The sequence below is a fragment of the Anaerostipes sp. 992a genome (assembly GCF_001940245.1).
Lineage (GTDB): Bacteria > Bacillota > Clostridia > Lachnospirales > Lachnospiraceae > Fimousia.
Genome location: NZ_MJIG01000005.1, coordinates 1 through 115,343 on the forward strand (window position 1 = coordinate 1; position 115,343 = coordinate 115,343).

110 protein-coding genes, 6 tRNA genes, 1 other RNA gene and 1 pseudogene (1 of these 118 running past the window's edge) are annotated in these 115,343 nt (G+C 40.7%); 99 read left to right on the plus strand and 19 right to left on the minus strand.

Annotated features, from left to right (window positions below):
* Positions 1-882, plus strand: an 882-nt coding sequence (locus tag BHF69_RS11700) for a transposase (protein ID WP_143249552.1), incomplete at its 5' end; no start/stop codon positions are given.
* A gap of 513 nt (positions 883-1,395) precedes the next feature.
* Positions 1,396-2,676 carry a group II intron reverse transcriptase/maturase gene (gene ltrA, locus BHF69_RS11705; RefSeq protein WP_158022527.1) on the plus strand — a complete coding sequence of 427 codons (1,281 nt, stop codon included), beginning with the start codon at positions 1,396-1,398 and terminating at the stop codon, positions 2,674-2,676.
* Positions 2,677-2,791: 115 nt separating this feature from the next.
* On the opposite strand, the gene BHF69_RS11710 is transcribed toward ltrA, so the two are convergent.
* A complete protein-coding gene (locus tag BHF69_RS11710; protein WP_083651306.1) occupies positions 2,792-3,571 on the minus strand; it encodes an adaptor protein MecA in 780 nt (259 codons plus the stop codon).
* Between the two features lie 295 nt (positions 3,572-3,866).
* On the opposite strand from BHF69_RS11710, the gene BHF69_RS11715 reads away from it, so the two are divergent.
* Positions 3,867-4,079, plus strand: a complete 213-nt coding sequence (locus BHF69_RS11715; protein WP_075671869.1) for a hypothetical protein — start codon at positions 3,867-3,869, stop codon at positions 4,077-4,079.
* Positions 4,080-4,130: 51 nt separating this feature from the next.
* Here BHF69_RS11715 and BHF69_RS11720 read toward each other — a convergent pair whose 3' ends face one another.
* Complete coding sequence (locus BHF69_RS11720) at positions 4,131-4,808, minus strand: N-acetylmuramoyl-L-alanine amidase (protein WP_075672300.1); 678 nt, start codon at positions 4,806-4,808, stop codon at positions 4,131-4,133.
* 115 nt (positions 4,809-4,923) lie between these two features.
* Here BHF69_RS11720 and BHF69_RS11725 point away from each other — a divergent pair, with 115 nt between their 5' ends.
* The 12 genes from BHF69_RS11725 to BHF69_RS11780 all read left to right on the plus strand — a co-directional run bounded on the left by BHF69_RS11725 (position 4,924) and on the right by BHF69_RS11780 (position 15,403).
* On the plus strand, positions 4,924-5,979 hold the full coding sequence (locus BHF69_RS11725; protein WP_075671871.1) for an L-threonylcarbamoyladenylate synthase: 1,056 nt from the start codon (positions 4,924-4,926) through the stop codon (positions 5,977-5,979).
* A gap of 12 nt (positions 5,980-5,991) precedes the next feature.
* Entirely contained in the window at positions 5,992-6,432 is a 441-nt protein-coding gene (locus BHF69_RS11730; RefSeq protein ID WP_075671873.1) for an arsenate reductase/protein-tyrosine-phosphatase family protein, read from the plus strand.
* Positions 6,433-6,455: 23 nt separating this feature from the next.
* On the plus strand, positions 6,456-6,887 hold the full coding sequence (rpiB, locus tag BHF69_RS11735) for a ribose 5-phosphate isomerase B (protein ID WP_075671875.1): 432 nt from the start codon (positions 6,456-6,458) through the stop codon (positions 6,885-6,887).
* Between the two features lie 104 nt (positions 6,888-6,991).
* On the plus strand, positions 6,992-8,401 hold the full coding sequence (locus tag BHF69_RS11740; RefSeq protein ID WP_083651308.1) for a uracil-xanthine permease family protein: 1,410 nt from the start codon (positions 6,992-6,994) through the stop codon (positions 8,399-8,401).
* Positions 8,402-8,425: 24 nt separating this feature from the next.
* Positions 8,426-9,226 carry an FAD binding domain-containing protein gene (locus BHF69_RS11745; protein WP_075671879.1) on the plus strand — a complete coding sequence of 267 codons (801 nt, stop codon included), beginning with the start codon at positions 8,426-8,428 and terminating at the stop codon, positions 9,224-9,226.
* On the plus strand, positions 9,216-9,689 hold the full coding sequence (locus BHF69_RS11750) for a (2Fe-2S)-binding protein (protein ID WP_075671881.1): 474 nt from the start codon (positions 9,216-9,218) through the stop codon (positions 9,687-9,689). Before BHF69_RS11745 ends, BHF69_RS11750 begins: the two co-directional genes overlap by 11 nt.
* 3 nt (positions 9,690-9,692) lie before the next feature.
* Positions 9,693-11,975, plus strand: coding sequence for a xanthine dehydrogenase family protein molybdopterin-binding subunit (locus BHF69_RS11755; protein WP_075671883.1), 2,283 nt, complete (start codon positions 9,693-9,695; stop codon positions 11,973-11,975).
* The gene (locus BHF69_RS11760) at positions 11,965-12,579 is read left to right on the plus strand and encodes a nucleotidyltransferase family protein (protein ID WP_075671885.1); all 615 of its coding nucleotides are present in this window, start codon (positions 11,965-11,967) and stop codon (positions 12,577-12,579) included. Before BHF69_RS11755 ends, BHF69_RS11760 begins: the two co-directional genes overlap by 11 nt.
* A gap of 6 nt (positions 12,580-12,585) precedes the next feature.
* Positions 12,586-13,254, plus strand: coding sequence for a selenium cofactor biosynthesis protein YqeC (gene yqeC, locus BHF69_RS11765; RefSeq protein WP_075671887.1), 669 nt, complete (start codon positions 12,586-12,588; stop codon positions 13,252-13,254).
* On the plus strand, positions 13,251-14,294 hold the full coding sequence (locus BHF69_RS11770) for an XdhC family protein (protein WP_083651310.1): 1,044 nt from the start codon (positions 13,251-13,253) through the stop codon (positions 14,292-14,294). Before yqeC ends, BHF69_RS11770 begins: the two co-directional genes overlap by 4 nt.
* 93 nt (positions 14,295-14,387) lie before the next feature.
* Positions 14,388-14,972, plus strand: coding sequence for a xanthine phosphoribosyltransferase (locus BHF69_RS11775; protein WP_075671889.1), 585 nt, complete (start codon positions 14,388-14,390; stop codon positions 14,970-14,972).
* Between the two features lie 2 nt (positions 14,973-14,974).
* Positions 14,975-15,403: a PaaI family thioesterase gene (locus BHF69_RS11780; RefSeq protein ID WP_075671891.1), complete on the plus strand. Its 429-nt coding sequence runs from the start codon at positions 14,975-14,977 to the stop codon at positions 15,401-15,403.
* 387 nt (positions 15,404-15,790) lie between these two features.
* Here the strand turns inward: BHF69_RS11780 and BHF69_RS11785 are convergent, their stop codons facing one another.
* The gene (locus BHF69_RS11785) at positions 15,791-16,174 is read right to left on the minus strand and encodes a DUF6120 family protein (protein ID WP_075671893.1); all 384 of its coding nucleotides are present in this window, start codon (positions 16,172-16,174) and stop codon (positions 15,791-15,793) included.
* Positions 16,175-16,182: 8 nt separating this feature from the next.
* On the minus strand, positions 16,183-16,545 hold the full coding sequence (locus BHF69_RS11790; protein ID WP_075671895.1) for a PadR family transcriptional regulator: 363 nt from the start codon (positions 16,543-16,545) through the stop codon (positions 16,183-16,185).
* A 259-nt stretch (positions 16,546-16,804) separates the two neighbouring features.
* Here BHF69_RS11790 and BHF69_RS11795 point away from each other — a divergent pair, with 259 nt between their 5' ends.
* The 14 genes from BHF69_RS11795 (at position 16,805) to atpC (ending at position 26,866) form a co-directional block, all read left to right on the plus strand.
* The gene (locus tag BHF69_RS11795; RefSeq protein ID WP_075671897.1) at positions 16,805-17,347 is read left to right on the plus strand and encodes a hypothetical protein; all 543 of its coding nucleotides are present in this window, start codon (positions 16,805-16,807) and stop codon (positions 17,345-17,347) included.
* Positions 17,348-18,082 (plus strand): hypothetical protein, encoded by a 735-nt coding sequence (locus tag BHF69_RS11800; RefSeq protein ID WP_075671899.1) that lies wholly within the window; start codon positions 17,348-17,350, stop codon positions 18,080-18,082. It begins immediately after the preceding gene.
* 422 nt (positions 18,083-18,504) lie between these two features.
* Positions 18,505-18,894, plus strand: a complete 390-nt coding sequence (locus BHF69_RS11805; protein ID WP_075671901.1) for a hypothetical protein — start codon at positions 18,505-18,507, stop codon at positions 18,892-18,894.
* Positions 18,895-18,934: 40 nt separating this feature from the next.
* Positions 18,935-19,618 (plus strand): hypothetical protein, encoded by a 684-nt coding sequence (locus tag BHF69_RS11810; protein WP_075671903.1) that lies wholly within the window; start codon positions 18,935-18,937, stop codon positions 19,616-19,618.
* Between the two features lie 183 nt (positions 19,619-19,801).
* Positions 19,802-20,047, plus strand: a complete 246-nt coding sequence (locus tag BHF69_RS11815; RefSeq protein ID WP_242946157.1) for an AtpZ/AtpI family protein — start codon at positions 19,802-19,804, stop codon at positions 20,045-20,047.
* Positions 20,028-20,432, plus strand: coding sequence for a hypothetical protein (locus BHF69_RS11820; RefSeq protein WP_075671907.1), 405 nt, complete (start codon positions 20,028-20,030; stop codon positions 20,430-20,432). Before BHF69_RS11815 ends, BHF69_RS11820 begins: the two co-directional genes overlap by 20 nt.
* Before the next feature lie 12 nt (positions 20,433-20,444).
* A complete protein-coding gene (gene atpB, locus BHF69_RS11825) occupies positions 20,445-21,191 on the plus strand; it encodes a F0F1 ATP synthase subunit A (RefSeq protein ID WP_075671909.1) in 747 nt (248 codons plus the stop codon).
* Positions 21,192-21,219: 28 nt separating this feature from the next.
* Positions 21,220-21,489: an ATP synthase F0 subunit C gene (gene atpE, locus BHF69_RS11830; protein WP_075671911.1), complete on the plus strand. Its 270-nt coding sequence runs from the start codon at positions 21,220-21,222 to the stop codon at positions 21,487-21,489.
* Positions 21,490-21,526: 37 nt separating this feature from the next.
* Positions 21,527-22,045, plus strand: a complete 519-nt coding sequence (gene atpF, locus BHF69_RS11835; protein WP_075671913.1) for a F0F1 ATP synthase subunit B — start codon at positions 21,527-21,529, stop codon at positions 22,043-22,045.
* Entirely contained in the window at positions 22,033-22,581 is a 549-nt protein-coding gene (gene atpH, locus BHF69_RS11840) for an ATP synthase F1 subunit delta (protein ID WP_075671915.1), read from the plus strand. The genes atpF and atpH overlap by 13 nt, the downstream gene beginning before the upstream one ends.
* A gap of 63 nt (positions 22,582-22,644) precedes the next feature.
* Entirely contained in the window at positions 22,645-24,153 is a 1,509-nt protein-coding gene (gene atpA / locus BHF69_RS11845) for a F0F1 ATP synthase subunit alpha (RefSeq protein WP_075671917.1), read from the plus strand.
* Between the two features lie 18 nt (positions 24,154-24,171).
* Positions 24,172-25,029 carry an ATP synthase F1 subunit gamma gene (gene atpG, locus BHF69_RS11850; RefSeq protein WP_075671919.1) on the plus strand — a complete coding sequence of 286 codons (858 nt, stop codon included), beginning with the start codon at positions 24,172-24,174 and terminating at the stop codon, positions 25,027-25,029.
* Positions 25,030-25,058: 29 nt separating this feature from the next.
* Positions 25,059-26,456 (plus strand): F0F1 ATP synthase subunit beta, encoded by a 1,398-nt coding sequence (atpD, locus tag BHF69_RS11855; protein ID WP_075671921.1) that lies wholly within the window; start codon positions 25,059-25,061, stop codon positions 26,454-26,456.
* An 8-nt stretch (positions 26,457-26,464) separates the two neighbouring features.
* On the plus strand, positions 26,465-26,866 hold the full coding sequence (gene atpC / locus BHF69_RS11860) for an ATP synthase F1 subunit epsilon (protein WP_075671923.1): 402 nt from the start codon (positions 26,465-26,467) through the stop codon (positions 26,864-26,866).
* Between the two features lie 111 nt (positions 26,867-26,977).
* Here atpC and BHF69_RS11865 read toward each other — a convergent pair whose 3' ends face one another.
* Positions 26,978-28,354, minus strand: coding sequence for a VanZ family protein (locus BHF69_RS11865; RefSeq protein ID WP_075671925.1), 1,377 nt, complete (start codon positions 28,352-28,354; stop codon positions 26,978-26,980).
* Between the two features lie 215 nt (positions 28,355-28,569).
* Here BHF69_RS11865 and BHF69_RS11870 point away from each other — a divergent pair, with 215 nt between their 5' ends.
* The 7 genes from BHF69_RS11870 (at position 28,570) to rsmA (ending at position 36,457) form a co-directional block, all read left to right on the plus strand.
* Positions 28,570-29,253 (plus strand): HAD family hydrolase, encoded by a 684-nt coding sequence (locus tag BHF69_RS11870; protein WP_075671927.1) that lies wholly within the window; start codon positions 28,570-28,572, stop codon positions 29,251-29,253.
* A gap of 143 nt (positions 29,254-29,396) precedes the next feature.
* Positions 29,397-30,884, plus strand: coding sequence for an Ig-like domain-containing protein (locus BHF69_RS11875; protein ID WP_075671929.1), 1,488 nt, complete (start codon positions 29,397-29,399; stop codon positions 30,882-30,884).
* A gap of 14 nt (positions 30,885-30,898) precedes the next feature.
* Positions 30,899-32,422, plus strand: a complete 1,524-nt coding sequence (locus tag BHF69_RS11880; RefSeq protein ID WP_075671930.1) for an Ig-like domain-containing protein — start codon at positions 30,899-30,901, stop codon at positions 32,420-32,422.
* Positions 32,423-32,436: 14 nt separating this feature from the next.
* A complete protein-coding gene (locus BHF69_RS11885) occupies positions 32,437-33,948 on the plus strand; it encodes an Ig-like domain-containing protein (RefSeq protein ID WP_143249554.1) in 1,512 nt (503 codons plus the stop codon).
* A 125-nt stretch (positions 33,949-34,073) separates the two neighbouring features.
* A complete protein-coding gene (locus tag BHF69_RS11890; protein ID WP_075671934.1) occupies positions 34,074-34,796 on the plus strand; it encodes a DUF4253 domain-containing protein in 723 nt (240 codons plus the stop codon).
* A 26-nt stretch (positions 34,797-34,822) separates the two neighbouring features.
* Complete coding sequence (locus tag BHF69_RS11895; protein ID WP_075672304.1) at positions 34,823-35,590, plus strand: TatD family hydrolase; 768 nt, start codon at positions 34,823-34,825, stop codon at positions 35,588-35,590.
* A 6-nt stretch (positions 35,591-35,596) separates the two neighbouring features.
* Positions 35,597-36,457: a 16S rRNA (adenine(1518)-N(6)/adenine(1519)-N(6))-dimethyltransferase RsmA gene (gene rsmA, locus BHF69_RS11900; RefSeq protein ID WP_075672306.1), complete on the plus strand. Its 861-nt coding sequence runs from the start codon at positions 35,597-35,599 to the stop codon at positions 36,455-36,457.
* Here the strand turns inward: rsmA and BHF69_RS11905 are convergent.
* Entirely contained in the window at positions 36,438-37,322 is an 885-nt protein-coding gene (locus tag BHF69_RS11905) for a DUF6128 domain-containing protein (RefSeq protein ID WP_075671936.1), read from the minus strand. The two genes, rsmA and BHF69_RS11905, sit on opposite strands and share 20 nt — an antisense overlap.
* 73 nt (positions 37,323-37,395) lie before the next feature.
* On the opposite strand from BHF69_RS11905, the gene tadA reads away from it, so the two are divergent.
* The 7 genes from tadA (at position 37,396) to BHF69_RS11945 (ending at position 44,294) form a co-directional block, all read left to right on the plus strand.
* Entirely contained in the window at positions 37,396-37,890 is a 495-nt protein-coding gene (tadA, locus tag BHF69_RS11910) for a tRNA adenosine(34) deaminase TadA (RefSeq protein ID WP_075671938.1), read from the plus strand.
* A 12-nt stretch (positions 37,891-37,902) separates the two neighbouring features.
* Positions 37,903-38,096: signal recognition particle sRNA large type (gene ffs, locus BHF69_RS11915), an RNA gene on the plus strand.
* A gap of 218 nt (positions 38,097-38,314) precedes the next feature.
* Positions 38,315-39,001, plus strand: a complete 687-nt coding sequence (locus BHF69_RS11920; protein ID WP_083651343.1) for a FadR/GntR family transcriptional regulator — start codon at positions 38,315-38,317, stop codon at positions 38,999-39,001.
* 310 nt (positions 39,002-39,311) lie between these two features.
* Positions 39,312-40,031, plus strand: a complete 720-nt coding sequence (locus BHF69_RS11930; RefSeq protein WP_075671944.1) for a YwmB family TATA-box binding protein — start codon at positions 39,312-39,314, stop codon at positions 40,029-40,031.
* A gap of 80 nt (positions 40,032-40,111) precedes the next feature.
* The gene (locus BHF69_RS11935; protein WP_075671946.1) at positions 40,112-40,522 is read left to right on the plus strand and encodes a hypothetical protein; all 411 of its coding nucleotides are present in this window, start codon (positions 40,112-40,114) and stop codon (positions 40,520-40,522) included.
* 114 nt (positions 40,523-40,636) lie between these two features.
* A complete protein-coding gene (locus tag BHF69_RS11940; RefSeq protein WP_075671948.1) occupies positions 40,637-41,791 on the plus strand; it encodes a class I SAM-dependent methyltransferase in 1,155 nt (384 codons plus the stop codon).
* Entirely contained in the window at positions 41,784-44,294 is a 2,511-nt protein-coding gene (locus BHF69_RS11945) for a hypothetical protein (RefSeq protein ID WP_075671950.1), read from the plus strand. Before BHF69_RS11940 ends, BHF69_RS11945 begins: the two co-directional genes overlap by 8 nt.
* 99 nt (positions 44,295-44,393) lie before the next feature.
* Here BHF69_RS11945 and BHF69_RS11950 read toward each other — a convergent pair whose 3' ends face one another.
* A complete protein-coding gene (locus BHF69_RS11950; RefSeq protein ID WP_075671952.1) occupies positions 44,394-45,509 on the minus strand; it encodes an aminopeptidase in 1,116 nt (371 codons plus the stop codon).
* 158 nt (positions 45,510-45,667) lie between these two features.
* Between BHF69_RS11950 and BHF69_RS11955 the strand changes: the two genes are divergently transcribed.
* From BHF69_RS11955 to BHF69_RS11965, 3 genes are all read left to right on the plus strand, one after another.
* Positions 45,668-46,702, plus strand: a complete 1,035-nt coding sequence (locus BHF69_RS11955; protein WP_075671954.1) for a metallophosphoesterase family protein — start codon at positions 45,668-45,670, stop codon at positions 46,700-46,702.
* A 12-nt stretch (positions 46,703-46,714) separates the two neighbouring features.
* Complete coding sequence (locus BHF69_RS11960) at positions 46,715-48,046, plus strand: AAA family ATPase (protein WP_075671956.1); 1,332 nt, start codon at positions 46,715-46,717, stop codon at positions 48,044-48,046.
* 70 nt (positions 48,047-48,116) lie between these two features.
* On the plus strand, positions 48,117-50,327 hold the full coding sequence (locus tag BHF69_RS11965; RefSeq protein ID WP_075671958.1) for a transglycosylase domain-containing protein: 2,211 nt from the start codon (positions 48,117-48,119) through the stop codon (positions 50,325-50,327).
* Between the two features lie 511 nt (positions 50,328-50,838).
* Here the strand turns inward: BHF69_RS11965 and BHF69_RS11970 are convergent.
* The 5 genes from BHF69_RS11970 to murC all read right to left on the minus strand — a co-directional run bounded on the left by BHF69_RS11970 (position 50,839) and on the right by murC (position 57,260).
* The gene (locus BHF69_RS11970) at positions 50,839-52,041 is read right to left on the minus strand and encodes an LL-diaminopimelate aminotransferase (protein WP_075671960.1); all 1,203 of its coding nucleotides are present in this window, start codon (positions 52,039-52,041) and stop codon (positions 50,839-50,841) included.
* 318 nt (positions 52,042-52,359) lie between these two features.
* Complete coding sequence (locus BHF69_RS11975) at positions 52,360-53,544, minus strand: ribose-phosphate pyrophosphokinase (protein ID WP_075671962.1); 1,185 nt, start codon at positions 53,542-53,544, stop codon at positions 52,360-52,362.
* A 74-nt stretch (positions 53,545-53,618) separates the two neighbouring features.
* Positions 53,619-54,620 carry an ATP-binding protein gene (locus BHF69_RS11980; RefSeq protein ID WP_242946158.1) on the minus strand — a complete coding sequence of 334 codons (1,002 nt, stop codon included), beginning with the start codon at positions 54,618-54,620 and terminating at the stop codon, positions 53,619-53,621.
* 11 nt (positions 54,621-54,631) lie between these two features.
* Positions 54,632-55,606, minus strand: coding sequence for a DnaD domain protein (locus BHF69_RS11985; protein WP_075671966.1), 975 nt, complete (start codon positions 55,604-55,606; stop codon positions 54,632-54,634).
* A 274-nt stretch (positions 55,607-55,880) separates the two neighbouring features.
* Entirely contained in the window at positions 55,881-57,260 is a 1,380-nt protein-coding gene (murC, locus tag BHF69_RS11990; RefSeq protein WP_075672308.1) for a UDP-N-acetylmuramate--L-alanine ligase, read from the minus strand.
* A gap of 600 nt (positions 57,261-57,860) precedes the next feature.
* Between murC and BHF69_RS12000 the strand changes: the two genes are divergently transcribed.
* The 13 genes from BHF69_RS12000 (at position 57,861) to BHF69_RS12060 (ending at position 74,736) form a co-directional block, all read left to right on the plus strand.
* Complete coding sequence (locus BHF69_RS12000) at positions 57,861-59,120, plus strand: glucose-1-phosphate adenylyltransferase (protein WP_075671970.1); 1,260 nt, start codon at positions 57,861-57,863, stop codon at positions 59,118-59,120.
* 16 nt (positions 59,121-59,136) lie between these two features.
* On the plus strand, positions 59,137-60,258 hold the full coding sequence (gene glgD, locus BHF69_RS12005) for a glucose-1-phosphate adenylyltransferase subunit GlgD (RefSeq protein ID WP_075671972.1): 1,122 nt from the start codon (positions 59,137-59,139) through the stop codon (positions 60,256-60,258).
* 29 nt (positions 60,259-60,287) lie between these two features.
* Positions 60,288-60,563 (plus strand): septation regulator SpoVG, encoded by a 276-nt coding sequence (spoVG, locus tag BHF69_RS12010; protein WP_075671974.1) that lies wholly within the window; start codon positions 60,288-60,290, stop codon positions 60,561-60,563.
* A 458-nt stretch (positions 60,564-61,021) separates the two neighbouring features.
* The gene (locus tag BHF69_RS12015; protein ID WP_075671976.1) at positions 61,022-62,566 is read left to right on the plus strand and encodes an L-lactate permease; all 1,545 of its coding nucleotides are present in this window, start codon (positions 61,022-61,024) and stop codon (positions 62,564-62,566) included.
* A gap of 65 nt (positions 62,567-62,631) precedes the next feature.
* A complete protein-coding gene (locus BHF69_RS12020; protein ID WP_075671978.1) occupies positions 62,632-64,044 on the plus strand; it encodes an FAD-binding oxidoreductase in 1,413 nt (470 codons plus the stop codon).
* Between the two features lie 91 nt (positions 64,045-64,135).
* Positions 64,136-64,939 (plus strand): electron transfer flavoprotein subunit beta/FixA family protein, encoded by an 804-nt coding sequence (locus BHF69_RS12025; protein WP_075671980.1) that lies wholly within the window; start codon positions 64,136-64,138, stop codon positions 64,937-64,939.
* A gap of 16 nt (positions 64,940-64,955) precedes the next feature.
* Positions 64,956-65,963 (plus strand): electron transfer flavoprotein subunit alpha/FixB family protein, encoded by a 1,008-nt coding sequence (locus tag BHF69_RS12030; protein ID WP_075671982.1) that lies wholly within the window; start codon positions 64,956-64,958, stop codon positions 65,961-65,963.
* A 52-nt stretch (positions 65,964-66,015) separates the two neighbouring features.
* Positions 66,016-67,158, plus strand: a complete 1,143-nt coding sequence (locus BHF69_RS12035) for an acyl-CoA dehydrogenase (protein ID WP_075671984.1) — start codon at positions 66,016-66,018, stop codon at positions 67,156-67,158.
* A gap of 36 nt (positions 67,159-67,194) precedes the next feature.
* Positions 67,195-68,484 (plus strand): nickel-dependent lactate racemase, encoded by a 1,290-nt coding sequence (gene larA / locus BHF69_RS12040; RefSeq protein ID WP_075671986.1) that lies wholly within the window; start codon positions 67,195-67,197, stop codon positions 68,482-68,484.
* Positions 68,485-68,670: 186 nt separating this feature from the next.
* Positions 68,671-69,384, plus strand: coding sequence for a FadR/GntR family transcriptional regulator (locus BHF69_RS12045; protein ID WP_075671988.1), 714 nt, complete (start codon positions 68,671-68,673; stop codon positions 69,382-69,384).
* A gap of 110 nt (positions 69,385-69,494) precedes the next feature.
* The gene (pth, locus tag BHF69_RS12050; protein ID WP_075671990.1) at positions 69,495-70,064 is read left to right on the plus strand and encodes an aminoacyl-tRNA hydrolase; all 570 of its coding nucleotides are present in this window, start codon (positions 69,495-69,497) and stop codon (positions 70,062-70,064) included.
* 24 nt (positions 70,065-70,088) lie between these two features.
* On the plus strand, positions 70,089-73,607 hold the full coding sequence (gene mfd, locus BHF69_RS12055; protein ID WP_075671992.1) for a transcription-repair coupling factor: 3,519 nt from the start codon (positions 70,089-70,091) through the stop codon (positions 73,605-73,607).
* 76 nt (positions 73,608-73,683) lie between these two features.
* Positions 73,684-74,736 (plus strand): peptidyl-prolyl cis-trans isomerase, encoded by a 1,053-nt coding sequence (locus BHF69_RS12060; protein ID WP_075671994.1) that lies wholly within the window; start codon positions 73,684-73,686, stop codon positions 74,734-74,736.
* A 218-nt stretch (positions 74,737-74,954) separates the two neighbouring features.
* Here the strand turns inward: BHF69_RS12060 and BHF69_RS14210 are convergent, their stop codons facing one another.
* Positions 74,955-75,116, minus strand: a complete 162-nt coding sequence (locus tag BHF69_RS14210) for a hypothetical protein (RefSeq protein ID WP_158022583.1) — start codon at positions 75,114-75,116, stop codon at positions 74,955-74,957.
* A gap of 342 nt (positions 75,117-75,458) precedes the next feature.
* Between BHF69_RS14210 and BHF69_RS12065 the strand changes: the two are divergent.
* Positions 75,459-75,557: pseudogene (locus tag BHF69_RS12065) on the plus strand (3,4-dihydroxy-2-butanone-4-phosphate synthase); the annotation flags it as partial.
* Here BHF69_RS12065 and BHF69_RS14490 read toward each other — a convergent pair.
* The 4 genes from BHF69_RS14490 to BHF69_RS12085 all read right to left on the minus strand — a co-directional run bounded on the left by BHF69_RS14490 (position 75,555) and on the right by BHF69_RS12085 (position 78,812).
* Positions 75,555-76,478, minus strand: a complete 924-nt coding sequence (locus BHF69_RS14490) for a CPBP family intramembrane glutamic endopeptidase (protein WP_075671996.1) — start codon at positions 76,476-76,478, stop codon at positions 75,555-75,557. The pseudogene BHF69_RS12065 and the gene BHF69_RS14490 overlap by 3 nt on opposite strands.
* Positions 76,479-76,576: 98 nt before the next feature.
* Complete coding sequence (locus BHF69_RS12075) at positions 76,577-77,164, minus strand: class I SAM-dependent methyltransferase (protein WP_075671998.1); 588 nt, start codon at positions 77,162-77,164, stop codon at positions 76,577-76,579.
* 89 nt (positions 77,165-77,253) lie between these two features.
* A complete protein-coding gene (locus BHF69_RS12080; protein ID WP_075672000.1) occupies positions 77,254-78,090 on the minus strand; it encodes a CvfB family protein in 837 nt (278 codons plus the stop codon).
* Positions 78,091-78,098: 8 nt separating this feature from the next.
* Complete coding sequence (locus BHF69_RS12085; RefSeq protein ID WP_075672002.1) at positions 78,099-78,812, minus strand: acyl-[acyl-carrier-protein] thioesterase; 714 nt, start codon at positions 78,810-78,812, stop codon at positions 78,099-78,101.
* Positions 78,813-78,990: 178 nt separating this feature from the next.
* Here BHF69_RS12085 and mazG point away from each other — a divergent pair, with 178 nt between their 5' ends.
* From mazG to trmL, 26 genes are all read left to right on the plus strand, one after another.
* The gene (gene mazG, locus BHF69_RS12090) at positions 78,991-79,671 is read left to right on the plus strand and encodes a nucleoside triphosphate pyrophosphohydrolase (RefSeq protein WP_075672004.1); all 681 of its coding nucleotides are present in this window, start codon (positions 78,991-78,993) and stop codon (positions 79,669-79,671) included.
* 130 nt (positions 79,672-79,801) lie between these two features.
* On the plus strand, positions 79,802-80,077 hold the full coding sequence (locus BHF69_RS12095; protein WP_075672006.1) for an HU family DNA-binding protein: 276 nt from the start codon (positions 79,802-79,804) through the stop codon (positions 80,075-80,077).
* Between the two features lie 82 nt (positions 80,078-80,159).
* On the plus strand, positions 80,160-80,399 hold the full coding sequence (locus BHF69_RS12100; protein WP_075672008.1) for an RNA-binding S4 domain-containing protein: 240 nt from the start codon (positions 80,160-80,162) through the stop codon (positions 80,397-80,399).
* Positions 80,400-80,451: 52 nt separating this feature from the next.
* Positions 80,452-80,718, plus strand: a complete 267-nt coding sequence (gene yabP, locus BHF69_RS12105) for a sporulation protein YabP (protein WP_075672010.1) — start codon at positions 80,452-80,454, stop codon at positions 80,716-80,718.
* A complete protein-coding gene (gene yabQ / locus BHF69_RS12110) occupies positions 80,718-81,074 on the plus strand; it encodes a spore cortex biosynthesis protein YabQ (protein WP_075672012.1) in 357 nt (118 codons plus the stop codon). Before yabP ends, yabQ begins: the two co-directional genes overlap by 1 nt.
* Before the next feature lie 4 nt (positions 81,075-81,078).
* Positions 81,079-81,399: an FtsB family cell division protein gene (locus BHF69_RS12115; protein WP_075672014.1), complete on the plus strand. Its 321-nt coding sequence runs from the start codon at positions 81,079-81,081 to the stop codon at positions 81,397-81,399.
* Between the two features lie 53 nt (positions 81,400-81,452).
* Positions 81,453-81,526 (plus strand) — tRNA-Met (locus BHF69_RS12120).
* Positions 81,527-81,655: 129 nt separating this feature from the next.
* Entirely contained in the window at positions 81,656-83,002 is a 1,347-nt protein-coding gene (locus tag BHF69_RS12125) for a SpoIIE family protein phosphatase (RefSeq protein ID WP_075672016.1), read from the plus strand.
* A 9-nt stretch (positions 83,003-83,011) separates the two neighbouring features.
* A complete protein-coding gene (gene tilS, locus BHF69_RS12130; protein ID WP_075672018.1) occupies positions 83,012-84,379 on the plus strand; it encodes a tRNA lysidine(34) synthetase TilS in 1,368 nt (455 codons plus the stop codon).
* A gap of 2 nt (positions 84,380-84,381) precedes the next feature.
* Positions 84,382-84,903 carry a hypoxanthine phosphoribosyltransferase gene (hpt, locus tag BHF69_RS12135; protein ID WP_075672020.1) on the plus strand — a complete coding sequence of 174 codons (522 nt, stop codon included), beginning with the start codon at positions 84,382-84,384 and terminating at the stop codon, positions 84,901-84,903.
* Positions 84,904-85,161: 258 nt separating this feature from the next.
* A complete protein-coding gene (ftsH, locus tag BHF69_RS12140; protein ID WP_083651316.1) occupies positions 85,162-86,991 on the plus strand; it encodes an ATP-dependent zinc metalloprotease FtsH in 1,830 nt (609 codons plus the stop codon).
* 421 nt (positions 86,992-87,412) lie between these two features.
* Positions 87,413-89,533: a glycoside hydrolase family 13 protein gene (locus BHF69_RS12145; RefSeq protein ID WP_075672022.1), complete on the plus strand. Its 2,121-nt coding sequence runs from the start codon at positions 87,413-87,415 to the stop codon at positions 89,531-89,533.
* Between the two features lie 312 nt (positions 89,534-89,845).
* Positions 89,846-89,927: transfer RNA gene (locus BHF69_RS12150), tRNA-Tyr, on the plus strand.
* 17 nt (positions 89,928-89,944) lie between these two features.
* Positions 89,945-90,031 (plus strand) — tRNA-Leu (locus BHF69_RS12155).
* Positions 90,032-90,052: 21 nt separating this feature from the next.
* Positions 90,053-90,123, plus strand: a tRNA-Gly gene (locus tag BHF69_RS12160).
* 30 nt (positions 90,124-90,153) lie between these two features.
* Positions 90,154-90,226 (plus strand) — tRNA-Phe (locus BHF69_RS12165).
* 6 nt (positions 90,227-90,232) lie between these two features.
* Positions 90,233-90,305: transfer RNA gene (locus tag BHF69_RS12170), tRNA-Gly, on the plus strand.
* A gap of 278 nt (positions 90,306-90,583) precedes the next feature.
* Entirely contained in the window at positions 90,584-91,393 is an 810-nt protein-coding gene (locus BHF69_RS12175; protein WP_075672024.1) for a tyrosine-protein phosphatase, read from the plus strand.
* A 16-nt stretch (positions 91,394-91,409) separates the two neighbouring features.
* Positions 91,410-93,161 (plus strand): B12-binding domain-containing radical SAM protein, encoded by a 1,752-nt coding sequence (locus BHF69_RS12180; protein WP_075672026.1) that lies wholly within the window; start codon positions 91,410-91,412, stop codon positions 93,159-93,161.
* Entirely contained in the window at positions 93,130-93,759 is a 630-nt protein-coding gene (gene nth, locus BHF69_RS12185) for an endonuclease III (RefSeq protein ID WP_075672028.1), read from the plus strand. Before BHF69_RS12180 ends, nth begins: the two co-directional genes overlap by 32 nt.
* Positions 93,760-93,762: 3 nt before the next feature.
* Positions 93,763-94,470 carry a 3'-5' exonuclease gene (locus tag BHF69_RS12190; RefSeq protein WP_075672030.1) on the plus strand — a complete coding sequence of 236 codons (708 nt, stop codon included), beginning with the start codon at positions 93,763-93,765 and terminating at the stop codon, positions 94,468-94,470.
* A gap of 196 nt (positions 94,471-94,666) precedes the next feature.
* Positions 94,667-96,166, plus strand: a complete 1,500-nt coding sequence (locus BHF69_RS12195; protein WP_075672032.1) for a VanW family protein — start codon at positions 94,667-94,669, stop codon at positions 96,164-96,166.
* Between the two features lie 27 nt (positions 96,167-96,193).
* Positions 96,194-97,183 carry an AIR synthase family protein gene (locus BHF69_RS12200; RefSeq protein WP_075672034.1) on the plus strand — a complete coding sequence of 330 codons (990 nt, stop codon included), beginning with the start codon at positions 96,194-96,196 and terminating at the stop codon, positions 97,181-97,183.
* Positions 97,184-97,198: 15 nt separating this feature from the next.
* Positions 97,199-97,678 (plus strand): Lrp/AsnC family transcriptional regulator, encoded by a 480-nt coding sequence (locus BHF69_RS12205; RefSeq protein ID WP_075672036.1) that lies wholly within the window; start codon positions 97,199-97,201, stop codon positions 97,676-97,678.
* Positions 97,678-98,844 (plus strand): pyridoxal phosphate-dependent aminotransferase, encoded by a 1,167-nt coding sequence (locus tag BHF69_RS12210; protein WP_075672038.1) that lies wholly within the window; start codon positions 97,678-97,680, stop codon positions 98,842-98,844. Before BHF69_RS12205 ends, BHF69_RS12210 begins: the two co-directional genes overlap by 1 nt.
* 1 nt (position 98,845) lies before the next feature.
* Positions 98,846-99,337: a tRNA (uridine(34)/cytosine(34)/5-carboxymethylaminomethyluridine(34)-2'-O)-methyltransferase TrmL gene (gene trmL / locus BHF69_RS12215; RefSeq protein WP_075672040.1), complete on the plus strand. Its 492-nt coding sequence runs from the start codon at positions 98,846-98,848 to the stop codon at positions 99,335-99,337.
* A gap of 681 nt (positions 99,338-100,018) precedes the next feature.
* Here trmL and BHF69_RS12220 read toward each other — a convergent pair.
* Together BHF69_RS12220 and BHF69_RS12225 are read right to left on the minus strand one after the other, a co-directional pair.
* Positions 100,019-100,309, minus strand: a complete 291-nt coding sequence (locus BHF69_RS12220; protein WP_192846996.1) for a hypothetical protein — start codon at positions 100,307-100,309, stop codon at positions 100,019-100,021.
* A 19-nt stretch (positions 100,310-100,328) separates the two neighbouring features.
* Positions 100,329-102,725 (minus strand): endonuclease MutS2, encoded by a 2,397-nt coding sequence (locus BHF69_RS12225; protein WP_075672043.1) that lies wholly within the window; start codon positions 102,723-102,725, stop codon positions 100,329-100,331.
* A gap of 266 nt (positions 102,726-102,991) precedes the next feature.
* On the opposite strand from BHF69_RS12225, the gene BHF69_RS12230 reads away from it, so the two are divergent.
* From BHF69_RS12230 to pglX, 13 genes are all read left to right on the plus strand, one after another.
* Positions 102,992-104,086, plus strand: coding sequence for an iron-containing alcohol dehydrogenase family protein (locus BHF69_RS12230; RefSeq protein ID WP_075672045.1), 1,095 nt, complete (start codon positions 102,992-102,994; stop codon positions 104,084-104,086).
* Positions 104,087-104,190: 104 nt separating this feature from the next.
* Positions 104,191-105,135, plus strand: coding sequence for a 3'-5' exoribonuclease YhaM family protein (locus tag BHF69_RS12235; protein WP_075672048.1), 945 nt, complete (start codon positions 104,191-104,193; stop codon positions 105,133-105,135).
* A gap of 13 nt (positions 105,136-105,148) precedes the next feature.
* Positions 105,149-106,528 (plus strand): 23S rRNA (uracil(1939)-C(5))-methyltransferase RlmD, encoded by a 1,380-nt coding sequence (gene rlmD, locus BHF69_RS12240; protein WP_075672050.1) that lies wholly within the window; start codon positions 105,149-105,151, stop codon positions 106,526-106,528.
* Positions 106,529-106,747: 219 nt separating this feature from the next.
* Positions 106,748-107,314 (plus strand): hypothetical protein, encoded by a 567-nt coding sequence (locus tag BHF69_RS14305; protein ID WP_202816998.1) that lies wholly within the window; start codon positions 106,748-106,750, stop codon positions 107,312-107,314.
* The gene (locus BHF69_RS14310) at positions 107,311-107,820 is read left to right on the plus strand and encodes a hypothetical protein (RefSeq protein ID WP_202816999.1); all 510 of its coding nucleotides are present in this window, start codon (positions 107,311-107,313) and stop codon (positions 107,818-107,820) included. The genes BHF69_RS14305 and BHF69_RS14310 overlap by 4 nt, the downstream gene beginning before the upstream one ends.
* Positions 107,821-107,884: 64 nt before the next feature.
* Complete coding sequence (locus BHF69_RS14270) at positions 107,885-108,346, plus strand: hypothetical protein (protein ID WP_192846997.1); 462 nt, start codon at positions 107,885-107,887, stop codon at positions 108,344-108,346.
* 88 nt (positions 108,347-108,434) lie between these two features.
* A complete protein-coding gene (locus tag BHF69_RS14495) occupies positions 108,435-108,878 on the plus strand; it encodes a hypothetical protein (protein ID WP_242946159.1) in 444 nt (147 codons plus the stop codon).
* A gap of 148 nt (positions 108,879-109,026) precedes the next feature.
* The gene (locus tag BHF69_RS12260; protein WP_075672052.1) at positions 109,027-109,245 is read left to right on the plus strand and encodes a helix-turn-helix domain-containing protein; all 219 of its coding nucleotides are present in this window, start codon (positions 109,027-109,029) and stop codon (positions 109,243-109,245) included.
* Between the two features lie 14 nt (positions 109,246-109,259).
* A complete protein-coding gene (locus BHF69_RS12265; protein WP_075672054.1) occupies positions 109,260-109,871 on the plus strand; it encodes a DUF1819 family protein in 612 nt (203 codons plus the stop codon).
* Between the two features lie 48 nt (positions 109,872-109,919).
* Complete coding sequence (locus BHF69_RS12270; RefSeq protein WP_075672056.1) at positions 109,920-110,480, plus strand: DUF1788 domain-containing protein; 561 nt, start codon at positions 109,920-109,922, stop codon at positions 110,478-110,480.
* Between the two features lie 13 nt (positions 110,481-110,493).
* Positions 110,494-114,042: a BREX system P-loop protein BrxC gene (gene brxC / locus BHF69_RS12275; protein WP_075672058.1), complete on the plus strand. Its 3,549-nt coding sequence runs from the start codon at positions 110,494-110,496 to the stop codon at positions 114,040-114,042.
* Positions 114,043-114,056: 14 nt separating this feature from the next.
* Positions 114,057-114,512, plus strand: coding sequence for a hypothetical protein (locus tag BHF69_RS12280; protein WP_075672060.1), 456 nt, complete (start codon positions 114,057-114,059; stop codon positions 114,510-114,512).
* 8 nt (positions 114,513-114,520) lie between these two features.
* Positions 114,521-115,343: the 5' portion of a BREX-1 system adenine-specific DNA-methyltransferase PglX gene (pglX, locus tag BHF69_RS12285; protein WP_075672062.1), read on the plus strand. The gene runs 2,708 nt beyond the window's last position; 823 of the gene's 3,531 nt are visible here — the first part of the coding sequence; the start codon lies at positions 114,521-114,523; its stop codon lies off the right edge, out of view.

The window sequence follows — 115,343 nt, forward strand, 5'->3', positions numbered from 1 at the left end:
AATACAAAGGAAGAAGAAATTCCAGAAGGAATTAAAACGCAGAAATGCAGTATCAGTGATCCGGAAAGCGGCTGGTTTCGTAAAGGCGAGCATAAACATGTTTTTGCCTATGCAGTGGAAACAGCTTGTGATAAACATGGCTGGATCCTGGGATACAGCATTCATCCGGGGAATGAACATGACAGCCGGACATTCAAAACACTTTATGACAAGATAAAGATCTATTCACCGGCTATGATCATAGCAGATGCCGGTTATCGTACACCAGCAATCGCCCATGAGTTGTTAGAAGATGGTATCGAGCCGCTGTTCCCATACAAAAGGCCAATGACAAAGGAAGGTTTTTTCCGAAAATATGAGTATGTATATGATGAGTATTATGACTGCTATATATGTCCGGAAAACCATATATTATCCTATCATACGACAAACAGGGAGGGTTATAGGGAATACGTAAGCTGCGGAGAAATATGTGCCAGTTGTCCAAATCTTCATAGATGTACGGAAAGCAAAGAACATATAAAAGTGATCACCCGCCATGTGTGGGAAGAATATATGGAGAAAGCAGAGGACATCAGGCATACACTTGGCAATAAACAGATATATGACTTAAGAAAGGAGACAATCGAGAGGATTTTCGGAACAGCCAAAGAGCAGCATGGATTTCGTTATACACAATACATAGGAAAAGCCCGGATGGAGATGAAAGCGGGGCTTACTTTTGCATGTATGAACCTGAAAAAACTGGCCAGGATACTGGCCAAAAGGGAAGAAAGAATCTCAACCATCCATAATATTTGGCGGTTATTAAAAGAAAAGTCATTTTTCAAAGAAAAGTGGTGCTGGAGATTATCTCCAGCACCAACTTTGTCTACAGTCTGAGGAGAAAATCCAATGATTTTCTCCTTTTTTTGTTTGCGCGCCATGGGCGCGCTCTAACGGGTGAAAGTCCCGAACACGCCTAGGCAACGAGGAAGTGTATAGCCGAACAGCAAGGGTGTCCATCGTGAGGTGGAATCTGAAGGAAGCTGTAAGCAAACTCTTGGTCCGACGGACAGAAATCACATATAAGGCTCGGAAATACGGATAAGTCTGCAAAAGGAGATGAAGTCCAAAAGTTGCTGGAAGTACGAGTAAATGTGGCGGATAGATGAGAGGAAAGAGCGTGCACCTTAAGCGTGGAGGTCTCACAGAGGTATCATCAGCCTAGTAACAACGAACTGTGAGAAATCAGCCGAGCCCATAGTAGTGAAGAAGTCTCTGTAATGGGGATGGAGTGAAGGGGCGAACAATCAATCAGTTTGAGTATGTCTCGTATTGCAGAAATGACAACATCTGCCGTAACCAATCGGGTAAAAGATGGTCAAATCAAGCGAGACGGAAAGGAAAGAACGCATGGACACAAGTAATCTAATGGAGCAGATATTATCTAGTGATAATCTCAACAGAGCATATCTGCAAGTCGTACGAAACAAAGGTGCAGAGGGAGTGGACGGAATGAAGTACACAGAACTCAAGGAACATCTTGCAAAGAACGGCGAAATCATCAAGGAACAGTTGAGGACAAGAAAATACAAACCTCAACCAGTACGAAGAGTGGAGATACCAAAGCCTGATGGTGGTGTCAGAAACCTAGGAGTACCAACGGTAACAGACAGATTTGTACAACAAGCCATTGCACAGGTACTAACACCAATCTATGAGGAACAATTCCATGACCACAGTTATGGATTCAGACCGAATAGGTGTGCACAACAAGCAATCCTAACAGCACTTGATATGATGAATGATGGTAATGATTGGATTGTAGACATTGACTTGGAAAAGTTCTTTGACACAGTAAATCATGACAAGCTGATGACCTTAATTGGAAGAACAATCAAGGATGGAGATGTCATCTCCATTGTGAGAAAGTATCTTGTCAGTGGAATTATGATTGATGATGAGTATGAAGACTCTGTAATAGGAACACCGCAAGGAGGAAATCTTTCTCCGCTATTAGCGAATATCATGCTCAATGAACTTGACAAAGAAATGGAAAAGCGAGGGCTCAATTTCGCGAGATATGCGGATGACTGTATCATTATGGTTGGGAGTGAAATGTCTGCAAATCGAGTAATGAGAAATATCTCTCGATTCATTGAGGAGAAACTAGGGCTTAAGGTCAACATGACAAAGAGTAAAGTGGATAAACCGCAAGGACTCAAATACCTTGGATTTGGATTCTATTTTGATTCAAGAGCACACCAATACAAGGCGAAGCCACATGCAAAATCAGTTGAGAAATTCAAGAAGAGGATGAAGGAACTCACCTGTCGTAGCTGGGGTGTAAGCAACAGCTACAAAGTGGAGAAACTCAATCAACTTATCAGAGGATGGGTTAACTACTTCAAGATAGGGAGTATGAAACATCTGTGCAGAGAAATGGATAAACATATCCGATTCAGACTTCGTATGTGTATATGGAAACAATGGAAAACACCACAAAACAGGGCAAAGAATTTAATGAAACTAGGCGTGCCCCAATGGGCAGCAAAGCGAACATCCTACGCTAAAGGGTTCGCAAGAGTATGTCGAGGTTCAGATGTATGCCAAGCTATAAGCAATAAGAGACTAACCTCATTCGGATTAGTCTCAATGTTAGATTACTACACCGAAAGGTGTGTTACTTGTTAAGTTGATTGAACCGCCGTGTACCGAACGGTACGCACGGTGGTGTGAGAGGTCGGAATTTCTCAATCAAGAGAAATTCCTCCTACTCGATTATTACATAAGAAATTTTTCGAATTTCTTACAGAGAAGACAATGTCTGAAGGGCATTGTGCTCCAGGATTTTTGTAAAATGTTCTTCAAAATATGCGGATGCACCATAACTATATGGGATACGCAGACCGAATTCAGAAAGAATATTGCCCATCTGATGGAAATCTTCCTGACAGTGTTCGCCTCGTTCCATAACCAGATAATAGAAGTTATCTTCCGGATCTTTATATAAGATATTCTCACCCTTGTATATGGTGCAGATCTTCATAGCTGCATTAATGGTCTGTGCCAGTGATGGGAAGCGATAGATTCGATGAGTTTCAGGCAGAGCTTCTTTTGCATCCTGCTTCTTTTTCTTCGGAATTTCTTTATCCAAATGTGTTCTTTCCAGAATGCGTCTGGTCTCTTTTAACATCGTATCCAGAGTGTAGGTGTCATCGTCATCTGCTGATTCATCATCAGAGATAGAGTCATCATCGCCATCTAGATTCAAGTCGGCAAGTGCTTCTAAAGGTTTTATATATTTTGAAAATTTATCATCAAGTTCTTCAGGATTATCCATTTTTGTAATAATGAGAACCAGTTTTTCAGAAGAAACCGGGATTGCTTCAATCATTAATGGAATATCTTCAGCTTCAAATCCAACTTCATCGGAGGCCTGAGCCATCATATCACGGAAAAGATCCTTGGCATTATCAGTACCAAAAGCTAATTCATTCAGAAGCACCTGATGTTCTTCCAGGTCTGATTTTGTCAAAATACATCGAATCTGATTTTCACTAATTCGTTCGATTCTCAATTTCCTCACATCCTTTCCTAAAGGTTAAAATAATACCATCTTATTAGATATAGTATAATGTGTGATTTTCGATGTGTAAAGCATTTCTTTTAAATTTCCAAAAAATTACAAATAAGAATTGCAAAAATTTACAATTATAGGTATAATAGGAGTTAGGAAGAAGCGCTGACTTTCTAGTACTATTATATGCTCAAATTTGAGATTGAAACCAATATATTATCACAGGCACCTTTGGTCTTTGCCGATAACCAGAAGGGAAGAGTGACAGGGAGTCGTACTTCCCCGGAGGTGAGAGGACATAGTGATGAAAAAGGAAGAGATTTATCATAGCGGCCAGTTGACTGATTTATATGAATCAGGACTGCAGATTCAGGTAGAGGATACGATGGTGAATGAGGAGAATCTGCTGCAGATGAATCGACTTGTCCGCGAAGAAGACTGTTATATGAAGGATTTTATTGAGAATGCAAAGGGGGAGATTTGTAAGGTACACTATATAAAAGTAACAGAACATTAATACATAGCCCGTATAAGCCATACTGAATTTACTTTATTTATGCCGCAGATGTTAATCTGCGGCTGTTTGAATATACTCTATAATGCCAAGGTGTAACATCCAGGCGATTTTTTTTTGGTAATCAGTATCCTTTAGCCAGGAGGCCTCCTCTGGATTGGAGAGAAAACCACATTCTACAATAACGGTGGTATAAGGATTGTCACGGAACAGATAATAATCGCTGTTTGCCTTGGGTAATCGATGGTTGGAAGGATCCATTTCCAGGAGCCTTTTTTGTAGGATTTCGGCCAGCTTTTTACTCTTTTTCATATTCTGACCATAGAATACCTGGGCACCGTGGGCGGATTGTGCCGAAAAGCTATTTTGGTGAATGCTGACGGTGGCAACTGGATTATTTTGAAATATAATTTCCTTTCGATTGGAAAGATCGGAAGCTTTTGAGTTGGTTGTAGAAGTGGACAGACCTTCATCGATTTCTCTTGTCATGATAACTCGTACATTGTTGACCGTTAGATATTGCTTTAGATATTGGGCAATTTTTAGGTTAATATCCTTTTCCAGAAGATTGCCAATACCAACTTTGCCGGGATCACTTCCCCCATGTCCGGCATCGATGACAACCGTAACAGGATCGGATGGCTTCATTAAAGTAGTGACCATATGATATCCCTGCCTGGAGCAGAAGAAGGAAAGTAACAGGAGGAAGATGGGAAAAATGATTCGTTTCATGAAAACCTCATAGAGATTGTTTTTCTTCAATATATGTTTTTCTATATGGGAAATATTCTTTTTCATTGTTCGGCATGATATCCTATGCTATAATATTTAATGGAAGGGAATGCTTATGTATACAAAAGTAATAAAAATAAATCAGGAACATATTGATAAAGCGGTATTGGAAGAGGCAGCTGACTGGATAAAGAGGAAAGAACTGGTGGCGTTTCCTACGGAAACGGTGTATGGATTAGGTGCCAATGGCCTGGATCCGGAAGCATCTGCCAAGATTTATGCAGCCAAGGGAAGGCCTTCTGATAATCCGCTGATTCTTCATATTTCAGATATGGATGAATTGGAGCCTTTGGTACAGGAGATACCGGGAGCTGCCAGAAAAGCGGCAGAGGCATTCTGGCCGGGACCGATGACAATGATTTTGAAAAAGTCAGAGATCGTTCCACTGGAGACGACTGGAGGATTATCTACTGTGGCCATTCGCATGCCAGATCATCCTATCGCACGGGCTTTGATTCGGGAAAGTGGATGTCCCATCGCAGCGCCAAGCGCGAATACATCTGGAAAGCCAAGTCCGACCAGGGCAGAGCATGTATTTGAAGATATGAATGGAAGAATTCCATGTATTTTAGATGGAGGAATGGTCGGGATTGGGATTGAATCTACGATTATTGATTTTTCAGAGAAGAAGCCGGTGATTTTAAGACCTGGCTTTATTACACCGAAGATGTTTGAGGAAGTCATTGGAATGCCGGTTGCTATTGATCCGGCCGTGATGGGTGGAGGTGCCAAGGGGATTGCACCAAAGGCACCAGGTATGAAGTATAAGCATTATGCGCCAAAGGCGGAACTGGTGCTGGTGTCCGGAGAAGAAGGGAAGGTGATTTCCTATATTAACCGGAAGGTCACAGAGGCCCATAGAAAAGGAGAAAGGATTGGTGTGATCGCAACGGATGAAACTGCTGACCGCTATCAGGGGGATGTTGTTTTATCCATTGGTACAAAGAGTTGTGATAGTACCATTGCCTATCATTTGTACGATGTGCTTCGGCGATTTGACCATGAAGAAGTGGATATGATTTATTCACAGGTATTTGAAACAGGAGAGAATGGATTTGCCATTATGAACCGGTTGACAAAGGCAGCTGGTTACGAAAGGATTGAGGTGTAAAGGAGGAAGAGGTTGAAATATATTTTTGTTAGTACCAATAATACTTGTCGAAGCTTTATGGCAGAAGTTGTATTGCGACAGAAGGTAGAGGAGAGTGAACTGGATTCTGTGGAGGTCAGTTCCAGAGGTCTGGTTGTATTATTTGAAGAGCCGGTCCATGTAAGAGCTGCCGACATTGTGCGTCAGCATGGATATAAGATATATGATTTTTTATCCTCCCAGCTTTTGCAGGAAGAGATAACGGACGATACCATTATCATTACTATGACGGAGGATCAGAAGAAAAAGGTTATGGAAAACTATGAGGGATTTTTAGAAGTCGCAACCATTTATGAATATGCAGGTGAAATTGGCGACATCAAGGACCCTTATGGAAAAAGCCAGGAAGAATACGAGTGCTGCTTTTTGCAAATACAGCAGCTTGTAGATAAAATATGGAAAACAAGATTTTAATATTCATTTAGGAGGAAGAAGACATGATAGCAATTGGCTGTGATCACGGCGGATACGCATTGAAACAGGAAATTATGGAACATTTAGAGGCAAGAGGGCTGGAGTATAAGGATTACGGATGTTATAGCGAAGAATCTGTGGATTATCCAGTATATGGAAAAGCAGTAGCCAACGCAGTTGCTTCTGGAGAATGTGAGAAGGGAATCTTGATCTGTGGAACTGGAATTGGTATTTCCATTACTGCGAATAAGGTAAAAGGAATCAGAGCTTCTCTTTGCGGTGACTGTTTTAGTGCTCAGGCAACAAGAGAACATAACGATGCTAATATTGTAGCTTTGGGAGCCAGAGTAACCGGCCCTGGTCTTGCGATCAAGATTGTGGATACATTCTTAGATACACCATTTTCTAATGATGAAAGACATATCAGAAGGATCAAGATGATCGAAGAAGATTAAGAATATATAAGGCCAGATGTCTTAAGTGGGCTTCTGGCTTTTCTTTTGTTACATAAAAATTTTGTGTGATGAAAATAAAACAAAAGGATGAATGGAGAGAGATTATGAATCATAAAGAAAACAAAAGTCAATATTCCAGTCCATATGATTTTTATGGGAAGATTCCACTGGGACAAGCCATCATATTAGGATTGCAGCATGTATTAGCCATGTTTGTTGGAAATCTGACACCGCTTTTGATCATTACTGGTGCCTGTGGCATGGGAGTGGGAAGTGAGTTTGCAGAGGTTCAGGTGGCATTACTTCAGAATGCCATGATCATAGCAGGCGTAGTTACTTTAGTGCAGTTATATGCCATTGGACCAGTCGGTGGAAAGGTTCCGATCATTATGGGAACCAGTTCTGGATTCATTGGGGTATTTAGCAATGTAGTGAACATTATGGGTGGAGGAATCTTAGGATATGGAGCTATCATGGGAGCATCCATGATAGGCGGTATTTTTGAAGGCGTGCTGGGATTTTGTCTGAAGCCTTTGCGTAAGTTTTTCCCACCAGTTGTTACTGGTACCGTAGTATTATCTATTGGTTTATCCTTGATCGCAGTAGGAATTTCTTCCTTTGGAGGAGGAAGCAGTGCTGCTGATTATGGTTCTATCGAAAATTTACTTTTGGGAACCATTGTGTTGATCGTGATTATTGCATTAAAACATGGAACAAAAGGATTTACCAGCTCATCCTCCATTCTGATCGGAATTATTGTAGGTTATATTATTGCTGCGATCATGGGAATGACACTTCCAACGACAGTTATGAATGCGGAAGGGCAGGAAGTAGCCAAGTCATGGGTATTAAACTGGGATAAAGTGGCACAGGCAAGCTGGTTTTCTGTACCGAAGTTTATGCCAGTCAAACCGATCTTTGATATTAGAGCCATTGTTCCGGTATTAGTGATGTTTGTGGTAACAGCAGTAGAAACCGTTGGCGATATTTCCGGTGTCATGGAAGGTGGAATGGGACGAGAAGCAAGTGATTCAGAATTATCCGGTGGAGTCATTTGTGATGGACTTGGTTCTACGGTTGCAGCATTCTTCGGAGTGCTTCCAAATACCTCTTTCAGCCAGAATGTAGGTCTGGTTACGATGACTAAGATTGTCAATCGATTTGCTCTGGCGTGTGGAGCAGTCTTCCTTATTTTGTGTGGATTATTGCCTAAATTAGCGGCATTGATCTCTATTATGCCACAGAGTGTTTTGGGAGGAGCAGCCGTCATGATGTTCTCTTCTATCGTAGTAAGTGGTATTCAGTTGATCACAAAGACAGAAGTAACAGGAAGAAATATTACGATTGTGTCTGTGGCACTGGGACTTGGATACGGAATTGGAGCCAACAGTGCAGTATTAGCAGGGCTTCCTGATATCATTCAGTATGTATTCGGTGGTTCTGGAATTGTACCTGCGGCAGCAGTAGCATTAGTGTTGAATATTATTCTTCCAAAAGAAGAAAATCAAAAATAGCAGAAAATTGGAGGGGATATTCCTATGCTGACATTTAATCAGTATCGAAAGGTGACTAGTTTAGAAGAAGCTTATGAATTAAATCAGAAAAAAGCCAATAAAATCATCGGAGGAATGCTCTGGATGAAAATGGGTGCAAGAAACATCGGCACTGCCATTGATCTTTCTGGTTTGGGTCTGGATAAGATTGAAGAAAAGGAAGATGAATTTTCCATTGGTTGTATGACCAGCTTAAGGGATTTGGAATTACATCCTGGGCTGGATGCTTATACTGGTGGAGCGATGAGAGAAAGTCTTCGTCATATCGTAGGCGTTCAGTTTCGAAATGTGGCAACCGTAGGAGGAAGTATTTTTGGACGATTTGGTTTTTCAGATGTGCTGACTATGTTCCTGGCCCTGGATTCTTATGTAGAATTGTATAAGGGCGGAATTGTTTCCATGGATCAGTTCGCTGCCATGGAAAGGGATAATGATATTCTGGTAAGGGTCATTGTGAAGAAGACTCCATTATCTGTGGCATATTTAAGCCATCGGAATACAAAGACGGATTTTCCTGTTATCGCATGTGCAGTGGCACAAACGGAGCAGGGAGTAAAGGCCGTCATTGGGGCAAGACCATATAAAGCCTGCATTGTTTGGGATAATGACGATATTCTAAAAGAAGGGATCAGTCTGGAGAGTGCCAAAGCCTTTGGAGAATATGTGGCAGATCATGTGAAAACTGGTTCTAATATGCGCGGAAGCAAAGAATACCGAAGTCATCTGATCAAAGTATTAGTACGACGTGGTTGTCAGGTGTTAGGAGGGGAACAGAATGCAAATTAAATTAGAGCTGAATGGAAAAAAGGTAACTGCGGAAATTGAAGCAGATATGCTCCTTTTGGATTTTGTCAGAACTCAGGGCTGTTATAGTGTAAAAAGAGGCTGTGAGACTGCCAACTGTGGTCTGTGTACGGTATTCCTGGATGACAAACCGGTATTATCCTGTTCTACTTTGGCTGCCAGAGCTGATGGAAGGAAGGTAACTACGTTGGAAGGACTTCAGGAAGAAGCTGCTGAATTTGGTGCGTTTATTGCCGATCAGGGAGCAGAGCAATGCGGATTCTGCAACCCGGGATTTATTATGAATGCATTGGCACTATTCCGTGAGAATCCATATCCAGATGAGGAAGAGATCAAAGAATATCTGGCAGGGAACTTATGCCGATGTTCTGGATATGAAGGACAGTTGCGGGGAATTTTAGCTTTTTTAGAATATAAGAAGAGTAAGGAACAGAAAGGGGAGTAGCAGATGAAAGTGGTAAATCAGCCAATTCGTAAAAAGGATGCTATGGCACTGGTAACAGGAAAGCCAGTCTATACCGATGACCTGGCACCGAAGGACTGTTTGATCGTAAAGCTTTTAAGAAGCCCTCATGCCCATGCATGGATTGAAGAGATTCAGACAGATCGGGCATGGAAGGTACCTGGCATTGAAGCTATCTATACCTATCAGGATGTTCCACAGAAAAGGTTTACTATGGCTGGACAGACCTATCCGGAGCCAAGTCCTTATGATCGACTGATCTTAGATCAGAGAGTTCGATATGTAGGAGATCCAGTGGTGATCGTAGCTGGAGAAACAGAAAAAGCCGTAGACAGGGCATTAAAGATGATTAAGGTGAAATACAAAGTATTAGAGCCGATTCTGGATTTTCATGATGCCAAGGACAGCGATATTCTGGTGCATCCAGAAGACAACTGGAAATCTTTATGTCCGGTAGGAGCAGATAATAAGCGGAATTTATGTGCTTCCGAAAAGGATAGTTATGGAGATATTGACCGGGTATTTGAAGAATGCGATGTTGTAGTAGAAGGAACCTACCATACCAAGGCAAATAACCAGGCCATGATGGAGACTTTCCGGACTTATACTTATATGGATACGTATGGACGTTTAAATGTGGTAAGTTCTACGCAGATTGTGTTTCACTTAAGAAGAATCCTGGGACATGCTTTGGATATTCCAAAGTCAAAGATCAGGGTTATGAAGCCTAGAATCGGTGGCGGTTTTGGTGCGAAACAGACCTCAGTAGCAGAGGTGTATCCGGCTTTTGTTACCTGGAAGACCGGGAAACCAGCCAAGATCATATATACCAGAGAGGAAAGTCAGGTTCAGGGATCTCCAAGACATGAGATGGAGGTTACCTGCAAGATTGGAGCCATGAAGGATGGGAAGATCCGTGGAATCAGTGTCTATACCTTATCCAATACGGGAGCATTTGGAGAACATGGACCTACGACTGTAGGGCTTTCCGGCCATAAGGCGATTTCTTTATATGGTGATCTGGAAGCGTATCGTTTTGATTATGATGTTGTCTATACCAACGTAGAAGCAGCAGGAGCATATCGTGGATATGGAGCGACACAGGGAATCTTTGCAGTGGAGTCTACCGTCAATGAACTGGCAGATAAGCTTCAGATAGACCCGATCCGCCTGCGGCAGATGAATATGGTAAAAGAAGGAGAGAAGATGCCTTCTTATTATGGAGAGACAGCTAACAGCTGTGCCTTGGATCGTTGCGTAGCGAGAGTCAAGGATATGATTGGTTGGGAGGAGAAGTTCCCATGTAGAGTTGTGGGAGATCATAAGGTACGAAGTGTGGGAATCTCCCTGGCAATGCAGGGTTCCAGCATCTCCAATGTGGATGTTGGTTCTGCCAACCTGAAATTAAATGATGATGGTTTCTATGTGCTTGGTATTGGAGCAGCAGATATGGGAACCGGATGTGATACCATATTGGCACAGATGGCAGCAGAAGTGCTGGAGTGTGATATTGACCGGATTGTCACGGTAGGAGCGGATACGGATATCTCTCCATACGATTCTGGATCTTATGCATCCAGTACCACCTATCTGACAGGAAAAGCAACAGAGGAAGCCGCAACAGAGCTTCGTAGAAGAATTGTGGAAGCAGGTGCCAAAACACTCGGTGTAGAGGCAGATCAGGTAGAGTTTGATGGCGACTTTGTTCGTTGTCTGGAAGATGGACGGGAGATTTCTCTTGTGGATCTGGCGACCGCATCCATGTGCAATAATAATACAGCTTTTCAGGTAACTGCTACCAAATCTTCCCCAGTTTCTCCACCGCCGTACATGGTGGGTGCAGTAGAAATCGAATTGGACAAAGAGACGGGGCATGTGGAAATCTTAGATTATGCAGCGGTGGTAGACTGCGGCACGGTAGTCAATCCAAATCTTGCCCGGGTTCAGACAGAAGGTGGAATCGTTCAGGGAATTGGTATGACGCTTTCAGAAGATATTACTTATAGTAAAAAAGGAAAACTATGGGAGAATTCCTTTATGCAGTATAAGATACCAACCCGGTTGGATATGGGAAAAATTCGTGTGGAATTTGAAAGCAGCTATGAACCAACAGGACCATTTGGGGCAAAATCCATCGGAGAAGTTGTCATCAATACTCCTCTTGGAGCATTGACCCATGCCATTTATAATGCCACAGGCATTCGATTCCATGAGCTTCCAATTACTCCGGAGAAGATTGCCATGGGAATTTTAGAACATGAAAGTTAAGATGATCTATCTGGCGGCTGGAAACAGTCGCCGGTTTTGTATATCCGAAGGAAAACGGACCAACAAATTATTATATCCATTTCATGGAAAGCCACTGTATCAACACGGACTGGATGCACTGATACAGGCTACCGAGCAAATGGAAGACACGAAAATCTATGTGGTAACGCAGTATAGGGAAATCTATGAATATGCAAAAGAGAAGGAAGGACTGATCGCAGTGTTTAGTCCAGAAAGCCGACAGGGCATGTCTTATACGATACGAAATGGATTAAAAGCTGCTGGCCAGGAAAAGGAGTCGTGCTATTACTTGTTTTTGACAGCAGATCAGCCGTTTATTACACCAGATACGATAAGGGGATTGATAGATGGGGTCAGAGAACAGGGAAAATCATTGGGGACCGTGATGTGCGATGGTGTTCCTGGCAATCCTGCCATCTTTCATAACCGATATTATGGTGAGCTAATGAAGCTTACCGGAGATCAGGGTGGAAGAAGGATCTTAAAGGTTCATCCAGAAGAAGTCTGGCAGTATCAGATGAAAAATCCCAAAGAGTTAAAGGATTTTGATTATTTTGAAGAAATGCTTGAGGAGAGCAGGTGAAAAAGCATGAAGATCTATGTGGCAGGATCAGGAGGAAAAACCTCATTGATCCACTATCTGGCAGAACAATATAGAAGAAAAAGAAAAAAAGTGTTGATTCTTACCACCACTCATATGATGGAAGAAGAGGGATGTCTGATATATGAAGATTCCCTGGAAGCATTTCATAAACAGATAGAAGAGATGCTTTGCAGGAGGGGTGTGGTCCAGGCAGGAAGAAAAGCACCAGGTGGGAAAATCTCCTGGATTGGCAGAGAAGCCTATAAGGTTTTAGAAGGATGTACAGATGTAACATTGATAGAAGCTGATGGCTCAAAGGGATTGCCGGCTAAGATGCCCAATTCCACGGAGCCGGTCATCCTGCCAGATGCCGATGAGATTTATGTAGTTTTTGGGCTTTCTGCTCTTGGAAAAAGGGCAGGAGATGTGTGTCATCGGATACAATTGGCAGAGAAAATCATAAAACCAGAAGAGATTTTGACAGAAGAAGCGGCTGCTCGTCTTCTAACGGAGGGCTATCTGAAGCCTTTAGAGGAACAATATCCGAAATCTGCTATAAAATTGGTTCTGAATCAGGCAGATTGTGATATAGTAAAAGAAAAAGGAGAGCAAGTTGCAAAAGAAACCGGGTATCCGGCATGGGTGGCCAGCTTGCGGCAGGAGTGTAAGGAATGAAGAAAAGAGAAATCTATCAGCTGCTTTGGAAGACCTTAAAGCAGGAAGAGAAAGCATCTACAGCAGTCATTACAAAGGGGAAAGATCAGGGAAGTAGAGCCGTATGGAATCCGAAGAAGGAGCTTTTGGGAACTTTTGGTCAAGCAACAGAAGCTTTATGGCAACAAGTAGTAGAGGAAATGGATGGAAAGAACGGTCTTAGGATGATCAATGGAGAAGAAGTGTTTGTAGAATATTTGACCAAACAGCCGAAGCTTGTCGTGTGCGGCGGAGGTCATATCTCCAAACCAATCTGTCAGATGGGGAAAATGCTTGATTTTCATGTGACCGTCGTAGACGACCGGGAAGAATTTGCTAATGAGGAACGATTTTTCATGGCGGATCAGGTCATTTGTTGTGACTATGAGGAGTTGCTTCATAAAGTGCCGTTTGCACCGAATACCTACTATATTGTTGTAACCAGAGGACATCGGGGAGATGCCTGTTGTGTCAGACAATTGCTTTCCTACCCATGCACCTATCTTGGGATGATCGGTAGTCGAAAAAAGGTGGCGATTACCAAGGAGAAGCTAAAGGCAGAGGGATTTACAGAAGAAGAGATTATGAGTCTCCATGCACCAATTGGGCTGAAGATCGGTGCGCAGACGCCGGCGGAAATTGCAGTGGGCATCCTGGCAGAAATCATCCAGGTGAAGAATGAAAAGGCAGATGGAGTCATGGAATCGGCAATCGGCCAGCAGCTGGAACAGGAAATGGCAGAAGGGATGATGCTTACTATCGTAGAAAAGAAGGGATCATCTCCAAGAGACGTGGGAAGCCGGATGTGGATATGTGCAGATGGACATATGGAAGGAAGCATCGGCGGAGGCAATGCGGAATATATGGCGATACAGGAGGCAATGGAGAATCTGAAAAAGGAGCATAAGCAGCAGATCTGGCAGCAGGTATTTGATATGACGAACCGGGAAAGTGCCAATACGGGAATGATCTGTGGCGGGACTGTAAAGGTTCTGTTTGAGTATTTGCCAGTGAAAGAATGAAAATGAAGAAATCATATTGAGAATGACGCATAAGGTATGCTATAGTAGAAGAAAACTTGTAATACAAGTGATGAGAGGTAAGGAGCAATTCGTATGCAATTATTAAAAGACAGAATCAGAAAAGATGGAATTATCAAGCAGGGCAATGTCTTAAAGGTAGACAGCTTTTTGAACCATCAGATGGATATTGAATTATTTCAGGAAATTGGAAAGGAATTCAAGAAAAGATTTGCCGGTGAGGAGATCAATAAGATTTTAACCATAGAAGCATCAGGAATCGGAATTGCCTGTGTGGTGGCACAGGAATTTGGAGTGCCGGTGTTATTTGCTAAGAAATCAAAGACAAAAAACATCAGTGGAGAGGTTTATACAAGTAAAGTAGAATCTTTTACCCATGGAAGAATCTATGATATTATCGTCTCTAAGGATTTTCTTGGAGAAGGAGATAAGGTATTATTGATCGATGACTTTTTAGCCAATGGAAAGGCATTAGAAGGTCTGGCTGCATTGGTAGAGGAATCCGGAGCCGAACTGGTGGGAGCTGGTGTTGTCATCGAAAAAGGCTTTCAGATTGGCGGAAAGCTGATCCGAGACAGAGGCATTCATCTGGAATCTTTGGCTATTGTAGATGATATGGACTGGAGAAGTGGTAAGATCGTATTCCGGGGAGAGGAATAGTTATGGATTACGATAAGCTGAAAGAACAGAGAAATCACCAGGGTGGCCATGCACAGGATATGAATATGAAGATTCTTGAAGTAGGGCTGGGAACTGCAGTAGGAAGAATGGAGATTGAGGATCGGATGCTGAATCCATATGGAGCCATCCATGGAGGCGTGTTATTCTCTCTTGCAGATACGGTAGGAGGAACAGCTGCATTAAGTCGAGGATTTTACATTGTAACTTCCACAGGAACCATCAATTACCTACGCGGGACCAGAAGATCCAGAGTCATTACGGCTACGGCAGAAGAAGTCAAAGCGGGAAAGACGCTGAGTATTTATGACGTTTCCATGAAGGACGAACACGATCGTCTGGTGGCCAAGGCAGTGATGACCTATTACAGCCTGGGAGCGGCCATTGGGCAGGATGAAAAAATTGATTATTAGAAAGTTTTAGAAAAAAAGATGGAGGGAAATTCCCTTCATCTTTTTTGCAGATTATACAACAAAACCACTTGATATGGTAAATGTTAGTCTATGCTTATGATAATTTTCCTGATGCATTGCAGTGCAACGTTACTATTTTTGTTTTGGTTTGTGACACTCCATAAGATTGTGCCGTCAGAAGACTTATAAGTTACTGTTTTTTTACCACTTTTACTGCTACTTCTTTCCAGTAGCATGGCTTCTTCCAGTATTGTTTCATAATAAGTTCCATCATCTAAATATTCAATATTTACAATAGAATCTTCTTCTAATGCATATATATTCGTGGATGGTAACCCACAAAATACCAGACATAAAGCTCCTGTTAAAAAAATTTTTTTAACATAATCATTCTCCCTCTATGATCACTGTCTCTTCATATGCAATATGTTCCTTTTGTGCTTGATGGTAATCACAGTAGGCCAGATAATAACAATATCCGTTGAATAAGATTACAGATGCGAGAATAAATGTCAGGCAACTTCTTATATATTTTTTAATCTTCAGATGATGGAATAAATAAGATTCATTGATCTCTGAAAAATAATCAGATATGACAGAAGATGGGGCACCAAATTCTGCGACAATATCATCATAGCACAGTGTATCTTTTTCTCCGGAAAATTCCATTATATGCATCTCTAATTCTTTTAGATATTGCTTTTCCAGCTTCCCATGAATAGGAAAAAGCACTTTTACCGATTTTATATATTCCTTCACTACTTTACTCATAATTCCCCTCATTCATTTTCTTGTGAAATTTCAGGTTCCTTAAGGTTGATTGATAAGATCTTGTGTACACCTGACTGCACTTTATGATAATCATCGAGTAGAGAATGAAAGTAAGTAATCCCATCTTCCTCTAAATGATAATATTTTCTCATCAATCTTTTTCCGGCAGGCTTCTGATAATCGGTTACATATCCTTGCTCTACCAATCGGTATAGTATGGGATACAATGCACCTTCGGTTACTGTAATCAAACCTTCGGATTGCTGCTTGATCTTTTGTGTCATCTGATAACCGTAGCAATCTTCCGTATTTAACAGTGATAATAATAATAATTCAATAGTTCCCTTTTTAAAAGAATTTTTATTGGCCATATAAACATCCTTTCTTCAAAATATATTATATATTAATATGAAAGAAAATCAATATATTAGAATCTAATATGATATTGACAGAAATTGTTATTATTGGTAATATTATTTTATAAAGAAAGATGTTTGAAGAATGAAGGTTTTATTTATTGTGCAAGGGGATGATGCTTTATGGAAAAATAAAAAATCCATACAAAACAAATGGCGGCAAACCAACATCTGAGAAATCAGATAACTGAAAAAAATTAAAGTAATACTGTCAATGATTGCTATAATTTGTGTAGTTATAATCTTAGGGGTATATATTGGTCAGAAAAGTATAGGTGCAAATACGTTTACTGGTAAATATACAACAGGTAATTTAACGTGGAAATTTGCAGGATCGTATTCTAAAACAACTCAGGAAAAGTTGATTGCATATCCAAAAAAATGGTCTGCTCTTTCAAGTAACTTAAATTTAACGAAGGAAGGGGATAGTTACAAATATTCAAGATTCAGAATAAGATACAATTTAACCAAACCACCTCTTGTGGGATTGCTGGGACAGACATTTCTTTTTACAAAAGAGGGGAGTGAATTGGGAATTAATGATCGTTGGTGGAAAGTAACATGTTCGGTATATAAAAATTCATCTGCAAGTTCAGTCAATAAACATGCTACATTAATTCATGAGGCAGGTCATGCTTTCAGTATGGCTCATTGTAGTCATAGCGAAAAACAGCATATTATGCATCAAGGATTAAAAAGTTATACTGCAGTATCCAGTTATGAAAAAGATGAGTTGAGAAAGAAATGGGGAAAATAGATGAAAAAGAAAGTATTTGTGATGACAATTATGGTTGGTATCATGCTTATGCTGTGTTCTTGTGGAAAGAGTGAGTCAGTTGCTAAATTAAAAGATATTCCGATTCAGTCAGAATGTATTCTATTTGATTACCAAGAGCTGAAGGAGACTTCTAAGTTAATCGTAAAAGCAAAAATTATGGATGATCTTTCGAAAGAGAATAGTGTAATAGAAATGGATACCGAAGACACTGATTCTATATCAAGTGCTTATAGTTTGAGAAATATAGAACTTTTGGAGATCTATGGAGGGGATAATGCTGATCAATTTCAGTCAGGTGATAAACTGACAATTATAGATAATGCAGCAATTCATGATAATAATTATATCCATATAGAGGGGTATGAAAAGCTAGAAAAAGGACAGATATATATTTTATATTTAAGCAATGATACGGCTAGTGGTGACTATTCAATTATCAGTGCTAATAATGGAAAAGTGGAGTTCGATAAAGTGAATCAGTTGGAAGGCGATGAATTTGAAATTGCTGTAAAAACTCTAGTTGAATTTGAGAGCGATGCTACTGAAAACGAAAAACAGGAACTACTAAACTCCAGTGTGGAAAAAGCAGAATTAGAAAAAGCAAAATTAAAAAAACAGGAGATTAAAGTTGATTCAAGTGATATTTCTATCAATTATATTCAAGAGTCATCCAATACAGTCCTTGTTGAGGTTCTGAATTCTGATTTATTGTAGTTCGGGTAAATGGAGTTAATGAAATGGAAGAAGTGATGCTTTATGAAATAATAAAAATCCATACAAAACAAATGGTGGCAAACCAATATCTGAGAAATCAGATGAATGTAATGTATGAGAGACTTTAATGATACTATTAATATGGCAAGAAATTAAAAGGAGATGGGTATGATAATAAGTGACAAAAATATATTTAAAAGTATGTATAATAAGGAGGCGGGAACAATTTTATCAAGGTCAATGTGCTGTTGTAAGAGGGACAGAAACTGAAGTTTGTCAGATTCATAAATTTCCTGGCAATCTGAAAAAATATCTGCCAAAGAAAGCTGATTGTATAAAGGCTATGGCGTTTCACAAATGCCTAGTAAACAAATTAGAAATTGAGGTGAGAATATGAAGAAACATATAGTACTGTAATAGAAATGGAGGATGACATAGATTCATCTATAAATACATTTTCTTCATTAGAAAATGAAGAAAATAATGTATTTTGGAAAGCTACAGTAAAAATAGTATATACAATTTCTGGTGAATATGTGCAATTAACAAAAGTTACTGGGAGTTGGGTGCAATTAAGGGGAGCTACTACTTTATCCAATAGAAGGGTTTATTATGGACAAAGTTATCTAGCTTCAAATAGTGCAACTGGTTCCAAAAAGCCATCTAAAAATAGTTTTTCATATTCAACTGGTTTTAAAAAAGGAAGATATATCTATAATAAAAGTGTTATTGGAGCAAATACAACAGCAACTATTACATTATCAGGAGGAAGCAAAAGAACAATTGAAGCAAGAGCAGATAAAAATTTATAAAACAGATTTTATAGTTCAGTGATAGGAGGTGTCTGATAAGTTGATAATTCTGATTGCCGGTGGAGTATTGATAGGTTTTTTGTTGATTACATATAATCAATTTACACATAAAAAGGAAAGCAATGATAGTTTTTTTGCGTATTTACGTGTTTTCCCCAGAGTGCTTGTTTTTGTCTGTACCATTATAGTTCTTGTGAGTGGAATAGTGTTGGATCTTCGTGATCGATGTGTTACAGAGCATATAGAAACAAAAGGAACATTTAAGAAAACGTTTAAAATGGAAGAATATTCCCAAAAAGAGTTTAAACGGCGGTATCCGGATCTGTATAGAGCCACTATGAAAATGGGGAAACTTGAAGGATATCGTAAATATCAAAAAGAGCAAAATGATTTTTGTTATACTTATTATATCAATACGGGAAAATATGATTCCGCACATCCAGCACTTCTTTTATTTGTTGAATATTTGGATGATATCGAATATCAATATTATACAAATCGGGTGGATTTTTATATGGGAAAAGGAAGGCACCATGGATATGCAGAAACAATGGATGCTTCTAAATGCTATTGTGTCATAGCGAATGGAAATCTGGATCGTCTCGAATACATTGATTATGAAGCTGCGTTCTATACGGATAAAAAGCAGCAGGAGCAGGATTTAGAAGAGCATCACTATAAAGGTGCAGTGAAAATAGAGCAGATACGTTTACAATTTCATTAAGAGTGATATTTGGAAGGGAGTTTCATCAATTTCCTTCCTTTCTTTTTCTCATAGCCATAAAATTACAGTGGATATATTTTGGTATAAATGCTATAATATGCAAATGAGGATCAAATGAGGAAATAGTAAAAAATCATAAAGAACCTCTCTATATGTGGGTGAATACTTCCGAGAAGGAGGAGCATGATGAAGAAGAATCATACGGTATTAAAAACGTTATCATTGGTGACCCAGTTGGGGATTACGATGCTTACGTCTATTTTCATGTGTATGTTTGTCGGGCTCTGGCTGGATGAGAAGTTTTCGACCCATTTTTTTATTCCTTTTTTACTGTTAGGGATAGGAGGCGGTGTCCGGGGCTCCTATACTCTAATAAAGAATGCAAGTGATGAAGAAAAGGAGTCAGACAATGATGAAAAGAAAGCTTAGAGAGATGAATGAGACCCTGTTAGATTTGGTGATCGGAGTCATAATCTTTGGAGTGGTGGCTGGAATTTTGGGTATGATAATAACGAAGGGAAACATCTGGTATTTGCTTGGAGTAATCGCAGGTGTCTGTGTTTCTGTTGGAATCAGCTTTCATATGCTCTATTCCATTGAAGGGGCATTGGATATGGATCCAAAGACGGCGAATGGCTACATGATGAAGCGGGCATTGTTTCGTTTTTTCGTTATGGCTGTGACAGCAGTAATTGCCATGAAGATTCATTTTTCCTGTTTTCTGGGGGTTATCGTTGCATTATTGGGGATAAAAGTATCCGCTCTTATGCAACGATTTACGAATCATTATATTACGAAAAAAATAATAAAGTAAGGAGGAGATGCTATGGGATTTTGTATGGCCAATCTGATCTCAGGAATGAGCGGCATGTCAATGTTAGCGGATAATGATGTGGATTTCATGGTCCATTATCTGGTTCCGGTCAAGGTATTTGGTCAGCAGGTGTGGATTACCACGACCCATGTTACGACGTTGATTGTTGCATTGACCATTCTGATCTTTGCACTGGCAGCCAGAAGAAGCATCCTAAAGGGATATGAAGTGCCCAATGGATTTCAGAACTTCATTGAGTTTCTGGTTGAGACATTGGACAATGTAGTGCACAGCAGTATGGGGCGTCATGCCAAGAACTTTGTCAACTATATTGGAACGATCATGCTGTTTATTTTTATTTCCAATATATCCGGACTCTTTGGCTTAAGACCGCCGACTGCCGATTATGGAACAACACTGGCACTGGCATTGCTTACATTTATTCTGATTCAGTACAGTGCCATTAAGACGAGTAAGTTTCGAGTTATTACAAACTTATTCAAGCCAATTCCGTTGTTGTTCCCGATCAATCTGATTGGTGAGTTTGCAACACCATTATCACTTTCACTGCGTTTGTTCGGTAACGTTATGGCCGGAACGATCATGTTGGGATTGTGGTATGGTCTGCTCCCTATTTTTGCAAAATTAGGGGTGCCGACATTTTTACATGCATATTTTGACTTGTTCTCAGGAGCAATTCAGACATATGTATTCGCCATGTTGACGATGGTATTTATTACAGATAAGCGTGATGCTTAGAAAATGAATATTTAAGGAGGAAATTACTATGAGTAATATTACAAACGAAGGTTTAGTTTTAGCATGTTCAGCAATCGGAGCAGGTTTAGCATTGATCGCAGGTATCGGACCTGGTATTGGACAGGGATATGCAGCTGGACAGGGTGCTGCAGCAGTAGGACGTAATCCTGGTGCAAGAGGGGATATTACATCTACCATGTTATTAGGACAGGCTGTAGCAGAAACAACAGGTCTGTATGGATTGGTTATTGGATTGATCTTATTATATGCAAATCCATTATATGCAAAATTAGGATAAGAGATGACACGATCACAATCCAGAAGGAGGCCAAAGAATGGATGGAAGAATTTTTGGCTTGGATTTACAGTTAGGCTTTGATGTCATTTTGCAGGCCATTTGTGTGCTGTTATTATTCATTGCTCTTTCCTATATTTTATTTGAACCGGTCAAGAAGATTTTAAATGACCGTCGGGAAAGAATTATGAATGAGCAGGCAGCTGCGGCAGCAGACATGAAAGAAGCCAGTAAGTTGCGAGCAGATTACGAAAGTAAGCTAAAAAATATTAATAAAGAAGCTGATCAGATTCTTGCCGATGCCCGCAAAAAAGCAATGAAAAAAGAGGAAGAGATAGTTGCCCAGGCGAAGGAAGAGGCGGCTCGTATTATTTCCCGTGCCAATGCGGAAGTAGAATTAGAGAAGAAGAAAGTCAAGGATGAAGTAAAGACAGAGATGATCGCAGTGGCAACTGCAATGGCTGCCAAGATCATTACCAAATCCGTTGACGCAAAGAAACAGGAAGCTCTTATTGAAGAAACATTAAAAGAGATGGGTGATCAGACATGGCTAGGCTAGTGAGCAAGACATACGGAGACGCGTTGTTTGAGCTGGCCCTGGAAAAGGATATTATTTCCGAGATGAAGAAAGAAGTCCTGTCTGTAAAGCAGATTTTTGAAGAGAACGATGAGCTTCTCAAGCTACTGAATCATCCAAAGATTATGGGTGAAGAGAAGATCAAGATCATCGATAAGATCTTCAAAGGAAAAGTCAGCGATGATATGATGGGATTTTTAACGATTATTGTGAAAAAGGGTCGTTATGATGAAATCCTTAACATCTTCACATACGTGGAAAACCGTATGAAAAAATATGAAAAGATCGGTGTGGCAAAAGTATCTGCACCGATGAAATTAACAAAGAAGCAGAAAGATGCGATTGTAAAAAGACTGTTGGAAATTACAGAATATGAGTCATTTGAAGTGGAATATGAAGTGGATGAAAGTCTGATCGGAGGACTTGTGATCCGCATTGACGATCGTGTGGTAGACAGCAGTATTAAGACGAAGCTTGCCAATATGGCAAAGGCTTTGAATCAGATTCAGTTAGCGTAATGATCCCAAACAGATGATTTGAGGGTCATTAGAACAGAGAAACAGGAGGTGCAGGAAGGCTCCATGAATTTAAGACCAGAAGAAATCAGCTCTGTGATCAAAGAGCAGATTAAGAATTATTCTACAAAATTAGAAACTTCTGATGTTGGAACTGTTATTCAGGTAGCGGATGGTATTGCACGTATTCATGGTCTGGAAAGTGCTATGCAGGGGGAACTTCTTGAATTCCCAGGCGGCGTATATGGCATGATCTTGAACCTGGAAGAAGATAACGTAGGTGCAGTATTATTAGGTGATAATAAGAACATTAATGAAGGAGATATCGTAAAGACAACGGGACGAGTAGTAGAGGTTCCAGTTGGGGATGCGATGACAGGACGTGTTGTCAATGCATTGGGACAGCCAATTGACGAAAAGGGTCCGATCGAAGCAACGAAAACAAGACCGATCGAAAGAGTGGCTTCCGGGGTTATTTCTCGTAAAGCAGTAGATACTCCTCTTCAGACGGGTATTAAGGCAATTGATGCCATGGTTCCGATTGGACGTGGACAGCGTGAGCTGATCATCGGTGACCGTCAGACAGGTAAGACGGCCATTGCCATTGATACGATCATCAATCAGAAAGGCCAGGGGGTACATTGTATTTATGTTGCCATTGGTCAGAAGGCATCTACCGTTGCCAATATCGTAAAAACATTAGAAGAATATGGTGCGATGGATTATACGACTATCGTAGCATCTACCGCCAGTGAGCTGGCTCCATTACAGTATATTGCTCCATATGCAGGCTGCGCGATTGGAGAAGAATGGATGGAGAACGGAGAGGACGTACTGGTCATCTATGATGACTTAAGTAAGCATGCGACTGCGTATCGTACCCTTTCCTTATTACTTCGTCGTCCACCTGGACGTGAGGCTTATCCTGGAGATGTATTCTACTTACATTCCAGATTATTAGAGCGTGCAGCAAGACTTTCTGATAAGTTAGGAGGAGGATCTTTGACCGCTCTTCCAATTATTGAGACACAGGCAGGTGATGTATCTGCTTACATCCCTACCAATGTAATTTCCATCACAGACGGGCAGATTTATCTGGAGACAGAGATGTTTAATGCTGGTTTCCGTCCGGCGATCAACGCAGGTCTGTCTGTATCCCGTGTAGGTGGTTCTGCTCAGATCAAGGCGATGAAGAAGATCGCAGGACCAATTCGTACCGACCTGGCACAGTATCGTGAACTGGCAGCATTTGCACAGTTTGGATCTGAATTAGATGCAGATACCAAGGAACGTCTGGCACAGGGAGAACGAATCAAAGAAATCTTAAAACAGCCTCAGTATCAGCCAATGCCAGTAGAAAAGCAGGTTGTAGTCATTTATGCGGCAACAAGAAAATACTTACTGGATATTGAAGTAGCTGATATATTGGATTTTGAAAAAGGATTATTGAGCTTTATCGATACCAAATATCCTGAAATCTTTGCGTCCATCCGCGATACAAAAGTAATTTCAGATGAGACGGAAAAGCAGATGGTAAAAGCCATTGAGGAATTCAAACAGGAATTTAAGAAGTAGAAGGGATGTGAGGAAAGCATGGCGTCCATGATCGATATCAAGCGTCGAAAGGAAAGTGTTACGAGTACCCAGCAGATCACCAAGGCCATGAAGCTGGTATCTACCGTTAAGCTTCAGAAGGCGAGGGCGAGAGCTGAGGAATCGAAGCCTTATTTTGACAAAATGTACGCCACAGTAACATCAATTCTACAAAAATCCGGCAACATTAAGCATCCATATCTGACGGACAATGGTTCCAAAAAGAAGGCAGTCATCGTAGTGTCTTCTAACCGAGGCCTTGCCGGAGGATATAACAATAATGTGGCTAAATTGTTGACAGAAAGTAATCTGAACAAAGAGGATGTGGATATCTATGCTGTTGGGCATAAGGCTATGGAGGTGTTGGATCGGAAAGGGTATGCGATCATAGCGGATCATTCTGATATGATTGAAGAACCTAATTACGGCGATGCCATGGCTTTGGGTAAAGAGGTATTAGACCGCTATGCCGCAGGTGAGATCGGCGAAATCTATCTTGCCTATACCAGCTTTAAAAACACCGTGGTACACATTCCAAAACTAGTCAAATTACTGCCTGTAGAATTTGATGAAACAATGGTGGAAGAAAAAGAATCAAAGACTCCTATGAACTACGAGCCGGAAGCGGAAGAATCATTGGATATGATTATTCCAAAATATGTTTGCAGTTTGATCTATGGTGCATTTGTGGAATCCCATGCAAGTGAAAATGGTGCCAGAATGCAGGCTATGGATTCTGCTACCAGCAATGCGGAAGAGATGATCGCCACATTATCCCTTGCATATAACCGTGCCCGTCAGGGAGCAATTACACAGGAATTAACAGAAATCATTTCCGGTGCAGAAGCATTGAATTAGAGATGATTTTAACTATAAGGAGTGAAAAAATGGCAGAACAAAATATCGGGAAGATCACCCAGATTATCGGGGCCGTTTTAGATATTAAATTCAGCGAAGGAAAGCTTCCGGAAATCAACGATGCGATTCGCATTACGAGAAAAAATGGAGAGAAGTTAACCGTTGAAGTAGCCCAGCATCTTGGTGATGATACAGTCAGATGTATTGCGATGGGACCGACAGACGGATTAGTACGAGGAATGGATGCGGTCTCCACAGGGGCACCGATTATGGTACCGGTTGGAGAAGCAACCCTGGGACGTATCTTTAACGTATTAGGAGAACCTATCGATGAAAAGCCTGCACCGGAGGGCGTGGATTATCTACCAATTCACAGAAAAGCTCCTACATTTGCAGAGCAGGCAACAGAGACAGAAGTATTAGAAACAGGAATCAAAGTCGTAGACTTACTTTGCCCATATCAGAAGGGTGGTAAGATCGGTCTGTTCGGTGGTGCGGGAGTAGGTAAGACCGTATTGATTCAGGAATTGATCCGTAACATTGCAACAGAGCATGGTGGATATTCTGTATTTACTGGCGTTGGAGAACGTACTCGTGAAGGGAACGATCTATATTATGAAATGACAGATTCCGGGGTTATCGAGAAGACAACCATGGTATTTGGTCAGATGAACGAACCACCTGGAGCTCGTATGAGAGTTGGTCTTACGGGACTGACGATTGCGGAAAACTTCCGTGATCAGGGTGGTAAGGATGTGTTATTATTCATCGATAACATTTTCCGTTTTACACAGGCAGGTTCTGAGGTATCTGCATTATTAGGACGTGTGCCAAGTGCGGTAGGTTATCAGCCAACCTTGCAGACAGAGATGGGTGCTCTTCAGGAACGAATCACATCTACAAAAAATGGTTCCATTACATCCGTTCAGGCAGTTTATGTACCAGCCGATGACTTAACAGACCCGGCACCGGCAACGACATTTGCCCATCTGGATGCAACGACCGTATTATCCCGTGCAATCGTAGAACAGGGTATTTATCCAGCGGTAGACCCACTGGAATCTACTTCCCGTATCTTAGATCCTCGTATTGTAGGGGAAGAACATTATAGGGTTGCCCGAGGCGTTCAGGAAATCTTACAGCGTTACAAAGAACTACAGGATATCATCGCAATCCTTGGTATGGATGAATTGTCTGAAGATGATAAGGTGATCGTAGACAGAGCCAGAAAGGTACAGAGATTCTTATCTCAGCCATTCTTCGTAGCAGAGCAGTTCACCGGTACGGTTGGTAAATATGTTTCCTTAAATGATACGATTCAGGGATTCAAAGAAATTCTGGAAGGAAAGCATGACGAGATTCCAGAAGGTATGTTCCTGAATGCGGGAAGCATTGATGAAGTTGTAGAACGTTTCAATAATAAGTAGGTGATCTTATGGCGGAGAAACAGTTTAAACTGGAAATTATCTCTCCTGATCGTTCTTTTTACAATGGAGCTGCAACGATGATCGAATACCGCACCACAGAAGGTGAGGTAGGGGTCTATGCGGGGCATATTCCAATGACACAGATTATTGCACCAGGAGTACTTACGATTACGGAAGGTGATGGCACGAAGAAACAGGCAGCGTTAATGTCCGGATTTGTAGAAATCCTTCCAGAGAAGATTTCCATTCTGGCAGAAACGATAGAATGGCCGGATGAAATCGACAAACAGCGTGCACAGAAAGCGAAAGATCGTGCAGAACAGAGATTAAAGTCAGGAGATAATTCCCTGGATATGGTCAGAGCAGAACTGGCCCTGAAGCGGGCACTGGTTCGTCTATCATTCAAATAAGAAGGGAGTTGTCGGTTCATTTGAGCCGATTCCCGTCAAGAAATAAAATCAAAAAAGATAATATTTTTACTGCCAGCAGGGAAATCCTGCTGGCAGTTTTTTGGTTACATATTATTGTCCCAGTGCGGGAATGACCAGATCCTTCTTTTCTCCGTTGATTTCACAGTTGAATAGATATACAGGCTGATAATAGCCTTTTGTATCCGGAGAATAGGTCAGAGAGATGCCATTGATATTCAGTTCATGTATCTTCAAATTATGTGGACTGATCTGAAAGTATCCATCTACCAGTTTCTGATAGGCTTCTGTTTCACTGATGATCGTTTCTTTGGCATAGACGGATTGCTGTACCAGTTGATTGTCAATGGAATAGATCGCTCCATTCTTGGATGTAATACAGGTCAGAGTACCAGAAACATCACCAAGGGAATCCACAGAACGCTGGACGGTCCATTGATAAACTCCCTCTGATGGTTTGCTAAAAATGGCTTGTTCCGGAATTTCAATGCCATATTTTCGCAGGCGGCTTTTTACTACCTGTGTTCCAATGTCGCCCCAGACAGGCTTTCCCTCGGATTGTACATAGTGATATTCATAGCTGCAGTCTTTCAGATACACAGTAATATTATGATTTCCGCGATAACTGATGATGGAATCTTCATAATAAGAATAGCGGGAAGTTCCTTCAATTCCCATCTGATCAAACAGATTGGAAGCAAAGAGACAGGCTTCCTTTCTTGTACAGCCGTTTGGTACAAAAACAGGGACAGAAAGCTGCTTGTTCTGAAGCTCCAGATCATTTTTTAAGGATACGATGGAATCCGATAAAGGAACCTGGTAAGTATAATCAATTGGAAGATTTCCATAGGGCTGTTGGTCATAGCGATAAAAAATTCCTAAAAAAATGCTGATGCATAATAATAGAGGAACAATAGATGCCGTCATTCGCAAAGGCTTCCAGCGTATCTTCTGAAAGGCCAGCCAGATAAAATGAAAGAGGCAGTAGCCTAACAGTACCCCCAAGGTGTTATGGAACAGATCATCCACCTCACACAATCCTCTCTGGGTTATTCGCTGACTCAGCTCAATTCCAAGAGAAAAGAGAAATCCTGCTCCCGCAGTACGCCATAGCCGGCGGAATTTTTCGAACAGCAGAGGGAGCAAGGTTCCCAGTGGTGAAAATACCAGAATATTAAAAATAATCAGCTGCCAGTTCCGGATAGAGAAAGTGTTCCATGCCTCACGGTAGGAACGGAATAAATTCAGATCGATCTCTCCATAGGTTTCATTTCTCGTAAGAAATGTAAGGTATATAATAAATATAATATTCAATATAAATAAAAATCCTAGGAGTAGTTTCCAGGTTTTTAAATCTTTTTTTAAAATAAATCTATATAAAACAAAAATGAGAGCAATGATTGCCAGTGAACAAGGAATTGCAATAGGCAGAAATACTCTCATTTGTGCCAGTATTGTATCAAAACTCATAATCATTTCCTTTACTTTTATTTTGTAAATATAGTATAGCATAATGAAAATGAAATTAGTTACTTTTCTATGAAGCAATTCTAAATAAATTCCTAAGACTGTGTTACAATTTTTACCTATAGTCTAGCCATGTGTAAGTTTATGTACAAAAGATTTTTTCTGCGGTATAATATTACTAGTAAAATCATATGCAATAAAAGGAGAAAAGAATAAAGATGTATAAATGCTGTATTTTTGATTTAGATGGAACTTTACTAAATACATTGACGGCACTTTCCTATTGCAGTAACAAAGCATTGCGCAAATATGGCCTGGGAGAAGTGCCAACAGAAGAATTTAAGTGGATGGTAGGAGATGGCTATCGGAATCAGATCAAAAGAGCACTGACCTATTTAGGTGATAAGGAATTGATTCATTGGGAAGAGGCCTGTAAAGATTATATGGAGATCTTTGGAAAAGAAAGTATGTACGGAGTGCATCCATACGAAGGAATCCCAGAGATGATCGAGCAGCTAAAGAAAAAGAATATGAAGCTTGCAGTCTTATCAAATAAACCGAATCAGCAGGCAATCATGAACATTGAAACGGTCTTTGGAAAAGGATACTTTGATGCTATTGCAGGACAGATCGATGGTGTACCAAAGAAGCCGGATCCAAGCGGAGCACTTCGGATTGCAGAGGAATTTGGAATCAGACCAGAAGAGTGTCTTTATATCGGGGATACCAATACGGATATGAGGACTGGCATTGGAGCTGGAATGACCACCATCGGTGTATTATGGGGATTCCGCCAGAGAGAAGAGCTGGAAGCTTTTGGCCCGGCGGCGATCATTGAACACCCGTCTCAGCTTGTCGATTTCATAGAATCTGATCTGCAAACGAAAAATGTTACAATTTAGGTACAAATCATTACATTTCACGTATATAGGATGTATTCTAATTTTCCCTTTGCTATAATTAGGAATTAGAATACATCCTTTTTTATCATATAGGACTTTGTTCCCAAAATAAAAAAGGAAATAAAAAGATAAGGAGAAGAATAATGGGAAAAAAGAAAAGAAGAATACTCAGTTTGATTCTTACGTTGACTATGGTCTGCAGTGTGCTCATGATGCCAACTTCGGTACAGGCAGATCCTCTGATGTCTTTGAAAGGGGATTATGATGCAGTCAGCCCAATTACCATTCAGGATAACAAAGGAAAGATCAAGGGTTCTATACCGGAGGGCGAATCTGAATTTACGATTTACTTCCGGTTAAAAGAGCCAAGAGAGATAGAACTGATACCAAAGATTCAATATACAAGCAAGGACACGGAATATAATAAGCTTATTGGAGATTTGGAAAGTACGGCTACGCTTTATCATGATGGAAAAAAATATCGATGCTATCAGAAACTGGAGGGAAATGATCCATTTTCCAAGCTGGAGAAGAAGACAGCAGTGCTTACGATGAAGAATCGGACCAGTGCGGTACAGGCATATTGTTATTTTAAGCAATTGTTACCGGCAGGAGAGTATGAACTGGTGTATTCTATGCCAGAGCAGGTTACTATGGGAGCCAGGGTGTTGTTAGAGTATAGTTTTACTGCTCTGAAAGAGGCACATGATTATTATGGAACCATGATCGATAGTAATACACAAAAAACAGCCAGAAAGATAAAGGTTCCATATAATTATGAAGATGATATGTCTCATATTGGTATTTTGACACATGAGAAAGGAGAGGTCTACTGGTATAAGATGGTGCTTCCAGGGGAAAGAAAATTTACTTTTGATCTGGAGTATGCTTTGTATGACAGCAATAAAAGAATTAAGATTGCAGTTATCAATGCAGCTACAGGGAAGATAGAGAAGACCTATGTGGCAAAGACCACAGGAGAATGGGATTTTGGAGAAGGAATCATCGAGGGGATGTATGACAATGGATCTTTTTGGGATAATACCGGTCTTTTATTAAAGAAAGGAACCTACTATGTTAAGATCACAGCTGATGAGACAGATACAGATGCAAGCTTTACATTCACTCCTTATGTCAGCAGAGCACAGGAACCGACGGTGACTTATTGGGCACTTGGCAAGAAGGTCGTAAAGGGAACCTGTCAGGAACCTGGCGGACGAATGTATGCATTGATCAATGGAAAGAAATATAAATCAAAAGAAAAGATAGGTTCTGATGGAAAATTTTCGATTTCTATTCCAAAGGTGAAAGCGGGAACAAAATTCGATGTTTATGTTATTGATGCAAAAGGATATTATGGCAATGCAAAAACAGTTACCGTACAAGCCATTCCAGCACCTCCGAAGGTAACTGCCTGCAAGAGTGGAACGAAGAACATTAAGGGGAGCACATTTGCTTATTCAACAGTAACTGTTACTTATAATGGCAAAACATATAAAGCCAATACAGGAAAGAACAAGAGCTTTGTGATCGCAACAGATACCACATTGAAAAAGGGTAAGAAATTTACCATTAAAGTACGTAGAAGCTCTGGTAACGTGTCAAAGACGAAGACATATACGATCAAGTAGAAAGGAAGGTCGACATGAAGAAACAGATGGTATATAAGTGGCTTTCCGGATGCTTAGCCCTGATCATGCTGGCAGGCTGTATCAGTCTTGGAAGCGAATCCACCGTGTCCGCCAGGAAGAAGTGTGATCAGCTTCCTGAAATGACAGAGGAACAGATTCAGGCAGCACAGGAGAGCCTGGAAGAAGATGATTTTACAACAGAAAGCGGAAGTTACATCGATGCAGCAGCCATAAAAGATGATAACTTGATAGAATTGAAGGGAAAGGCACAGCCTGGAGAACATATCTATACGGTAAAGATGAATTTGACCAAAACAGTAATTTTGTTAGGAACACCTATGATCCAGTATGCACAGAAGGACGTGAAGGACAAGACAAAGTTTACTTTAGAAAAAGAAGGCAAGGTTGTTTCTTTGTATCAGATATATTCTGGAGAAACGCCATTTGATGAACTGAACGCAAAGACAGATTCTATTATGCTGCCAAATCATGTAGATGCCAACACGCCATATTATATGATAGAGCAGATTTTAAACCCGGGCACTTATACATTTACGTTTGAGATCCCAGAGAAGGCGACGGATGGAGCGAAGATCTACCTTGGTCTGGAAGGTAGTGTTATGATTGATGAGGAACAGGCCGCTAACACGAAGGCAACAGCCAGAGAGATTCCGGTTCCAACAATTAATAAATATAATCATATGACATATGATGAGGCTTTCAGCAGTGGAGCTGGATATATGGCAGGAGAAGAGAAGGAATACTGGTATACATTTACGCTTCCGGCAGACAGATATGTGGAATTGGATATGACATGTATTGTCTTTAATACGAAAAAGACGGCAGTCTTAACGTTATATTATCCGGATGGCACGGAAAAGGTATATAAAGGAATTGTGGAAACAGACAAAGATGCAGACGGAGAATCTGATCTGATTTCTCTATCTAATATGGAATTTTCAAAAAAACTGAAAAAGGGAACTTATTATATAAAGGTGACACCAGGGGATCACTTAGGTGACGGACTTTTTCAATTGGATGTGGACCTTCCACGTGCAGCGATACCGAAAGTGACCTATTGGGCACTTGGGAAAAAAATAGTAAAAGGAACAGGGGAACCGGGCTCCAAGGCTTATGCTAAGGTGAATGGAAAGACCTATTATGCCAAAAAGAAGACTACATCGGATGGAAAATTCTCTATTCCGATTCCAGCAGTAAAGGCGGGAACGAAGATTGCGGTCAGAGTAAAAGATAGTCTGGGAGTATCCAGCCGTTCCAAAACGGTTACAGTGCGAAAAATTCCGAAGAAACCAACGCTGACTGAATACAAAGCCGGAACGAAAAAAATCAGCGGAAAGTGTGTTTATGATGGCACAGTGACCATAAAATACAACGGAAAAACTTATAAGGTAAAATCCAGCAAAAAAGGAAAATTTACAGTAAAGACAGCAGCATTAAAATCAGGTAGAACAGTGAAGGTCTTTGTAAGGGACATTTCCGGAAATGTATCAAAGACAAGAACTTATAAGATTAAATAAGAGACAGAGGTGGAATGATGAAGAAAGGAATGCGGATCATAGCATATCTGATAGCCGTAGTCATGATATTGACTGGGCTATTTGGATGGGGCAGCAGTGAGGTACAGGCTGCCGTCAAGAAGGAAACCATGACATCTGCACAGAAGATGCCATTCCAGAAGAATCGAAAGAAAGCCTTTGACACTCCATCCGGATATGTCATTGGAGAGAGTGTTTTCGATAGAAATGAGGTGAAAGGTGTTGTGAAGGAGGGGGAGACGGTCTATGAGATGGAAACGACCCTGGCAGTGCCTCATGGAGTTTCTATGTGGCCTCTGGTAAATTATAATAAAACGGACGATGAGGAATATAATGCATCCATCGAGGATCTAACTTCTGATTTTCAGATTACGAAGGATGGAGAGCCTGTGGAATTTTATCAATACGATGATCAGATCAGTGAATTTGATGAGAATGATCAGAGGGTTTCTCAGATGAAGTTAAATGATTACGTAGATGGATATGTGACAAGCTATATAGCAAATGCAATTTTGAATTCTGGAACGTATAAGTTTACTATTACTTTGCCAAAAGAAGTAACAAAAGGAGCGAGAATTTATTTTCTGACCACAGGGGTGACCTTGAATGATAAGTATATCAGTCTGAATCGTCAGAATACAAAAGAAGAAGCGATAAAGCTGAAAGTACCAAGAGACGGTTATGATGATAAACTCCTTATAGGAATCTTTCAGCAGGGAAGCAGCAATACATTCTGGTATAAATTCACATTACCAGCCAAAAGATATGTCATCTTTTCTACAGAAGGTATGCAGTTTACAGAGGATACAGCTTTTGATCTGACACTATATCAGCCGGATGGAACGACCAAGGTATATCATTCCGATCCAAACTATAATAGCACCAGTGAGGACAATGGTGATGGATGGTATTGGACCGGTGCTGGAATCAAAAGAAGATTAGAAAAAGGAACCTATTATGTGAAGTTACAGGCGACGAAAGATGTGGATGGATATTATTTTGCAGGGGTGGATCTCAGAGGACCAGCTTCTCCGAATGTAACTTACTGGGCAATTGGGAAAAGGATTGTAAAAGGAACGGCAGAGGAAGGCTCCAGAGCATATGCAGTGATCAATAAGAAAACTTATAAAGCAGCTAAGAAGACGGACAGTAAAGGAAAATTTTCCATTAAAATACCAAATGTAAAAGCAGGGACCAAGATTAAGGTTTATATCAAAGATGCAGCCGGAGTAAAGAGTTATTCTACGGAGGTGGTCGTGCGAAAGATTCCGAAGGCACCAACAGCTACTTTATATAAAAAGGGAACAAAAACCATTCGAGGAAGAGCATTGGCCTATGGAACGGTAAAGATCGTTTATAATGGAAAGACTTATCGAAAGGAAGCGAATTGGAATAACAGGTTTACCATAAAGACCAAAGATACCTTAAAGTCTGGAAAGAAATTCCGTATTTCCGTGACAGATGAATCTGGTAATGTATCTAAGACAAGAACATACAAAATTAAATAATTAAGAGGAAGGGCTTCTCTGTATGCATGCCATATGGAGAAGTTTTCTTTTCGTTGCAATTCAATGATAGGACAGGTATAATACCTGTATTGAATGGAAGTTTTCTATAACAGGAGAAGTAAAGAATGAGAAAGAACATGACACAGGAAATGGCGGATCAGATTGGCTGTGAATATGAGATCATTCCTCCGATGGATGAGGCCAGTCAGGTGCTGAAGGTTTATGAGGAAGCCAAAGAAGACGGAAAGCAAAAGGGCTATGTTCCGATACTGGTGGTACCAGATCAGGAGCTTTTGAATAGAATGAAAGAGGCAGAAGAACCAGAATATTATTTGAAGGAATATAAAAAACACGATGGAAAAGAAATCCTGAATGGATATCTGGCAGAGATCAAAGCATATCTGGAAAAGCAGGGCGAGCCATGGGAAGAAGTGGTCAGTGATGTGGAACGAGGGGAAGGCATGAATGAATTTATTGGATTTATGCCGGATGACTGGGATTCTACTTTGGAAGTGATTCTTGCTAAAATACCGACGGAACATCCATGGGAGGTATTTGCCTGGGTACCCATGGGAGGATGGAATGAGTGCCCGCCTACGGAATACATTATGGCAGTGATGAAATACTGGGTGGAGACATACGGTTTGGAACCGGTGGTTATTGCACAAGATATGATTGAAGGAAGAGTGCCGCAAAGACCTGAGACTGCACAAGAGGCAGTTGCCATTGGAGAAGAGCAATATGCATTTTGTCCGGATATCGTAGAGCAATGTTGTGGCGATGCGACGATAGGACAGTTAGCGGATACTCTGATGAAATCAGATGTATGGTTTTTTTGGTGGGATTAGAAAAGACAGAAATGGGAGAAGTAGAAATGATATTTGAAACACATGCACATTTTGATGACGATGCATTTAAAGAGGATCGGGATGCATTGTTATCTTCTATGGAAGAAGGAGGAATTACGACCATTGTCAATATTTCTTCCGACAAAAAGAGCATTGAGGATACACTTGCCTTGACTAGAAAATATCCGTTTGTCTACGGAGCAGTGGGCATTCATCCATGTGATACGGAAGGATTAACGGAGGCGGACCTTGCATATATCCGCAATGCCAGCCGTCAGGATAAGATTTTGGCCATTGGAGAGATTGGGCTGGATTATTATTGGGACGAGCCAGACAGAGCTATTCAGAAAAAATGGTTTGAGGCCCAGATGGAATTAGCAAGGGAAGAGAAACTTCCAGTCGTGATTCATAGCCGAGACGCGGCGAAGGATACGGTGGATATGATGAAGGCATTAAGGGCAGAGGACATTGGTGGAGTCGTACACTGTTATTCCTATTCCAAGGAGTTGGCCAAGACATTTCTGGATATGGGATTTTATATTGGAGTTGGAGGCGTTGTGACTTTTAAAAATGCAAGAAAGCTGAAGGAAGCAGTAGAATATATTCCTTTGGACCGAATCGTATTGGAGACGGATAGTCCATATCTGGCACCGGAGCCAAATCGGGGCAAGAGAAATTCCTCTTTAAATTTGCCTTATGTTGCGCAGCAGATTGCTGATTTAAAAGGAACCTCTTATGAAGAGGTGGTAATGGTAACACGAAAAAATGCAGAAACACTTTATAGAATGGGATAAATGATGATGAATGATAAATTAAGCAACCCTCAGAAAACCATAGAAATTATTAAAAAATATGACTTTGCATTTCAGAAAAAATATGGGCAGAATTTTCTGATCGATGCCCATGTGCTGGATAAGATCATTGCTGCGGCAGATGTGGGACCAGAAGATTTTGTTCTGGAAATTGGTCCTGGAATTGGAACTATGACTCAGTATCTGGCAGAACATGCAAGGGAAGTGGCAGCGGTAGAGATTGATACGCATCTAATTCCTATTCTTGAAGATACGCTGCAGGACTATGACAATGTGACGATTATCAACGAAGATATCTTAAAGCTGGATATGAACGCATTGGCTCAAGAAAAGAATCAGGGAAGACCGATCAAGGTCGTGGCCAATCTGCCATATTATATTACAACCCCGATTATCATGGGCTTGTTTGAAAGTGGAGTTCCGGTGGAAAATATTACGGTTATGGTACAGAAGGAAGTGGCAGACCGCATGCAGGTTGGACCTGGAACGAAGGATTATGGAGCACTTTCTCTGGCTGTCCAATATTATGCCGAACCGTATCTGGTAGCCAATGTACCTCCAAATTGCTTTATGCCAAGACCGAAGGTAGGATCTGCAGTTATTCGTCTGACCAGACATAAAGAAAAGCCGGTACAGGTAAAAGATGAAAACTTCATGTTCCGCCTGATACGTGCATCCTTTAATCAGAGAAGAAAAACACTGCAGAACGGACTGAATAATTGTGCAGAGCTTGCGGTAACCAAAGCGCAGGTAGTGGAAGCCTTAGAAAAGATGGGACTTCCAGCTACGGTACGCGGAGAAAAGCTGACGCTGGAACAATTTGCCCAGCTTAGTGACTTATTGTCATGATCCAATAACCAAAATTGCCGGTTTTTAAGTTTTTTTTCGGTATAGTAATAAATTCGGGAAAGCCAAATAAATGAGCGACGAAGTTTCGCTGATTGCTGAAGACACCAGGGATGCCAACATAATAGCTGTTGGTCAGTTTCTTTCGGCCAAGTACAAGATGTCCATAGCTTTGTACCTGCATTTTCAAAAATCCATTGCCGCTTAAATCCTTTGGCAGGAAAGGTAAAGAAGGAATATCATCAAAATGAATTTTAATGCAGTCAGAATAATCTGGGGTCAGAACAGGCTCAAGCTTTGGAAAATGTTCCCATACTTCATCAGGAGAAGGGAGGACTTCTTCTTTTGTAGAGGAAGACGTTGATGGCAAGGTCTCCTTGGATGTAGCTGCTTCAGATGAAATATCTGCTTCTTCAGGAAAAGGAGTCTGTTCATGAAGAGACAGAGCTTCGATATATTCTTCCAGCTGTGGCGGTCTGGTATGTGGCTTTTCAAACAGACGGAGATTGATGGAATTTTCCTTCCATTGAGATCCGTAAAAATGGTGATCGTCATAATAGAATAGAATACCATCCATATCGATCAGAGGCGGACAGTTCTGAAACACCTCATCGGTACGGAAGGTTTCCTTATATTCATAATGACGGGGAACCTCTTTGATTTCATCCCACGGAATGCCAAGCATTTTTCCGTGGTCATAATAATAAAAGTAAAGGGTTAACAGAGGAAGACTTTGTGCGGTATTCAGGGTAAAGGAAATCTTTAGCTGCTGATCTCTTGTTTCTACACGGGCAAATCCCACATTGTTACCCCGGATTCCATTCTTGTATTCGTAGAGATAGGATACAATACGCTGATATTCGGACAACTTTCTTACTCCTTTTTGCTTTTATTTTATGAAGTGGAGAAGGAAAATATGTCTTTATGAAGGAGTAAAACTTATGACACAAGAGGAACGATATATGAAAGAAGCCATGAAACAGGCAAAAAAGGCATATGCCATCGGAGATGTACCCATTGGATGTGTCATCGTCTATGAGGATAAGATCATAGCCAGAGGGTATAATAAAAGAAATAAGAATAAAACGACATTGGCCCATGCGGAACTGCTGGCCATGGCAAAGGCAAGTAAGAAGCTTGGCGACTGGCGGCTGGAAGGCTGTACCATGTATGTGACTTTAGAACCATGTCAGATGTGTGCAGGAGCCATTGTGCAGGCACGAATTTCCAAGGTGGTGATAGGGAGTATGAATCCAAAAGCCGGCTGTGCAGGCTCTATTATCAATCTTCTCCAGATGAAGCAGTTTAACCATCAGGTGGAAATGGAAACGGGAATTCTGGAAGAAGAGTGCTCAGAGATGCTGTCTCAATTCTTTAAAGAATTAAGACAGAAGAAAAAAGCAGAAAAACTAATTGACAAAAAAGCAGAAGTTTGATACTATGTGAGGGTATGTTATGAAAACTTCATTTCATAGAGTGAGGGTTGCCCGGTATTGGTGACGTTGAAGCCTTGGTCTCATGCAATAGAACCTACGAACCGTGTCAGGTCGGGAACGAAGCAGCACTAAGTAGAACATTCTATGTGCCATGAGGTGGCCTGGGTGGAGTCACCTTTACCGGGCAGCTCTTACAATTTGCATAAATGATAAGACAGTTAACAGAGGTAAAAAATCCCAAACGTTTAAGAGAAAAGTGGGCAGGAGAAATTTTTGAAATGGGTTTCTTTTGTCTGCTTTTGCATTTATGGGAGAAAAGCATTGATTTGCAAATGGTTGTGAAATGAGCAATTTAAATGTTAATTTTTTTACAGATAGTGTTTTTAATCCAAGAAGGAGAGATTGATTCGTGGAAAAGTCTTACATGAAAATCATTAATTATGTGAAGAGGGAGATTTTGGCTGGGGCATTAAAACCAGGTGATCAGTTACTACCGGAGAGGGAATTGGCAGAAATTCTTGGTGTCAGCCGTAATTCTGTAAGAGAGGGATTGCGCACACTGGATAATATGGGGGTTATTAAGAGTTTTCACGGTTCTGGAAATTACATTGCGGGGAATTTTGAAGAGACATTAACGGAAGTTATGACATTCATGTATATGTTAAAGGATATGGATTATGATCATATTACAGAATTCCGTTATGCGTTAGAGTGGCAGGCGATGAACCTTGCAGTACGTCAGGCTACAGACCAGCAGAGACAGAAGATGCAGGAATATTATAAGAAGTTGATTACAGCGGATCGGGAAGAGACTCGGGTAAAATACGATAAGGCTATCCATTATCTTCTGGTACAGGCTTCAAAAAATGATTACATGATATCAAACTACAAAGCGTTAAATAATATTATGGATCGTTATATTCCTACGATGCGAGGCAAGATTATCGAGGGTATGAAAAGTGATGAACGTCTGATCAATGCTCATAGAAGAATTGTCGAAGGCTTCGTGGAAGGAAATTATCTAAAAGGACGTCAGGGGTTAAATCTTCATTTTCGTTATATTAAGGAATATAAAGATTATGAGGAAGTGCACAAAAATGGAATGGAATAATCGTCGATATTGTACAAAAAATATAAAAATATTGACAGAAAAAAAGAAAGGTACTATAATGTAATTATCAGATTGGTAGGACCAATAAAGGGATTACACTTCGAATTATTTTTTCGAAATAATTGGTATGACCAATTTGTTTTGGAAATGCTTTTTATAAGCCATTTCAATTTCTTACTTAACATCTATATAAAACCAAGAAGAACGGCGGATAAAGAATTCTTTATCCGCCGTTCTTCTTTGGTTGTAGTTGTAAATGTATAGAAAGTAAAATTTGGGAGATACTTTTTGAATAAGGAGTGTGATAGGAATGAAGCGATACCAGATATGGTTTCTGATTCTGCTCTGGTCCATGGTCTTTATTCAGGGATTCATGAATCTTACTGCAAAAAATGATTATAAGTTGATGGAAGCATTTAAAGCCAGTGAAAGTATTCCGATTGAGGGCAAGGTCATGGTATCTGGTTCATTGGGAGAAAAGAAGCTAAATCAGAAAACCAGGAGAAATATTTTGAAAAAACTGGCAGAACAGGCTGGTTTAACGAAGAAATATACCATCGATACGGTTAAAGAAGATAATGTGGAAACTATGATTTTGAAAAAGGAAGGAGAAGATGGTGGAGTCTGGTTTCGGATTTCTTCGGTGGACAACAGGAATTATCTTTCTACCGAGGTTGCCATTGAAGATGTGGAAGAAATCTTTGGAATGAGAGAGAAACTGGAATCTATAATGGAGGAAAATGGTATTGAGACGGAGACCAGTCTATATGTACATGGAAGTTTTAAAGGAATTTTAGATCGAGATGAGAAAGACCAAGTAGAGGAAAAACTCCTTTCCATATTAGAGGCAAAAGTAGCATTGGAATATAAGGATGAATATCGGGACACGATTTATTGCTATAGCCCGTTGATTTCTGACTATTATGAACGGGATGGAAAAAGGCTGAATATTCAGATGATCATAAGTTATGATGAATCCAATGAACAGACACAGCTGTATCTGGCAGTTCCATTCTATAATGGAAACTGACAGAACGAAGGCTCTGTGAACCATTTTTTTTCTTTTTTCATATAGTATATCAGAAGGAATGAAAAAAGGAGAAAGAGAATATGGAACGGGAGCAGACATTTCAGAAACTTCCTACATTTGAAGAAATTGAACAGGGGATCTATCATCGGGAAGACGATTTATCCATATGGCTTCCCGAGCGGTTTATGACGGATGAAAATGAATATGAAGATGATATTTTATATTTAAAGCGGATGTATCCGGGTATTGCCAAAGAAATTGCAGAGTTTGTAGAGGATGAATGTGATAAGATGGAATATGCAGGAAGCATGATGTTTGATCAGTATCCGGATAAAGTTTCCGTTATGAAGCTGGTAGGAGACATTTATGATAAAGTAAAATACCACGATGAGAAATCACCTTATTTAAAGCATTTGGTTCAGGTTATGCTTTGTGATGAAATGCATCATAGAAGATGTCGATATCGTAGAAAAAGAAGATATTTTTTCTGAATAAATACTTAAGATTTGTCGTTTTCAAAAAAACAGATTGAACATTATAGAAAAACCCATTACAATTATTTATATCCAGGCTGGGCCTGAATTTTATAAGGAAAAGGTGATGTAATGGAAAAGTTTCTTGCATTGGTTGAGGAAAGTTTAAATATAGATTTAGTATCCATCATAATCAGTAATCCAAGACAGGCGGGGGAGATCACAAAGATCAAAATCCGACCTGTCTTAATTAAGGATTGCCTGTATTTTCAGGCAGAATCCTTTACCAAAAGGCAGGCATTTCATAAAAATCTGACCAAAGAGGGCATTATGGAATTGTTTGAAGGGTATATTCGCGATTATAAGCAGATGGAAATTGTTACAAAGACACAGACCATTCATGGGCTGATCAGCAAAAAAGGCAAAATTACAGTAAAGAGAAAAAAGATCGGAGGCTGTCAGAAGAGCCTGTCTCATAATCGTAAGAAAAGGTATATCATTGATGAAGGGACAAAAGTACAATTTCTGATTGATTTAGGTGTGATGACAAAGGAAGGGAAAATTGTCCGGACCAAATACGATAAGTTCCGCCAGATCAATCGTTTTCTGGAATTTATTGAGGATATTCTTCCGGACTTACCAAAGGGAAGAGAGCTTACTATCATTGATTTTGGGTGCGGAAAGTCTTATCTGACCTTTGCCATGTATTATTATTTAAAAGAAATGAAGGGATATGATATCCGAATTATTGACCTGGATCTAAAGGCAGATGTTATCGCCCATTGCAACCAGCTCAGAATTAGATATGGATTTAACAAGCTGGATTTTTACGTTGGAAATATTGAGAATTTCGATGGTGTAGATGCGGTGGACATGGTGGTGACTCTCCATGCCTGTGATACGGCAACGGACTTTGCGCTTCATAAAGCGGTCAAATGGAATGCGTCGGTAATCTTATCTGTACCATGTTGTCAGCACGAGCTGAATCAGCAGATCGGCAATGAGAGTCTGGCGCCAATCATGGATTATGGACTTCTGAAGGAGAGAATGGCTGCACTGGCAACCGATGGGCTGCGGGGAAAGCTTCTGGAGATGGAGGGTTACCGAACCCAGCTGCTGGAATTTATTGATATGGAGCATACACCGAAGAACATTCTGATTCGTGCAGTGAAAGGTGGAGAGAGAGCGAAGAAGCAGACGGAGGAATATAGAAATTGTTGTCAGCTGCTTGGTGTGAAGCCAACATTAGAAAAGTTGTTATGGGAAGGAGAGGACATACGTGGATAATAAAAAGCTGCTTTCAGGCATAATCTTTGGATTGGTATTTCTTCTGTCGGTAGTATTCTTTAATTACATATTTGTGGGAAGGAATAGCAGAGCAGTAGCGGAGACCAGCGAAGCTTCATTGCCGATCCTGTCTATTCAGGTGGGAGAAAATCATATTAATAATATGCATGGCTATACAGGTAGTATGGACAAGAATCTGCTCAGGGATTCTATCGTGCCGTTAGAGACCAGCTATAGATTTGACGTTATTATTAGTGAGGTGACAGAAGGAATTTCTTCTGTATCCTATACGATCTATGAGACGGATAATGAAACAGTCAGAGAAAGTGGAATTGCATCCTTTCAAAGATCAGATAAGACGACTAAAGCGGCAGTTACCTTAAAGAAGAAGCTGCAGCGGGGAAAGGTCTATCTGATGGAACTTACCATCGAGAATGAAAAAGGGGTAGAGGTCCACTATTATACCCGGCTTAAATATGGAACAGAGCTTCATTTTACAGAATGTATGGACTTTATCCAGAAATTCCATGAGGCTGCACTGGCAGGGGATACGGAAGGTGAGCAGTATGTCACCCAGTTTATTGAGCCCAATGCATCCTATCAAAATAATAATCTGTCTAAGGTGGACATTCAATCCAATAGTGATGTCATCTGTTACGCAGGTATGAAGCCTGTGGTAGAGAAGTCCTATCCTCCAATGGTGAAGGAAATTACTGAGGACTTATCATCTGTGGAGATGAGAAGTATTCTTTCTTATGAAAACAGTAAGGGAGAAAAGCGGTACTTTATGGTAACAGAATATTATAAAGTCCGTTATTCTGTTTCCCGTATGTATCTGCTGGGATATGAAAGAACTCAGGAGGAATATTTCCAATACGATGCAGTAGATGGTGGCAAAAATCGTTTTCTTATTGGAACAACCGGAGGAAGTGATAAGGATCTCCATACCCAGAATGACTGCGAGATGGCGGCATTTGTTCAACAGGATCAGCTGTGGTTTTATGATTTTCAGCAGGATGAGATGGTTCAGGTGTTTAGCTTTATTGGAGAGGATTACCGGGATGTGCGCAATAATTATGATCAAAATCAGATCGATATTTTGAATATGGATAAGAATGGGGACATGATTTTTGTTGTATATGGATACATGAACAGAGGCGTTCATGAAGGAGAGAATGGAATCTGTGTATATCGATTTGATTATAAGGAACGGGTTAATGAGGAAGTGATGTTCATACCGACAGAGGTTCCTTATGAAAATATGAAAGAGGCACTCTCAAAGCTTGCTTATCTGAATAAAGAAGATGTATTCTATTTCTATTTGGATGGAAGCATTTACAAAGTGGATGCTTCCGATAAGGACTATGAGGTTCTGCAGACCAATGTAGAAGCAGATACTATCGTTTCTTCTGAAAAAGGATATTTGGCTGTTTCGGATGGGGATAGCATTACGATTACCAATATGGAAAACGAGAAGCAACAGACAATTACATGTGGCGACAAGGAACAAATCTGTGGGATCGGATTTATTGAAACAGACTTTATCTATGGGATTGCCAATAAATCAGATGTACAAAAGAAATCGGATGGAAGTATGACCATTCTGATGAAGGAAATCAAGATTGTAGATAAAGATTTAAAGGAGATTAAAAATTATAAAAAATCAGGCGTCTACATTCTCTCAGCGTCTACAGAGGGCAATGTGGTTAAGATGACCAGGGCAACCCGACAGGGAGGTAAGTATAAGAAGCTGGTAGATGACTATATCCACTATAAAGAAGATAAGAGTGAGAAGATTATATTTGAATATAGCTATGATTCTAACCTTTATAATCAGTTGTATATGACCTTTCCGACTTATGTGTATGTCACGGATGAGCCAAAGCTTACAAATACACAAGAAAAGGTATCCGGCAATTATAAGACCATTGATTTTGCCAGCAATGAATCGAGACAGAAGGAATGCTATGTATATGCCAAAGGAACGCTTCAGGGAACTTACACCAGTGTAAAAGAGGCAATCGATGCAGCTAAGAACGGCGCAGGCGTTGTAGTAAACAGCAAGCAGAACTATATCTGGGAAAAAGGAGTGGCAAAAGAATATGCCAAGGTGCCGAATGTCAGTATTGTAAAGGCTAAGAATAAGGAAGAGTCTTTTGCAGCCTGCATGAAGATGCTGTTAAAGCTGAATGCGGACAATACTTCTTATGAAACGCTGGTAAAAGAAGAAGGCGAGCCGATGGATATTTTAAGTAAATACTTTAAAGAACGGGCTGTGAACTTATCCGGCTGTTCTTTGGAGGATGTGGTCTACTATATCAGCGAAGGAAGACCATTCATCGCCAAACGTGCCAATGGAACCTATATTGTAGTTATGAGTTATAACAGCACCAAGCTACGATATATTGATCCGGTCAAAGGAGAATCTATTCAGGGAGAACGAAAGGCGTTGGAGAAGGAATTTAAAAAAGGCGGAAACGAATTCTACAGTTATACAGAATAAACATAGAAAACTCAATTATTTCGGTGGACAATCGGATTTTGGAAGTTCCTATATAGATTGCTTTACTGAAATAATTGAGTTTTATCATTTTCTGATCACTTATATCAAATGTTCTGGATTTAATCCCTCCAGTTCTTCTAAAACAAATCTTCCATCTTTACGAATGAGAACATCGTCAAAATAAATTTCCCCACCACCATATTCAGGAGTCTGTATGCAGACCAGATCCCAATGGATGGCAGATGCGTTGCCATTGGGAGCCTCATCGTAGCAGTTTCCTGGCGTAAAATGGAAGGAGCCACAGATTTTTTCATCAAAAAGTGTATCCTTCATTGGATTTGTAATAAAAGGATTAACACCTAAGGCAAATTCGCCAATATAACGGGCACCATCATCTGTATCCAGAACTTGATTAAGCCTTTCTGTATTATTGGCAGAAGCCTGTATGATCTTACCATTTTGGAAGGTGAGGGAGATATTCTCATAGGTATATCCCTGAAAAACAGCAGGAGTATTATAGGTGAGGGTTCCATTGATAGAATCCCTTTTTGGTGCTGTGAATACTTCACCATCTGGGATATTCATCTCACCAGCACAAGGAATGGCAGGAATTCCTTTGATAGAAAACCTAAGATCAGTGCCAGGCCCTTTGATATGAACCTGATCAGTGCGATTCATCAGGGCGACCAGAGGTCGCATAGCCTGCTCCATTTTAGAATAATCCAGATTGCATACCTGAAAATAAAAATCCTCAAAGGCTTCCAGACTGGTATTTGACAGTTGTGCCATAGAGCTGTTTGGATAACGGAGCACTACCCATCTTGTTTTGGGAACACGGATTTCATGATGGACGGGTGTGGAGTAGAATGTGTCGTACAGAGCGAGCTTTTCAGCTGGAACATCTGCATATTCAGACACATTTTCGGCGCCACGGATGCCGATGTAACAATCCATTTGAGACATGGTAAGAGCATCTGATCTGGCCATCAGCCTGAGCTGTTCTTCTGTACAGCCAAGGAGCATCTCCCGATGAACCCTTGGGTTGGTATAGACAGGATAAGCGGTTCCTCCTGCAAGGTATATTTCTTTTATGATCTGGCGCACCAGAGATTCTGTATCGCTTCCGGTATAATGAACCTGAACCCGGTCTCCAGGACCTACTTTGCAGGAATAATGAACCAGATTTTTTGCTAATGTAAGAATTCTTTCATCCATATATGATAACTTCCTTTCCAAATGTAGTATGTATATTTTAACATCAAATTATGCATGTGGGTGGATAAATCGAACTTTGTAAGGTGGATTCTAAGAAAAAAAGTGGAATGTGAAATGGAAATAGGGTATAATGAAAACAATGTGAAAGGGGTGTCATTATGAAATTTATCCATGCAGCAGATATTCATCTGGGTGCAGAGCCAGAGAAAGGAAAACCCTGGAGTAAGACCCGCAGGAAAGAGATACGGGAAAGCTTCCAGCGCCTGATCGAAGTGGTGAATGGAGAAGATGCAGATTTTTTGTTGATCAGCGGAGATTTATTTCATAAACAGCCCTTAATTCAGGATTTACGGGAATTGGACTACATGCTGGGAAAGCTTGTACGTGCAAAGGCGGTGATCATTGCCGGGAATCATGATTATATTGGGGAAAATTCGCCATATCTGTCATATTCCTTTGAATCCAATACGTACGTACTGACGAACCGACAGATGGAGTGTCTTTATTTTGAAGAAGAGAAAACCTATGTATATGGCTTTAGCTACTGGTGTCAGGAGATTACCAGACCTTGTTATCAGGGCGTAAAGCCAAATGGACAGGAAGGAATCCACATTCTTTTGGCACATGGTGGAGATGCAAAGCATATTCCCATTGACTTTGAGGAGTTAAAGTGGTCAGGCTTCGATTATATTGCTCTGGGGCATATTCATAAGCCGCAGATGATATATGAGGACTTAATGGCATACCCGGGATCTTTGGAACCATTGGATGCCACGGAGACAGGAATGCATGGATATTTATTAGGAGAGATTACGGAAGAAAAACAGATTGTAACATTTGTACCATTTGCGTCCAGATGTTACCAGAAAGCAGAGGTCGTGTTATATGATACAATGTCTGAAGAGGAAATCTATGACATCATAGAAACAGAGTTGTCCAGAATGGGAACCGAGAACCTGTTTCGGCTTGTATTGACAGGAAGTGTAGATCCGAAGATTCATTTGGATCTTACGGATTTGATGGAAGAGTTTATGATTGTATCCATCGAAGACGAGTTGATGGCTTTTGGAGATTTTGACGAGATGTTAAAGGCCAACCAGGATAATCTCATAGGAGCGGTGATGAAGAAACTGCGAGATGATCCAAAGGCACTTTCTTATGCAATGAAGGCATTGCTTTCCACTGCAGATTAGAGAGGGAGATACATGGAGATCAAAGCGTGTACAATTATGGGTTTTGGGAAATTTCATAGAAGATCTTTTTCATTTTCTGATGGCATTCATGTTATTTATGGGGAAAATGAGGCAGGGAAGACAACACTGCGTACGTTTCTGGTCAGCATGTTGTTTGGCATCGATCGAAAGAGAGGGGCGGCATCCAAAAAAGATGAATTTCATAAATATCAGCCTTATATGGGAGGAATTTATGGAGGAAGTTTGGATTTTTCCTTTCAGGGAGAGGATTACCAGATTCAGAGAGACTTTTCCAATGGGAAGGACATCGTTATCTATGAGACCGCTATGGGGAAAAAGGTGCTAGAGGGACAGGAGCCTTCGGGGAACCTGTTCTCTATGACGAAGGAGGGATTCTTACAGACTCTCTGTATTAGTCAGGGTGCTATGAAGACAGATAAATCTTTAAGCCAGATGATAAAGAATTATATGGCGAATATGAGCCAGAGCAAAACGACGGATGTGAATGTGGAAAAAGCCATTTCCTATTTGCGAAGGGAAATCAGGAGATCTCAGAAGGCTCCGGTCTATGATGAACTAAATCAGATCAGAGCTCAGATCAGAGATTTGGAAGACCAAGAGGAAGAATTTCAGGCAATTTTACGAGAAGAGAGAGAGATAGAAGGGCGTCTGCATCAAAAAGCAAAGCCGCAGACCTTATTAGAAAGAATAGTAGAATGGATTCGCAGGATTTTTGGATTCCCAGATAAAAGGGCATTGGAACGTCAAAAATGGGAGTATCAGCTTGAGATTCTGAAGATAAAAAAAGAACAGATACAAAAAAAACAGGAATTTAATGAAGATTTAAGAATCAGGTTTGAGAATCTTAAAAAAGAAGCAGAGGAAACAGAGTATAATAGAAAGGCAATGGAAGCGGCCATGAGAGCGATTATGGAAGCTTCAGAGGAAATTCATAAGGAATTTGGAAGCAGTTTCCATGAGAAAGTATCCTCTATTATTGCAGAAATTACCAATGGTGCTTATGAAAAGGTCAAAATCGATGACTCTATGGGAATTGTCGTAGAGAAAGATGGATCTTTTCTTGATATAGATTATTTAAGTACAGGAACTGTCGAACAGATATATTTTGCAGTTCGTCTGGCGGCCGCAGACTTGTTATTCCCCGAAGAGGAATTTCCTATGATTTTGGATGATGTATTCGGGAATTTTGACGATGTGCGGCTCCGTAAGACGTTATCCTATTTGTCAAAATCTCATGGGCAGATTGTGATATTTACATGCAGAAAAGAAGTGCTTGCAATGTTAGAGCAATTAGGCTGCGATTATCAGAAGACAGTGTTATAAGCCCTATAAGTATGGGGAGCATGAAACTTCATGTAAAGGAAAGAATGGCAATATAATACGAGGTGAAATTATGGCAGAAGAGAAAAAGGTCAAAAAAAAGAAGATAAAACAAAAGTCAAAAAAGAAGACCCTGATCAGCCGGATCGCATTTGCTGTACTGGCAATCTTTCTGGTCGTGGGTATTGGCGTGGGAATCAAGCTTGGGATTACGCTGCTTGAGATGAAGAAAGAGGCAGTGGAGCTGGTTTCCGGGGCAACCAGGGATACCTTTAAGGCGAATCAGACCACTTTGGTGTATGATACCAATGGAGAACTGATCACCAAGCTAAAGGGAGAAAAGGATGTTTATTATTTGGAGTATGGTGAGATTCCACAGAAGGTAATCGATGCGGTTGTGGCTGTTGAGGATAGCCGATTTTACGATCATCATGGAATTGATTTAAAGGGAATTGCTCGTGCAGCAGTAGCACTGGTCAAGAATAAAGGTGAGATTCATGAAGGAGCCAGTACGATCACACAGCAGCTGGCCCGCGGTATTTTCCTGAATAATGATGTCACCTGGTCGAGAAAGATCAAAGAAATGTTTGTTGCTCTGGAATTAGAAAAGATCTATAGTAAGCAGGATATTCTGGAATTCTATCTGAATAATATTTATTATTCCAATGGGTATTATGGAATTCAGGCTGCGGCACAGGGATATTTTAATCTTAATGCGGATGAGCTTTCCTTATCACAGATTGCATATCTTTCTGCAATCCCAAATGGTCCAACGATGTATAATCCGTACAATCATCCAGAGGCAACTACAAAAAGACGTAATAAGATTCTAAAGGATATGCTGGAAGATAACTATATCTCACAGAGTGAATATGACGAAGCTATTTCTAAAAAAATTAAGGTTGTGAAGAAGAAAACAACGGAAACGCATGATTATGTGGAGACTTATGTTATTCATTGTGCTACGGAAAGTCTGATGAAGGACAGTGGATTTGAGTTCCGGTATTCCTTTAATAATGACAGTGATAAGGAAGCCTATGAAGAGGAATACAACAAAGCTTATGCTACGTGTAAGCGTACGCTGTATACGGCAGGTTATCGCATCTATACCAGTATCGATTTTGACAAGCAGGATGAGCTGCAAAGTGCCATCAACAGGAATCTGGCTTCTTACACAGATACAAAAGATGGAGTATATAAGGTACAGGCTGCTGGAACCTGTATTGACAATAAAACAGGCAAGGTAGTAGCCATTGTGGGTGGGCGTTCTCAGGATAATCTGGAAGGCTATACGCTAAATCGGGCTTATCAGAGTGCAAGACAGCCGGGAAGTGGTTTGAAGCCGCTTCTGGTATATGCACCAGCACTGGAGAGAGGATATACTCCTGGTTCTACCGTGGATGATAGTCCAATGAGCAGTAGTGATCCTCATAAGGTTCGAAATTCAGGAAACAGCTATAGAGGAAGTATTTCTTTAAGAGCAGCTGTTATGAAATCCAGTAACGTGGCAACCATGAGACTTTATGAAAGCCTGACGCCAAAGACAGCTCTTTCTTATCTGGAGAAGATGCATTTTTCTCATCTGGTGGAACGAGACTATAAGTATTATACGACCTGTCTTGGTGGTATGACTTATGGGGTTACCACAGAGGAGATGGCTGCAGGATTTGCTACGCTTGCAAACGATGGAGAATATCGGGCCCCAACATGTATCGAAGAGATTACTGATTCTTCAGGTGCATTAATCGTAAAGGGTTCTACAGGAACGAAGAAGATTTATTCCAAGAGTGCGGCCAATATGATGACCGATGTACTGGAAAGCGTTGTTACCGGAGGTACTGGAAAGGGTACGAAGATCAATGGCTTTGATACGGCAGGTAAGACAGGAACTACCAGTGATTACCGAGATGGATGGTTCTGTGGATATACACCATATTATACAACGGCCATCTGGGTAGGAAGAGATGATCATAAGATTATGTATAACCTTCATGGCAATACGTACCCTGCGTATATCTGGAAGGATTTTATGGATGATATTCATAAAAATTTAGACAGTACCGAGAACTTTAAAAATTATGATGGTGGGGAATCCTCCATACCAGCTTCTACACAAAAGACGGAAGCCAGCACGGCAAAATCATCTGATACTACAGCGGCTTCCACAGAAGCAACAACGACGGAGGCAGCAACTACAGAAGCATCAACCACAGAGGCGCCGACGACGGCTACGCCGCCAACGGAAGCACCATCCGATACACCGTCTGATGAAGATGGAGAATAAAAAGAATTGTTAAAGAAAAGAACATCCTTGATGAAACCAGTGTTTATAAGATACTGAACATTTTATCAAGGATGTTCTTTTTATAATGTATTTATGTAGGAGAATGGCTTAAGTGAAGAAGCAAACTTCTCCTCCTGCGCCTAGGATGCCAGAACGTAAGAACAACCAAAGCTGTCTGGATCTACCCCGAGCCAAACCCTAATCCGCTCCGCTAGTCGGGCTTGGCATGGCACAAGACGAACTGCCTTCCTTTTTTCCACACTCCGTTTCTCCACACGAATATGGGAGAAGCCAATATACTACAAAGAATGAAACCATTCCGGTAAAGCAATCTGCGAAGGAGCTTACATAGCCATTTGTCCCTGGAGGAGAGATAAGATTTTCGTCTGTCCTAGTGTGGAACAAGAGAAAACATGTATCAGATTTGGAAGCTCCGTAGCCTGATTGCTGACCGAAATGATTTCGTTCTCACTCACTATCCCATAGTCAAAGAAACCCGTATTTTTAGGATTTATCCGAATAACTTTTCAAAGCGATTCATTGCTTCTACTGTACTTTCGTAGCTTCCGAAAGCAGTCAGACGGAAGAAGTTCTTTCCATTTTCGCCGAATCCGGCACCAGGAGTTCCAACAACCTGGATGTTTTCTAATAAGTAATCAAAACATTCCCATGCTTCCATTCCGTTTGGACATTCAAACCAGATATATGGAGAATGGATACCGCCAAAGAAGCGAATACCTAATTTGGTTAAAGTATCAGCGATTACTTTTGCGTTTTTCTGATAGTATTCGATGTTCTTTCTGCATTCAGCAATTCCCTCTTCAGAGAAAACAACAGCAGCACCATGCTGAACGATATAAGAAGTACCGTTGAATTTTGTACATTGTCTACGGTTCCACATCGCATTTAAGGACATTTCTGTACCGTTAGAAGCGGTAAATACCAGTTCTTTTGGAACAACGGTATAACCGCAACGTGTTCCGGTGAATCCAGCAGTTTTAGAAAGAGAGCAGAATTCAATTGCACATTTCTTAGCACCTTCGATGGCATAGATACTTCTTGGAAGCTCAGGATCGGAAATAAATGCTTCGTATGCAGAATCAAATAAGATAATAGCGTTGTTTTCTAATGCATAATCAACCCATTCTTTTAACTGCTCTTTGTTGTAGCATGCTCCAGTTGGGTTGTTTGGAGAACAGATATAGATGATATCTGCATGTTGATTGTGGTCAGGCATTGGCAGGAAGTTGTTTTCTGCATTTCCTGAAATGTATACAATGTTATTGTGACCGCACATGATGTTAGAATCTACGTATACTGGGTAAACAGGATCTGGAATGATGATCGTGTTATCTGGTCCAAATAAATCTGTAATATTACCAGTATCACTCTTTGCACCGTCAGATACGAAGATAGCATCTTCATCAACGTCTACGCCATTTTTCTTGTAATAACTAGCAATGGCAGCACGAGTATCTGCATATCCCTGTTCTGGTCCATATCCCTTGAAGGTTTCAGAAGAAGCCATGGCATCAACGCCTTCGTGTAAGGCTTTGATTACGATTTCTCCTAAAGGCTTTGTAACATCACCGATTCCTAAGCGGATGATTGGTTTATCCGGATGCTGTTCTGTATATGCGGCTGTTCTATGCGCAATTTCAGAGAATAAATAACTGTCTTTTACGTTTAAGTAATTTTCATTTAATTGTGGCATTGTAGTAATTCCTTTCTCTTTGATGATATTATATTAAGATGTTGGGGTCAAAAGCCTTTGACCCCCTGATACCTACGGATTTCTCCGCGTTTCACGCTCACGAAATCCTAAAAACATTCGAAATCCACTCATTTTTCTACGAAAAATGGCTACTTTCTCATGTTTTGTGGGTCCCAAAGTCATGCTTTTTCATGCAAGCATGAACAGCATGACCTTGGTATCATATTAAGAATATATCCATATTCTTGCATAAAAGCGGCATGCCTGTCGCAAATGCAACGGGCATAAACCGCTTTTCGTCCTTGAAAATACAATATGCTAGAAAGAACGTTTTCCGTTCTTGTATTCTTCGATACGGAGTTTGATTCTTTCTGTTGGATCTAAAATATCGCTGATGGATGCATCATGGTTCATGTTGTCGATCAATAATGCAATGTATTTACTTACATCAGCGCTTACATACCATTCTCTGTCAAATAATTCAGGAATCTGGTAAGTAAGATTGGTTGTAATGACTTTGTAGATGGTTCCATCTTCATAGCACTTATCAAAGCTGTCTAATCCGTTTGTGAAAAGACCAAAGGTAGAGATGCAGAAGACGCGTTTTGCTTTTCTGCGTTTTAATTCTCTTGCTACATCGATCATACTTTCACCGGAAGAAATCATGTCGTCGATGATGATAACATCCTTGCCTTCTACGGAATCACCAAGGAATTCATGAGCAACGATCGGATTACGTCCATCAACGATGGTAGAATAATCACGACGTTTGTAGAACATACCTACATCAATTCCCAGTACATTGGCAAAGTAGATAGATCTCTGCATTGCACCTTCATCCGGGCTGATGATCATCATATGCTTGTTGTCAATCTGCAGATCGTCACAGCAGTTTAATAATGCTTTTACGAACTGATACGTAGGCTGAACGGTTTCAAATCCATGAGATGGAACAGCGTTTTGAACACGTGGATCGTGGGCATCGAAGGTAATAATATTATTTACACCCATGGATACCAGTTCCTGAAGCATAACAGCGCAATCTAAAGATTCACGGGTTGTTCTTCTGTGCTGACGGCTTTCATATAAGAAAGGCATGATGACGTTGACATTGCGGGCTTTTCCGCAGGTCGCAGAAATCAGTCTTTTTAAATCGCTGTAATGATCATCTGGGGACATGCGATTCATATGTCCGCATAATTTATATTGAATGCTGTAGTTTAGTACATCCACTAAAAGGTAGATATCAGAACCACGCACAGATTCTTTTAAAAGTCCTTTTGCTTCACCGGAGCCAAATCTTGGGCATGCGGCATCTAATAAATAGCTGTCTTTTAAATAGCCGTCGAATTCAATGCTATCGTGTCTTTCTTGATTTCTTTTTGTTCTCCAGTTTACAATATGCTTATCCACAAGTGCTCCAAGTTCTTTACTGCTTTCTAAAGCAATAATTCCTAATTTGCCGACAGGAATGGATGTATACTTGCTATCATTCAAATTCATTGGTAAATCTCCTTTTTTGTAATCTGTAATATATTCATACCTTTTATAACATTTTCTGCTTGTATTCGTCAAGTTTAATTGGCAAATGATTTCTTAATTCGAATATCATCGCCATAAATTTTACATATCAAGTAATTTTCTGTAATTCTGGATACCACTCGTTCCGAATAAGCTTCGGTTAATTTAGAAAGTGATAAATTGGTTGATATAATCGTTGATTTCTTTCTCAGTAGTCGTTCGTTGATGCATAGGAATAGCTGAGAGGCAACAAATGCGTTGGTCAGCTCTGTTCCCAGGTCATCAATAATTAGTAAGTCACAGTTTAAAATATAGTCCATTGTATACAGATTCTGTGTTTCTTCCTTGCGGTGAAAACGATGATTTTCTAAAATCTCTACCAGCTGGAAGGATGTTAGATAAATAACCGTATAGGCTTCGTCGATCAGCTCCTTGGCAATACAGTTGGTAAGAAAGGTCTTGCCAACGCCTACACTGCCCTGAAACAGGATGTTCTGCCCTGGATTTGACGAAAAAGTCTGGATAAAATCCATGCATTTTTCCACAATGGATACAATGTTCTGCCGTGGAGTTGGCAGGTTAGGATACATAGGCTTATTATCGTAATATTCATAAGAAAAGGTCTGGAAATTCTCTTCTTGCAGCTTTTTTTCGATATTCGATTGCTGGTAAGCCTGACGGACAATGGACTGCTTTAAGCAGCGGCATTTTTCGCCATTGACGTATCCGGTGTCCTTGCATAGGGAGCAGTCGTAAATAGGATTTAAGTAATCAGGCTCATATCCGTTGGAGACCAAGAGTTCGACCTTTTTCATGGACAGCTCCAGATTCTCTATTTTAAGATCCTTAAGAACCTGGTCATCCTTATGGAAAAGCAGAGCCTTTCCGGCCTGTATGGAATGTTCCGCAATAGTATCGTCAATGTTCTTAATCTCCGGAATGGTCTGATAGATCTCATCCTGGCGCTTTAAATGCAGAGCGTGATTCCGCTGGCGGGTCTGGTCATAGGAACGCATGATCTGTTCGAACTGCCATGTGGATAAGGGCATTGCTTCCATCCTCCTTTCTACTATTGATTGATTTTCTGAATATAGCGCTGTTCTAAAGCGTCAAAATCATAAGAGCGCTCCTGAAAATTATGTAATTTTGGCTGCTTTTTCTGTTCAGGAAGAGCCCCTTTGACTGGAGTGGTATTCTTCTCGTAGGAAGCCAGCTCGGTCTGGGATTTGATGCCGGCCTTCTTCCAGGTTTCCAGTATCTTATTGGCATATGGGAAGCTTGGCTTACCAATCGCTGTGATGGTACGTCTGCAGGCTTCTAAAACCATATTAAGAGAGAAATCATCCTTATGCAGCCATTTTTCCATGAATTCAATCTGCGCTGGTGCAGGAGAGTGATTCAGTCCCATGGTCTTCATGATCGTATAATAATCCTTTCCATAAGAATGAGCCTGGCTCTTGGCTTGCTGCAGTGTGAGGATGTTCTTCTGATGCCAGTCGATTGCCACCTTTTCCATATAACGTAAGCTATTCTTGTGATTGCTGACACAATATTCGATCAGGTATTCGATCAAGTCCACAGGAAGCTTCAGATCGTCATAAATATAAGAAAGGGAATTGATTTCTGGATTAGTCATAGGATGCCCTAAATACATTTCGGTGATGTATTTTAAATGGGAAAATCCTTTGTCATTCTGTTTCTTTCTCATATCTGCCGGTGTCAGTGTAGATTTGGCAGGAAGCGGCTTGGAAGTGGATACAGGTGCCTCCTCTTTGGAAGCAGCGGTCTCCTGTTCTGCACTGGATATCAGGATCCCTTCTCGTTCCCAATAGGAAAGCGCACGCATAACATCCCGTTCTGTCATATCCAGACGATCGGCAATGACTTCAGGAAGAGGGTTTTTTCCTGACTGAAGAAGTCGTAGGATCATAAGAAATACTTTGATATATTCACCGTTTGCCTTTGTCATATAAGTATCAATAAAATGATTGGATATGATCGTGGTATCCGGTTCTACTTTACTGGATAATTCAATGGGTTTCATGGGTTATCTCTCCTTTATAATGTGTTACGTTTCCCTGTTTTCCTACTATAACATAGGATGAAAAAAAAGAAAACCAAAGGGAAGGTTGTGTAAAAATCCACCAGATATTATGTGAAAAGTGTGGATAATGTGGACAACTTTGTGAAATACACGAATATATCGTAAATAGGAGCAATTTTATATTTCACAATGAGTGTGGATAAATAAATAAAAAATCCACAAAGTTATGAACGGATAAATTGTGCATAACCCTGTGGATAATGTGGATAAATATTTACTTAAGCAGGTTTTCTCCGATATCTACAACATTTCCGGCACCCATAGTTATCAACAGATCACCGTTTTTACATGTTTCTAATAAAAATTTTTCGATATCAGAAAAAGCGGAAATATAATGAACATCAACATCATATTGCTTCATTCGTTCAACAATATCTTTAGAATGAACCTGTCCAAGATCCTTTTCACGGGCTGCATAAATATCGGTTAAAATTACATGGTCGCTTAAGCTTAATGCTTCTGCAAAATCATCTAAAAAGGCGATGGTTCTGCTATAAGTATGTGGCTGGAATACACACCATAATTCGTTGTGTGGATATTTCTGTGCAGCTGTTAAGGTAGCTGTGATTTCTGTTGGATGGTGTGCATAATCATCAATAATGGTAAAGCCATTTACCTTTCCTTTGTATTCAAAGCGGCGCTTCGTACCAGTGAAGGCAAGAAGACCTTTCTGGATATCTTCTGTAGAGATGTCTAAATATTTTGCAACGGCAATAGCGGAAAGGGAGTTCATAATATTGTGAATTCCATTTACGTGCAAATGAATATGATCCGTTATGGTTCCATTTTCCATTAAATCATAGGAACCATTTCCCTGTTCGTCATAGGCGATATTAGTAGCATAATAGGTTGCATTCTTATTGTGGATGCCAAAGGTAACAATGCTTGCTTCTACGCCCTGTTTGATCTGGTCGGCACAGTCCATATCGCCATTTAATACGAGGAGACCTTCCTTTGGAAGTTTTTTTGCAAATGTATGGAAGCTTTCTCGGATCTCTTCAATTCCGCTGAAGAAATCCAGGTGATCTTCTTCTACATTTAAAATAATGCTGATTGCAGGGTTAAAGGAGTGATAGCTGTTCGTGTATTCACATGCCTCTGTTACCAGAATGTTGGATTTCCCAACACGGATATTCCCACCGATGGCATCTAAGATTCCACCTACGCTGATGGTTGGATCCATATCAGCGGCTAAAAGGATATGGGAAAGCATAGAGGTTGTTGTTGTCTTTCCATGAGTGCCAGAAACTGCAATTGGATACTTATAGTTGTCCATCATCTGTCCAAGAAGCTGTGCTCTGGTCAGTGCTGGAATCTGGTGTTCTCTGACCGCCTTTAATTCTGGGTTATCTTCATGGATGGCAGCGGTATAAACGACAAGATCGATGTCGTCTGTAATATTAGAGGCTTTCTGTCCAATCATTACATTGGCTCCAAGAGAAGATAATTTCTTTGTCATGTCGGATTCGTTCATATCAGAACCGGATATAGTAAAATGTTCTTCCAATAGAATTTCGGCAAGACCGCTCATGCTGATACCGCCGATTCCAATGAAATGAACATGGATCGGTTTTTTAAAATCAATGGTATACATAGTTTTATTCATTTCCTTTCCTATTAAATTAAAATGCATCCCTTCCTTCCCTTTTAGAAGGAAAATTCTGTCCCCAATAGAGGTAGAGAGTATGAAAAGTGCAGACTCGAAAGCCAATGCTTTCTTCGCTTGGCCTTTTCAAAGAATGACTCTGCCCGAAATAGAGGTAGAGAGTATGAAAAGTGCAGACTCGAAAGCTGATGCTTTCTCGTTACGCTTCGCTCGTCAAATCAAAATCAGACAGAATAAGCCCAATTATGCAAGCATATTGGGCTTATTTCTGCTGATTTTGGCTTGACTCTGCCCTTTTCATACATTATAGAATAAAAAGTATGAACTTTCAAGTTAGACGCATTGCGAAATCGGTTCAAATCGTTTATAATAGGATGTGAAAGAAATGTTGGATAATATGTCTAAATGAAGTGGGGAAATAGGAATTATATATGGAGGATTTACCAAATAGTTTAGCGAATATTGTAAAAAGTATGAGCGGGATGAATAAAAGTTCGTGAATGAATTTGTACTTTTTTTATGTTTATTATTCACAATTTCTATAAACAATGTTATAATTAATATCATGCGACAAAAGGGGTGAATACGATGGTAAAAAAAGAGATGATCGCCATGCTATTAGCAGGTGGACAAGGCAGCAGACTTGGTGTTTTAACTTCTAAAATTGCAAAGCCAGCTGTTGCATTTGGTGGAAAGTATAGAATTATTGATTTTCCACTTAGTAACTGTATCAATTCAGGGGTGGACACAGTCGGTGTGTTAACACAGTATCAACCACTTCGATTAAACCAGCACGTAGGAATTGGTATTCCTTGGGACTTAGACCGTAACGTAGGAGGGGTAACTGTACTTCCTCCATATGAAAAGAGCGGAAGCAGCGAATACTATTCTGGAACAGCGAATGCTATTTACCAGAACTTAGAATATATGGATTATTATAATCCAGATTATGTATTGATCTTATCTGGTGACCATATTTATAAGATGGATTATGAATTGATGTTAGAAAACCACAAACAGAGTGGAGCTGCTGTTTCTATTGCTACGATCGATGTACCAATAGAAGAAGCAAGCCGTTTTGGTATTGTAGTTACAGATGAGAATAATGTAATTACAGAATTCCAGGAAAAACCAGCAAATCCAAAGAGCACAAAAGCTTCCATGGGTATTTATATCTTTGATTACAAGCTGTTAAGAGCTGCTTTGAATGAATGTGCACATATTCCAAACTGCGACTTCGGTATGCATGTGATTCCTTATTGCTTCGAAAACGGTAATAAGATTTGTGCATATGAATTCCAGGGATACTGGAAGGATGTAGGAACTTTAAGTTCTTATTGGGAAGCTAATATGGAATTGATCAGCCTGATTCCTGAATTTAACTTATACGAAGAATATTGGCGCGTATATACAAAGAGCGAATCCATTCCACCACAGTTTATTGGTAAGAATGGTAAGGTTTCCGGTTCTATCGTAGGTGAAGAGACGGAAATTTATGGGGAAGTTACAAATTCTGTTATCGGTTCTGATGTAGTGATCGGTGAAGGTGCAGTCATCAAAGACTCTATCATTATGAATCATACAAGAATTGGCGATAATGCCGTAATTAATAAGGCAGTCATTGCAGAAAACTGTGAGATTGAAGACTGTGTAGAATTAGGTGTCTTTGAAGAAGCTGACAACACCGTAGCTCCACATATCTACAACAACGGATTAGTAGCTGTTGGACAGAATTCTTATATTCCATACAAGGTTAAAGTTGGTAAGAATGTAGCAATCTTTGGTAAAACAACACCAGATGATTATCCAGACAGAGTACTTCCGAGTGGAGAATATTTAGTAAAGTAAGGTAGGTGGAACAGGCATGAAGACAATCGGAATCATTTTAGCAGGCGGAAATAGTAAAAAATTAGGAGCACTTTCTGAAAAACGTGCAGTTGCTGCTATGCCAGTTGCAGGAAGCTATCGTGCAATTGACTTTGCTCTGAGCAACATGAGCAATTCAGGTATTCAGAAAGTTGGCGTTATCACACAGTATAATTCAAAATCTTTACATGAACATTTAAGTTCTTCTAAATGGTGGGATTTTGGACGTAAACAAGGTGGTTTATACACATTTACACCAACATTAACAAATGAAAACGAATTCTGGTATCAGGGTACAGCAGATGCCATCTATCAGAATATTGACTTTTTAAAGAAAAGCCATGAACCTTATGTAATCATTGCAGCAGGGGATGGTATTTCAAAAATTAATTATAACGATGTTTTAGATTTCCATATTTCTAAAGGTGCGGATATTACACTGATCGTGAAAGATTTAGAACCAGGATGGGATGATCTGAGCCGTTTTGGTATTATTGAAACAGATGATGAATCCAGAATCACAGGATTTGAAGAAAAACCAGAAAATCCAAAGACAAATACTGTTTCTACAGGTATTTATGTTATGAGAAGAAGACATCTGATTTCTGAATTGGAAAGATGTGCGGAAGAAGGCAAATATGATTTAGTAAAAGACATCATTTTACCAAGTATGGAAGATAAGCGTTTATTTGCTTTCCGTCTTAGCGGATATTGGAGAAGTATCTCTACATTAGAGGCTTACGACAAAGCAAATAAGGATTTCTTAAAGAAAGAAGTAAGAGACTACTTCTTCAAGAATTATCCAACAATCTACACAAGAGTAGAAGATCTTCCACCTGCAAAATACAACACTGGATGCGATGTTAAGAACAGCATCGTAGCAAGCGGTTGTATCATCAATGGTACAGTAGAAGATTCTGTATTATTTAGAGATGTATATATCGGAAACAACTGTACGATCAAGAATTCTATTATTTTAAATGATGTTTATATTGGAGATAATTCTGTAATCGAAAACTGCATCGTAGAAAGTCGTGATACGTTAAGACCAGGAACCACTTATCGTGGAGAAGGCGAAATCAAAGTCGTAGTGGAGAAGAACGTAAGATATATTTTATAAGGCTTGACGGTTGACAGGAGGGTTACTTCATGCAGATTACAGACGTGAGAATCAGAAAGGTAGCAAAAGAAGGTAAGATGAAAGCTGTCGTTTCAATTACCATTGATAATGAATTTGTTGTTCATGATATCAAAGTAATTGAGGGAGAGAAAGGATTATTTATTGCAATGCCTAGCCGAAAGGCTGCGGATGGAGAATATCGTGATATTGCTCATCCGATCAACTCTAAGACCAGAGAGGTTATTCAGACGATGATTCTTCAGCATTATGAAGCAGCTCTTATTGAGGAGCCTGCCCAAATATAAAAAGGAAAAGAAGGTGTCGTAAAATCATCAAAATAGATGATTTTGCGGCACCTTTTTTGTCACACAAGAAATTCTTTGAATTAATGTAAATCCAGGATTTTGTAGACTGTATACAATTGGGTGGCCCAATTTTTAAGAATGTTAAAAAGCCAATAAGCGTATATTTGGTTGCTTTTTATAAAAACAGGACAGAAAGTTGTTAAAATCGATAAAAATCAAATAAAAAGCTTGAAATTTTTAGATATTATGGTACAATTAAAACATAAACAAATTGGCTCACCCAATAGATAGGGAATTTTAAAGATGATAGTAAAAAACTTGTAAGAGATGACGTGGGAAGGTGCATCTTTAAAAATCGCCCTAATTGGTTGGACCAAAAAAATATTAGGTCCTAATTGGTTGGATCAAAAAGTTAAGCCCAATTGGTTGGACCAAAATTAGAAAAGGGGGAACTTATTGTGCTATTCTTAAAATTCATACTTGCGATGCTGCCGATTATATGGCTGATTGTAGCGTTGAGCGGATTAAAAATGGCAGGTCATAAAGCATGTGTTATTGCTTTAGTGATTACGATCGTATTAGCAGTCGGTTACTGGAAATTAAATTTCATATGGACTATGACTGCAGCATTAGAAGGAATTCTAAATGCATTATGGCCGATCTGCCTGGTAATCGTTGCCGCACTTTTCACCTATAATCTTACGTTAAAGACGGGTGCCATGGATTTAATCAAACAGATGCTTGCTGGTGTTTCATGTGACAAGAGAGTGCTGGCGCTTCTGATTGGTTGGGGATTCGGAAACTTCATGGAAGGTATGGCTGGATTTGGGACAGCTGTTGCGATTCCGGCATCCATGTTGGCAGGAATTGGACTGGATCCAATGAGTGCGGTTGTAGGATGCCTCGTAGTGAATTCAACACCGACAGCATTTGGTTCTGTAGGTGTTCCAACCGTAACACTTGGATCAGTAACCGGACTTGATGCGATTCCACTTGCAGGAAGTGTTGCATTGATTCAATGCATTCTTACATTTCTTTCACCATTCCTAATGGTTTGTATCTGTGGAAAAGGAATCAAAGCCCTAAAGGGAATGATTCCGACAACATTGGTGGCAGCATTATCCTTTACCGTGCCTTGGTTCATAGCAGCACAGGTAATGGGACCAGAACTCCCAGACATCATCGGTTCTATTTGCTCAATGGTATGTATTATTATAGCAGCGAAAATCTTTAACAAAAATCCAGATTCAGAATATTCTATTCAGGTTTCTGAGAAGAAAGAAAAGACTGGTATAGCGCTTGGTGAAGGCGTAAAGGCATGGAGTCCATTCATCTTGATCTTCATCCTTTTGATGATTACATCAACCTTATGTCCACCAATTCATGATGCAATTGCAGGTATTAAGAGCCAGATTGTCGTTTATGCAGGTGAAGGTGGAAACACATTAGGATTTAGCTGGGTGAATACACCGGGAATTATGATCTTTATTGCAGCGATCATTGGCGGATTCGTTCAGGGGGCTAAAGTTGGCGAGATGGTCACAGTACTGTTAGAAACATTGAAGAAATATTGGAAAACAATCCTCACAATTTGTTCTGTTATGGCAACGGCCAAAATTATGGGATATAGCGGAATGATTTCTGATATCGCACAATTGTTAGTAGTAGTGACTGGGTCCTTCTATCCACTGTTTGCACCATTGATTGGAGCGATTGGAGCATTTGTAACAGGATCAGGAACCTCTACCTGCGTTCTTTTCGGAGGACTGCAGAGTCAGACGGCGGTATCCTTAGGTTTGAATCCATCCTGGATGGCAGCAGCGAACGTCATGGGCGCTGGAATTGGAAAGATGATCTGCCCACAGGGGATTGCAATCGGAGCTGGAGCGATCAATGCGGTTGGTTCTGAAAGCAAGATTTTAAGTGCAGTATTTAAGTATTGCCTATTGTACGTAGTAGTCGGAGGTATCATTTGTTATGTTGGCTCTTTGATGGGCTTATAGACAAAGATACTTATAGTAAAAGAAAAAATAATAACTGAAATATATTATTTTAAGGAGGTAACGAAATGTATAATCAATTAACTGCTGAAATTATTGAACAAATCAAGGCTGTTTCTGATCATGTTTTTGTAGGAGAAGAAATCAATCCTGATTACGCAAAAGATGAGATGCCTATCTATGGTACAAAAATGCCAGAGTTAGCTGTACAGCCACGCTCTACAGAAGAGGTAGCTGCAGTTATGAAGATCTGTTATGACAATAATATCCCTGTTACACCACGTGGAGCTGGTACAGGACTTGCTGGTGGAGCAGTACCATTATATGGCGGTGTTTTGATTGATATTTCCAAGATGAATAAGATTAAATCTTACGATATGGAAAACTTTGTTGTAGAAATTGAAGCTGGTGTGTTACTGAATGACTTAGCAGAGGACTGCTTATCACAGGGAATGTTATATCCACCAGATCCAGGTGAAAAGTTCGCATGTGTTGGTGGTAATGTTGCTACAAATGCAGGTGGTATGAGAGCTGTAAAATATGGTGCAACCCGTGATTATGTAAGAGCTATGACAGTTGTACTTCCAACTGGTGAAATCACTCATTTAGGAGCAACCGTTTCCAAGACATCATCCGGTTATTCTTTATTAAACTTAATGATCGGCTCTGAAGGAACATTGGGAATCATTACAGAATTAACATTAAAGATTATTCCAGCACCAAAAGCAGTTGCATCCTTAATCATTCCGTTTGAAGACCTGAATACAGCATTATCTACTGTACCAAAATTTAAGATGGCACATATGGATCCACAGGCTATCGAATTCATGGAACGCGAAATCGTTCTTGCATCTGAAAGATATATTGGAAAATCTGTATTTCCTCAGGAATTAGAAGGACAGCAGATCGGAGCTTATCTGTTAGTAACATTAGATGGCAATTCTGAAGATGAAGTAGATGCACTGATCGAACAGGCAGCTGAATTAGTATTAGAAGCAGGTGCTATGGATGTTCTTGTAGCAGATACTCCAGCGAAGATCAAAGATGCATGGGCAGCTCGTTCTTCCTTCCTGGAAGCTATCATGGAAGAAACAAAACTGTTAGATGAATGTGACGTAGTTGTACCAGTTAATAAGATTGCAGATTATCTGGATTTTGTTAATAAGACTGGTGAAGAATGTGATCTGATCATCAAATCCTTCGGACATGCTGGTGACGGTAACTTACATATCTATCAGTGCTCCAATGATTTAACAGAAGAAGAATTCAAGAAACGTGTAGATAAGTTCTTTGACATTATCTACAAGGAAGCAACAGATGTTGGCGGACTTGTTTCTGGTGAACATGGAATCGGTTCTGGTAAAGTAAAATACTTAGTTGACTCTGTAGGAGATACCAATATGGCTCTTATGGAAGGTATCAAACGTGTATTTGACCCTAAGATGATCTTAAACCCAGGTAAAGTTTGCTATCGCTTATAAATCTTATCATTAAGTGTATCTAATAATGTCAGGCGGCATTTTTAGACCGCCTGACATATATATAAACTGAAAAATAATAGGAGGAACTATAATGAATATTTGTGTTTGTATCAAACAGGTCCCTGACACTAACGAAATCAAGGTAGATCCAGTTACACATACTTTGGTTCGTGCTGGGGTTCCTAGTATTGTAAACCCTTTTGACACTTATGCACAAGAAGTTGGTGTACGTTTAAAGGAAAAACTCGGAGGAAAAGTGGTTGTTATTTCCATGGGACCACCACAGGCAAAAGAAGCATTAAAATCTTGTCTTGCAGTAGGAGCAGATGCAGCTTATCTGATTTCCGGAAGAAAATTCGGTGGATCTGATACATTAGCAACAAGCTACATTCTTTCTGAAGCAATCAAAGCAGTAGAAGAAAAAGAAGGATTGAAATTTGATTTGATCCTTTGTGGTAAACAGGCAGTGGATGGAGATACTGCTCAGGTTGGTCCTGAAATCGCAGAACATCTTGATCTTCCACAGATTACATATGCATTAGACATTATTGAAGAAGATGGCGAAATTCAGGTAAAACGTGAATGTGAAGCTGGATATGACATGATCGCTACAAAATTACCAGCAGTTGTAACAGTTGTTAAATTACCTTATGAACCTAGATATCCAACTATCAAGAGCAAAATGGCTGCTAAGAAAAAAGAAATTCCAGTATTATCAGAAGAAGATATTCCATCTATCGATCTTGCTTGCTGTGGTTTAAAAGGTTCACCTACAAAGGTTAAGAAGACCTATACACCTGTAAGAGAAAAGAATGGTGTGAAATTAGCAGGTATGCCTGCAGAAGAAGCAGCAGAACAAGTAGTTAAGCTCATTTATGATGCTAAAATTCTGTAAGAGGAGGACGTGAAATATGTGTAATCTGACTGATTATAAGAATATGTGGGTTTTTATTGAAACCGAATGCGGAAAAGCAAAAAATGTTGGATATGAATTATTAAATGTAGCAAAACCTTTGGCTGAAGAAAAAGGTTGTGAACTGGTTGCAGTAGTAATCGGTAAAGACATCGAAGGTGTAGCAAAAGATGCCATTGCTTATGGCGCAGATTCTGCAATCATCGTAGACGGACCAGAATATGAATACTATACAACAGATGCTTTTGCAAATGCAATGGTAGCATTAGTTGAAAAATACAAACCAGAAACATTAATGATTGGTGCAACAAATAATGGCCGTGATATGGGACCTAGAGTATCCTGTCGTTTAAAAACTGGTTTAACAGCTGACTGTACAGAAATTGCAATTGATGAAGAAACAGGTAATATTGCATGGACACGTCCAACCTTTGGTGGAAACTTAATGGCTACGATTATGTGTCCAGAAAACCGCCCACAGATGGGTACGGTTCGTCCAGGTGTATTTAAAAAAGGTGCTTATGATGAAGCTCGCACAGGAGAAATCATCAAAGAAGATATCCACACAGCTCCAGAAGATATCCGTACACGCTTAGTAGAACGTGTTCAGGAAGTTGCAGAATCTATCAACTTAGAAGAAGCTGAAATTATCGTATCTGGTGGACGTGGAGTTGGATCTGCAGAAAACTTTGCATTGTTACAGGAATTAGCAGATGTATTAGGTGCTACTGTAGGATGCAGCCGTGCAGTTGTAGATGCCGGATGGATGCCTCATGCACATCAGGTTGGACAGTCTGGTAAGACTGTTGCTCCTAAATTATACTTTGCAATCGGTATTTCTGGTGCAATCCAGCACGTAGCTGGTATTTCCGGATCTGATACGATCGTTGCTGTCAATAAGGATGCAGATGCTCCTATCTTTGATGTAGCAGATTATGGTATCGTTGGAAACTTAAATGAAGTTGTTCCTGCATTAACAGCTGCATTTAAAGCACAGAAAAATTAATTGATTAGGAAGATAAGCTTTGTAGAGAACTCTCAATCAAGGAGGTTGAATTATGAATTTTAGACAAGATGAAGAACATAAAGAGATATTGGAAATGGTACATGATTTTGCAGTAAACGAAGTAAAACCTTTGGCTGCTGAAATCGATCAGACAGAAGAATTCCCAACAAAAAATGTTGAGATGATGGCTGAAATGGGATTATTAGGAATTCCATTCCCAGAAGAATATGGCGGATCAGGACTTGATACATTAGCTTATATTCAGACTGTAGAAGAATTAAGTAAATACTGTGCTACTACAGGAGTTATCGTTTCTGCCCATACATCATTATGTTGTACTCCTATTTATCAGTTTGGTACAGAAGAACAGAAACAGAAATATTTACCAAAATTATGTTCTGGTGAATGGCTTGGTGCATTCGCTTTAACAGAGCCTAATGCAGGAACAGATGCTGCTGGACAGCAGACAGTTGCAGTTGATGCCGGTGACCACTGGGTATTAAACGGATCTAAGATCTTCATCACAAATGCTGGTGCAGCTGACGTATTCTTCGTATTAGCAATGACAGACAAATCTCAGGGAACAAGAGGAATCTCTGCATTTATCGTAGAAAAAGGATTCGAAGGATTCTCTATTGGTAAACATGAAGATAAGATGGGTATCCGTGCTTCTTCTACTTGTGAATTGATTTTTGAAGATTGTATCGTTCCAAAAGAAAACTTAGTTGGAGAATTAGGTAAAGGATTTAAATATGCAATGATGACTCTGGATGGCGGACGTATTGGTGTTGCTGCTCAGGCATTAGGTATTGCAGAAGGGGCAATTGAAGAGACAGTAAAATACGTTCAGGAACGTAAACAGTTCGGACGTCGTATTTCTCAGTTCCAGAATACACAGTTTGAGTTAGCTCAGATGAAGGCAAATACAGAAGCTGCAAAACTTCTTGTATATCAGGCAGCGTGTGCAAAAGATGATCATGAACCATTTACACATAAAGCAGCTATGGCTAAATTAGTAGCAGCTCGTAACGCATCTGATGTTACTCGCCGTTGCTTACAGTTATATGGTGGATATGGATATACAAAAGATTATCCAATCGAAAGAATGATGCGTGATGCAAAAATTACTGAAATTTATGAAGGAACTTCTGAAGTACAGATGATGGTTATCTCTGGATGGATGGGAGTAAAATAAAACGATAGTCTCAAGTATAGGGGAGGCGAACATTTTATGAATATGAAACTACCATTTTCCACAACGGGAATGACATTGACATTGGATGATGATCTGGATTATGAAATTCTTGAATCCGCAATTGCATCAATGCCAAAAAGTGAAAAAAGTGAAGATGAATTAGTGCTTGAAGCAATGGCAAATCCCATTGGATCACCAAAGCTTTCAGAGCTTGCAAAAGGGAAAAAGGACGTTGTGATCATATGTTCCGATCATACACGACCAGTCCCTAGTAAACATATTATTCCATTTATGTTAAAAGAAATCAGAGAAGGAAATCCGGATGCGGATATTACCCTTCTGATTGCTACTGGATTCCATCGCGAAACAACGAGAGAAGAGCTGGTTCATAAATTTGGAGAAGAGATTGTAGATTCTGAAAAAATTGTTATCCATGACAGTCGTGATATGGATGCGATGGCTAATATCGGAGTGTTGCCATCAGGTGCTCCACTGCTGATCAATAAGATTGCTGCCAAAGCAGATCTGCTGGTTAGTGAGGGATTTATTGAAACTCACTTTTTCGCTGGTTTCTCTGGAGGACGTAAGAGTATCCTTCCAGGAGTATCCAGCCAGGTAACAGTATTAGGAAATCATTGCGCTAAATTCATTGATTCTCCTTACAGCCGGACAGGAATTTTGGAAAATAACCCAATTCACAAAGACATGGTTGCTGCAAGCAAGATGGCAAATCAGGCTTATATTGTGAATGTAGTTATTGATGCAGATAAGAAGGTTGTTCATGCTGTAGCTGGGGATGCTACGGAAGCACATGTAGCTGGATGTGAATTCCTTCAGAAATATTGCCAGGTTGTTCCGAAAAAGGCAGCTGACATTGCAATTTCTACCAATGGTGGATATCCTTTGGATCAGAATATGTATCAGTCTGTAAAGGGAATGACTGCAGCAGAATCAGCAGCAAAAGATGGTGGTATCTTAATTATGGTCTCTAACTGTGGAGATGGACATGGTGGAGAAGGATTTTATGAAGCTCTTAGAGATTGCTCCAGCCCTGCAGAATTAATGGAAGAAATTATGAAAGTTCCTCAGGATCAGACAAAACCGGATCAGTGGGAATATCAGATTCAGAGTCGTATTCTGATGCATCATAAAGTTATTTACGTATTATGCGAAGAATATCGCAAGATGGCACAGGAAATGGGCTTTGAGGTAGCAGCTGATGTGAATGAAGCATTGGCAATGGCATTAAAGGAAACCGGAAGAGATGCTCATATCGCAGTAATTCCAGATGGGGTTTCTGTTATGGTAAAACAGCCGGAAGCTTAATACAATAAGATATTATAACGGTTATTTAGGAGCTGTTGCGAAAGAAAGTGAAAGAATTTTACTTCTGAAGCACAGCTCCTTTGTTGTGGTTTTTTTGCTACATCTTTCTTGAAATAAAAGATGGGATAGCGTATAATAATCCATATTGTATACAGTGAATGATGATTAAGATTTGAGGGAGAATCTATGGAAGCTTCAAAATTAAACCAAAAAACATATCAATATGTGTTTGAGTATTTTTCTGAACAGATCCTATCAGGGAAATTGAAACTGAACGATCGGATCCCTCCGGAAAGAGATATTGCTGAGAAATTGGGAGTCAGCAGGAATTCTGTCCGGGAGGTTATGCATATGCTGGAGATCACAGGTTTGATTGAATGCTTGCAAGGCAGTGGCAATTATGTAAGGTGTCATCCGGAAGAGTATATGATGAAGTCTATTCATATGGTGATGTCTCTGCTAAAAATCGATTATACAGAAATCTTTCATATTCGATGTGGATATGAATATACAGCTCTGAAATTAGCAATGGAAGTGGCGACAGAAGAGGAATTAGAAAGGCTGCATGAGGTTTTGGTGCAGATGGATCAGCCGATGGGTGTAAAGGAAAGTGCGAAATTGGATGTAAAATTCCATGATATTTTAACGGAGGCTTCTCATAATCGCATGTTGATTTTGTACACCTCTATGATTGGTGATCTTTCTGATCAGTTTATTCACAATCTGCGTGCCAGAATACTGGTGGATAAGCGTCGTGCAGAATTGTTGCGAAAATCCCATTGGGAAATCTATCATGCATTGCTGGAGAAAGATTATGCTGCTGGAAGAGCGGCTATGGAGAAGCATTTTGAAATTGTCGAGGAACAGGTTATTAAAATAGAAGGAAAAATGGAAGAATAATAAGAAAAACGTGGGAGACTCAAGTTGCAGTTTTCCCACGTTTTGTGTTATCTTATAATAGCTTGAAAATTGGTTTTAGGAAAAGAAAGAGGATCAGAAAGGAGATTGCTATGAAAGTAATTGTAGGTTTGGGAAATCCGGATCCAAAATATCATGGAACCAGACATAATATTGGATTTCAGACGATAGATTATTTATCAGATAAATATGGTATTTCTGTAGATATGAAGAAGCACAAAGGCTTGATTGGAAAGGGTATTATTGAGGGACAAAAGGTGCTTCTGGTGAAGCCTATGACATACATGAATCTTAGTGGGGAATGTTTAAGACAGGTCATGGATTATTATAAATTAGAGCCAGAAGACTTTATTGTAATCTTCGATGATGTCAGCCTGGATGTTGGACAGCTTCGGATTCGAAAAAAAGGAAGTGCAGGTGGGCATAATGGGATTAAGAGTATCATTTCCCATTTAGGAAGTATGGAATTCCCAAGAATTAAGATCGGGGTCGGAGAAAAGCCAAAGGGATATGATCTGGCGGATTATGTATTGGGACATTTTACGAAGGATGAGTTGGCAGTTTATGATGAATGTATGCCGGAGATTGCTGGTGCGGTAGAACTGATGGTCTGGGATGAGATCGATAAAGCGATGAACCAGTATAATAAAAAGGTAAAATAATGTTGCAATAAAGGGGGAAGCAAAATGCAGACAATCATGAATCCTTTAAAGGAATATCAGGAATATGTGAATGTAAAACAGGCATTGAAGAGCAGGCAGCCCCAGGTAGCGGTAAGTGGCTGTATCGATGGGCAGAAATGTCATCTGATACATGGATTAAGTCAGGAACACAAGAATACGGTCATCATTACCTATAGTGAGCAAAAGGCCCGTGAGCTGGCGGAAGAGTATCGGTTTTATCGAAAAGAGACCTGTTATTTTCCAGCTAAGGATTTGCTTTTTTATAATGTAGATATTCATGGAAATATGATTGAGCGGGAACGTCTGGCGGTACTTCGGAAGTTGATGGAGGGCGTGCCGATTACAGTTATAGTTACAGTCGATGGACTGATGGATCGATTGATTCCATTGGAGGAATTAAAGAGCAAGCGGATATATCTTACGGCCGGAGAACGTATGGACGTCGATGAGATGGCGGGAAAGCTGGTGGAATTGGGATATGAGAAAACTGGTTTTGTCGAAAATCCGGGAGAATTTGCCATTCGTGGAGGAATCTTTGACATCTATCCAATTACGGAGGACTGCCCATACCGCATCGAGCTATGGGATGATGAGGTTGATTCTATCCGAAGCTTTGATGTGGAAAGTCAGCGTTCCATTGAAAATATGGATGAGGTATGGATTTATCCAGCAACAGAAGTTCTGCTATCAAAGAAAGTAATACAAAAGGGGCTGCAAAAGATTGAAAAAGAGCAAAAGGAATATGCAGGTATTCTGAAAAAGGACATGAAGACAGAACAGTATGCCAGAAGTTGTAGAGAACTGGAGCGAGTACGGGAAGAACTTTGTGAATTGGGAACATTGATAGGCGCAGATGCATATCTGCCTTATTTTTATGAAGAAACGGTCTCATTTTTGAGTTATTTTTCCGGAGAAGATACTTTATATGTGATGGATGAGCCTAATCGGGTAGAAGAGCGGGCATATGCATTTACCAATGAATTTCAGGAAAGCATGAAATCCCGTCTGGAGGGAGGCTATATTCTTCCTAGCCAGACCCAAAGAATCTATACCTTTGGAGATGTGATATCATGGCTGAATCAGGAACCAACGGTTTATATGAGTATGCTGATTCAGAAATATTCCTTTGCATCGGTGAAAAAGCAGTTTTGCCTGGATGTAAAATCCATCCAGCCCTATAATAATAGCTTTGAACAGCTGGTCAAGGATTTGAAGGCTTATAAGAAAAAGAAATATCGAATTCTGGTTTTATCTCCATCCAGCACGAGAGCAAAAAGATTTGCCGGGGAAATCCGTGATGCAGGCCTGGAAGCGGCATATCATGAACAGCTGGATAAGGATCTGATGGATGGAGAAATCATGGTGTCTGCAGGAAAACTGAAGAATGGATTTGAATATCCTGCACTTCGGTTTGTGGTTATATCGGAGAGCGATGTGTTCCAGATGAAGAAGCAAAAGAAGCGAAAGAATAAGAAGCTTCCAAATGGAATGCGGATCAAGAGTTTTGCGGATATTTCCATTGGGGATTATGTGGTACATGAGAATCATGGAGTTGGAATATACCGCGGTATTGAAAAAATCGAAGTAGATAAAGTGGAAAAGGATTATATTGATATTGAGTACAAAGGAGGCAGTCATCTCTTTATGCTGGCGTCTCAGTTAGATTTGATTCAAAAGTACGCCAGTGCCAATTCCAAAAAGCCAAAGATGAATAAATTAGGCGGCAATGAGTGGAGCAGTACGAAAAAGAAGGTTAAGGGCAAGGTCAACGCCATTGCTAAGGATCTGGTAGAGCTTTATGCCATCCGGCAGTCAGAAAAAGGGTTTGCCTGTGATCCGGATACGATCTGGCAGACGGAATTTGAGGAGCTATTTCCTTATGATGAAACAGAAGATCAGTTAAATGCCATCGAGGATACGAAACGGGATATGGAAAGTGATAAGATCATGGACCGTCTGATCTGTGGAGATGTGGGATACGGAAAGACAGAGGTCGCCATCCGTGCGGCATTTAAGGCGGTGACCAATAGCAAACAGGTGGTTTATCTGGTCCCCACCACGATTCTTGCTCAGCAGCATTACAATTCTTTTGTGGAACGTATGAAGGATTATCCGATTCGCATTGAGATGATGTCTCGGTTCCGGACACCTGCACAGCAAAAAAAGACGATAGAGGGCTTAAAAAAAGGCAGTGTTGATATTGTAGTAGGAACGCATCGAGTATTGTCTAAGGATATAGAGTTTAAGGATCTGGGACTTTTGATCATTGATGAAGAACAGAGATTTGGAGTGGCCCATAAGGAAAAGATCAAAAAATTGCGTAAGAATGTGGATGTACTTTCTCTATCTGCTACGCCAATTCCAAGGACTCTTCATATGAGTCTGATCGGGATTCGGGATATGAGCGTCTTAGAGGAGCCACCAGTAGACCGGAGGGCAATTCAGACTTATGTTATGGAGTTTAATGAAGAAATGATCAGAGAGGCCATCCTAAGGGAATTAAATCGGGGTGGTCAGGTCTATTATGTATACAATCGAGTAAATAATATTGAAGAGATTGCGGCTATGATACGAAAACTGGTGCCGGAAGCTGTGGTGGAATATGCCCACGGGCAGATGAGCGAGCGAGCATTGGAGAGTAAAATGTTCCAGTTCATGAATGGAGAAATAGATGTGCTGGTATCTACGACGATTATCGAAACCGGACTGGATATTTCCAACGTGAATACGATGATCATCCATGATGCCAATCGGTTGGGATTATCGCAGCTCTATCAGCTGAGAGGACGCGTTGGGCGTTCGAACCGGACAGCATATGCATTTTTAATGTACAAAAGAGACACCATGCTGAAGGAGACAGCAGAAAAAAGACTGCAGGCAATTCGGGAATTTACAGACTTGGGATCTGGATTTAAGATCGCTATGAGGGATTTGGAAATCCGTGGTGCAGGAAATCTGCTTGGAGAAGCGCAGTCTGGTCATATGGAAGCCGTGGGTTATGACTTATACTGTAAGATGCTCAATGATGCGGTGCTTCGGTTAAAGGGAGAGGTCAAAGACGAGGAAGAATTTGAAACGGTAGTAGATCTTCCTATGAATGCATTTATTCCTGCCAGCTATGTGAAAAATGAATTCCAGAAGCTGGAGCTGTATAAGCGTATTTCAGAAATTTCCTCAGAAGAAGATTATGAAGAGATGGCAGATGAATTGATCGACCGGTTTGGGGATATGCCAAACTCGGTTACTAATCTCCTTACGATAGCCTTACTAAAAGCCGATGCCCATAGGGCATATCTGCTTGGCGTGGAGCAAAAAGGAGATGTGGTATATTTTAAAATGTATCACAAGGCAAAGGTGGATGTAGATCGAATTCCAGAGCTGTTGGAACGGTATCGCAATATTATGAAATTTAAGGTGGAGGAAAATCCTATCTTTTGTCTGAATTTGTCAAAAAAGAAAAAGAAAGAGCAGCTGCCATTGATTCGCCAGATTGTATCCGAGATAAATGGTTTGATAGAGTAGATGTTTTGTAGTATAGTAATAGCATATGAAAAACGGAAAGAGAGTACAGACCAAAGAGAGAAAATGGAGGTTTAACATGAAGAAGTTAAAGAAACTGGCAGCAGTTTTATTAGCTGGTGTTATGATGTGTACGGCACTTACGGGATGTAGTATTGGAAATACAGCGTTTAAATACGGCGACATTAAGGTAAGTATGCCAGAGGCGGTGTTGTATGCACAGGTGCAGCAGTGTGTTGCTGAGAATCAATATGGATCTTATTTTGGTGAGAATATGTGGAGCTCCAAGATACAGGAGGGAGTGACCATGGAGGAATCTGTGAAGAAAGACACCATTGACCAGATTAAGATCGTGAAGATATTTGCTGCACATGCAGATGACTATAAGGTATCGCTGACAGAGGATGAGAAAAAAGCGGTAGAAGAGCAGGCCAAAGCATTTGCAGAAGGAGAGATTGGAAAGAAAGCTATGGAAAAAGCAGGTGCGGATGAAGAACTGGTTTCTGCTATGTATGAAGAAAATGCCATAGCGAATAAGGTGCAGCAGGCCATTATCGATAAAGTAGATACGAAGGTAACGGATGAGGAAGCAAAGGTATCTACCGTATATAAGCTGGTGTTTGCGATCAAGAAAACAGATGCCGATGGAAAAGAAGTTACACTTTCAAAAGCGGAACAGAAGAAGCAGGAGACAAAGGCAAAGAAGGCTTATCGAGCTCTGAAAAAGGGAGCGGATATTACAGCGCTGGCACAGCAGTATGATATTACAGATGGAGCGGAAGAAAGCTTTTCTGCAGGCAAGTCTTTGGGTGGAGAAACATTTGAAAAAGCAGTAGACAAGCTTAAGAAGGGTGAGTTTACTCCTGTTATTAAAGATGACGAAGGATATGTGATTGCCAAACTGACAACAGATATGGATGAGAAAAAGACGAAAGAAAACAAAGAGACGGTATTACAGGAACGTCAAAATCAGGCGGTGAAGGATCAGTATAATAAGTGGACAAAGGATCTGGAAAAAGATTGGGATTATGAGAAAGATGTCAATAAGAAGTACAGAGAAGACCTTACATTTACGTTTGGTGAGTTTACTTCTACTGAAAGCTCCACGACGGCTACTACAACAGAAAAATAGAATGAGGAACATCCTTGAGGGAATCAGAGTTTATAAGACTCTGAGCATTCAATCAAGGGTGTTTTTTTACATCTGATATATTTTTGTGGGATACAATAAATATGGGTTTTGTGACTAAGTGAAGAAGAAAATTTCTCCTCCTGCGCCTAGGATGCCAGAACGTAAGAACAACCAAAGCTGTCTGGATTTACCCCCGAGCCAAACCCTAATCCGCTCCGCTAGTCGGGCTTGGCATGGCACAAGACGAACTGCCTTTCTTTTTTCCATAACAGTTGGAAAGGTAAGTAAACTTCCCTACCAACTGTCCTATGGAAAACAGTCATCTTCGATGCCTGAAGCAGTTCTGGTGATAGAATCCAGCCAACAGGTTGTTCTAACATTCCGCATATGTCGCTTTCGGAGAAGTTTTCTTCTTTGCCACACTTCGTTTCTCCACACGAATATGGGAGAAGCTAATATGCTACAAAGAACGAAACCATTCCGGTAAAGCAATCTGCGAAGGAGCTTACATGTTTTCTCAGGCAGAAAATCTTTGGCAAAAGCGATGCTTTTGCCCGTCCATAAGGACAAATGGCCGGAAGCTTGCTTACATAGCCATTTGTCCCTGGACGGGAGATAAGATTTTCGTCTGTCCTAGTGTAGAACAAGAGAAAACATGTATCAGATTTGGAAGCTCCGTAGCCTGATTGCTGATCGGAATGATTTCGTTCTCACTTACTATCCCAGAGGATTTTCGCAGACCAGGACATATGTTTCCTTTATTGGCTAAGAAGAATGGTGTTTTAGAGCGAAATGGACATACCGAAGCAACGGTGGATCTATGACAAAACCTCCATCAGTACACACATAATCAGACAGATGGCCACAAAGACATAAAAGGCAATTCCAGTCAGCTTGTAATTTGGGCGTTCTTTATACGCCTGACGTTCTTTCCAGGATTTGATTTCTTCCCAGTTACCATTTAGAGAGGCAATCTTTCGGAAAGCAAGAGAAGCAAGAAAGCATCCGATGGTAGCAATTGGCAGCATTACGGCAATACTTCCAAGGGTCTCAGTAACGGTCAAAGTTGAATTTGCGGATTCCTGTGCCAGCTGGGGAAGGACATTAGACAGTTTCTGTTCTACCCATACCATACACACGGAAGTGGCATTAAAGGTAAAATGCATCAGTATAGGCATAAACAGGCTTCCAGAGGCTTCCAACAAGAGGGATAGGAAGATTCCAAGCACAAAAGCATAGGAAAACTGATTAAAGTTCATATGCATCAATCCAAAACACAGAGAAGAAAATAAAATGGCCTTGATCGGGCGCTGGTTTCGATATTGTCCGTAGATAAGACCTCGGAAGGTGAATTCCTCCAGACAGGCTGGCAGGATTGCCATGGAGAACAGTGCATAGAGGAATCCATCTGAAGCAATAAGCTGGGTCAGTGCGCCATCGATATGATTGGCTGCAAAGAGCATACTGATCATATTAACGATGGAGATCAATGGCCATAGACAATAGGTCATTAGGATGGTCAGTGGGATACTGAGAGGGTGGAAACCAGTAATCTTAACGGAAGACAGGACAGGCTGCCTGCTAATAAGAAGGTAGAGGATTCCAAGTACCAGGGGCAAAAATTTTGTCATTCCTTCAGCAATATTTTCTGCAAAAAGAAAAGGACCAAACAAGCCGATGATCAGGTATAGAATCAAATAAAGGATTAGAAAATAATTGATTTTATGTGGATTTTTTTTCATGTGAACACTCCTTATATTTTATGGTTTCGTTGGAGAAGGCTCCGACTTCTATAGATGTAAAAATGAAAAAGGCTATTCATACGAATAGCCTCATATAATTAATTCTTCTTTTGGATCAGAAGATTCAGCCATTGCTGCTGATCGCTTTTTCCACGAACATCGTCGGTGGTCCATAAATCTTTAATCTCAAATTCCGGAAATTTCTCCATGATCTTTTTCAATTCTTTTTTGGAATATTCAGCAAAATAGCGCTGATTGATCAGACCTTCAAAGTCTCCTTTGTGAACGGACATATAGAAAATGCCGCCGGGATTCAGTGCCTTGGAGATCTTCTTCAACACTTCAGGCAGTTCTTCCTTCTCCAAATGGACAAGAGAGGCGCAGGCCCAAATGCCGTCAAAAACTTCTTCGAAATCCAAATCTTCATATTGCATATGTAACACGTCCAAATCCGTATGGATGCTGGCAAGAGAACACATCTCTTCAGAACCGTCCAGAGCAGTCACATCATAGCCCATATTCAAAAAGGTCAGACTATCACGTCCTGATCCGCAGCCCAGATCCAGAACAGAGGCACCTTCTTCCAGGTAAGAAGTAAAAGGCTCTATTAAGTGTGTTACATCAAGGTTTACTGTATTCTCAAAATAAATGCTTGCGTATTGATTATAATACTCATTCGAGTCCAAAGTCGAACTCCTCCTTTAAATAAAATAAATAATGTTCATATTATAACATATATTATCCAGAAAACAATAAAAATAAACGAAACGAATTCTTAAATCTTGCGGATTCCGCGAGGGGTAATTTCGATGCGTCCTTGCTTCAATAATCGCCCTACACCTCGTTTAAAGGCGTTTTTGCTTAAGCCTAATTCTCGCTGGATGACGGCTGGATTTGCCTTATCGGTAAAAGGCAAAACGCCATCGTAGCTTTCAATTGTCTCCATGATCAGCTGGCAGTCGGCATCCATCTGCAGATAAGCCTTTTCGCGGAGGCTTAAGTCCAGTTTGCCATCTTCTCTGACACGAACGACCCGGGCGTTTACCTGGTCGCCAATATAGAGTTTCTTATGAAGCTCCTTCATAGGGATCATACCGTGATATTTGTCATCAACAGCTACAAATGCCCCTAAATTTTCATTCATATCATAGATTCTTCCAGTGACATGATCGTCTTTTTTGTATGGGCTGTCTGAAGATAAGATGCTGTAGATCTTCATAGAGGCGCAAAGACGCTGGCTCTTGTCTACATATAGAGTTACCAGATATTTTTTTCCTTCGCGTACGGTCTGTGTCTGCTCTTTAAATGGCAGGAACAGGTCTTTCTCCAGTCCCCAGTTCATAAAAGCACCGATGGAAGATAAAGAAACGACTTCTAATTCTGCCAGTTCCCCCAAAGTCAGTTTTGGTGAATTGGTTGTTGCGATCAGTCGGTCTTCGGAATCCTTGTATACGAATACATCGATGGCATCCCCCATCTGCATTTCTCGAGGAACCTGTTTCTTAGGCAGGAGAATGGAATCCTCTCTTTTTCCAGGTTCATCATTTAAGTAAACGCCGAAGGACGCTCGTTTCACCATATAGAGTGTTTGAATTTTACCTAATTCTATCATGCTAGCTCCTATTCTTTTTCATTAAATTCTACAATAACATAAGGAATGCCTTCTTCGTTACACAGGCAGACGGTGCAGCTGTGTTCAGAGAAAGAAATCCTTGGATATATTATGTCGTGCAGGACGGCAGCATGTTTATATTCTGCTCGAACCTGTCCGATTACAAAACCTTCCGGCAGGTATTCTTCCGCCAGGTCAATGTATTGTGCGTTATTGACGTGATGATTTGTGTCAATATGTGTCTTCATAATCTGGAAACAGTCGGATTCTTTATATTCCTTTGGAACTCGGATTTTGCGGGGAGCATATGCCATAGGAATCCGTGGCTCTATTCCGTAGACTTCCATATCCTCCTGGTCTGCTTTTACCGGAGCGAGTGTCTGTGTATCGGTATATACCCAGATGGAATTGGCATAAGCGATGCGGCAGCCATTGGAGTCCTGAATATCGAAATTACGATATCCATAGATGCCTTTCCAGTCATAGGCCCATGTTCCTACAGAGATTTCTTCTCCAAAAGAAGGATAACGATCCACGATGATCTGCCATCCCAAAAGCAACCATGCCCGATGCTTTGTTTCTAAATAGTGAAAGCCAAGACCGATATCTTCTGATTGGAATGTGGAGCAATCCTGAAAATATTTGACAATCTGTGCAATATTTACTTTTTCATCGGCGGCGATCTCACTATAGCGCACCCGTTGTTTGATTCTGTATTCCATAAATAAATATCCGTCCTTTCTTTTTTATCGGGAGAATGTATTCCAGACGAAGCTATTATAAACTATTACAGCATTTTTTTCTAGAGAAAACTAAGAGTTTCCTGTTTTTCGACTTTGTTCTTGAAATAGACGATAATATATGATAAAAAGACAGTAACAGAAAGGACGGTTTGATAAGATGTATACATTTGAAGATTTATTGGAGATCACAAAACGCTTAAGAGCAAAGGATGGATGTCCATGGGACCGGGTGCAAACCCATGAAAGTCTGAGAGGCTGTATGATCGAGGAGGCCTATGAGGTAGTAGAGGCCATTGACTGCAAGGATGATGAGAATTTGAAAGAGGAACTGGGGGATGTGCTTCTTCAGGTGACGATGCATTCAGAAATCGCTTCTGAAGAGCAACGTTTTTCCATAGAGGATGTGATAAATGACATTTCCGAAAAGCTGATTCGCAGACACCCGCATGTATTCGGGACCACAGAGGTTAATTCAGTGGATGGAGTGTTGAAGAACTGGGAGGAAATCAAGCAGACGGAGAAGAAGGAAGCAACACCGTGGGATGGATTGAAAAGAATACCGCTCTCTCTTCCGGCATGTCTGAGGGCACAAAAGATTCAAAAGAAATCAGAAAAAGCAGGATATTCCTTTGGAGAGTTGCAGGAGATCAAAGGGAAGCTGTCAGAGATGTTAAGTGAAGAAAAAATGACGGAAGAACAGATGGGAGAATTTCTCTTTTTGACAGTGCTGATGGCGAAGAAAAACGGATTTGATGGTGAGAATCTACTGGCTGAATATAATAAGGATATAATAAGAAAAATACTGGAAGAAAATGGTCAGTATGATGGAAATTATTAAAAATTGTGAATTCTTCAAGTTTTCCTTGACTTTTCACTTAAAACCCTTTATAACAGATTATACAGGTCACAAAACGGCTTGTTTGGCGGGTTATGATAAACCATTCGTGTAGTAAATTAGGAGGATCATTATGAACAAGACAGAATTAGTTGCAGCAATTGCTGAAAAAACTGAATTATCTAAAAAAGACGCAGAAAAAGCAGTAAAAGCTTTTACAGATGTAGTAGCAGAAGAATTAACAAAAGGTGGTAAGATCCAGTTAGTTGGATTTGGTACTTTCGAAGTATCCGAAAGAGCTGCAAGAGAAGGAAGAAACCCTAGAACAGGTGAAGTTATGACAATTCCAGCATCTAAAACACCTAAATTTAAAGCTGGTAAAGCATTAAAAGATACTGTAAATCAATAATTTGTAAACAGTGAAAGCTGTCCAATTTTCTGGGCAGCTTTTTTTCATTACATAAGAAATTTTTGTATGAAGGGAGAGTTCTATGAGACTTGATAAATTTTTAAAAGTGTCCCGGTTGATCAAAAGAAGAACGGTTGCTAACGAAGCCTGTGATGGTGGACGTGTTATGGTAAACGGGAAAACAGCCAAAGCCAGCACAAAGGTAAAGGTTGGAGATGTATTGGAGATTCAGTTTGGAAATAAGACGGTAAAGGCAGAGATTCTTAAAATTGCAGATACGACCAAGAAGGAAGAAGCCAAAGATATGTTTCGCTATTTGTGAATAAATCCTTTTCCCACCTAATATATTAGGATATAGAAATGGAGGGAAAAGCATGGAAGGACATAAAGTAAATCTTTGGAACCGCAATAAAGGTACGATTACCGGAGTAAAAGATGTGGTTTCCTTTGATGTGGCGGAAATCATTCTGGAAACAGAACTTGGGATGCTATCCATTAAAGGAAATGATCTGCATGTAAAAAGACTTACAGTGGAAAAAGGAGAAGTGGAGATCGATGGCAATATCGATGGATTTCAATATACCGACCACAAAGAAAAGAATGTGAGTGGAGATGGCTTATTAAGCCGGCTGTTTAAGTGATGGACGAATCCATATTGGTACAGATCAGGATCTTTTTCTATGCGATTTTCTATGGAGGTCTTTTGATTGCACTTTATGATGGCTGGAGGTTTTTCTGGTACTGCTGGAGAAAACGGGGGAAGAAGAACCAGGTGACCGATATGATTTACTGGTCCCTGGCTGGAATTGCCCTTTTCCTTTTTGTAGAATGGGAAAATGAGGGAAATATCCGCGGATATCTGTTCTTAGGGTGGTTTCTGGGAATGCTATGTTATTGGAAGGTGCTGCGGCGTCTTATAAAGAGATTGTGGAATCGGATGGCAGGACGGTTGAAAAAAATCAGAAAAGCAGTTAAAATAGCAATAGAAAGAAGGTGAGAACATGGCACGAAAGAAAAATGATAAATATGCAAAATATCGTAGGAACAGCAAGGAGAAGAGAAAGAAAAATCGTCTGTTTGCCGGAATTGTGCTGGTGATTCTCGTTGTTATGATATTGATTCAGCTGGGTATGTACAGGGAAAAGCAACGGCTGGAAGCTCAGAAGAAAGAAGTTCAGCAGCAGATTTCTGAGGAAGAGGATCGTACCAAGGAGCTGGAGAAGAAGAAGGAATATATGGATTCCAACGAATATATTGAAAAGATTGCCAGAGAGAAATTTGGACTTTTTTATCCGGATGAATATATTTTGGAAGAAGAGTAAAAAAAGTGTTGACAAAGCACGAAAAGGTTGCTATAATCATATTCGTTGAGTTCGGCGATGTAGCTCAGTTGGCTAGAGCACACGGTTCATACCCGTGGTGTCGGCAGTTCGAATCTGCCCGTCGCTATTTGGATAATGAGCGGTATAGATAGAGGTCTATATCGCTTTTTCTTTTTCTAAAGTAAATTTTTTGACAAAAAAGTTCCCTCATATTTCCTATAATGAAAGCGATAGCCTTCAGGAGGGAGAGATTTTTGTGGGTGGAAGAAAAAAAGAAAAACAAATTTCGGATGAATTAACGTATAGAGTGTTGCATCAGTTGGGCAAAATGGAGCATATGTTTTCCTGGTTATCCCGCTGCTATCTGGAAGAACAGGTTTCGGTGAAGGAATGGAGAAGGGAAAAGCTACGTCTGGTGTTGGAAGAATTGGACAGAAAGTATTGTTATCGGTGCTCCAAGCGGGAAATGTGTCAGAAGAAGATTGAAAATGCCATGGAGCATAAAGGGGTTCTGGATCAGGAGGATGTGGTATCCTTCTTAACCTGTCATGGTGGTCCCGATATGATTCGGGAAGCCAATCAGCGTTATCAGGCAGGTCTACAGGAGATTATGCTGGAACAGCAGAGAATGGTACATCAGAGATTTTTTGGAAGACAGTATCAATCTGCGGCCAATATGATCAGAGAGTGTATGATGGGACTGGAAAAACAGGATCAATACGGGAAACAGGCAGATTCTTTTATAAAAAAGCAGGCAAAAAGCTCTGGTCTTGAGATTGGAGAGTGCTTCCGGAAGGAGCAGGAAGGACATCTGGAGATCATTCTGTGCTTAAGATGCAGGAAAGGTGAGAAAACAGCCAGAGAGGTAGGAAGAATCCTTTCTCAGATTCTGCGAAGGAGAATGAAGCCACAGCCAAGATGCAGATCTGTGGTAGGAGAAAGCTTTCTCTGGATGGAATTTATTGAGGAACCAAGGTTTTATGCTCTTTCTGGAGCCATGCGTACAGCTAAGCAGGGAGAGGCAGAATGTGGGGAGCAGTTTGCGATGGAGAATATCGGGGAGGACTGCTTTGTGGCAGCTATTTGTGATGGCCTGGGAACCGGAAGGCAGGCCGGACAGGAAAGTAAGAGGATCATAGAATTGTTGGAAAAGCTGCTGGAGAGTGAAATCCTTCCAGAAACAGCTGTAGAGATGGTAAGATCCTCCATGCTGTTTTCCTCCTGGCATGAACGGTATGTGACCTTGGACTGTCTTATACTGGATCTACATACGGGGATTGGAAAACTGTTGAAATTGGGAGCTGCAGAAAGCTTTATCATTCGTGGCAGGATGGTGGAAGTAATCGCAGGGGATGCCCCTCCGGTGGGGGTTTTCATAGAAGGGAAAATAGACTTTATTCGGAAAAAATTTAATGATGGTGATAAGATCATAATGGTATCGGATGGGGTTTTGGATGAATTTGGTGGGAGAGAAGCGTTTGTGCAGTTTTTGAAGCTCCAAAGGGAAAATTGTCCTCAGAAGATCTGCAATCTGATTATGGAGAAAGTCTCAAATCAAAAGGATGACTGTACGGCTCTTGCAATTGGAATTTGGAATAAGTAAAATAATACTATGGATAAGATTAAAAATTATATAAAAAGGCATAATTTAATAAACAAAGAAGATAAAATTGTCATTGGATTTTCTGGTGGACCGGACTCTTTGTATTTGATGTTGGTTTTACTAGAATTGCGACAGGAGTTTTCCTTATCGTTGGCAGCGGTCTACATCAATCATCAGCTGCTTGTGGAGGCGTCTCGGCATGAAGCGTTTGCCAGAAGGTTTTGTGAGGAACATGGGGTTCCTTTTTATTGTTATCGCAAAGATATTGCTTCCTATGCGGCAAAAGAACGGTTGTCGATAGAGGAAGCAGGAAGAAAGTTTCGGTATGCTACATTTTATCATGTTTTGGAGAAACTGCATTATGACAGCATCGCAGTGGCGCATCATCGAAATGACCTGGCAGAGACAGTCCTTTACCGTATGGCAAGGGGGACGGGATGGAAAGGGATGGCAGGCATCCGCCCAAAGCAGAACCGGATTCTTCGTCCGTTGTTATGTATGACCAAGGAGGAGATTCTAAAGGAGCTTATGAAAAGGCAGCAGACCTATAATGTGGATCCTTCCAATGAGGATACGGTCTATGCCAGAAACCAGATTCGCCACAAGGTCATTCCGGAATTGTCCAGAGTCAATGGGCAGGTAACAGAGCATATAGCGGATCTGGCAGAGCAAATGGAAGAGCTGGGCGTGTATCTGACGGATCAGATTCAGGGGGCATGGAGTTCCTGTGTCATATGTGATGGTGACAAAAGAAGGATATGTATGGAATCGTGCAGGAAGCTTCCTGTTTTTTTGCAGAAGGAAGTATTAAAACGGGCATTAGCAGAGGTGGCAGGAAGTGAAAGAGATTTAAAGAGAATCCATGTAGAGCAGCTGCTTAAGCTGATGGAAGCACAGAGTGGACGGGAGATGGATTTCCCTTATCAGATCAGGGCAGTGCGGCAATATGATGAATTGGTCATCGGAAAGAGGGAAGAACCCCGTGAGGAAGCATCCATCCGCCTTCAGGAAGGCAGCCAATGGATCGGATTTGCCGGCGGATGGATGAAGGTGGAGATTTTTCCAAAGAAAGATGAAGAGTTTTCGGAAAAAATGTATACGAAAACATTTGACTATGATAAAATTAGAAATCATGCAGTGGTAAGAACCTGGCAACAGGACGACTATTTTGTAATGAACGATAAGGGACAGAGAAAGAAGCTGAATCGATATTTTATCGATCAGAAAATCCCAAAGGATCAGAGAAAGAAAATTCCTCTTGTGGCGGATGAAGATCATATTATATGGATCATCGGCGGAAGAATCAGTGGGGAATATAAGGTGACTGGTGCAACGAAATGGGTGCTGCAATTAACATGGACACGAATGGAGGAATGAGTATGGAACATAAGATTAGTGTATTAATTTCAGAAGAGGAAGTGGATGCGAAGATTCGTCAGCTGGGTGAGCAGATCAGCAAAGAATACGAAGGAGAAGCCGTGCATCTCGTATGTATTTTAAAGGGAAGTGTATTTATTACCTGTGAGCTGGCAAAGAGAATCACAGTTCCTGTAACGATGGATTTTATGTCTATTTCCAGCTATGGTGATGGAACCAAATCCTCCGGTGTCGTAAAGTTAGCCAAGGATCTGGATGAGACGATTGAAGGAAAGAATGTGATCGTTGTAGAGGATATTATTGACTCTGGACGTACATTAAGCTATCTTTTGCCGGTCCTGAGAGAGAGAAAGCCAAAGAGTCTGAAGCTGCTGGCATTTTTGGATAAGCCGGACCGTAGAGTGAAAGAAGTTCCTGTTGATTATACAGGATTTGAGATTCCGGATGAATTTGTTGTTGGATATGGGCTTGACTATGCACAAAAATACAGAAATCTTCCATATGTTGGAATTGTAGAAGTATAGTCTGATAGAATGATACCAGGGTCAAAAGGGCATGCTGTTCATGCTTGCATGAAAAAGCATGACTTTGGGACCTGCAAAACATGAGAAAGTAGCCATTTTTCGTAGAAAAATGAGCGGATTTCGAATGTTTTTAGGATTTCGTGAGCGTGAAACGCGAAGAAATCCGTAGGTATCAGGGAGTCAAAGACTTTTGACTCCAACATCATAGAATATTATTGTATTAAAAGGGGCGGTGCTCAGTTGAGCATCGCCATATCAATGAAAGGAAGGGAGCGAAGCAATTTGAATCGAAAAGGAAATGGCATATACTTTCTAACCCTGTTGATTGCGGTCTGTCTGCTTTATTATCTTGGAACCGGTGCAAAGACTACAGATGCCGGATATACGGAGGCTCAGTTTTACAAAGACCTTCAGAATGATAAAGTGAGTGAGATCGTAATTGAACAGAATCAGGAAGTGCCGACAGGAAATATATTGGTAAAGATTGGAGATTCTCAGAAAGAATTCGCGGTCAGCGATGTGAATGATTTTCAGGAGGAATTAAAGGCTGTAGAGCCGGATGTAAAATACAGTCTGAAAGGCATTGATCATTCCATGGACTGGATCGTGAATCTGGTTCCGAATCTTCTGTTGATGGGAATGCTGATCTTTATGATGGTCGTGATCATGCGTCAGAATGGAGGAAACAGCAAGATGGCCGACTTTGGAAAGAGTCGTGCAAAATTAGCAAAGGAAGATAGCATAAAGGTAACTTTTGCGGATGTTGCAGGTCTGGATGAAGAAAAAGAGAGTCTGCAGGAGGTAGTAGACTTTTTAAAGGCGCCTGGCAAGTATATTGATGTAGGAGCCAGAATTCCAAAGGGGGTTTTACTTGTTGGACCTCCAGGAACCGGTAAAACTTTAATTGCCAAAGCAGTAGCAGGAGAAGCAGGAGTTCCTTTCTTCAGCATATCTGGATCTGACTTTGTAGAGATGTTCGTAGGAGTGGGTGCTTCTCGTGTTAGAGATTTATTCGAGGAAGCGAAGAAGAATGCTCCGTGTATCGTATTTATTGATGAGATCGATGCGGTCGGAAGAAGACGTGGAAGTGGTCTTGGAGGCGGACATGATGAAAGAGAGCAGACTCTGAACCAGTTACTCGTAGAGATGGATGGATTTGGTGTCAATCAGGGAATTATTGTGCTTGCGGCAACCAACCGTGCGGATATCCTGGACCCTGCCATCATGCGTCCGGGACGTTTTGACCGTAAAGTGGCTGTAGGACGTCCAGATGTGAAAGGGCGTGAGGAGATCTTAAAGGTGCATGTACGCAAAAAACCATTGGGTGACGATGTAGATTTGCATGAAATTGCAAGAACTACTGCCGGATTTGTCGGTGCAGACCTTGAGAATCTGATGAATGAAGCTGCGATCAATGCAGCGCGGGAAGAAAGAAGATTTATCCGCAAGCAGGATATTGATGTAGCATTTATTAAAGTTGGAATCGGAACAGAGAAGAAGAGTCGTCTGGTGCCGGAAAGTGAGCGAAGAATTACAGCATATCATGAATCTGGTCACGCGCTGTTATTTCATTTGCTTCCCGATGTAGGACCGGTTTATACGGTATCTATTATTCCTACGGGAGTAGGAGCTGCTGGTTATACCATGCCTCTGCCGGAAAATGATAACATCTTTATGACAAAGGGAAAACTCCTGCAGGATATTATGGTTTCCCTTGGGGGGCGTATTGCAGAAGAGTTGATTTTTGATGATATTACAACCGGTGCATCTCAGGATATTAAACATGTGACCGATACAGCTAGAAGAATGGTGACTCAATATGGTATGTCTGAGAAGCTGGGGCTGCTCCATTATGGTTCTGATGATCAGGAAGAAGTATTCTTAGGAAAGAATATCGGACATGAAAAATTATATGGCGAAGAAGTGACATCCCTGATCGATAGAGAAGTTCAGAACATTGTGGACGATTGCTATAAAAAAGCAAAAGATTTAATTGTGGAAAATATGGACAAGCTTCATAAATGTGCAGAACTTTTATTAGAAAAAGAAAGAATCAATCAGGAAGAATTTGAAGCGTTGTTTGATTAAAAATGTATAATTTTATCTTTGAAAAAATGAAAATGTAGTAAAAAATGTAGATGGGAAAAAGTTCCATTAACGATTTGCACAAAAAATTTTTTTAAAAAAGTTAATGTTTATGCACACTTTTTAAGGTCTATATGTATAATAATACTTGTAACCCCCCCCAATACATTATATAGTTTTTTGCTACACCCAATAAGTAACAAAATACCTTCTCCAAAAAGGACAGCTTAACAGCTGTCCTTTTTACGTGAAAGAGAAGGAACCAGTACATCCCAGTTGAGTATTAGATTTCCAGCAGAGAAAATCAGCATATACTATAGTATAGAAATGGCTTAAATATGGGAAAAATTCGTTGTTTCAGGTTGTGTATACAAGAAAGTTATATTAAAATATTACATATTAATTGAAAAAGGAAGTTTGGAATATGAAAAAAGTTTCAATGGCAGAAAAACTTCACGCGTATATATTTTATAGAAAACCATTGGTTCGTACGGAAGCTTTTTTTTCTGACAATACCAGATTTTATCAGGAACCGGAAGAACCAACGCAGTATGATGATGTGACCATTCGATTTCGAACGATGAAATATAATGTGGATGAAGTATATATTATAGTCAATGGAGAAAAGCAGCTTATGACCCGGGGAAAGACGGACACGTATTTCGATTATTATGAAATCGTCATTCCGGCAAGTGAAGAGCGCCTGGATTATTATTTTGAGATTCATGTTAATGACAGTTGTTTATACTATGATCGTATGGGAACGGTAAAAGAAGTCAAGGATGAATATCAATTTTCCATTGTCAAGAATTTCTCAACACCAAAATGGGCGAAATCTGCGGTTATGTATCAGATTTTTGTGGATCGTTTTTATAATGGTGATCAGAAAAACGATGTACTGGAGAATGAATATATATACATCAATGAGACAACGAAAAAAATCGATAACTGGGAGAAATATCCAGCAGCCATGGGTGTCCGGGAATTTTACGGCGGAGATCTTCAGGGAGTAATGGAGAAGCTGGATTATTTAAAAGAACTGGGTGTAGATGTGATTTATCTGAATCCAATCTTTGTATCTCCATCCAACCATAAATATGATATTCAAGATTATGATTATATAGATCCTCATTTTGGTAAAATTGTAGTGGACGAGGGTGATCTGGTGGCAGATGGCGCTAAGGATAATAAAAAGGCCAGCCGCTATGTATCCCGTGTCACAGATAAGCGAAATCTGGAGGCCAGTAATCAGCTGTTTGCCAAGCTGGTGGAAGAAATCCATAAGAGGGGCATGCGCGTGATTTTAGACGGTGTGTTTAACCATTGTGGTTCTTTTAACAAATGGATGGACCGTGAACGGATCTACGAGGGAGTAAAGGGCTATGAGGAAGGGGCGTATGTATCCAAAGAAAGCCCATATCATACTTTCTTTAAGTTCTATGATGAAGAAGGAAGGTTTTGGCCGTATAATTCATCTTATGACGGCTGGTGGGGGCATGATACCCTTCCGAAACTTAATTATGAAGGTTCGGATAAATTGTATCAATATATTCTTAAGATTGCGAAAAAATGGATTTCTCCTCCATATAACGTAGATGGATGGCGCCTGGATGTGGCTGCAGATCTTGGATATTCCCACGAGTTTAACCATCAGTTCTGGAAGGACTTCCGAAAAGCGGTGAAATCTGTCAATCCGGATGCACTGATCCTGGCAGAGCATTATGGCGATGTGGCTCCTTGGCTGCAGGGAGATGAATGGGATACGGTAATGAACTACGATGCCTTTATGGAGCCGATTACGTGGTTCCTGACCGGAATGGAAAAGCACAGTGATGAATATCGGGAGGATCTGGATGGAAACTATAAGACGTTTTCCGATGCTATGAAGCATCATATGTCAAGATTCCACTATCCATCCCTTCAGGTGGCTATGAATGAGCTGTCCAATCACGACCATTCCCGTTTCCTGACCAGAACGAATAAAAAGGTTGGAAGAACTCAGTCTGTAGGTCCTGAAATGGCCGATAAGGGTGTATCCAAGGGAGTGTTCCGGGAAGCTGTTCTGATGCAGATGACATGGCCAGGAGCACCAACCCTTTATTATGGAGATGAAGCCGGTGTGACCGGATGGACAGATCCGGATAACCGAAGAACTTATCCGTGGGGAAAAGAGGATGTGGATCTGATCTTATTCCATAAGAGTATGATTAAGATTCATAAGAAATATCCAGCCTTTATGGAAGGCTCCTTAAAGTTCTTGTATGGAGAGAAGAATATCTTCAGTTATGGAAGATTTACCGATGATGATTATGCGATTGTTATTATCAATAATAACGATGAAGCCAAGAAGCTTACGATTCCCGTATGGCAGATAGGAGTGACCGATGATTATCGGATGCAGCAGATCATGCTGACGGTAGAAGAGGGACATACAGAGGATATCGTGAATTATCCGGTAGAAAAGGGAGCGATTACGATTACGATGCCGAAGCATTCCGGCACAATCCTTCATGGAGATAAATTGAAAAAGAACATAGATAACTAGATGAGAGCAGGGATATTGCCAGAGTGGATGGTGGTAGCCCTGTTTTCGTATGATGTCGGATGAGAGTCTGGGATGAGAAGAATGTAGGGGGTATGTTTAACGTTTGGTCGCAGGAGGGTTATTACTTGCAAGAACGACCATTTCCGATTGCAGATAATAGGGAGTTATAGAAAAATTGGGCTTTTTCAACTAAAAGTTGAATCAAGAAATGGCTCTATTTGGCGGTGTGAAGAAAAAAATTAAAAAAAATAAAAAAAGTACTTGCATTTTGTTTGGGGTTCTAGTATAATTAACAACTGTCAGATGGTTCTTGGATGGATTCCCGAGTGGCCAAAGGGGGCAGACTGTAAATCTGTTGGCAACGCCTTCGAAGGTTCGAATCCTTCTCCATCCACTATCCTTTTAGGATATGCCGGCGTGGCGGAACTGGCAGACGCACAGGACTTAAAATCCTGCGGGACTTATACTCCCGTACCGGTTCGATTCCGGTCGCCGGCATTTGTCCGATGACAAATCCGTGCGGGTGTAGTTCAATGGTAGAACACTAGCCTTCCAAGCTAGATACGTGGGTTCGATTCCCATCACCCGCTTTGCTAATTTTAGCAATCACAATTTCATATGCCCAGATAGCTCAGTCGGTAGAGCAGAGGACTGAAAATCCTCGTGTCGCTGGTTCGATTCCGGCTCTGGGCATTCTATGCGCGAGTGGCTCAGTTGGTGGAGCACGACCTTGCCAAGGTCGGGGTCGCGGGTTCGAGTCCCGTCTCGCGCTTTTTTTTATGGAATAGGAAAGTTCTTTTTTATTACACAATATCCTGAAAGCAGTTTATAGAACTTGTTTTCAGGTTTTTTAATATGGTCAGATGGATGGAGAAAATATGAATTGGATATTGAGTGGAAAGAAGGAGAGGAAATCAAACATTCCCAGTTGACGATAGAGAAATAGAATATTATAATATTACAAGAAGTTTTGGTAACAGAAAAAGGGGTATCCGGCAGGATGCCCTTTTTCTATAGGAATGGCGGTTTTACGCCAATAGGAGAAGGTATATGAGGAAACAAAAGATACAGTTACAGGGATGTCAAAATACAAGAGATTTGGGAGGAATGGTGACAAAGGATGGAAAAAGGATTAAGGAAAGAAAGCTGATCCGAAGTGGTGCTTTATGGAATGCCACCAGTAAAGATTTAGAATGTCTTACGATGCAGCATGATTTAAGGACCATTATCGATTTTCGTACTTTGGGTGAGATGGAGGCGAAACCGGATCCGCATATGAAAGGGGTCAGCTATTATAAGAACCCGATTTTGGAACGATTTGAAGAAGAAGGAGAGGGAAAAAAACAGCCTTCTGGTAATCCTCTGCAGGAGGCGGTTGACCGGGCTGCCGGACTTCCGGATGATGCCAAGGGCTTTATGATCTCTGTGTATCCTCAGCTGGTGCGAAATGAGCATTGTGTCAATGGTTACAGGAAATTCTTTCATCATTTGCTAGAGCAGGAAGAAGGAGCCGTTTTATGGCACTGCAGCGAGGGGAAAGACCGTGTGGGAGTAGGAACCATGCTCCTCTTATCTGCCTTGGGAGTGGATATGGAAGAAATTAAGAGAGATTATCTGTATACGAATCATTGTATTTATGATGAGGTGACCATGCTGTTAGGCACAGTATCCAGATTGGTATCTGATCGGATGGTGGAAGAAAAGATCAAGTACATGCTAACGGTATCACCGGAATATTTACAGAGCGTATTGGATGCCATTGCTGAGGATTATGGAACGGTAGATGGCTTCCTGAGAGAGGGACTTGGATTGTTAAAGGAAGACTTTAAGATCTTAAGAGAGAAATATCTGGAAGGATAGGAAGGGAAATTAGGATATGAAACTCCTGTTGTGTGCATTAAATGCAAAATACATTCATTCGAATCTGGCGGTATACAGCCTGATGGCGTATGCCAAAGGGGCTTCTATGGAGCTTAAGCTGGCGGAATATACCATCAATAACCGAACAGAGGAGATTTTAAAAGAGATTTATAGGGAAAAAGCAGATATTGTAGCATTTTCCTGTTATATATGGAACATTGAGCAGGTTTATGAGCTTGTGAGGGAGCTTCATAAGGTGGCGCCTCATATCTCTATTTGGCTGGGAGGACCGGAGGTTTCCTATGATGCCGGAAAGGTGTTAAGGGAGCATCCGGAAGTTACTCTGGTCATGATGGGAGAAGGCGAAGAAACCTTCCGTCAGCTGACCGAAAGCTGGGGAACGGGAATGGAACTGTCTGCCGTCGATGGAATTGCATATCGACAAGGTGAGGAAATTCATTGCAACGCTATGCGTCCTCAGATGGATATGGACAAGATTCCATTTGTATATGAAGATTTGGATCAATTTAAGAATAAGATCATCTATTATGAAACCAGCAGGGGATGCCCGTTCTCCTGCAGCTATTGCTTATCATCCATTGATAAGAGGGTGCGTTTTCGAAGCTTTTCCCTGGTGCAGAAGGAACTGAAACATTTTCTGGATCATGATGTGAAGCAGGTCAAGTTTGTCGATCGTACCTTTAACTGTAATCATAAGCATGCCATGGAGATTTGGGAATATATTACAAAGCACGACAATGGGATTACCAATTTTCATTTTGAGGTGTCGGCAGATCTGTTGAAGGATGAGGACATTCAGCTATTTGAACGGATGCGCCCTGGGCTGATCCAATTGGAGATTGGAGTGCAATCCACCTATCAGCCTACCATTGGAGAAATTCGCCGTACGATGGATCTGGAGGCGTTAAGGAAGCTGGTAGCAAGGGTAAAAGCACTGGGGAACATTCATCAACATCTGGATTTGATCGCAGGACTACCCCTGGAAGACTATGAGACATTTAAAAAGTCCTTTGATGAAGTGTTTTCTATGCAGCCGGATCAGCTGCAGTTGGGGTTTTTAAAGGTCTTAAAGGGCTCTTATATGCATGAGAAATCAAAGGATTATGAGATTGCCTATAGAAGCCGGGCTCCCTATGAGGTGTTGAAGACCAAGTGGCTTTCTTATGATGAAATTTTGAAGCTGAAGGAAGTGGAGGAGATGGTGGAGCTCTACTATAATAGTGCCCAGTATACCAAAACTCTGCCATATCTGCTTACGTTTGCCAAAGGGCCATATGCGTTCTTTCGGGAACTGGCAACCTTTTATTATCAGAGAAATCGGATTGGGGTAAAGCATTCCAGATTATCTTATTATGAACTGTTAAGGGAGTTTGCCCTTTTTGCCTATCCAGAGGTGGAAGAGGGAGTTTTGGATCAGCTTCTCATGTATGACCTGTATTTGCGGGAGAATATCAAGAAGAGGCCACAATGGGGAAATACACAGGTGTTGGAGAAGAAGGCGGCGACCAGATTCTATCGGATGGAAGGCGTAGAGAAGTATTTTCCACAGATGCAGCCATATGACTCTAAGCTGGCAGCGGGAAATTCCCATGTAGAGAGATTTTTTATTGATGTAGATACTTATGAAAAAAAGGACTGGTGGGCATTGTTTGATTATCACACCAGGAACCCATTGACCTATGACGCAACGGTAAGAGAAGTGAAAGGAATCGAAGATGGATCAGGAAAGAGTATTGGAAATCTGTAAGATACTGAATGAAACATATACAACCGAATATAAATGTTATTTAAATCATGAAAATGCGTGGCAGCTGTTGATCGCAACTATGTTAAGTGCTCAGTGTACGGATGAGCGGGTCAATCAGGTGACGAAAAAACTGTTTGTCAAATATCCAAGCATTGAGGCGTTTGCCAACGCGGATGTGAAAGAGTTGGAACGGGATATTTATTCCACTGGGTTCTATAAAAATAAGGCGAAGAATATTATCGCCTGTACGAAAAAGCTGCTGGAGGAATATGGTGGAGAGGTGCCAAGAGAATTAAAGGATCTGACTTCGTTAGCAGGAGTTGGAAGAAAGACGGCCAATGTGATTCGAGGAAATATCTATCATGAGCCGAGTATTGTGGTGGATACCCATGTGAAACGGATTTCCAGAAAGCTGGGGCTTACAAAGGAAGAGGATCCGGTAAAGATTGAATATGACTTGATGGAAAAGCTTCCGAAGGAGCAGTGGATCTTGTATAATATTCAGATCATTACACATGGGAGAAATGTTTGTATTGCCCGCAGGCCAAAATGTGGGGAATGTACTTTAAGGACCGTCTGTCCTTCCTGTGAGGTGTAATCTATGTATGAATATGTGGCGTTTGACCTGGAGACCACCGGGTTATCCGAGGAAAACGATGAAATGATAGAAGTAGGTGCAGTGAAGATTCGAAATTGCAAGATTGTGGGAAAGTATAATCAGATCATCAATCCACATCGCCCTTTGACGTATCAGATTATTCAGCTGACTGGCATTGAACAGGAGCTGGTGGACCGTGGGAGAGAAAAGGAAGAGGTTCTGAAAGAATTTCTGGATTTTTGTGATGGATATCCACTGTTGGGACATAATGTGATGTTTGATTACCGATTTATGAAGACAGGTATGAACCGATTAGGTCTTCCTTTTGAAAAGAATGGTGCGGATACCTATATGATCGCCAAAAAGCTGCTAAAGCAGCAGGTAAAGAGCAAAAGTCTGGGAAGCCTGTGTGATTTCTATCACTATACCAACCAGGCGGCGCACAGAGCTTATCATGATGCACTGGCGACGGCTGTCATATATGAGAAAATGAAGCTGCAGTTTCCTGACGAAAAAGAAGTGTTTTTACCAAAACAGCTGCAATTTAAGCCTAAAAAGACCTCTCCTGCTACAGAAAAGCAAAAGCGATACTTGAATGATTTGCTAAAATATCATAAAATAAAGGGTACCATTGCTTTTGAGTCTATGACGAAAAGCGATGCATCCAAGCAAATTGACCAGATTATTTTAAAATATGGAAGGATGAAATAACATGGCTCCAAGAAAAAAACAGAAATTTATAACAGCAGTGGCACTTTTATTAGTTGTAGTAATGATCCTTGGATCATTATCTTCTGCATTTTTAGCTCTATAATATTTCGGAGGGATGTCTCTCTGCGTTAGGTATATAAAGTGCCAAGGAGGAATTTTGAGAGCTTAGAATTATGGAAAGGGAGAAGAGAATCGAATGAATCAGCGTAAAAAGATAGGGATTGGTATTGCGGCGATTGTAGTAGTGATTGCAGCAATACTTGTATTTATGTCCACGTCTGTAAATTCTGCTACAAAGAATGGCAGGATTTTAAGCAATGTATTTGTGGATAGTGTTAATGTAGGTGGTATGTCAAAGGAAGAGGCAGAGGATGCCTTAGAAGATTATCTGGACACAGTAGAGGAGAAGAAGATTGAACTGAAAGCAGATCAGAAGACAAAGACCATCGCTGTAAAGGATATGGGAATTGACTTTCGGGAAGAGAAAGCAGTGAAGGAAGCGTATGGAGTTGGACGTGAGGGTAATATCGTATCCAGATACTTTGCTGTGCGCAAGCTTAAGAAAGAAGCTCATGTAGTGAAATTACAGGCGTCTATTACAGAGGCGCAGGCAGAAAAGATTTTAAAGAACAATGAGAAAGCATTGATCGTAAAGACGCAGAATGCATCTTTGACACGCAAGAATGGAAAGTTCAAAATTATCGATGAAGTCGAAGGAAAGACGATTGTTTATGATAAATCTGTTAGTACGATGCAAAATGCCATTGCTGATCAATGGGATAAGGATAATTTTGCGATTAAAATATCTGTAAAGAAGGAAGAACCAAAGTATAAGGCTGAAGATTTAAAAGATGTGACAGATGTACTTGGAACGTATGCGACTTCCTATGGATCCTCCGGTTATTCCAGATGCCGTAATGTGGAGAATGGATGCTCTAAGATCAATGGAACTATGCTGTATCCAGGAGAAACACTTTCTGTATATAAGAAAGTATCTCCATTTGACGCAGAGAATGGATATTATAAGGCTGGATCCTATAGCGGCGGTGAAGTAGTACAGACATATGGTGGCGGAATTTGTCAGGTGTCTACCACCTTATACAATGCTGTTTTGCGTTCAGAGCTTAAGGTAACAGAGCGTTCCAACCATTCGATGGTGGTAAATTATGTTCCATTATCTGCAGATGCTGCAATTGCAGGAACTCATAAGGACTTTAAGTTTAAGAATAATACGAAGACACCAATTTATATTGAAGGTGAGACAAGTGGAGGTATGATTCGCTTTACGATTTATGGAAAAGAGACAAGGGCGAAGAATCGTACCATTGAATTTGAATCTAAGACGATTTCCGTATCCTCTCCTGGAAAGGACATCGAGACCAAGGATCCTACTTTGGCGGAAGGCAAGAGAATCGTAACGCAGTCTGCACATACTGGCTATACTGCAGAGCTGTGGAAGGTAATCTACATCGATGGAAAGGAAAAGGAACGTATTAAAGTAAATAGCAGTCATTATAATTCTTCTCCGCAGAGAGTTCGGGTAGGAACGAAGAAGAAGGAAGAGGAGAAGAAGACAACAGAAGAGAAGGATAAGAATGAGCAGCAGGGTACAACAGAACAGAAGACGACAGAGGCCACGACTGCTGCAACTACGGCGACACAGAGCAATAAAAATGATAATGATACCGAAGAATAGAAGATGCTTTTAGAGGAGCAAAAGAAGATGAAACTTGGAAAGATACCGGAATCTGTATTAAAGCGTTCCGTATTAAAACAATTGAAAAAGGGTAACGAACAGGTTCTGGAGGGACCTGCAGTTGGAGAAGACTGCGCTGTTGTCGAGTTCAATGACGAAATCATCATGTTCTCTTCTGAACCGGCCACGGATGTCTCTGGTCAGGCAGGTGTTCGAGCGGTTCATGCTGCGGTGAATAATCTGGCTGCCAGCGGTGCAGCTCCAGTTGGCATTATGGTAACGATTCTGATGCCGGCAGATACCAGGGAAAAGGATTTGAAACGGTTGATGCATGAGATACAAAGAGAATGCGATCGGCTTGGGATTTCCGTCCTAGGTGGGCATACAGAGACCACGGATGCAGTAAATCGTATTGTTGTTTCGGCAACAGGAATTGGGAGAGGGGAAAAAGGACAGATCATTCGGGCAGGAGGAGCCAGACCAAATGAGGATATCATAATGACAAAATACGCTGCTATGGAAGGGACCGGGCTGATTGCCAGAGAACGGGCCGAGGAGCTTCGGACACGATATAGCAAGGATTTTGTTCAAAATGCACAGGATCTTCTGTGTCATATTTCTGTGATGAAGGAGGCAGAGATTGCAGGAGAGTATGATACAAGTGCCATGCATGATATAAGAGAAGGCGGGGTCTATGGTGGGCTCTGGGAACTTGCCGCCGCCTCCCAGGTGGGTCTGAAGGTCAATCTTGATGCCATTCCCATGAAACAGGAAACAGTAGAAGTTTGTGAATTCTTTGATCTGAATCCTTATAAATTGACATCCAGTGGCTGTATGCTTATCGTGACACCGCGAGGGAGAGATTTGGTACAGGCACTTTGTGAAGCTGGGATTCCTGCAGCGATCATAGGTAAAACCACAAAGGATCAGAGCAGGATCATTATCCGGGAAGGGGAAGAAGGATTTTTGGAGCCACCGAAGTCAGATGAACGGTTTAAAATATTGAATGGTATATGATAGGAGAATTGAAAGATGAGAACAGCGATTTTGAAACTTATGGAAAAAAACAGTCGTATTGATTTTCAGGATGTAGCAGATATGCTGGATACAGATCTGGAAACTGTCAAGAAGACAGTAAAGGAAATGGAAGATGAGCATATTATCTGTGGATATCATACGTTGATCAACTGGGACAAAGAAGAGGAAGAAAGAGTAACGGCCATGATTGAAGTAAGAATTACTCCTCAGCGTGGACGGGGCTTTGATAAGATTGCAGAAAGAATTTATAACTATCCAGAGGTTAAGACAGTATACCTGATGTCAGGAACCTATGACCTGATGGTTATTTTGGAAGAAAAGACCTTAAAAGAGATTTCGCACTTTACTTCTAATCGTTTGGCAGTCATCGATTCTGTTATTGGAACAACGACTCATTTTGTGTTAAAGAAATATAAAGATCACGGAACCATTCTGGCAGAGCCTGTAGATGAAAGAATGGCGGTGACTCCATAATGAAAAACCTATTATCAGACAAGATCGTAAACATCGCACCGTCTGGAATCCGAAAGTTTTTTGACATCGTTAGTGAGATGCCGGAAGCAATTTCTCTTGGTGTGGGAGAACCGGATTTTGATACACCATGGAAGATTCGGGAAGAAGGAATTTATTCGCTGGAGCGTGGACGGACCTTCTATACATCCAATTCTGGCCTGGTAGAGCTTCGGCAGGCCATTTGTGATTATTCCAGAAGAAAATATAATCTGGACTATAATGAAAAAGAATGTCTGGTCACCATTGGTGGAAGTGAAGCCATTGATATCGCTTTTCGTGCCATCTTAAATCCAGGTGATGAGGTCATCGTTGTACAGCCTTGTTTTGTATCCTATGCACCTTGTGTGATTTTAGCGGGAGGAACACCAGTATATTTGAATCTGAGTGTGGAAAACGGGTTTAAACTGACCGTAGAAGAGCTGGAAATGGCTGTTACAGATAAGACGAAAGCTATTATTATGGCATATCCCAATAATCCGACTGGAGCGATTATGACAAAGGAAGAATTGGAGCCGATTGCAGACTTCATTAAGGAAAAGGATCTGGTCGTGTTAAGTGATGAGATTTATTCTGAACTTACATATGGATGTGATCATACAAGCATTGCTTCCTTTCCAGGTATGAAAGAGAGGAGCATTGTGATCAATGGATTTTCGAAAGCGTTTGCCATGACTGGATGGAGATTGGGATACGCTTTGGGGCCAGAAGAAGTTATGGAACAGATGACCAAGATTCATCAGTTTGCCATAATGGCAGCACCGACCACCAGTCAGTATGCAGCAATTCAGGCAATGACGGACTGCGATAAGGAGGTCGAGGAGATGAAGGAATCCTATAATCAGCGCCGCAGATATCTGATCAAGGCGTTTGAACGGATGGGACTTGAATGCTTTGAGGCGAAAGGGGCATTCTATATGTTTCCATCCATTAAGGAATTTGGACTGACTTCTGAAGAATTTGCGACAAAGCTTTTGGAGGAAGAGGAGCTTGCAGTCGTGCCGGGAAGTGCATTTGGCGAATGCGGAGAGGGATTCATACGTATTTCTTATGCATATTCTATTAACGAGTTAAAAGAAGCATTGTCAAGAATAGAACGCTTTATTACAAGATTGAGAGAGAAGAAGTAAGATGTTAAATATAGTATTACATGAACCGGAAATGCCGGCGAATACGGGCAATATCGGCAGAACCTGCGTAGCAACAGGTTCTGTCCTTCATCTAATCGAACCCCTTGGGTTTAAGATCAATGACAAGACGGTAAAACGTGCCGGACTGGATTACTGGGATAAGCTGGATGTGAGAACTTATATCAATTATGAGGATTTTCTGGCAAAGAACCCAGGAGCTAAGATTTATATGGCTACCACTAAGTCCAAACAGACGTATACCGATGTGCAATATGAGGATGGCTGCTACATTATGTTTGGAAAGGAAAGTGCAGGAATTCCAGAGGAAATCTTGCTGGAGAATAAAGAGAATTGTATCCGCATACCGATGCTGGATCACATCCGATCTTTAAACCTGTCCAATTCTGTAGCCATTGTTACTTATGAGGCACTGCGTCAGCTGAATTTTGACCATTTTCAGATGGAAGGACAGCTGCATCATTACGAATGGTAACAATTTATAGATAATACAATATAGATTGTGGTGGAAATATTAATTATATTTATAATTGACAAAAGATGCCGCATATTATAAAATATCTCTATAGCATGTGATTAGGCAGGAATCTAACACACACATTCTAGCTTTTAACAGCACGCTAAGTCACAGATGCTATCGTATCCAAATAGTGTGTGCATTTTAAGACATTCACTTTTAGGGTATGCCCGTTTTTTCTTATTAGTGTTTTATATTTGAAAAAGTCCCTAGGATTGGCTTGGGTAGCCGTTTCTGGGGACTTTTTCTTTGTTGGTGATACTATTGTGGTACTAATAAGGGTTTTATTTTTTATTGACAGCTTTTGTGGCATTACATATAATATACTTAACAAGGAATCGGTAACCATGGTACGGATGGCCACCCGGTTTTCAAGTTACAATTTCGTAAATAGAAATAGCGTCTCTACTTTTCCAGGGTGAGGGCGCTATTTTTTGTGGTTTAAAACTAGCGTAATTACTGCACATAGCATAATTACAAATGTAAATAAATTATCATATGTAACATACATGGCATTGGCTCCTTTCTATAATTAGAGGTGGCCAAAACATACGCCCTACCGATACCTTGGTAAGTATATTATATGATTAAATTGAGTGTAAATGACAGCTTAAATCAAGATCTTATAAGCAGATGATATTAATCTTTCTGCTCCAGTGCCACGAAAAACATTTCATATAGATCGTCTTCACCTTCTAGCATCGGGGAATTTTCCCCGCCGCCATTGGTACTTCGCTTCATGGCAGCGTAAAATTCTTCTCCTGCAGTTACCAGTTCCATTGGATATAGTTCATATCCCAGCTCCCGGCATTTTCTGCAAAAGGCAAAGACAGGATCAGGATCCTTTTTGGTTTCTAACAACATATCCTTTAGCTGGGAATCGTGCATAGCACGTTCCTGTAATGTTTCCAAGATTTCAAATACATCCATTATGTTATCCCCCTGATTTCTACTTAAAACTTACAATGGTTACCCCCATGTCTCCTTCTCCAAATTCTGCCAGGTGGAACTCTTTCACGTATTTTACTTTTCTTAAATACTGATGAATTCCCTTTCGTAAGGCACCAGTGCCTTTTCCATGTATCACGCGCACCTGAGGAAGGTTGGCAAGGTAAGCATCATCTAAATATTTGTCCAGCTGGGCAGTTGCTTCATCTACGGTCATTCCCAAGAGATTGATCTCTGGAGAGATGGTTGCAGCTTTGTTCATGCTGGTACGGCCTTTATTCTTAGAGCGTGTATTGGCACGCTGTTCTTCTTTCAGAATTTCTTGTGCGCTTTTTACGATTTCTAAGTCCTTAATATTGACAAGGGAGCGCATCATTCCCATCTGAACATACAGGTCACCTTTGGCATTTGGCAGGGTTACAACTTCCCCATTTAAGTTTAAGCTGGATACGAAGACGGAATCTCCAATGTGAAAATCTTCTTTGCTATGTTTTCCCTTCGATTTTTTGCCCTTGTATGCCAGATCCTTTTCCAGTTTATTCATACGGCCGCGAAGATCACTTCGTTTGGCTTCCATTCGTTTTGTATTCTTTTGTTCTGGATGTTTTCCCCAGCTGTTGTATTTCTTAATGGCTTCATCGGCCACTTCCTTGGCTTCTGATAAAATATTATGAGCTTCTTCTCTGGCATCCTGTAACAGCTTGGCACGTTTTTCCTTAATATCATCCTGCTTTTTCTCCAGGCTTTTCTTCAGGGCTTCGATTTCCTTCTTATAATGATAGATTTCTTCCTGTTCTTCTTCGATGATTTTTCGGCTTTTCTCCAAATCGGCCAGCAGAGATTCAAAATCCTGAACAGAATCATCAATCTGGGCATTGGCTTGTTCAATAATCATTGGATTCAGTCCTAACTTCTTTGAAATAGCAAAGGCATTACTCTTTCCAGGAATCCCTACCAGAAGACGATAGGTTGGACTTAAGGTTTCTACATCGAATTCGCAGCAGGCATTCTCAATTCCAGGAGTGGAAAGGGCGAACATCTTAAGCTCGCTGTAATGGGTCGTTGCCATGGTACAGATACCTCTTCCAAGCAGATTGGTGAGGATGGAAATTGCCAGAGCGGCACCTTCAATTGGGTCCGTTCCACCGCAAAGCTCATCCAACAGGACCAGGGAATGCTCTGTTGCCTGGTCTAAGATGGATACGATGTTGGTCATATGAGAGGAAAAGGTACTTAAGTTCTGTTCAATACTCTGCTCATCTCCGATGTCGGCAAAAATCTGGTCAAATACTGTCAGGCGGGAACCCTGAAATGCAGGAATATGAAGGCCTGCCTGTCCCATCAGGGAGAATAAGCCCACTGTTTTTAAAGATACGGTCTTACCGCCAGTATTTGGACCGGTGACGATGAGCATATGAAAGTCTTCTCCTAAAGTTAAATTGATTGGAACGACTTTCTTCTTATCTAATAGAGGGTGTCTTCCTTGTTTGATTTCAATGATCCCCTCTGTGTTAAATTTTGGTTCGCTTCCATCATAGGATTTGGCATATTTTGCCTTTGCAAAGATAAAATCCAGCTTGGCGAGAATTTCAACATTATACTGTAGATTTTCTGATTCAAAGGATACCTGTTCACTTAAGGCAGCCAGGACCCGTTCGATTTCTGCCTGTTCCTGAATCTCCAGTTCTTTTAATGTGTTGTTGAGCTGTACTACGGACATTGGTTCGATGAACAGGGTGCTTCCGGTAGAAGACTGATCGTGGATCATACCAGGGAAGCTGCTGCGGTATTCCGCTTTGACTGGAATACAGTAGCGACCATTACGCATGGTGATCAGGCTGTCCTGCAGCATGCTTTTGTTGGATGAGGAGTTGACGATGGATGCCAGCTGGCTGTGGACCTTTTGATTGGTCTGCTTGATATTTCTTCGAATCTGTTTTAAGGCAGAAGAAGCATCATCGCTGATCTCATCCTCCGCAAGAATACAGCGGCGGATATCCAGAAGCAATGGAGTCATGGCAACCAGTTCGTTGAACATGCCATCTAGAGAATCATAGCCGTCTGCTTCGTAATCGCGGCTGCTGTATTGCTTGGCGTTATTGGTAATTTCCAAAATTCTTGCAATATCTAACAGTTCTCTTGCACTTAAGGATGCCTGTACATCCAGGCGCATGAGAGAAGGGGTGATATTGATCAGACCGGCAAAGGAAAGACTTCCATATTGGTATACTCTGGCAAGAGCGTCCTTGGTCTGTTCCTGTGCAGTTTCAATCTCCATCAGGTTGGTAGATGGAAGTAGCTTCTTACACAATTCTTTTCCCATTTCAGAGGAAGCGTGTGACATTAGCTGTTCGATGATTTTATGATATTCTAAAATTCTTAGTGCTTTTTCGTTCATATTTTTCGTCCTTTCAAAGGAATCACAAGATGAATCGTGAGATGAGACACCTTAAATTTCCGTTCATGAGATTGATTGTAGCATATTCGATATTGTTTGTAAATTGGCATAAACACTTGTATTTCTTTGGAAAGAGAATGGTTTTTTTGATTCCTTCAAATCACTAGATTTTCCCATGGGGTTGTGTCATAATAGAGAGATACCAATGGTATTTTTGGATTGATGGTGCACAGTAATTGATGATAAAAGAAAGAAGGAGTTCGAATATGAATTTTTATATGCCAACCAGAATTTTTGCGGAAAAAGGCAGTGTGAGAAAGAATAAAGAACAGCTTCAGAAGCTGGGAAGCTGTCCGTTGATTGTAACCGGCAGACATTCCTCCAAGATCAATGGATCCCTGAAGGATGTCGAAGACAGCTTAAAGGAGCTGTCTATGGAGTATTATATTTTTGATGAGATTGAAGAAAACCCATCGGTAGAGACCTGTGAGCGGGCGGCTGCCTACGCATTGGAAAAGGGCTGTGATATGGTCATCGGTGTAGGAGGAGGATCTCCATTGGATGCATCCAAAGCCATTGCCTTATTAATGAAGAACCCGGATAAGGACGGAGAGATTTTTTATAAAGCAGAAGAGCTTCCGTGGGTACCGGTAGCTGCAGTTCCAACCACAGCAGGAACTGGTTCTGAGGCGACTCCATATGCCATTTTGACCGTACATAAATGGAAGACAAAGAAGTCCATCAGTCATCGGATTTTCCCTGATGTAGCATTTGTGGATGCGACGTATTTGACATATACGAGTAAACGTGTTTTAATCAGTACGGCTGTGGATGCGCTTGCTCATCTGGTAGAAGGGCGTATCAATGTAAAATCCAATGCATATAATCAGATGTTAAGTGAATATGGCATGCAGCTGTGGGGACAGGCAAAGGAAGCATTGCGAAAGGAGCAGCCATCCCAAGAAGAGTATGAGCTTTTGATGGAAGCGTCCACGATTGCAGGAATGACCATTTCTCATACGGGAACATCACTGCCGCATGGCATGAGTTACTATTTGACCTATGAACAGGGAATTTCTCATGGAAAGGCAGTCGCAATATTCCTGGCAGCTTATATGAAGGAGAGCCAGGATGAAGAATTGATCAATAAGATTACATCCAGACTTGGATTTGCAGATATGGATGAGATGGCAGCATTTTTAAGGGAAGTGTTGGGAGAAGTAACCATATCCATAGCAGATGTGGAACGCTATGCGAAGGAGCTATCTTCCGATGCCAAGCGTCTGTCCAGCACTCCATATAAGGTGACGGAGGAGACGTTGCTTCGCATGTACGAGGCTTCTGTTACCATAAAAGAATAGAATGATACCAGGGCCAAAAGGTCATGATGTTCATGCTTGCATGAAAAAGCATGACTTTTGACCCCAACATCATAGAATTGTAGAAATAGGAGATTTAATATTATATGAGACTTATTGCAGAAATGAGAGAAGGGGACATGATCTCTGACGTGTACCTTTGTAAATCAAAACAGATCTTAAAAACCAAGATGGGAAAGAGCTATTATGCGCTTTTGCTTCAGGACCGTACGGGAACTCTGGATGCTAAGATCTGGGAGTTAAATAATGCCATTGGACATTTTGAAAGCATGGATTATATTCGTGTAGAAGGTCAGATTACCGTATTTCAGGGAGCGAATCAGCTGAATATCCGCAGAGTCCGCAAGGCAGAGGAAGGAGAATATACACCTTCTGATTATATGCCATGTACCGATAAGGATGTAAAGAAATTGTATAAAGAGCTTCAGGAAATGATCCAAAGAACGAAAAATCCATATCTAAAGAAACTGGCAGAAGTAGTTTTCGTAGAAGATAAAGCATTCGTGAAGGAATTTGTTCAGCATTCTGCTGCCAAATCCGTTCATCATGGGTTTATGGGAGGACTGTTAGAACATACGGTATCTGTTGCCAGAATGTGTGAATATTATTGCACCCAGTATACCGAACTAAACCGGGACCTTTTGGTAATGTGTGCACTGTTCCATGACATTGGAAAGGTGGAGGAGCTATCCGCGTTCCCATATAACGATTATACCGACGAAGGTCAGTTGGTAGGTCATATCGTTATGGGAACTATAAAGTTGGACCGCATTATGCAGACGATACCAGGATTTCCAGTAAAGCTTGGAAATGAAGTAAAGCACTGTATTCTGGCTCATCATGGGGAATTAGAATATGGTTCACCAAAAAAACCAGCACTGATGGAAGCACTGGCTCTTTCTCTGGCAGATAATACAGATGCTAAGCTGCAGACATTCAGGGAAGCTCTGAAAAAGGAAAATACGACAGACAGTGAATGGATGGGATATCAGCGTTTATTTGAAAGCAATATTCGTCCAACCTCAAAATAAATTGGAGTACATTATGGAATTTGTGAAAAATCAGATCGTAACACTGACAATTGAAGATATGGGAACCAATGGAGAGGGAGTCGGCCGTGTGGACGGCTTCACTCTTTTTATAAAGGATGCAGTCATCGGAGATGTGATCGAGGCAAAAATCCTAAAGCTTAAAAAGAATTATGGCTATGCCCGTATTGAAAAAATCCTGGAGCCGGGTAAGGACAGAGTAGAACCTGTATGCCCGGTTGCCAGACAATGTGGTGGATGCAGCCTTCAGCATCTATCCTATGAAAAGCAGCTGGAATGGAAGTTTGATAAGGTAAAAAACTGCCTGGAACGCATTGGAGGTCTGGAACATATCGAAGAGAAGATGGAGCCTGTCTATGGCATGGAGGATCCATATTATTATCGGAATAAGGCCCAATTTCCTGTGGGTACAGACAGGAATGGACAGCTGATCACTGGATTTTACGCTGGACGGACCCATTCTATTGTAGAAAACACCCATTGCTGTATCCAGGCTAAGATCAATCAGCAGATTTTGGAGATGGTCATGGAATACTGTCACAGAAATCACATCACTGCTTATGATGAGAAGAATCATAAAGGGGTGCTGCGCCATATTTTAACAAGAGTTGGATTTCAGACCGGTGAGATTATGGTGTGTCTGATCGTCAATGGAGGAAAAAAGAAGCTTGTCAATCTGGGGCAGCTGGTAGATGATCTGAAAGCCATCTCAGGAATGACAAGTATTACGTTAAATATCAATAAAGAAAAGACCAATCGGATCTTGGGAGATAAGATCATTTCCATCTGGGGACAGGATTATATTACGGACTATATTGGAAATGTCAAATATCAGATCAGCCCATTGTCTTTCTACCAGGTCAATCCGGCACAGACGGAAGTCTTATATGGAAAGGCATTGGAATATGCCAATCTACAGGGAGAAGAAACGGTATGGGACCTGTATTGCGGTATTGGAACCATCTCTTTGTTCCTGGCACAGAAGGCGAAAAAAGTATATGGAGTGGAGATCATTCCACAGGCCATTGAGGATGCCAGACAAAATGCAAAAATCAATGGATTTGACAATGTGGAATTCTTCGTCGGAAAGGCGGAGGAAGTGTTGCCAAGGGAATATGAGAAGCATGGTGTCTATGCGGATGTGATCGTGGTAGACCCGCCGCGAAAGGGATGTGATGAAACTCTGTTAGACACCATTGTGACAATGGCACCAAAAAGAGTGGTGTATGTCAGCTGCGATCCAGCAACGTTGGCCAGAGATGTGAAGATACTGGGAGAAAAAGGGTATCAGGTAGAGAAGGTCAGTGTGGTGGATCAGTTTGGACATACCAGCCATGTGGAGTCGGTAGTATTAATGTCAAGAAAAGATAAATAAGAGCCAGAAAGTGGCGTATTTCCGGGCTTTTTCGGGTATGGGCAACCTTCCCGAAAAGCTCGGTTCTTTTATATGAAAACATATCTACTGTAAAAACAGTCATAGGGTTTAGGCAGTGGATTAGATGTTAAGAAAGGAGGAAAATGCATGAATGATTCAGTGTGGATTTGGCCATCCTCGGATATGAATTTTTAGAAAATCGATAACGATACAACTTCTGTGACAATTAAGTGGAATCGAAATTATTTTGAAGATTATAAGACCTTAGCATATCAGTTCTATGAGTGTGGATACAAAACATTTGAAGAAGTGATTGGTAGCGGAGATGATAACGTTAAATCAGATATGTGGTTTTTAACAGGTATATTCTTAGTTCGTCATAGTCTTGAATTAGGATTGAAGGCTTTATTATGCAGAGTTTTATCTCGAAAGAGAGATATTGAAGATGCTTTTGAAGAATGCTGTCATGATGTTTCTATGTTATTTCATAAATATACTGACACGGGACTTGAAAAATATCTGACTGATGAAGAGGAAGAATGGTTAGTTAAGTATTTGTATTCTCTAGAAGAGGTTGATAAAAAATCTGATATGTTCAGGTTTCCTTTTGAAGATGAATTTCTTTCTAAATACAGGGACAAGTTTTTAGATAATGTGAACGTTGCTAATAATTTGCTACAATGCTTTGCGTTAATAAAAAAATGTATTGAGAGAGGAATTGTTATTTATGGCAAAGAATCTCAGACGAAGGTTTTTATGTTAAAGTTACAGGGTATTCTGAGGTGATTGATTATATTTATCAGAATCAGGATATTACCAATGAAGATAAGCTATATCCTCTAATCTTTATGTTTAGAAATACGATTGAATTATGTTTGAAGCGGTTGTTCTATAGTAGAGTTGATAATGGTGTACCGCTAAAAGTATTTAATTCAAAACGAAAAAGCCATCTTATAAAGAAGGATTTGTGGAAGAACGTTAAACCGGTAATCGTAAAATATGCAAATGATTCGAGTGAAGACCTAACAACTATTGATATTGTTGAGGGGTTACTTGATGAAATAAATGCATTAGATAAGAGTGGTGATAATTTCCGTTATCCAACATCGTACAGTTTGGAATATCGTTTTGACGATAAAAAGTTGGATATTAGTAATGTGTATAAATACCTAAAAGCAATAATCAATTTTCTTGATAGTTGCGATTCAATGCTAGATGAGCTTGCAGATTACGAAAATGAAATGTGTGCAGAATATGAATCTGAAATGAGAGCGAGCATGGATTGGTATTAAGATGCTTATTGTTTGCGAAATTTACAAAGTCTATTTATAGAAACGATAGGAGGTTTACAGATACATGGAATACATAGGAATAGGGATTATGGTTGCTGCAGTAATTGCGATTGGAATAATCCTGTATACAAAATTAAAGAAGAAAGATGGGACACCATCTGATACCACAGGCGATATTAACGCCTCATTTGTTAAAGATAAAGGAGCACTTGCTGAAATCCATCAGGCAGATAAGTTAGTAATTCAGATGGAGATGCTCCCAGCAGAGGCGATTAAAGATGAAAGTAGACTGGTAAAAATCACTGATAGCAAGGTTCTGGCACATGTTAATAATCTGGTTCCGGGTTTGGCTCAAGCTGGCAATGCAGTGAATAATGCAGCACAGGCAGTGAAGGCTGCCAATGGAGAAGTCTTATATCGCGCCATAATACCAAGCATATCACATTCCAGAATCAGGAAGGAAAGAAGGTACGTGACAGCAATTTATGCAAAACTTTTCATCTGGACATCAGCAAGGAGGGACTAGAGAATGAATTTAATGGAAATTACGAAAGAATACGAGCTGAAGCAGAACAAACGGAGCAGAGAAAGAACTTGTCGGATACTACCAACAGGTGGAAGCAGCTTGCACAGGACCAGGCAAAGACATTGGAAACTGTGATAACAGAGAGAAACGAGTTACAAGTGAAATATCAGAAGATGAAAGAGTTTATACTGGAATTTCAGGAAAGGACACACAATTTGAAGATGGAAAAACAGAAGCTCTTCTTCAAGAATCACGAAATGCAAGAAGAAATTCGGAAATTAAACGTCGAAATTCAGCATCAGATAATCGAACTGTCAGAAACGCAGAAGTTAAATCAATCACTTCAGCAGAGCAACGACGACTTGAGGAGCAGAAACGGATTGATGAGCAGGAAAGAGCAAGAGCAGCTAGAAAAAGAAATAAAATTACAATCAGAGAAAATAAAAGAAATAAAAGTTTTTTGTGGAATCGGATATATTATGGTGATTGTATTTGCTGTTTGTATTATTGGAATATATTTTCTATAACTTAGCAATACAAAAATGCGATATTTCAGACTTTAAATATGATTTTAAATATATAAGATTGCTGAAAACGCATTCCTATGATATGATAATAAATACGAGTATGAATAACAATATGAACAATTATTTTTGAGAAAATAAGATTGAGGTGAAGAAATGGCAATTAGTTACAAGAAGCTGTGGAAATTGCTGATTGATAAAGACATGATGAAAAAGGATTTGCGTGCAATGACAGGTGTCAGTACGACAACAATGTCTCGATTATCTAAAGATGAAAATGTGAGTACTGAAATTTTATCAAAGATTTGTTCTGCTTTGAGCTGCGATGTTGGAGACATCATGGAGTTCGTTCCTGATAAAAAAGAGGAACAGTAAGGAGGTACGGTATTATGGATCATTCTTATCCTTATATTGCGTCTCTGACCAGAGAACCGTTCCTTTTCTATGAGATGCGTTCCACCGCAAAGCTAATGGCAGAAGGAAATTCAGATGATACGATTGTAAAACAAATTGTAGAAAAGAATCTTTTTCAGTACCCAACGGAAAAATCTATCACACGAATGGCAAAAGCCTGCATCAAAAGGCTTCGTGCGCTGGAAGATGATACGCTGGTTTTGGCGATTGCATCACAGCCGACTGATGTAGCAAAGCAGATTTGTCTGTATGCGTTGATGAAACAAAGCCGACTGGTCTGGGAATTTATGCTGACAGTCATTGGCGAGAAGTACCGGTTAAGGGACATGTCTTTTGGTAAGATAGATTTGAATGCATTTTTTATGCGTTTACAGGAACAGAATGATGCCGTAGCATCCTGGAGCGATACTACAATAACAAAGTTAAAACAGATTATTGCCAGAGTGCTTGTGGAGACGGAGTATCTCGACAATCTCAAGGCAGATCATTTGAATCCAGTATGGCTGCATCCTGTTTTGGAGAATGCCATCAGAAGCAATGGCGATACGGCGGTACTGCCAGCGTTTAATTGCTTTTCATACACATAAGCGTACAACGAAATGCTCCAGTGAAGCATTTCGTGTAGGAGGTAGCCAATGAGTGACATAAAAGAACGCCTGGACAAAGTTCGGGCATTGATTCAAGAACCTGAGTTTCTGGAAGGTAAGGGACTCAGCAATGAAGTGAATATCAGAATCTTCTGTTATGAACCGGAAAATGAAATGGTTGTTCGGCATTTTGTAAATCAGCTGGAAACTGATCAGTCCTTAGATTGTCATTTGAAGGTTTGTAATTTATATAAAACATTTCTCTCCATCTGCGATGATATGGACATCACAGATGCAATTCCCGATATGGAGGAAGCTGACGGAAGTGCCTATCTTCTGGAACAGCTTAATTCAGCAATCGGTAATGGAGAGTTCATTGAAAAAATTCAGTATGAGCCGCATGAACCGGGCGATGTACTGATGTTGACGGGTGTGGGCGAGGTGTTCCCGTTTATGAGAATCCATACATTACTGGAAGCCTTGCAGCCGTATTTTTCCGATGTTCCGATTCTGGTGATGTATCCGGGTGAGTTTGATGGTCGTCATGTAAAACTATTCAATCGTCTGACACCAAATGATTATTACCGGGCATTTAATGTGATTGATTAAGGGGGATAAAGCCATGATGATTCGAGATATGTTTGCAGATGACATCAACCGCAAAATCAATGGTGTTATTAAAGTTGACCAGGCTGCTGACGATGTAATCGAGCAGGAGTTAAATGAATATGTCATCACCAGAGAATTGAAGAAACATTTCATTACATTCTTCAATTATTACAGTGATGCTTTTGACCAGCCGACTGCTGATATGGGCGTTTGGATTTCGGGTTTCTTTGGAAGTGGTAAATCCCACTTCCTGAAAATACTTTCCTACCTTCTGGAAAATAAAGAGGTAAAAAGCATCCGCAGTGTAGAGCGTTTCCGTAAAAAATTTGAGGACGACCCGGCAACCTTTATGCTAATTGACCGTGCTACCAAAGGACAGACAGAGACGATTCTGTTCAATATTGATATTGAGGGATTCAGCAACAAAGACAAGACGGCTGTCCTTCGTGTTTTTGCAAAAATGTTCTATAACCATCTGGGATTTTACGGCGAAAACCTGAAAGTCGCCATGATGGAGCGTTATATTGCCCAGCAGGGTAAAACCGAGGAGTTCCGCAGAGTTTTTGAAGAAAAGAAAGGCAAGTCCTGGCTGGAAATGCGTCGTGCCTTTGCTTTTAATGGCAAATTCATAATTCCGACACTTATGGAAGTTCTGGATATGAGCGAGGACGATGCGAAGGCGTGGTTTCATGATAAAACTGCAACAGAAATTTCTATCGCACAGCTCGTGGAAGATATGAAAGCCTATGTGGATACCAAGCCTGCGAACTTCCGTCTGCTGTTTATGATTGACGAGGTTGGTCAGTATGTCGGCACAGATACCGATATGCTTTTGAACCTCCAGTCTCTGACCGAGAAAATCGGAAGTGAGTGTGAAGGAAAGATTTGGGTGATCTGCACTGGACAGGAAGCCATTGATGAAATCATCAAAGTTCGTGCCGATGAGTTCTCCCGTATTCAGGCTCGTTTCAAAACAAGACTGAGCTTATCTTCTTCCTCTGTGGATGAAGTCATTCAGAAGCGTATTCTGAAAAAGAAACGGTCAGCAGCCAAAGAACTGGAAGGTGTTTATGAACAGAATGATTCAGTCCTTCGTAACCTGTTCAGCTTCAGCGGCTCTATTCTGGATATTAAAGGCTACTCCGGTCCGAGAGAATTTACAGAGAACTTCCCGTTCGTGCCGTATCAGTTCATCATCATGCAGAAGGTATTTGCGGAAATCCGGAAGCATGGAAATTCCGGTAAGCATCTGTCCGGCGGTGAGCGTTCCATGCTGTCCGGTTTCCAGGAAGCTGCACAGAAAATTCAGGAGAAGGACGAGTATGCACTCGTGCCGTTCTTCCGCTTTTATGATACCGTACATACTTTCCTGGACGGTTCTATCCGCCGAGTGATTGAGCGTTGTCAGAAAGCTGCTGACAATGGGGATGGTATCGAACAGCAGGATGTAGATGTACTGAAACTTCTGTACCTGATTCGTTATATTGATGATATTCCTTCCAATCTGGACAATATAGTTATCCTTATGGCAGATGATATTCGTGTAGATAAGATTATCATGCGAGAAGCTGTCCGTGGATGTCTTGATCATCTGATGAGCCAGAACTATATCGCCAGAACCGGCGATACTTATAACTTCCTGACCGATGAAGAACAGGATATTCAGCGTGAAATTCGAGATACCAATGTGGATACTGCTTCTATCGTGGAGCGTATCGCCCAGATGATTTATGGCGATATTTTCACGACCAAGAAGTTCCGTTATGGAAAATATGACTTTGCTTTCGATCAGATGGTGGATGGTATTACTGTTGGCGTGGCAACAGGCGGTATGCGTCTGCGTTTCCTGACAGTTGCTACCGATGCCATTGAAAAAACGGACTACCGTCTGATGGCAGAATCCAAAGGAAATGAAGCAATCGTTGTTCTGGCTGATACGCCTTACTATGAATCTCTGGAATCTGCCATGAAGATTCGCAAGTATGTAAAGCAGAGAAATGTAAGCCAGCTCCCGAAGAGTGTGCAGAAAATCATCAGCGACCAACAGGATGAAGCCGGAAAATATGAGCTGAGTGCTATGACGGAATTACAAAATGCCATTGAAGGGGCACAGTTTTATGTAGATGGGGAACATCTGGAAATCAAAGCTGGAAATGCCAAGAGTAAGATTGACCAGTCTCTGGAATATCTGGTTGCTCATGTATATAGCAAGCTCGATCTGATTACAGAAAATGCAGGCAGTGATGCAGATATTATTGCAATCTTAAATGGTACAGTGACCATGCTCCCTGGCATGGAGCCGAACCGTGATGCTGCTTCTGCCATGGAAGAATATCTGGAAATGCAGGATGCAAAGAAACTGCCGACTTCTATGGCAGATGTGCAGAGCAAATACAGTGCAATTCCGTATGGCTGGAAAGAAATCGACATTGCTGCTGTTGCGGCACAGCTGATTTATTCTCAGAAAGTGACCATCAAGTATGCAGGCAATACTATTCAGCCAGATGATCCGAAATTGCCGGATATGCTTCGTAAAAAGAGTGAGATTGGCAAGACTTCTATCAGCAAGCGTAAAACCATTTCCGCTACGATGATGCGAGATGTAAAAGCAATGCTCCGTGAGTATTTCGACATCATGGATGTGCCAGACGATGAAGATGGTCTGATTCGTTTTGTGACCGAGAAATTTACAGAGCAGCGTGATTACTATGCTTCCCTGGATGCACGTTATGATGGACATAAATATCCGGATCATGCATTGGTGCAGGAAGCCATTCATCTGATGGACGATGTACTTTCTCAGAGGAAAGACAATATTGCCCTGATTGAGCGTGTCCTGAAAAAAGAGGATGCTCTTTTCGATAACAAAGAAGCCATGAGCAACGGCATTGAAAACTTCTTCAAAACCCAGGTAACAGTATTCGACCATGCAGTGCAGTTTGAAAAATCTTTGCATGATGACCTTGACCGTATTGCCGAAAATGAAGAAGCACATAAGGCACTGAATACCATTCGGCTGATTACCATGGTTCGGACCGGAAGCAAGTTCAACTATAACAGGATTCGTGAATTGAATCCGCTGATGGATACCGTTCGTATCGCCCATGATAAGATGCTGGAAGAAAAACGTGCCGAGGTTCTGGAAACCGTTCGTCAGTGTATGGAAGCAACACACATTGCCGCAAATGGCGATTCCAAGGCATCTCATCTGATTGAAAAATCAGACCGGTACTTCAGTCAGTGCAAGGAGAAAATCGCAGAATTAAAGAGCCTTGCCCTTCTGGATGCTATGTTCTTGCCGATGTGCCAGTACAAGGATGATACAGTCAGCAATATCGAGTCTGTTCTGACACCGCCTGCACTGAAGCCGCAGGTACAGCCGACACAGCAGGGAAAAGAAGCTGCTCCGGCAAAGAAGAAAGTGGTTCGTGCCTATAATCGTCAGGTTGTATTCCAGGCAAAGACCTTACAGAGCGATGCGGATATTGATGATTATGTAGAGAAGATTCGTTCTCAGCTGAAACAGTTGCTGAAGAATTGCGATGAAATTAAGCTGAATTAAGGAGACGAAATATAATGTTTATAGGTATGTTGGCGTTTCAGTTATCAGGAGCATTAGTGTTGCTTTTAAATTGCATGAAGGGTGGAAAAGAAGCGGTAATTAGAAACTGTTTTCCAGGAACCAATGTTGTTGAACGAGATGAGAACAATAACTGTAAAATAGAGAAAGAAAAGCTACAAAAAAGTGCACATAATATTTATTTGAATATTATAGCTTTTGCGGATTTGGTTGTTGGTTATATACTTGCAGCTTTTAGCCCGACAGCAGACTCTCAAACATCTGTAATCTTGATGGAGGTTATTGTACTTACTTGTGCTTTACTTGTTATTGAATATTATCTGAGCCGTTTCTGTGCAAGAAAAATTTATGCACAGGATGCTGTAATTCCATTTGAGAATTTGGATGGTGTGGACACTTTTCCTAAAGGGCAGGAAATTAATGATATGTTCAATGATGCGTTTAAGGAGTGAGGAAAATTATGAACAAGAATGAGATTAAAAAGTTTGCTGTTTGGGCAAGAACAGAGCTGATCGCCCGTGTTTCTCTGAAAGGTGTGGGATACGGTATTAAAGAGGACGAGCAAGTTTCCGCTGCAGCTGACAGCGTGGGCGGCAAAGTCCTGACTGACAATGAAAAGAAACAGCGTCAGGCTCTCATTGCCGAGATTAAAGATAAAGGATATAAGCAGGTCATGGAGGAAGTTGCCTATACTTGGTTTAACCGTTTCTCTGCCCTGCGATTTATGGAAGTGAACGGCTATCTTCCTTCTCATGTGCGTGTATTCACAGATGAGGAGAACAACTTTAAGCCGCAGATTATAACCGAAGCCATTCATCTGGATTTGGATGGACTGGATATGGAAAAGGTCTATGAGCTGAAAGAAACAGAAAAGACCGAAGAATTGTATAAATATCTGCTGATTGTGCAGTGCAATGCCCTGAATAAGATTCTGCCGGGAATGTTCCAGAAGATTGCGGACTATACCGAGCTTCTTCTGCCGGATAACCTGCTGAGAGAAGGCAGTGTCATCCAGCAGATGATTGAGCTGATACCGGAGGACGACTGGAAAGATGCTGTCCAGATTATCGGCTGGCTGTATCAGTATTACAACAGCGGGAAAAAGGATGATGTTTTCGCTGCTCTGAAAAAGAAGGTGAAAATCACAAAAGAAAATATTCCTGCGGCTACCCAGCTTTTTACACCGGACTGGATTGTCCGTTATATGGTAGAAAACAGCCTTGGTCGTTTGTGGCTGGAGGGACACCCGGATGCCAAAGAGCAGCTTCTGCCGACAGAGGAAG

What these genes read in the sequence shown, in the direction of transcription:
- tilS (WP_075672018.1), top strand. Translation starts at nt 83,012, where the DNA reads ATGGATAAGATTAAAAATTATATAAAAAGGCATAATTTAATAAACAAA.
- BHF69_RS11720 (WP_075672300.1), bottom strand. Translation starts at nt 4,808, where the DNA reads ATGAAACGAATCATTTTTCCCATCTTCCTCCTGTTACTTTCCTTCTTC.
- hpt (WP_075672020.1), top strand. Translation starts at nt 84,382, where the DNA reads ATGGAACATAAGATTAGTGTATTAATTTCAGAAGAGGAAGTGGATGCG.
- BHF69_RS11970 (WP_075671960.1), bottom strand. Translation starts at nt 52,041, where the DNA reads ATGCCACAATTAAATGAAAATTACTTAAACGTAAAAGACAGTTATTTA.
- BHF69_RS12235 (WP_075672048.1), top strand. Translation starts at nt 104,191, where the DNA reads ATGAGACTTATTGCAGAAATGAGAGAAGGGGACATGATCTCTGACGTG.
- atpA (WP_075671917.1), top strand. Translation starts at nt 22,645, where the DNA reads ATGAATTTAAGACCAGAAGAAATCAGCTCTGTGATCAAAGAGCAGATT.
- BHF69_RS12025 (WP_075671980.1), top strand. Translation starts at nt 64,136, where the DNA reads ATGAATATTTGTGTTTGTATCAAACAGGTCCCTGACACTAACGAAATC.
- larA (WP_075671986.1), top strand. Translation starts at nt 67,195, where the DNA reads ATGAATATGAAACTACCATTTTCCACAACGGGAATGACATTGACATTG.
- BHF69_RS11805 (WP_075671901.1), top strand. Translation starts at nt 18,505, where the DNA reads ATGGAGGATGACATAGATTCATCTATAAATACATTTTCTTCATTAGAA.
- BHF69_RS12230 (WP_075672045.1), top strand. Translation starts at nt 102,992, where the DNA reads ATGAATTTTTATATGCCAACCAGAATTTTTGCGGAAAAAGGCAGTGTG.
- BHF69_RS12225 (WP_075672043.1), bottom strand. Translation starts at nt 102,725, where the DNA reads ATGAACGAAAAAGCACTAAGAATTTTAGAATATCATAAAATCATCGAA.
- yabP (WP_075672010.1), top strand. Translation starts at nt 80,452, where the DNA reads ATGGAAGGACATAAAGTAAATCTTTGGAACCGCAATAAAGGTACGATT.
- BHF69_RS11890 (WP_075671934.1), top strand. Translation starts at nt 34,074, where the DNA reads ATGAGAAAGAACATGACACAGGAAATGGCGGATCAGATTGGCTGTGAA.
- BHF69_RS11985 (WP_075671966.1), bottom strand. Translation starts at nt 55,606, where the DNA reads ATGAAACCCATTGAATTATCCAGTAAAGTAGAACCGGATACCACGATC.
- atpF (WP_075671913.1), top strand. Translation starts at nt 21,527, where the DNA reads ATGGATGGAAGAATTTTTGGCTTGGATTTACAGTTAGGCTTTGATGTC.
- pth (WP_075671990.1), top strand. Translation starts at nt 69,495, where the DNA reads ATGAAAGTAATTGTAGGTTTGGGAAATCCGGATCCAAAATATCATGGA.
- BHF69_RS11960 (WP_075671956.1), top strand. Translation starts at nt 46,715, where the DNA reads ATGGAGATCAAAGCGTGTACAATTATGGGTTTTGGGAAATTTCATAGA.
- nth (WP_075672028.1), top strand. Translation starts at nt 93,130, where the DNA reads ATGGATCAGGAAAGAGTATTGGAAATCTGTAAGATACTGAATGAAACA.
- rsmA (WP_075672306.1), top strand. Translation starts at nt 35,597, where the DNA reads ATGAATGATAAATTAAGCAACCCTCAGAAAACCATAGAAATTATTAAA.
- BHF69_RS14210 (WP_158022583.1), bottom strand. Translation starts at nt 75,116, where the DNA reads ATGTTAGAACAACCTGTTGGCTGGATTCTATCACCAGAACTGCTTCAG.
- BHF69_RS11940 (WP_075671948.1), top strand. Translation starts at nt 40,637, where the DNA reads ATGGAAAAGTTTCTTGCATTGGTTGAGGAAAGTTTAAATATAGATTTA.
- spoVG (WP_075671974.1), top strand. Translation starts at nt 60,288, where the DNA reads ATGCAGATTACAGACGTGAGAATCAGAAAGGTAGCAAAAGAAGGTAAG.
- BHF69_RS11790 (WP_075671895.1), bottom strand. Translation starts at nt 16,545, where the DNA reads ATGGCCAATAAAAATTCTTTTAAAAAGGGAACTATTGAATTATTATTA.
- tadA (WP_075671938.1), top strand. Translation starts at nt 37,396, where the DNA reads ATGACACAAGAGGAACGATATATGAAAGAAGCCATGAAACAGGCAAAA.
- BHF69_RS11775 (WP_075671889.1), top strand. Translation starts at nt 14,388, where the DNA reads ATGCAATTATTAAAAGACAGAATCAGAAAAGATGGAATTATCAAGCAG.
- BHF69_RS11815 (WP_242946157.1), top strand. Translation starts at nt 19,802, where the DNA reads ATGATGAAGAAGAATCATACGGTATTAAAAACGTTATCATTGGTGACC.
- BHF69_RS12280 (WP_075672060.1), top strand. Translation starts at nt 114,057, where the DNA reads ATGTTTATAGGTATGTTGGCGTTTCAGTTATCAGGAGCATTAGTGTTG.
- BHF69_RS11955 (WP_075671954.1), top strand. Translation starts at nt 45,668, where the DNA reads ATGAAATTTATCCATGCAGCAGATATTCATCTGGGTGCAGAGCCAGAG.
- BHF69_RS14270 (WP_192846997.1), top strand. Translation starts at nt 107,885, where the DNA reads ATGGAATACATAGGAATAGGGATTATGGTTGCTGCAGTAATTGCGATT.
- BHF69_RS12220 (WP_192846996.1), bottom strand. Translation starts at nt 100,309, where the DNA reads ATGGATGTATTTGAAATCTTGGAAACATTACAGGAACGTGCTATGCAC.
- BHF69_RS11875 (WP_075671929.1), top strand. Translation starts at nt 29,397, where the DNA reads ATGGGAAAAAAGAAAAGAAGAATACTCAGTTTGATTCTTACGTTGACT.
- BHF69_RS11800 (WP_075671899.1), top strand. Translation starts at nt 17,348, where the DNA reads ATGAAAAAGAAAGTATTTGTGATGACAATTATGGTTGGTATCATGCTT.
- BHF69_RS11965 (WP_075671958.1), top strand. Translation starts at nt 48,117, where the DNA reads ATGGCAGAAGAGAAAAAGGTCAAAAAAAAGAAGATAAAACAAAAGTCA.
- BHF69_RS12180 (WP_075672026.1), top strand. Translation starts at nt 91,410, where the DNA reads ATGAAACTCCTGTTGTGTGCATTAAATGCAAAATACATTCATTCGAAT.
- BHF69_RS12035 (WP_075671984.1), top strand. Translation starts at nt 66,016, where the DNA reads ATGAATTTTAGACAAGATGAAGAACATAAAGAGATATTGGAAATGGTA.
- BHF69_RS12205 (WP_075672036.1), top strand. Translation starts at nt 97,199, where the DNA reads ATGAGAACAGCGATTTTGAAACTTATGGAAAAAAACAGTCGTATTGAT.
- BHF69_RS14490 (WP_075671996.1), bottom strand. Translation starts at nt 76,478, where the DNA reads ATGAAAAAAAATCCACATAAAATCAATTATTTTCTAATCCTTTATTTG.
- BHF69_RS12045 (WP_075671988.1), top strand. Translation starts at nt 68,671, where the DNA reads ATGGAAGCTTCAAAATTAAACCAAAAAACATATCAATATGTGTTTGAG.
- BHF69_RS11785 (WP_075671893.1), bottom strand. Translation starts at nt 16,174, where the DNA reads ATGAGTAAAGTAGTGAAGGAATATATAAAATCGGTAAAAGTGCTTTTT.
- BHF69_RS11870 (WP_075671927.1), top strand. Translation starts at nt 28,570, where the DNA reads ATGTATAAATGCTGTATTTTTGATTTAGATGGAACTTTACTAAATACA.
- BHF69_RS12095 (WP_075672006.1), top strand. Translation starts at nt 79,802, where the DNA reads ATGAACAAGACAGAATTAGTTGCAGCAATTGCTGAAAAAACTGAATTA.
- BHF69_RS11980 (WP_242946158.1), bottom strand. Translation starts at nt 54,620, where the DNA reads ATGGAAGCAATGCCCTTATCCACATGGCAGTTCGAACAGATCATGCGT.
- BHF69_RS12200 (WP_075672034.1), top strand. Translation starts at nt 96,194, where the DNA reads ATGAAACTTGGAAAGATACCGGAATCTGTATTAAAGCGTTCCGTATTA.
- mazG (WP_075672004.1), top strand. Translation starts at nt 78,991, where the DNA reads ATGTATACATTTGAAGATTTATTGGAGATCACAAAACGCTTAAGAGCA.
- BHF69_RS12265 (WP_075672054.1), top strand. Translation starts at nt 109,260, where the DNA reads ATGGATCATTCTTATCCTTATATTGCGTCTCTGACCAGAGAACCGTTC.
- BHF69_RS12100 (WP_075672008.1), top strand. Translation starts at nt 80,160, where the DNA reads ATGAGACTTGATAAATTTTTAAAAGTGTCCCGGTTGATCAAAAGAAGA.
- glgD (WP_075671972.1), top strand. Translation starts at nt 59,137, where the DNA reads ATGAAGACAATCGGAATCATTTTAGCAGGCGGAAATAGTAAAAAATTA.
- ltrA (WP_158022527.1), top strand. Translation starts at nt 1,396, where the DNA reads ATGGACACAAGTAATCTAATGGAGCAGATATTATCTAGTGATAATCTC.
- atpB (WP_075671909.1), top strand. Translation starts at nt 20,445, where the DNA reads ATGGGATTTTGTATGGCCAATCTGATCTCAGGAATGAGCGGCATGTCA.
- BHF69_RS11920 (WP_083651343.1), top strand. Translation starts at nt 38,315, where the DNA reads ATGAAAATCATTAATTATGTGAAGAGGGAGATTTTGGCTGGGGCATTA.
- atpE (WP_075671911.1), top strand. Translation starts at nt 21,220, where the DNA reads ATGAGTAATATTACAAACGAAGGTTTAGTTTTAGCATGTTCAGCAATC.
- murC (WP_075672308.1), bottom strand. Translation starts at nt 57,260, where the DNA reads ATGTATACCATTGATTTTAAAAAACCGATCCATGTTCATTTCATTGGA.
- atpG (WP_075671919.1), top strand. Translation starts at nt 24,172, where the DNA reads ATGGCGTCCATGATCGATATCAAGCGTCGAAAGGAAAGTGTTACGAGT.
- BHF69_RS11930 (WP_075671944.1), top strand. Translation starts at nt 39,312, where the DNA reads ATGAAGCGATACCAGATATGGTTTCTGATTCTGCTCTGGTCCATGGTC.
- trmL (WP_075672040.1), top strand. Translation starts at nt 98,846, where the DNA reads ATGTTAAATATAGTATTACATGAACCGGAAATGCCGGCGAATACGGGC.
- BHF69_RS11795 (WP_075671897.1), top strand. Translation starts at nt 16,805, where the DNA reads ATGATTGCTATAATTTGTGTAGTTATAATCTTAGGGGTATATATTGGT.
- BHF69_RS12195 (WP_075672032.1), top strand. Translation starts at nt 94,667, where the DNA reads ATGAATCAGCGTAAAAAGATAGGGATTGGTATTGCGGCGATTGTAGTA.
- BHF69_RS12270 (WP_075672056.1), top strand. Translation starts at nt 109,920, where the DNA reads ATGAGTGACATAAAAGAACGCCTGGACAAAGTTCGGGCATTGATTCAA.
- atpH (WP_075671915.1), top strand. Translation starts at nt 22,033, where the DNA reads ATGGCTAGGCTAGTGAGCAAGACATACGGAGACGCGTTGTTTGAGCTG.
- yabQ (WP_075672012.1), top strand. Translation starts at nt 80,718, where the DNA reads ATGGACGAATCCATATTGGTACAGATCAGGATCTTTTTCTATGCGATT.
- BHF69_RS11935 (WP_075671946.1), top strand. Translation starts at nt 40,112, where the DNA reads ATGGAACGGGAGCAGACATTTCAGAAACTTCCTACATTTGAAGAAATT.
- BHF69_RS11880 (WP_075671930.1), top strand. Translation starts at nt 30,899, where the DNA reads ATGAAGAAACAGATGGTATATAAGTGGCTTTCCGGATGCTTAGCCCTG.
- BHF69_RS12000 (WP_075671970.1), top strand. Translation starts at nt 57,861, where the DNA reads ATGGTAAAAAAAGAGATGATCGCCATGCTATTAGCAGGTGGACAAGGC.
- BHF69_RS11885 (WP_143249554.1), top strand. Translation starts at nt 32,437, where the DNA reads ATGATGAAGAAAGGAATGCGGATCATAGCATATCTGATAGCCGTAGTC.
- BHF69_RS11820 (WP_075671907.1), top strand. Translation starts at nt 20,028, where the DNA reads ATGATGAAAAGAAAGCTTAGAGAGATGAATGAGACCCTGTTAGATTTG.
- BHF69_RS11715 (WP_075671869.1), top strand. Translation starts at nt 3,867, where the DNA reads ATGAAAAAGGAAGAGATTTATCATAGCGGCCAGTTGACTGATTTATAT.
- BHF69_RS12145 (WP_075672022.1), top strand. Translation starts at nt 87,413, where the DNA reads ATGAAAAAAGTTTCAATGGCAGAAAAACTTCACGCGTATATATTTTAT.
- BHF69_RS12190 (WP_075672030.1), top strand. Translation starts at nt 93,763, where the DNA reads ATGTATGAATATGTGGCGTTTGACCTGGAGACCACCGGGTTATCCGAG.
- rlmD (WP_075672050.1), top strand. Translation starts at nt 105,149, where the DNA reads ATGGAATTTGTGAAAAATCAGATCGTAACACTGACAATTGAAGATATG.
- rpiB (WP_075671875.1), top strand. Translation starts at nt 6,456, where the DNA reads ATGATAGCAATTGGCTGTGATCACGGCGGATACGCATTGAAACAGGAA.
- ftsH (WP_083651316.1), top strand. Translation starts at nt 85,162, where the DNA reads ATGAAAGGAAGGGAGCGAAGCAATTTGAATCGAAAAGGAAATGGCATA.
- BHF69_RS12210 (WP_075672038.1), top strand. Translation starts at nt 97,678, where the DNA reads ATGAAAAACCTATTATCAGACAAGATCGTAAACATCGCACCGTCTGGA.
- BHF69_RS12175 (WP_075672024.1), top strand. Translation starts at nt 90,584, where the DNA reads ATGAGGAAACAAAAGATACAGTTACAGGGATGTCAAAATACAAGAGAT.
- BHF69_RS11865 (WP_075671925.1), bottom strand. Translation starts at nt 28,354, where the DNA reads ATGAGTTTTGATACAATACTGGCACAAATGAGAGTATTTCTGCCTATT.
- BHF69_RS11895 (WP_075672304.1), top strand. Translation starts at nt 34,823, where the DNA reads ATGATATTTGAAACACATGCACATTTTGATGACGATGCATTTAAAGAG.
- BHF69_RS11755 (WP_075671883.1), top strand. Translation starts at nt 9,693, where the DNA reads ATGAAAGTGGTAAATCAGCCAATTCGTAAAAAGGATGCTATGGCACTG.
- BHF69_RS12030 (WP_075671982.1), top strand. Translation starts at nt 64,956, where the DNA reads ATGTGTAATCTGACTGATTATAAGAATATGTGGGTTTTTATTGAAACC.
- BHF69_RS12060 (WP_075671994.1), top strand. Translation starts at nt 73,684, where the DNA reads ATGAAGAAGTTAAAGAAACTGGCAGCAGTTTTATTAGCTGGTGTTATG.
- BHF69_RS11750 (WP_075671881.1), top strand. Translation starts at nt 9,216, where the DNA reads ATGCAAATTAAATTAGAGCTGAATGGAAAAAAGGTAACTGCGGAAATT.
- BHF69_RS12085 (WP_075672002.1), bottom strand. Translation starts at nt 78,812, where the DNA reads ATGGAATACAGAATCAAACAACGGGTGCGCTATAGTGAGATCGCCGCC.
- BHF69_RS11725 (WP_075671871.1), top strand. Translation starts at nt 4,924, where the DNA reads ATGTATACAAAAGTAATAAAAATAAATCAGGAACATATTGATAAAGCG.
- BHF69_RS12020 (WP_075671978.1), top strand. Translation starts at nt 62,632, where the DNA reads ATGTATAATCAATTAACTGCTGAAATTATTGAACAAATCAAGGCTGTT.
- BHF69_RS12080 (WP_075672000.1), bottom strand. Translation starts at nt 78,090, where the DNA reads ATGATAGAATTAGGTAAAATTCAAACACTCTATATGGTGAAACGAGCG.
- atpD (WP_075671921.1), top strand. Translation starts at nt 25,059, where the DNA reads ATGGCAGAACAAAATATCGGGAAGATCACCCAGATTATCGGGGCCGTT.
- yqeC (WP_075671887.1), top strand. Translation starts at nt 12,586, where the DNA reads ATGAAGATCTATGTGGCAGGATCAGGAGGAAAAACCTCATTGATCCAC.
- BHF69_RS11950 (WP_075671952.1), bottom strand. Translation starts at nt 45,509, where the DNA reads ATGGATGAAAGAATTCTTACATTAGCAAAAAATCTGGTTCATTATTCC.
- BHF69_RS11780 (WP_075671891.1), top strand. Translation starts at nt 14,975, where the DNA reads ATGGATTACGATAAGCTGAAAGAACAGAGAAATCACCAGGGTGGCCAT.
- BHF69_RS11770 (WP_083651310.1), top strand. Translation starts at nt 13,251, where the DNA reads ATGAAGAAAAGAGAAATCTATCAGCTGCTTTGGAAGACCTTAAAGCAG.
- BHF69_RS11760 (WP_075671885.1), top strand. Translation starts at nt 11,965, where the DNA reads ATGAAAGTTAAGATGATCTATCTGGCGGCTGGAAACAGTCGCCGGTTT.
- mfd (WP_075671992.1), top strand. Translation starts at nt 70,089, where the DNA reads ATGCAGACAATCATGAATCCTTTAAAGGAATATCAGGAATATGTGAAT.
- BHF69_RS12260 (WP_075672052.1), top strand. Translation starts at nt 109,027, where the DNA reads ATGGCAATTAGTTACAAGAAGCTGTGGAAATTGCTGATTGATAAAGAC.
- BHF69_RS11745 (WP_075671879.1), top strand. Translation starts at nt 8,426, where the DNA reads ATGCTGACATTTAATCAGTATCGAAAGGTGACTAGTTTAGAAGAAGCT.
- BHF69_RS11975 (WP_075671962.1), bottom strand. Translation starts at nt 53,544, where the DNA reads ATGAATTTGAATGATAGCAAGTATACATCCATTCCTGTCGGCAAATTA.
- atpC (WP_075671923.1), top strand. Translation starts at nt 26,465, where the DNA reads ATGGCGGAGAAACAGTTTAAACTGGAAATTATCTCTCCTGATCGTTCT.
- brxC (WP_075672058.1), top strand. Translation starts at nt 110,494, where the DNA reads ATGATGATTCGAGATATGTTTGCAGATGACATCAACCGCAAAATCAAT.
- BHF69_RS12115 (WP_075672014.1), top strand. Translation starts at nt 81,079, where the DNA reads ATGGCACGAAAGAAAAATGATAAATATGCAAAATATCGTAGGAACAGC.
- BHF69_RS11740 (WP_083651308.1), top strand. Translation starts at nt 6,992, where the DNA reads ATGAATCATAAAGAAAACAAAAGTCAATATTCCAGTCCATATGATTTT.